The sequence below is a fragment of the Enterococcus sp. DIV0712 genome (genome assembly GCF_050554855.1).
In the GTDB taxonomy this organism is placed as follows: domain Bacteria; phylum Bacillota; class Bacilli; order Lactobacillales; family Enterococcaceae; genus Enterococcus; species Enterococcus faecalis.
On sequence record NZ_CP187333.1, the window covers coordinates 387,595 to 502,937 of the forward strand.

A 115,343-nucleotide genomic window follows, 5' to 3' on the forward strand; every position below is an offset into this window, starting at 1 on the left:
TGAAACAGAAGCGGTTCGCAAGTTATTTAATATTGAGGATCATTTAGTGAACGGACTGATTATTCCGATTGGCAAAGCTCAAACACCCGGCTTTGAAACAGTCCGACGAGATGTTTCAGAAGTAGTAACTTGGTTAGATTAAAAAGCTAAACAGTTCTGCAATTGCTGTTTATTAGATTTTGAGCGTGGAACAAACATCCAAAGTGATTGTTGTCCCACGTTCGTTTTTTTGTTGATCATCCGCTTTTGAGAATGGCCAGAGAAGACGTTTAGTGAACCAATTTTGAAAGAAAGTGATACACTAGAAGAAAAAGAAGTGGGGCGACCTTATGCGTTATGTCATAATGCAGTCACGAGATATTCGTGAAAATTTAGCAACGGAAGATTATCTATTAAACACTCTCTCTTTTGAAGAGCCCTTAGTGTTGTTTTATATTCAGGAACCCTGTGTTATTTTAGGCCGAAATCAAAATGCTTATGAAGAAATTGACTTAGCTTATGCTAGAGAGAAGGGAATCGTTATTACTCGCCGTTTATCGGGCGGTGGTGCTGTTTATGATGATCTCGGGAATGTCAGCTTTAGTTTTGTTGTTCAGGAAGGACATCAAGCTTTTGGGGATTTTAAAGCGTTCACTAAACCAATTATTGAAGCATTACATAAAATGGGCGCAACGGGGGCCGAGATTAGCGGTCGCAATGATTTATTAATTGATGGGAAAAAATTTTCTGGCAATGCCATGTATACAAAAAAGGGGAAGATGTATACTCATGGTACCTTGATGTATGATGTTGATTTGGCAGAAGTTCAACGTGTTTTAACTGTTTCTAAGAAAAAAATTGAATCAAAAGGGACAAAATCTGTTCGGGGACGCGTAACCAATTTACGGCCGTACTTAGACGAAAAATATCAACAATTAACCATTGAGGAATTTCGCAATCGTTTACTGATGGAGCTCTTTGATGTCGAATCTCTAACTGAAATTGCGGAGAAAGAATATGTCCTAACCAAAGCAGATCAACAGGAAATTAGGAAATTGGTCGCTGAAGTGTATGGCAATGAAGCTTGGATTTTTGGTGAAGCGCCTAAATTTACGATCAAAAAAGAAGAAAAGTTTAAAGGCGGCATCGTGGATGCACGTTTGACTGTTGAAAAAGGTAAAATAATTGAGTTAACGATTTATGGTGATTATTTTGCCAAAAAAGAAACAACGGAAATCGTTGCAGCTTTATTAGGTGTGGACTATCAGTATTCATCAATTTGGCAAGCATTAGCAGCGTTTAACTTTGAAGACTACTTTGTAAATATCACCAAAGAAGAATTTGTTCATTTATTGGTGGATTAATAAACGTGCTGGGACAAAAGTTAAAGAATCTTTTGTCCCAGCACGTTTATTTAATGATGGTTGGCTCTTGCTAGAAAAATTTCCCATGAACGTCCCAATTGCCAGTATCTTTGGCTTTTTTCAATGTTTGCATTCGACGGAAGCCAACAGGATGATCGGATAAGAAGTTACTCAATTTAAGCCAGATGGTATCATCATGTAAATCAATACTGTGAAAGTATTCTTCTAAATCCACACGACTGCCCATGTATTTTCCTGAAAATAAATAAATCATACTTAAAGCACCTTCTTCGGCGTAGTATAAACCTGCGCGATCAGCGGTATATTCTTGCGTTCTTGTAAAACTTTTATCTAACGCAACTGGTTTCAAAATAATGGATAACATTAGTCGCCATAAATTAGTGTGCCCACATTTATGGTGTCCTAGCTCGTGTGCCAAAATAAAGCGAATCAGCGAAAAATCGCCTGTATTGTACGCGATATCCAACAAATCACTGTGAATGACAACATAGCGTCTGTGTAAAGAGCATTTTGCCGCAAAAGCGTTTAAGACACCATTCCCGTTGATTAAATAAAGACGTGGCATCCTTAATTTTTTAGTGCCAAAGCCCATTTCTTTTGCCAAATCAATATACAAGGAATAAATTTCTGGTAACTGATTTTCTGTAATTTCCACTCCGTTAGAAGCAGTATCCATGTACATATAACGAATGGTAAAAAAAGCAATGACTGGCGCAATTGGTGCAATTAAGACAATTAATAACCAGTCAGGAATCGGCAAATCACTCAATATCAATAAGGCAACTAACCCCAATGCTAAAAACAATAAAACAAAACCAATGATAATCATTGGTACTTCAAAACGATAACGTAACTTAGCAACAGAAATTTCTTTCTTTTTTTCCTGCGGTTGACACATAAACATTCCTCCCCAAACATTTCCCAAACACTTTTTCAAATAAAATGACTTATCTGTTACTTCTAATATACCATTGGTTAATCGATAATGACAATGGTGGGAACTTGAATAAAGGTAATTATATCAAGTGATTAATGAAAGGGACTCGTTGTACGCGGGGAATTGGTCTATCTTGATTAAATAAAATTTTAATAATCTAACTGTTTTAGACGTAATAAAGTAGTTTCTGGAGTTAATTTTTTAATAACATACAAACGCAAAATCGCATGTTCAATTTTTTGTTCTTCTGGCGATAGCTCCGAATTTATATAGGATAACTTCTCGATTAAATAGGTTAAAAATGAGCCAGCGCCTTGGCTACCCACTAAAAAGCCCATTTCTTCCGTTTCGGTTAATTGTTGTTTTTTTAAGTGGTATATTTCTTGTGCAAGTGCCCCCGAGATAATGATTTCATCTGTTTGCTTGTTCAAATTTGTTAGTAAGTCGCTTTTTGTTGCTACTGTAACAGTTTCCATTGCACTCATCCTTTGCTTTTATATGATACATCTAGTATAACATGGTCTCACTTTTTTTATTTTTCCTCTTGCTCTGGTACGCGTTTCATAAGGTAAGCTATGTGTATCAAAATATTGGAGGGCATGAAAATGAATGTTATAGTGGAGATAAGCGATAGACTTGGTATGGATTACTATTTTGTCTCGGTGACTACGACGGCCAAAAGTCTGCAGTTAAATAGTCCCAAAAAATACTATAAGATTTGGCATCAAGAAATTCCGTACCATCAGATAACGGAGTGGCACTTGACACAGCAGGAGGATATTCAGGAAATTTCTTTTGCTTGGCAGGAGACCTTTTATCGTTTTGTTGATTACGGGACAGGGATTGTGCCTTATTTAACTCAATTTTGTAAAGTAATGAGGTGAAAGTATGACAACAATTCGAGAAATTGCGCGCCTTTCAGGATCTTCAGTTACGACTGTTTCGCGTGTGATTAATCATCATCCGTATGTTTCTGAAGAAAAACGACTGAAAATCCAAGCAATTATCGATGAGTTGGGCTATAAGCCCAATATATTAGCGAGAAATCTTAGCTTTGGGAAAAGTAATACATTAGGTGTCATGGTTCCTTATACGAATCAACCTTATTTTGATGCTATTTTAAGTGGAATTATCCACCAAGCATTTCAACAAGGGATGATGGTCAGTTTATTACCAACGGATTATGATAAAGAAGTTGAAAAAAGTTACTTGGAAAAAATGGCCACGGGTGCGTTTGATGGCATGATTGTTTTGTCAAAGGCAAATCCTTTAAGTGTGTTTGCTCCATATAAAGAGCAAGTTGTTTTTTGTGAAAAAATAGAAGACCCTAGTTATGCTAGTATCTATATCGATCGTTTAACCGTTTATCGGCGGGTCTTCCAAGCATTGAAACAACAAGGATGTAGTGAAGTGGCAATTACGATTAACCGTGCACCAGAAAAAAGTACAAGCGCACGCTATTTAGTTGACGCATATCAGGAAATTTATGGAGTGATTCCTGAAAATCGGTTATTTAAGGACTGTTTAACCTATGAAGATGGGTGTGAAGTAGGACGTCACTGTGGGCAAGATCCAACGCTCCAAGCGGTTGTGACCAACGGTGATGAAATTGCCGCAGGGATTCAAGCCGTTATTGAAAGACCACTCTTTTTAGTGGGACAGGAACAAACTTTATTAAGTGAAATTTTAAATTTTTCAACAATCTGTCATCCATTAATGGAATTAGGGGAAAAAGCCACACACTTATTTCAAGAAAAACGGCCGAAAACGATTCAATTGACTTCTACATTTATTAATCGACAACCAGATTTTTCTTTTTCTTAGAAAAAAGCTGGTTGTTTTTTCTTTGGTAGAATAAGGTTTTTCACTAAAAAATAAAAAAACTTACAAAAAGTAAGACAAAAAGCTTTACTTACTTTTAGTAAGGTAGTATAGTAAGCATGTAAACAAAATTAAATGAATTTACTGAGGAAATTCGAAAGGATGAACATATTATGTCAAAATTTACTGAAATGATGAAAAACCGTCGTTCAATCTATGCTTTAGGAGAAAACTTACCAATTTCAAAAGAAGAAGTAACTGCTTTAGTAAAAGAAGTTGTTAGAGAAAGTCCAACAGCTTTTAACTCTCAAACACAACGTGTTGTGTTCTTATTCGGCGATGCTCACAAAAAATTATGGGCAATGACTGAAGATGCCTTAAAACCATTAACTCCAGCAGAAGCATTTCCAAACACACAAGCTAAATTACAAGGTTTTGCAGCTGGTGCGGGCACAATTTTATTCTTTGAAGATACAGATATCGTGAAAAACTTACAAGATAGCTTTCCATTATATGCGGATAACTTCCCTGTTTGGTCTGAACAAGCAACTGGTTTAACACAAGCGAACGTTTGGACTGCCTTAGCGCAAGAAAATATCGGCGCAAACTTACAACACTACAACCCAGTCATTGACGAAGCGGTTGCTGCAGAATGGTCAATTCCTGCAAACTGGAATTTACGTGCACAAATGGTTATTGGTTCCATTGAAGCGCCAGCTGGCGAAAAAGAATACATGGAAGATAGTGCTCGTTTTAAAGAATTCAACTAAATCATTGCTTTAGTAAAACAAAGAGGAAAGGAGTGAAAGCAAATGGTTCAAGCATTACCAAGTAATATTGGGATTCAACAAGTCACTTTGAAAGTGGCTGATTTAGATAAAATGGTAAACTTTTATACGAAAACAATTGGCTTAAAACTTTTAAAACAAGGAGAGGGACGTGCTTGGCTAGCGCCACAAGGCACCAACGATGCAATTCTTGTCTTAAAAGAACTAACAGCAGGGGAAGAAAATCAGGGTACCACTGGCTTGTACCATATTGCTTTCCTGCTACCAACCCGCAAAGATTTAGGCAATATGTTGCTGTGGCTTTTGCAGGAAAATGTGCAAATTGGCGCAGCAGATCATGGCTATAGTGAAGCCCTTTACTTAAGTGATCCAGAAAATAATGGCATCGAAATTTATTGGGATAAACCAGAAGAAGTCTGGGATATTCGTCCAAATGGTGAAATTATCGGTGTGACAGAAGAATTAGACGGTGATAGTTTAGCTGCAGAAGCTGACGGTCACTGGCTAGGAATTTCCGAAGGTTCTAAAATTGGGCACATTCATTTGAAAGTGGCCGATTTAGATGCCACTGAAACGTTCTATAAAAACTTAGGGTTTGGCTTAAAGTCTAACTTTGGTCAACAAGCGAAGTTTTTTGCAGCGGGTCAGTACCATCATCATATTGGGACAAATACATGGAGCGGCAAACAGCTGCCAACGATTCAAGAAAATCAATTTGGCTTAGAAAATTACACCTTCCGTTTACCAACTGCGGCAGATTTAGAGATCGTCCAAGCCAATGCGGAAGAAGCAAAGTTACATTTTATTGCCAAAGATCATTTGCTTGCGTTAGAAGATCCTAGCGGCATGATTATTCAATTTACCTATTAAAACCACTCTCAAACTAGCCCTTCGTTAGAAAATGAAGGACTAGTTTTTTTTGTCTTTTTTTTGCATTATTTTGCATTTGTTTGCAAAATAATGCAAAAGATGCTATCTTTACTTAGAAGAGGTGAGGAAGCATGTTGATTGAAGAACGTTTAGCCAAGATTCAAAAAATAGTGAATGAACAAAAAAGTATTTCCATGGAAGCGTTAGCGGAGCAAGTCTCTGTTTCAAAAGATACTATTCGGCGAGATTTAATTCGTTTAGAAAAGGAAGGACATTTAAAGAGAACGCATGGTGGCGCTATCTCAGTGCAGTCTGAAGCAACTATTTATGATTATGCTCAACGAATAATGAAGCATCCAGAGAAAAAACAAGCCATTGCCCAAAAAGTTTGGGCAAATATTCCCAAACAAGCGTCCATTTTTTTTGATTCATCAACCACGGTGGAAGCAGCTATTCGAGCGATGGAAAATAGTCCGATTCACGCGATAACGAACTCTCTCAGTCATGCGCTACTTCTAGCGCAAATGGATCAGACAAAAATTACAGTATTACCTGGGCAACTGCATAAACAACAACTCTTTTTGTTTGGGGCAGAAACAGTCGCTAAGGTTGGGGAATTTGCCCCCGACTATACATTATTAGGTGTGTTTGCGTTATCTGAACAAGGATTATTTATTCACACAGAAGAAGAAGGTCAAGTCAAGCGGCGAATGATTCAACAAGGCAAACAAGTCATTGCCTTAGCAGACCAAACGAAATTAAACAAAACGGGTTTATTTAAAATTTGCGAATTAACAGAAATTGATTGTTTAGTGACAGATACACGACCTGATGAAAAATTCTGTGAGCAATTAGCGCAAGCAGGCGTAACGTTGATTGTCGCAGATGAATAATGGAGGATAATAATGAAGCGAAAAATTAATTATACACATATTGCTGAACCTACTGTTTTTGAGAATGTTTTTCCAACGTATTTGACGAATGAAACGATGATGGCGCGTAAGCAGAAAGTATTACAACGAATGAAAACAGAAAAATTCGATCAATTGGTCTTCTATGCAGACAAAGAGCATGGCAGTAATTTTGAATACTTAACTGGCTTTATTCCGAGGTTTGAAGAAGGACTCCTTGTGTTAAATAAGGATGGTATGGCGACACTTATTTTAGGTAATGAAAATTTAAAACTGTGCCAACATGCCCGCATCTCAGCCGATTTAATTCATTATCCAGCTTTTTCACTACCTAATCAACCAATGGCTGGGGAACAAAAGTTGTCGCAGATTTTTGAAACGCTTCTCGATGAAACTGCTCAAAAAATAGGTATCGTTGGGTGGAAAATGTTTACGACACAACAGCAAGAACCTGCTACTATGTTTGATGTGCCACATTTTATTGTCGAAGCACTGAAAAAAGCGCTGCCGAAAGAAGCTCGTTTACTAAATGGGACCCACTTATTGATTGGAGCAAAGGGGGCTCGCGCAACAAATAATGCTAACGAATTGGCGCACTATGAATATGGGGCGAATTTGGCTTCTCGCAGTATGTTAAAGGCCTTAAATGCAATTGAAATAGGACAGCGTGAAACGGACATTGGGGCTTTGTTAAATGATGAAGGTCAAACGCCGACGGTAGTAACCATTGCGGCAACTGGTCAACGTTTTGAATATGCAAACATGTATCCGACTGCCAAAGAAATTCAGTTAGGTGATGCCTTATCATTAACTACAGGCTACAAAGGCGGCTTGTCTAGCCGAACAGGTTTTGTTATTGAAAACGAGCAGCAATTGCCAGAAGCGCAACGTGATTATTTAGAGCGCGTAGCAAAACCCTATTTTCAAGCTGTCGTTCACTGGCTTGAAACCATTCGAATCGGACTGTTAGGGCGAGAAATGTACCAAGCGATTGAAGAACAGTTACCAAAAGAAATCTATCACTGGCATTTGAATCCTGGGCATTTAGTTTCGGATGATGAATGGATGTCGTCGCCTATTTATCCAGATTCAGCCATTCGCTTGGAAAGTGGCATGCTCTTTCAAGTGGATATTATTCCTTCTGTACCTGGTTATACAGGGGTGAGTGCAGAAGAATGTGTGGCTTTGGCTGATGAAACACTGCAAAAAGAGATTCAGCAAACTTATCCAGACATGTGGCAACGGATTGCGACACGCAAAGCCTATTTAAAGGAGACATTAAAGATCGATTTACCATCGGAGGTTTTACCAATGTCTAATTTAGTTGGTTACTTACGGCCTTTTTATCTAGCTAAAGACAAAGCTTTGTGTGTAGAAAAACCAGCTCCTAAATGAGTAGGCTCCTTTTTTGAGTTTCTTTTGGGCCTTATTTATAATCAATATAGCAAAGGAAGAACACCAGAAGAGAGGCGTGATGGTAAATGCACTATCCTGAACATCTGAAACAAGCAGTTTTAGCTAAAGCGAAAGACTTACCATTAGAAGGGTTTGTGGAAGGCCAAGGCCCGCAACAGCCAAAAGTGATGCTGATTGGGGAAGCCCCTGGAAAAGAAGAAATTAAAGAAAACGTACCATTTATAGGGCGTTCAGGTCAATTGTTGATGGAACAATTACAACAAATTGGCTTAAGTCGTGAAACGGTGTATATCACCAGTGCGGTTAGGAGTCGGCCTTTTTCTGTAAAAACGAAGCAGATTACAAAAACGGGAGAAAGAGTAACCAAATTTCCTAATCGAACCCCAACCAAAGAAGAAATCAAAATTTTTGCGCCTTTGCTTGATTGGGAAATCGCTGTTTGCCAACCTGAACTAATTTTGACACTGGGGAATATTGGGTTGCAACGACTTTTAGGACCAAAGCCAACAATCACTGCAGTGCACGGAACGGTCATTCAGTCGCCCATTCAAACATTTGATGAGCAATCACAAAATTATCATTGGACGCAGAAAACCTATCAAATCATTCCACTCTTCCATCCAGCGGCTGTCTTTTATAATTATCGTTTAAAAGAAGTCGTGAAAGAAGATTGGCAAGTGGTTCAAAAACAACTGCAACTGCTTAAGAAAGTTTAAAATGAGAAAAATAAAAGGATGGTTGTTTTTTCGAAGAGAGAATGCTACCCTAGAAGTATCAATAAATAGACAGATTATTTAATCGCTGGGTTGAATAGTTGAAGGATTCTGATTTTTGCGTAAGCCTTGAAGCAAAAAGAATGAGTCCTTTTTTTGTTAGAAGGAGATTTGGGTATGGAGCAAACACAGCAAAACCATTTTACTGCGTTGTTTTATAAAAATGTTCTGTTAGGAATTTTAAGTATGGCGGCGCAATCAATTTTTATTTTGGCGGACACATTTTTCATTGCAAATGGAATCGGCACCGAGGCGTTGGCGGGGCTTAACATTGTCTTACCACTCGTTAATATTATTAATGGATTAGGTTGGATGTTTGGCGTTGGCGGCGCTACGTTGTTTTCGACCACGGTTGCGCAAAAAGAAATCAAAAAAGCCAATCAGTATTTTAGTTTAACGATTGGGTTAGTTTTCGTTATAGGGAGTCTCTTTACTTTAGCGAGCTTGATTTTTTCCGATCAAATTATTCGGGGACTTCAGGGGACCGGTGTCTTGTTTGGTTTGGCAAAGGAATATTATATGATTTACCTCAGCTGTTCATTATTATTTATTTTAAACAATTGCCTGATTACTTTTTTAAGAAATGACCATAATCCTCGTTTGGCAACGATTGCTTTTGTCAGTGGGGGAATTGTCAATATTATTTTGGACTATGTCTTTATTTATCAATTTGGGTGGGGCATGGCAGGTGCGGCCATTGCAACGGTGATGTCACCTTTAACAAGCTTAATCCTGATTACGTTGCATAAGTGGTCGCCGCAACGAGTTTTACGTTTTGAAAAGTTTAAAGTGAAATTTCAGGATGTTCGAGAAATTATGTCGATTGGTTTTTCCTCCTTTTTAAATGAATTTTCTTCGGCCTTTGTCATGTTTTTATTTAATATTGTTTTGTTAAACTTAGTTGGTCATGTGGCGATTTCAGCTTATGCGATTGTTGCCAATCTCAATATTATTGTGATTGCCATTTTTACAGGGATTGGGCAAGGGGCGCAACCATTACTCAGCCGATACTATGGTTTAGGGGAAACGAAGGTGTTGCGTAAATTTGTTAAACTTAGCTTTATTACGTACTTGGTCGCCGGCTTCCTGTTCTTTTTAATCAGTCAAGTGTTTACGGGACAAATTATTGAGGTCTTTAATAGCGAAGGGAACGACCAGTTGGCGCAAATTGCTAGGACAGCCATCCGCTTATATGCGATTTCCTTCTTGTTTACAGGATTGAATTTTATGGGGATTTATTACTTTTCGGCAGTTCGTAAACCGAAAATGGCGCTAATGATTTCCTCTTTGCGTGGATTCTTTTTAATTGTGCCAGTTTTATTTATTTTGGTGAAATTACTAGGATTAACCGGTGTTTGGTTAGCCATGCCCGTAGTTGAATTTGTTACGTTTGGACTAATGCTTGTGGGCTACCTTGCGTATCGAAACTATTTGAAAAAAAGAGAAGCAGTAACCTGATGTTGGTTACTGCTTCTTTTTTGCTTAGTTTACATAGTTTTCAGTTAAAGTCATGAATTGTTCCACATCTTTTAGGACTTGATCAATGCCGGCTTGCCAGAAATCAGGTTTTGTTAAGTCAACATTTAAATGTTTTTTCGCTAATTCTTCGCTTGTCATCGAAGCAGTGTCTCTTAATAACGCAATGTATTGGTCTTCAAAAGAGCTGCCTTGTTGATTGGCATACGCATAGATACCCATGCTGAATAGATAGCCAAAAGTATATGGGAAATTATAGAAAGGCACATCATCAATAAAGAAGTGCAATTTGCTCGCCCAGAAATGAGGATGATAACTGCCAAGACTATCTTTGTAGCTTTCTTTTTGCGCCGCTAACATTAATTCAGTAATATCTTCTTCCGCTACTAAACCTTTTTGGCGCGCTTGATAAAAATTATTTTCAAAGATAAAACGCGCATGAATGTTCATAAACATGGCAATGGCATTTTGCATTTTTGTGTCTAAAAGGTTAATCTTTTCAACATCTGATTTGGCCTCTTTTAAGGTGGCGTCAGCAACAATCAATTCTGCAAAGGTACTAGCTGTTTCTGCTACGTTCATGGCATACTCTCGATTCAATGAAGGTAAATCCCACATCACGCTACTATGGAAAGCGTGACCTAATTCATGGGCTAAAGTAGCTACTTCGTTGATTGAATTGCCAAAGGTCATGAAAATCCGCGACTCTTGTGTTTCAGGTAATTCTGTACAATAACCCCCAGGACGTTTGCCTGGACGATCTTCAGCTTCAATCCAACTTTTTTCAAAAGCCATTTGGGCAAAATCGGCCATTTTCGGACTGAATTTACGGAAATTTTCTAAAATAAAGGCAGCGGCTTGATCAAAGGAATACGTTTTTTCTTCTAAATCACCTAAAATAATTGGTGCATCTTGGTCTTGCCAATCCATTTTTTCTTTACCGAATAATTGCGCTTTGCGCGTTAGAAAGTCGACGAATGGTTGTTTATTTTTTTGGATGGTTTCCCACATAACCGTTAATGTTTCTTGACTCATTCGATTATAGTTTAAGGGATTTTCTAAATAATCTGTAGTGCCATGCAATTTGTAATCAGATAAACGGAACCCATCCAAGTGATTTAGGGTGTCTGCTAAAATTGAAGCTTTGCCACTCCAAGCTTTCTCCCAGGCTGTAAACAAACGTTGACGAACCTTTTTATCAGGATCTCCCATCATGCGGTTAAAGGCTTGGCCTGCAGATAGTTCTGTCACAGAGCCATCTTTTTCTTCAAAAGGAATCACGATGGAAGCAACAATCGTATCGTAATGTGTACTCCAAGCGTTTAACCCATCTAGAGAAAGCGTATTGATGATATTTTCTTCTTGTTCGGAAAGCAGTTTTTTTCCATCACGGCGTAATTCATTTAAGCGAAAAGCCATTGTTTTGAACGGTTCTTCGGCTAACAGGGCTTGCCAATGTTCTGCTGAAATCTCGGTGATTTTTTTAGTAAAAATGGTTTCAGCTAATTGAATCGCTGGCAACAGATTGTATAAATCGCCTGATAAAATTTTGGCCTTGGTATCATTAGTATTAGCAGAAATTAAAGCAGTTAAAAAACTATTACATTGTGAAAAGCCATTTGAGATTTTCCCTTGTAACGTTAAGATTTCAGCAAATTGTTCTTTGCCTTGGGCACTTTCTGGTGTCCATTCTGTGATTAATTGATGGTACTCTTTTGTCTGTTCGGTTAATTGAGTCATTCGTTGGCTAAGTTCTTTGGACTCGCTCCCATTGGGGAAAATACTGTCTAAATCCCATGTAATAGAATAGGTCATATCCAATCCTTCTTTCATTTTTTTCTTTTCAGTATATCATAAGACCTAAGAGAAGTTGTTTCTTTTTCCCTCGAAACCGACTATAATAAAAAAGAATTTTCCGTGGCAGGCACGGGGCAACTTGAAACCAAGAAAAGAGGATTATATGAAAAATTATTTGAAAGATAGTAATTTATATTTAGTCATTGCGTTTGTAATTATGGCCATTTTATTTTTCAGTTCATCACAGACGTATGAACAGCAATCACAAGTTGGTCTTTTAGATAAACTTCTGAGCAGTCATCCTTTTGAAGAACAATTAAAAAATATTTCTTTTCAATATGCTGGCAGTGAAGTGAGCATTCAAGCTAGTGGTTATAGTAAATTTGTTGAATTTTTTATTCGTAAGGGAGCCCATTTTGGTACGTATTTTCTATTAGGTGGTAGTTGGTTTATTGGATTAGTGCCAAGAATCAAAGGTCTGTTTTTAACAGCTGTTGTTTCCTGGCTAGCTGCTACTGGCTATGCAGGTTTAGATGAATTTCATCAAATGATCACAGGCGGAAGGACCCCTCTTTTTCAAGATGTTATGTTGGATTCCATGGGTGCTTTGACAGCCATCGTTATTTGTTTGGTGGTTCATGGTTTGAAGAAAAATAAAAAAAGAAGACGCTAATTTAGAAGAGCTTCGTTTATTCGTCAGAAAGGTGGATAAGCGAGGGCCTTTTTTTGGTAGCGCTTGTTCCTAACTGAAAAGAAGAGTAGAATAAAGGAGAATAGTAACGAAAAGTCAGGAGGAATCAAGGATGTCAGGACACAGCAAATGGAGCAACATTCAAGGGCGTAAAAATGCGCAAGATGCCAAACGTGGGAAAATTTTCCAAAAAGTTTCAAGGGAAATCTATATGGCGGCAAAAGCAGGTGGCCCTGACCCCGCAATGAATCCTGCTTTACGTTTAGCAGTCGATAAAGCTAAGTCAGCCAATATGCCCAATGATAATATTGCTCGCGCCATAAAAAAAGCCAGTAGTGCTGGGGAAGGGGAACATTATGACGAGGTAACTTATGAAGGATACGGGCCAGGTGGCGTGGCAGTTTTAGTTCATGCACTAACAGATAACCGCAACCGAACGGCCACCAATGTTCGCGTCGCGTTTACTCGAAATGGTGGCTCTTTAGGTGAAACGGGTTCGGTGAATTATATGTTTGATCGTAAAGGCTATATTGTCATTAAGCGAGAAGATCATGCAATTGAGGAAGACGACATGCTAGAAGTCGTTTTGGAAGCAGGCGGCGAGGATTTAGAAACATCACCAGAAGTATTTGAAATTTACACAGCACCAGAAGATTTTACAGCGGTTCGCGATGCTTTAGAACAAGCAGGTTATTCATTAGCACAAGCTGAATTAACAATGGTTCCGCAAACCTTACTAACCTTGAACGATGAACAAAAAGCGCAATTAGAGCGCTTGGTTGACAAGTTAGAAGACGATGATGATGTGTCAGAAGTATTTACCTCTGCAGAAAATCTATAAAATAAAGGGATGCTTGGCATCCATTTATTCATAAAATGAAAGCGGATACAGAATGGAGGGCATTTTGAAAAAGAGAATTTGTTTACAAGCAATCAGGGAAGAAGCGGAAGCCTATTATCGTAACGGTGATTTTTATTGCTCGGAAGCGATTGTGGCGACCATTCGGCAACACTTCGATGCGGAGATTCCCATTGAAGCTGTGGCCATGGCTTCTGGGTTTCCTGTAGGTGTTGGAGGAGCGAAGTGTATTTGTGGTGCTCTTTCAGGCGGGGTTATGTGTCTGGGCTACTTTTTTGGTCGGACAGAAGCCAAAGGAGAACAAGTAAATAAAACGATGGCTTTAGCCAACGAATTGCATCAAAGTTTTCGACAAAAGCATCGAGTGGTTTGCTGCAGTATTTTGACAAGTAAAATGACGATGGGTTCACCTGAACATATGGAACAATGCATTGGCTTTACTGGAGAAATCGCTGAAACAACCGCAAAAATTATTGCACGAGAACTTGCTTACGAATTAGTCTAGTAAAAAATGAGAGAGGAGCAACCAGATTCATTCACCTGAATCTGGTTGCTCCTCTCTCATTTAATACGTAATCAATTAACCAAGTACTTTTTCATAAGCTTCCACTTGAGATAAGACACGTTGGAGCTGTAATTCATTTTCAATATAGTTGATTGAATTACCTAAATCTTCTTGGCGGTTTGTTTCTAAACGATCGACTTCTTTTTTTGCTTCGTTCAATAAGTGTAGAACTTCTTCCTTAGATAACATGTACTCACCTCCTTGCGCAGTTCATCTACTATTAGTGTACTCCTTTTTTTCAAAAAAGGGCAATAATAGGATATTAAAAAACAAAAATAGCGGTTAGAACCGCTATTTTTGTTTACTCATGGCGTTGTTGTGCTAAAATCGCTTCGATTCGTTCTCTTTGATCTGCCAAAAAGTGAGGCAAATAAAGGGGGATTTCATCAAAGTTTGAACTTTGATTTTCATAGGCTTCGGCATCTAGCAGGCCTTTTTGTGTGGCTACTTCAAATAACAAGTGGTTCGGTTCTCTAAAATACAATGATTTGAAAAATTCACGGTCTTTAATTCCTGAGTTTGTAAAATTCTTTTCATCCAACAGGCTGTCAACTTGCGTTAATTCTTGCGTATCTTCCACCCCAAAGGCGACGTGATGAACGCCACCAATTCCTTCAATGGCAAGCGGATTGGTACGGTCATCAATGATATGCACCTCTTGATAAAACTGTGGATGATGATTTTCCAGAACAGTTACTTCATGCGCAGTTTCAAAAAAAGGTACTGTTTCTTTTTCATGCCAATGTAAATAATCCACTAAAGGTTGTTTGGTAGCTGCGGCATATTGGACGCGTAATTGAATTGCATCAATGCCTAAAATTGCATGTTCTACTGGAATTTCAGCATGCTCAGCTGGAAAATAATCTTCCGCATTTTCAAATTCACGTAACGGAACAAGCGCCATTTGCGTATTATCGGGCGCTTCAAAACGCAAAATTGGGTGTTGGTTAAATGTTTCCACACCATAGTGGCAGATACCCGCTTGCTCAAGACGTTCTGCCCAAAAATCCAAAGAGGCGCGCGTTGGTACTTTTAAAATAGTTCGTTCAATCGTATTTGTCCCAAAGGATTGATCTTGGCCATCATTCAATTCAAAAAAAGTTAATTCGGTACCTGTTCGTTGCTCATTATCTGAGAAAAACAAGTGATACATGGTGTGATCGTCTTGGTTGATCGTTTTCATTAGTAATTTTAATCCCAGTGTATTATGATAGAAGTCAAATGTAGGCTTTATCAATCGATTTAAAATAGAGATGTGATGAATTTGTGCATACATAGTAAAATTCCTTTCTTGGAGGTTTATTAAATGAAACAATTTTTTCAAAAAGGGTCGAAACCTAATCAATTAGTTGTCGCTTTCCATGGTACTGGTGGCAATGAATATCAATTATTAACCACCATCGCAACCCTTTACCCAGAAGCGAGTGTTCTAAGTTACTTAGGGACAGAAGGTGTAGGCGAACAGCGACGCTTTTTTGCGCCATTAGTCAATGGAGCATTACCTCGTGCTAACTTTGATGAGCGAGTGACGGCGTTTCTAGAAGAAGTTTGGCAACCGCAAAAGTTATACGATGAAGTTATTTTTATAGGGTACTCTAACGGTGCCAATTTTATTTTAGGCCTGTTAGAAAAGAACCCGACTATTGCTAACACTGTTATTTTACTGCATCCAAGCAATTTAGGCTATCAATATGTATCTGGTGAGTTTGCGACAAAAGTGATTGTCACAACAGGGGCTCAGGATGAGTTGAGTATTCCGGGACAAGTTCTTTCTTTAGCTAATCAATTAAAGAAACATTTTCCAGTCGACTTTTTACTAGTGGATGGCGGTCATGGCTTATCAGAAGAAGAAGTAACGAAAATAAAAGAAATTCTTTAAAAAACAAGCTGCAACCTTTGCTGATAAGTGGTTGTAGCTTGTTTTTTTCATGTGTGTTTAAATGATTTAGTTCTTTTTATTAATGAAAGCTTCCGCAAGGGCAAAGTCTCCTGCGTAAGGTTCATCTACGCCGTTTACTTTTTGATAAAGGTCGGCGCCTTTACCAGCTAAGACAATCGCATCATCAGCCGTTGTGCTTAAAGATAATGCGTGAGCAATTGCTTCGCCACGATCTAAAATGGTGTAAACAGGCATTTCTTTGGTAATATGGGCTTGAATTTCTTGGCAAATTTTTGCTGGATCTTCACTGGCTGGGTCATCGGTTGTTAGGACTGCAACATCAGCCAATTCAGAAAGAACCCTACCAAAGTCTTTGCGGCGAGAAATCGCTTTGTCTCCCGTGCTACCGACAAGAACAATTAAGCGGCCGTCAGGATGTTCTTCGCGGACAAAGGTTAAAAGATTCTTCAAACTATCATAGTTATGAGCGTAATCAACATAGACGGTTGCACCGTTGGTATTCGTTAAAGATTCCATCCGGCCAGGGACGGTGGTTGCTGCGATCCCTTGTTGACACTCTTCTTTTGAAGCTCCCACAAGGACACTAGCAATCGCCGCACTTAACGCATTACCTTTGTTAAAATCACCACCTAAACGAAGGTGATAAGAGCCGGCCAATCCTAACGCATCTGCAGGACTTTCAACGATAAAACGTAAGGAATCATCTGAAGAAACAGCGAATGAATAGTCAACTTCTGAAGCTGGCTGACTGCCATAGACAATGGCAGGGACTTTTTGCTGTTGTGCGGTTTCTTTAAGTAATGGAAAATAATCAGCTTCGTGATTCAACACAATGACTTTAGAATGTGTAATCAATTGACGTTTGCAATAAAAGTAATCGTCAAAGGTTGGATGTTCAATTGGACTGATATGGTCGGGGGTAATGTTTAAAAAAATGCCGACATCAAAAAATAACTTGTAGACACGATTAGTTTTGTAGGCTTGGGAAGAAACTTCCATAATAAAATGAGTCATCCCGTTAGCAACAGCGGTTGCCATCATTCGATACAAGTCCAAAGATTCGGGTGTAGTCAATGCAGATTTAAAGAATGTTTTGCCATCTAATGTCGAATTCATGGTAGAAAGCAAGGCTGTTTTTTGTTGTGTAGCAACATCTAAAATATATTTGGTGAAATAAGCCGCTGTTGTTTTACCTTTGGTTCCAGTAAAGCCAATCAGTTTTAATTTATTTTGTGGATAATCATAAAAAGCCATGCTTAACACAGCCATTGCTTTTTTAATGTCAGTCACGATAATTCCTAGTTGTGCTGGAACCTCATAAGGCACCTCAGAAACATAGATTTCTAGGCCGTCTTTTACAGCATTTTCTAAATAGATTTCTTTAAAGTTTAATCCTTTACAAAAAAAGAGTGTTTCTGCTGTTACGTCTCTCGAATCGTAAGAAAGAGCCGTTACTTCTCGTTGACCTAACGTGTCGGAAAGAGTCAAGTGCCAGCCTTCTGGTGAAATAAATTCTTTTAATAAATCTTCTTTTTCTAAGCAATCGCGAATTGCGAATAATGAAATCGTCACTTTTTTTGCCTCCAAACGTTTCAACGAAATTTCAAAACTGATGTCATTATAGCATTATTTTTCTTTTAAAAAAACCATCTCGTTAGCGTGAGAAAATCCATGAGAAATGTTAAAATAGGATAATTCTTCGAGAAAGTCGTTGCATATCCCAAGATGAACAATTAAAATAAAGAAAGCATACTCAAAGAATATTGGAGGACAAAATGATCAATCAACCAAATTCAGTTGATCAACCAATCCTGACGAACCAAGAAAAAATGGTCAAAGGCTCAGCTTGGATGACAGCTAGTAATATTATCTCCCGCATGTTAGGGGCGATTTACATCATCCCCTGGTACGCTTGGATGGGCGAGCACGGAAACGAAGCGAACAGTTTGTTTTCAATGGGGTATACGATTTATGCCTTATTCCTAATGATCTCTACCGCCGGAATTCCAGGTGCGATTGCCAAGCAGACCTCGCATTATAATTCATTGAACGAATATAAAATTAGTCGACAGCTTTTTTATCGTGCCTTACAACTAATGGGTGGCTTAGGTGTGGTTTTTGCTATTGTGATGTATTTGGCATCTCCGGCATTAGCAGCTTTGTCTGGCGGAGGACCTGAATTAGTTCCAACGATGCGTTCATTAAGTTTAGCCGTTTTAGTTTTCCCAAGCATGAGTGTCATTCGCGGTTATTTCCAAGGAAATCAAGAAATGATGCCCTTTGCTTTATCACAAATTGTTGAACAAGTAGCACGAGTTTTTTACATGTTATTAACTGCTTTTATTATCATGAAAGTCTTTGAAGGTAATTACGTTACAGCGGTGACCCAAGCCACTTTTGCGGCATTTATTGGGATGCTCGCAAGTTTTGCGGTTTTAGGTTATTACATGTACAAACAAAAACCATTATTTGATTATTTAGAAGAACACAGCGCCAATGAACATGAAATTGCTCCAAAAGAGTTATTGATTGAAACTTTTAAAGAGGCGATTCCTTTTATCGTAGTTGGCTCAGGGGTAACGGTCTTTAAACTTGTCGATCAGTTTACTTTCTCAAACTTTATGCGTTTGTTTACGGATTATTCAGATACCCAATTACGAGAGCTTTTCGGTATTTTTAATGCCAATCCGGACAAATTAACCATGATTGTCGTGGCTTTAGCGACTTCGATTTCGGCTACTGGATTACCGTTGATTACAGAAGCGGTCACCTTAAAAAATCACCGTGAGTTAGCGCGTTTGATTAGTAATAATTTACAACTTTTTGTGTTTGTAATGTTGCCAGCAACGTTCGGTATGATTGTTTTAGCGCAACCACTATACACTGTTTTTTACATGCCAGATGCTTTAGGCACTTCTTTATTAGTGCAAGCTTGTTATGCTAGTTTATTCTTGGGCTTGTATATGTTAGTGTCAAATATGTTGATGGGGATGTATGAAAATCGTGACGCAATGCGTTATTTAGGAATTGGTTTAGCAGTGAAATTAATCGTGCAATTCCCCGCAATCCGTTTATTTGAAGTTTACGGTCCGTTATTAGCAACGATGATTGGCTTTACGGTTTCTTGCGTATTGATTCTAAGAAGAATTCGTCAAGTGACACGTTTTAATTACAAATTAACCTTACGGCGAACATTGTTAATGTTCTGTATTACAGTCATCATGATGATTATCGCTTTGATTTTCCGTCAGTTCTTGTATCTATTTTTAGATCCAACTAGACGTTTCCAAGCCTTCATTATCGTTGTAATTGTGGCTGCTGCAGGAGGCGCTTTTTATGGCTATTCGGTCTTGAAGATTCGCTTAGCTGATCGTTTATTAGGGAAAAATGCCGCAAAATTACGTGCAAAATTCAATATTAAATAATAGCTGATTGAACTCCTTTCAGCAGATTCTCTTAAGAGACAAGGCTTGAGACATCGATCGATTCGATTTATGTCCCAAGCTATTTTTTTAAAGGAAAGAGGAATGACGATGCGTTTAGATAAATTTTTAGCCGATGTTGGTATCGGTAGTCGTAAAGAAATCAAACAATTGTTAAAGAAAAAAGTCGTTACGGTGAATGGTGACGTCGTAAAAGAAGCCAAAACACAAGTAAATGAAGAAACAGATCAAATTGCCTTTATGGGAGAAATTCTTACGTATCAGAAATTCTTTTATTACATGTTGCATAAACCACAAGGTGTCATTTCTGCGACGGAAGATCAGCGAGATGAAACGGTAATTGACTTGTTAACTGATCAGGATTACCGTGCCGACTTGTTCCCAGTTGGTCGCTTGGATAAAGATACCGAAGGCTTGCTTCTATTAACAAATGATGGCCAGTTAGCGCATCAATTATTATCACCCAAAAAGCATGTGGATAAAGAATATTTAGCTGAAGTTGAGGGACTTGTGACAGCGGAAGATTGTCAACTGTTTGCGCAAGGATTTGCCTTGAAAGATGGAGAAATGGTTAAACCAAGTCGTTTAGTCATTGAGACGATCAATGAGGAAGAAGGGACTTCCGTAGTCCGTTTAGTGATTCAAGAGGGAAAATTCCATCAAGTAAAACGGATGTTAGCCACTGTAGGCAAACCTGTGACGTATTTAAAACGATTACGAATGGGCGAACTATGGTTGGATGAAACGTTAGAACTAGGGGAATATCGGCCCTTAACAGAAGCCGAATTGCAACAACTACAACCTAAACAATCATACCTCAATTAAAATAAACAAAAACCCAGCCCTTTCTGCGGAAAAGATAAAAAATTTCTCGAAAAATAGTGTCGGGTTTCTTTCTTTTTCTGCATAAAATGGTATGATTGACTATGTAGAACTTTATGAATAGGAGTGACAACAAATGACAATTGATTGGACAAAAGAAGTCGAAGCACGTAAAGACGACTTATTAGAAGATTTACAAAACTTATTACGGATCAACAGTGAACGTGATGATGCACAAGCAACACCTGAAGCGCCCTTTGGACCTGGGCCAGTTGCTGGCTTAAAACACATGTTAGCGTATGGTGAACGTGATGGCTTTACGGTGAAAAATGTCGACAATTACGCTGGACACATTGAATATGGTGAAGGCGACGAAACGTTAGGAATTTTTGGTCATATGGACGTTGTTCCTGCTGGTGATGGTTGGGAAACAGATCCTTATGAACCAGTCATTAAAGATGGCAAAATTTATGCACGTGGTGCAAGCGATGATAAAGGCCCAAGTATGGCTGCTTATTACGCAATGAAAATTATCAAAGAATTAGGCTTACCCGTGTCTAAAAAAATTCGTTTCGTAGTAGGAAGTGACGAAGAAAGCGGCTGGGGCGATATGGATTACTATTTCCAACATGAAGAAGCGCCAGACTTTGGTTTCTCACCAGATGCTGAGTTCCCAATTATCAATGGGGAAAAAGGAAATGTGACTATTCGTTTAACTTTCCGAGGCGGTAACGGCGCTGATTATAAATTAGAAAGCTTCAAATCTGGCTTACGTGAAAACATGGTTCCGGGAACAGCAGATGCTGTTGTAACGGCTGCTTCAGCAGACGAAGCGGCTTCACTAGCTGCTAGCTTTGAAACATTCATCAAACAAGAAGCAAAAATTTCAGGTAACGCAGAACTTTCAGATAAAACAGTGACTTTCCATGTAGTTGGTAAAGGTGCTCACGGTGCTAGCCCACAATCTGGAATTAACGCAGCGACTTTCTTGGCAACTTTCTTAAATGATTACAGCTTTGCAGAAGGCGCATACAGCTTTATTAATACCATTGCTGAATTTATCCATGAAGATTTTTATGGTGAAAAATTAGGCGTGGCTTTTGAAGACGAAAAAATGGGTAAATTGACAATGAACGCTGGGATTGTTAACTTTGATCCAGAAAATCCTGAAAATAGCTTAGTAACATTAAACTTCCGCTATCCAAAAGGAACTTCAGCAGAAGAATTACAAGCAAAAGTTCAAGCAACAGTCGGTGAAACGGTCACTGCAACACAAGGAGATCGCAACCAAGAACCGCATTATGTACCAGTTGATGATCCATTGGTGGCAACGTTACTACAAGTTTACGAAGACCATACAGGCGAAAAAGGCCAAGAACAAATCATTGGTGGCGGTACTTATGGCCGCTTATTAAAACGTGGTGTTGCCTATGGCGCAATGTTCCCTGGCTACACAGACACAATGCACCAAGCCAACGAATTTATGGAATTAGATGACTTATTCCGAGCAGCTGCTATTTATGCAGATGCGATTTATCGTTTAGCGAAGTAAAGTAAAAAAGCTGTTTTCGATTTTCGAAAACAGCTTTTTTTTGCAATTTTTGCCTTTTAAAAACCCAAAATCAGAACTGTCAATTTACTGAAAATTTCTTGCAAATCAAGGGATCCCACGATACGATAAATAGGAGAAAACGCAATGAGTGAAACACTTATTGTTAACTATTTAATCAAAGGACGTGTGAAGATGAACGTAGAAGAATTAGTTCAAAAAGCAAAAGATTTAATTGGAGAAGGCAACGTGGAACATGCGCAACAATTCATTGAAGAACATAAAGATGAATTAGGCGAACACTATCATAAAATTACAGCGATGTTAGCTGATACAACGACAGATGGTTTGTTTGATAAAATTAAAGGATTGTTTCAATAGTTGAAAAAAATCTGAGATAAAAGTGGAGGCTGAGACAAAAGTGTTTAGCTCCAAGAACCAAGTAGGTACGATGATTTCATCTGTTCATGCTTCACAGTGAAACATTGCAACTCTCGCCGTTTAACAGTTTTTGAGCGTGGAGCAAAAATCCAAAGTGATTTTTGTCCCACGCTCTTCTTTTTTTATTTAACTTTTAACCATTGTTTTGGCAACACATACGCAATTGGATTAAAAAGATAATCCGCTCCCCGTTTCACCACAGGCATATTCGTAATAGCTAAAATGAAGAGGGCTAAGAAGAGCGCCAAGATTCGGAAAGTAAACCATTCTTTAAAGAGTGTGTCTAATTGCAAACCACTTTCCAACAGAATAATTAAGGGCATATGCAAGAGATAAGGGTAGAGGGTATCTTTTCCGAGGGCGCTTAAAGGTAACTTTCGTTTCGGCAATAATGCAAACCAAGAAAGAGACACCAATGCTGCAGCAACGTAAAAGAACAGCTGAATGAAACTACTGTATTCAAAGGCCGGACTAATTTCAGCGTAGGAAGCCCAACCAGTTAAGAAGCCCCAAAATTTCGTTGCCAATGACCATTGACTATTTACAAATAAAAAGGAGCTTAAAATTACGCCTATCGCTGCCCATTTGACTTTGCGATGATCTAAAAAGGTTTGTAGCTTTTGAATATCCATTAAGTAGCCACAATAAAAGAAAGGGAAGAAGCCCAGAGTCCGTCCTAAAGACAAGAAACCTTCCACAGGTAAATAGCCTGAGGCGCAGCCGATAACAATGATGATTGGCAACATGATTTTCGGCTGAACGCGCTGAAGAAAGATGGTAATTAAGTAGAAACTTGCTAAGGAAAGTAAGTACCAAGGAACGCCTGTTTCGTTCAGTAAATCAAAATTCATTTTATTTGCAAAGGCGAAATTAGCAAGCGTAATCAACAACTTCGCTAAGAGATAAAGCCAAACAAAGGAAAGTAAGCGTAGATATTTTCGTTGTTTAATTGCATGTTTACTAAAGAGTCCAGAGACAAAAATAAAGGCTGGCATATGGAATGAATAGATCCAAAAGTTGATCGTTTCCATGAGTCGTGAAGGAGAAGCTTCACGATCTAAAATATGCCCAAAAATCACTAAGAAAATTAAAAAAAGTTTCACGTTGTCCCATTTATAAATTCGCTTGTCGTTTTCCATAACGATCACTCCTTTTAGTAGAAAACAGTTCACTTTTGTTTAAGGCAGAAGAGGACAATTTTTCCATTCATTGAGTAGATAATTGTAGATACGAACCGGCAGCTGTTAAATGAGCCCCCACATACTTGCGCTTAAAACAAAAAATTAGGCAGGATGTTAGTCTTAAATTATACTGAAAGAGTGACGATCCTCCAAAGATTTTGTTTATTAAGAAGTGAAAGATGCGGTGAAAATAAATGATAAAATTTCAAAATGTTTCAAAAGTATATCAAGAAAATGCCGTTTTGTCCGATGTGAATTTAACAATCCAACAAGGCGAATTTTTTGTATTAGTAGGGCCGAGTGGTAGTGGAAAAACGACGACTTTGAAAATGATTAATCGGCTCATTGAGCCAACGACAGGTGAAGTGGCTCTCAATGAACAAGCGGTAACCAACTACCCTTTACGTGAATTACGACTAAAAATTGGCTATGTTCTTCAGCAAATTGCCTTATTTCCTAACTTAACCGTGGCGGAAAATATTGAGTTGATTCCTGAAATGAAAAAATGGCCCAAAGAGCAACGCAGAGAGCGAACCATTGAACTATTGAAAAAAGTTCAGCTGGATCCTGAGGAATATCTGCATCGTAAGCCAGCAGCGCTTTCAGGAGGCGAACAACAACGTATCGGGATTTTACGCGCCATTGCAGCCGAACCAGAAGTGATTTTAATGGATGAACCTTTTAGCGCGCTAGATCCGATTTCAAGACATCATCTTCAACGTTTGGTGAAAGAACTTCATCAGGAATTAGCGAGTACCATTGTTTTTGTGACCCATGATATGAATGAAGCTTTACTGTTAGGGGAGCGCATCTGTATTATGGACGCTGGCAAAATTATTCAAGTCGATACGCCAGAAGCCATTCAAAAACATCCGAAAAATAATTTTGTCGGTCAATTTTTCAAACAATCTTCGCCAGAACTAGCGAACTATTGTGGCGCTGACTTGACTGCATTTTTAGAAGCCGCAGATGAGACGATTGAGCCAGTGCCAACTGTTTTCATGGAAACCAATTTAAAAGAGATTGTCCAACTCATTAATGCACAAGAGAAAGCAAATTTAGTAGAAAAACAACAAGTTTTAGGGTGTATCACCTCAAAAACGATTACTCGTTTTATGGAACAGCTGTTGGAAAGCGAGGGACAGTAGATGCAAGCACTGATTGAAACTTTTTTCGCTCGAAAAGAAGAATATCTGCAAGCGTTAATCGAGCATATGCAATTGTCCTTTATCTCGTTATTATTCGCTGCGTTGATTGCAATTCCTTTAGCCATTTATTTAACAAGTCATCGTAAGTTAGCGGAAAGTCTGTTACAAGTGACTGGGATTTTCCAAACCATCCCTTCTTTAGCCTTGCTAGGCTTACTGATTCCGTTAATTGGTATTGGTCGACCACCGGCAATTGTTGCGCTAGTGATTTATGCCTTATTCCCAATTTTACAAAACACCTATACTGGTTTGACGGAAATTGATCCTTCGTTAGAAGAAGCTGCAGAAGCATTTGGGATGAGTAAAAAAGAAAAACTGTTTAAGTTTGAGTTGCAAATGGCGTTACCATTTATTATTTCTGGGATTCGAACGGCTACCGTTTTAATTATTGGTACGGCCACGTTGGCGGCGTTAATTGGAGCAGGTGGTTTAGGGACCTTCATTTTATTAGGAATTGATCGAAATAATTTATCGTTGATTTTTATTGGAGCCCTTTCATCGGCTGCACTAGCAGTCTTATTTAATTATGGAATTCATTGGTTGGAAAAAGCGAATGGGCGGCGACTAATCATTGGCGGTACTATTTTAGGCCTTTTGTTAGGTGGTTCATTTTTCTGGAATCAACAAACTTCTTCAAAGGAAAAGCAGCTGACAATTGCTGGCAAATTAGGAGCGGAACCAGATATTATTATTAATATGTATAAAGCCTTAATTGAAGAAAATAGCGACATTCAGGTGACGTTAAAGCCAAACTTTGGCAAGACTACTTTTTTATATAATGCCTTGAAATCAGATGAAATCGATCTTTATCCGGAATTTACAGGAACAGTGATCGAAACCTTTTTAAAAAATCCTCCTCAGCTAGACAATCAACCTCAAGTAGTCTATGAAGCGGCACGCGCTGGCTTGAAAAAACAAGAAAACCTTACTTTGTTGAAACCGATGCGCTATGAAAATACGTATGCCGTCGCAGTTAAGCGCTCATTTGCAAAAGCGCATCAATTAAAAACGATTAGTGATTTACAGAAAATTAGCAATCAGTTGAAAGCAGGTTTTACGTTAGAATTTATTGATCGGCAAGATGGTTATAAGGGATTACAAGAAAAATATCATTTAAATCTGAATGTCCAATCGATGGAACCGGCGTTACGCTATCAAGCGATTAATAATGGTGAGGTAAATGTGATTGATGCCTATTCAACGGATAGTGAATTGAGACAATACGATTTAGTAACGTTAGAAGATGATCAAGCGCTATTTCCGCCTTATCAAGGAGCACCACTTATTAAAACAGCAACGTTGGAAAAATATCCAGAATTAGCAGAAATATTGAATAAATTGGCAGGAAAAATTAGCGAAGAAGAAATGAGTGAAATGAATTATCAAGTCAATGTGGAAGGGCAAGATCCTAGCATAGTGGCGAAAGACTATTTAAAAGAAAAGAATCTTCTTAAATAAGTATTTTTTACTGAAAAAGACTGGTATATAAACATTTATCCAGTCTTTTTCAGATAAATAAAGAGTTTAATGTGAAAAGTACCTGTATTTTTACTCATTTTTGGATATAATAAAAGAAATGAATGGAGAGGAGTGGTCTATATGAAAAAAGCAGAACGTCAACGTTTGATTAAACAATTAATTATGCAACAAGAAATTGAAACACAAGATGAATTAATCACTCGTTTGGAAGAACTTGGCGTCCGAGCCACTCAAGCGACTGTTTCAAGAGATATCCGTGAAATGAGTATTGTTAAAACACATGGTGCAGATGGTCGTGTCAAATATGCAATTTTTTCTCAAGCACAAGGCACAAGCAGTGAAGAGAAATTACGAGAATCAGTAAAAGATTCAGTTGTTCGAATGGAGCGAGTACAATTTATTGTCATCTTGCATACAGAGATGGGGAATGCCGATGTGGTGAGTAACTTTTTAGATGAAGTAGCTTATCCAGAAGTGGCTGGTACAGTGGCTGGTGCGGATACGATTATTGTGATTACACGTTCAGAAGAGGATGCGGAACACTTTATCGAACGCATCGAAAATATGATTTTTTAAAATTGAAAGCATCAATAGAAGGGAGTTTTTTTCTTGGTAGAATTGAAAGCGCTACAAAATGGTTCGGATATTCGGGGAATTGCTTTGGATACGGAAGAGCAAACTGCAACATTAACCGCAACAGCAGTAGCCGAGATTGCGGTGGGCGTGGTTCGTTGGTTACAGGACAAAAAACAGCTGCCACGAAAGGCACAACAGCGCCTGACAATTGCAATCGGACATGATAGTCGTCTAACGGCGGAGCCGATTAAGCAAGCATTAGTAGATACGTTTCTTTCATTAGGTATTCAGGTGATTGACGTTGGTTTAGCTACGACGCCTGCTATGTTTATGGCTACTCAATTTCCAACGCTTCAATGTGATGCAGCGATTATGATTACAGCTAGCCATTTGCCTTATTACTTTAATGGCTTGAAGTTCTTCACAGCAGAAGGTGGAGCAGAGAAAGAAGATATTCGGTATATTTTATCTCATACTGATCCGCTGACAGCCAATGAAAATGGCACACTGATGAAGCAAGAGTTACTGCCAATTTATGCGGAGCATTTGGTGGCAAAAATCCGCCAAGGAATTCATTCGCCAGAAGAGAAACCTTTACAGGGCTTTCGAATTATCGTTGATGCGGGTAATGGGGCTGGGGGCTTCTTTGCGGAGCAGGTTCTTCAAGTTTTGGGCGCTGATACGACGGGATCACAGTTTTTAGAACCAAATGGGCATTTTCCTAATCATGTACCTAATCCAGATAATTCTGAAGCAATGAAAAGTATTCAAACAGCTGTTTTAGCTAATCAGGCAGATTTGGGCATTATTTTTGATACAGATGTAGATCGTTCGGCTGTGGTGGACCAATCAGGTGAGGTACTAAACCGAAATAATTTAATTGCTGTTTTAGCGGCAATTGTTTTAAAAGAAGCGCCTGGTAGTTATATTGTGACAAATTCGCCAACCTCAAGTCATTTAAAAACATTTATTGAAGAAAAAGGCGGCCAACAGATTCGTTATATTTCTGGTTACCGAAATGTCATTAATAAAATGATTGAATTGAATCATGGGGGATTTCAGACACCGTTAGCCATTGAAACCAGTGGTCATGCAGCGTTTCAAGAAAACTACAATCTGGATGATGGTGCATATGTCGTGGCGAAAATTTTAATGTTGTTACCAGAATTGAAACAAAACAATCAAACGTTAGGAGATCTGATTGCTACATTGAAGCAACCGGCAGAAACCAACGAATTTCGCTTCAAAATTACTGCGGAGGATGTTACGTGTTATGGGCAACAAGTCTTGCGAGACTTTGAATTGTTTGTAGAAAATCAAGCAGACTTTGCTGTGGACCGTGAAAACCAAGAAGGTGTTCGGGGAAACGTGTCTGGTCAATATGGCAGTGGGTGGTTTTTGCTACGCTTAAGTCTGCATGAACCGTTGCTTGTTCTTCAGGTAGAGAATGACCAAAGCGATAAAAATGCGTGTGTCATCGAAAAAATTGCCACTTTTTTACAAAAATACGAGGAAATAGATAGTCAGCAGATAGAAAATAATTTAGGAAATTAAAGGTGTTCTTATGGAAAATGTTTTAAAAGGAAAACACGTTGGCTTTTCTCATTTTAGAGAAGAATATATCGAACATATTGCAAAACAGCAATGGGATAATGAATTGCTTCGGCATTTGAGCTGGGATGCTTTACATCCGTGGGGGCTTGAAGAATGGAAAGATTTCACGATTAATAAAGGAGAAGATGATCGATTTCTATTTGCTATTTTAGAAAATACGACAGAGAAATTTATTGGTTGGGTCTCGTTGTCTGATGTACAGTTGAAAAATAGAGGGGCCAATTTAGGGATTGCTATTTTACAAAAAGAGCAACGAGGTCAAGGATATGGCTTTGAGGCGGTGTCTTTAATTTGTAAATTTGCTTTTTATGAATTGGGCTTGCACAAAATCAGATTAGCTGTCAATAGTAACAATCAAAAAGCGATTCATGTTTATGAAAAAGTAGGCTTCAAAAAAGAAGGAATTGATAGAGAAGCGTTATTTCAAGATGGCCAATGGCTGGATATCTACAATTACGGAATTTTACAAAAAGAGTGGCTACAAATGATTAAGGCTGAGAGTTAGCTCAGGAACTGTTTAACACCAAGACACTGAGCAAACGCAGATATGCCGTTCTCAGCAGTGAATGTGCGGTAAAATAAAAAAGCAGAAGAGATCGGCGGTTACCGTCCAATTTCTTCTGTTTTTTTACCATAGGCCAGGCGCTGCAGTCACAACGATTTGTTTTTTTGTAAACGGATGGAGTAAATGAAGTTGTGAAGCATGGAGCATTAAACGAGCTGCCTGCGATTTTGGGTTGTATAACGGATCACCAATAATTGGATGCCCTTCGCTAGCTAAATGGACTCGAATTTGGTGCGTCCGACCTGTTTCTAAAACACAGGTAACTGCGGTTTGATTATTAGAAAGAGCTTTGACCACTTGGACATGCGTAATCGCTGAATCCCCTTTTTGAGGATCAATCCGTCGTTTCCGGCGATCATGCCGATCACGACCGATCGGCTGATTGATTGTCTGCTCTTTTTGGTTAAAGTGACCAGCCACAATCGCTTGATATTGGCGGTAAATTTGTTTTGTTTCTAATAAACGCCCTAAAATAGGTAAGACAAAAGGGTTTTTAGCAAAGACAATCGCACCACTGGTTTCTTTATCTAATCGATGAACGACATAAGGGACCTGATTTTTCTCGGCTAAATAGGCAGCAACATGATTTAACAAGGTGTCTGTTTCCTGTGGCTGATTTGGATGGGTTTTAATGCCATAAGGTTTATTTACAATCATTAAATGTTCATCTTCATATAGAACTTTCACACGCGTTGCTTCCCCCAAATGAATAGTGGGACGTACATAATCGGTTTCTTCAAACGTTAAGGTGACACAATCGCCAGCTTGGACTGGAAAATGAAAAGCAGCTGTTTCTCCGTTGATTTTGACATTTTTTCGCGTGCGTAAAAAATGGCGCACTTTTCGAGGGACTAGCCACTCATTTTCTAATAGTTCTTTTACAGTCATTGTTGAAAAATTTTCAGGTAATCGCATTGAATATTCCACCAAATCCCACCTTTCACTGATTCGCTATTTAGTGTAACAAAGCTACTCAAAAGGTCAAGTCAGAACGGAAAAAAAGCTGAAATTTGTTAGAAAGGCAGTTCCTTGAGAGATTCTTAAACAAATTTACATAAAAAACGAAGAAAAGCATGATAGAATAGAGGCTAAATAAAGACTCGTTTCTAAACGTAAGCAATTATTTACCTCTAGTGAAGGCCACATTTCCTTTGCTACAGCGAAAAGACCATTGAAATTGTTTTTCAAGAATTTTTCATGCTTTAGACCTAGGTCGTACCCACAAGAATATGGTAGACTTAGCCAAGAAACGTAAACAGAGGGAGTACTATGGACAATCTTAAACAATTTTTTAGTAAAGTCGGTGTCGGATTACGTCATTTTTGGACGTGGATAAAGCCTTATTTAATACAATTCCATCAAGCCAGAAAGCGGATTTGGAAAAAGTATCAAATCAATAAAATTTTCTTGTTAATTGGTTTGGTAGTCGCTTTAGGTGCCAGTATTTATTTATTTTACTTAGCCAAGTCCGCAAACGTTGAGACCCTAAAATCGGGGCTAAGTGAATCAACACGCGTTTATGATGAATCAGGAAAAGAAGTCGGAAAGTTATTCGGGCAAAAAGGGACTTTTGTGGAACTGGATAATATTTCTCCTTATATTCAAGATGCGGTTATTTCAACTGAAGATCGCGGGTTTTATCAACATAAAGGGTATTCCATCAAAGGGATTGCTCGTGCGGTTGTTGGAAAATTGACCTTCGGGAAAATCGGTGGCGGTGGTGGCGGAAGTACAATTACGCAGCAATTAGCCAAAAATGCTTACTTAACGCAAGAGCAAACGTTAGATAGGAAAGCCAGAGAATTATTCTTAGCGATTGAAATCGAAAAGAAATATTCGAAAAAAGATATCTTGGCAATGTATTTAAATAATTCTTATTTTGGTAATGGTGTCTGGGGCGTGCAAGATGCAGCTCGTAAATATTTTGGCGTGGATGCGTCCCAAGTTACAGTGGGGGAAGCCGCAACGCTAGCGGGTATGTTAAAAGGGCCAGGAATTTATAACCCAATTGATTACATTGACAATGCCACAGCGCGACGGAATACCGTTTTACAACTAATGGTCGACAATAAAAAACTATCTCAAGAAGAAGCCAATCAAGAAGCGAGTGTTAACTTAGCGAGTCTATTAAATGACACCTATGTTGGCGACGAAAATAGTTACAAATATCCATATTATTTTGATGCGGTAATTGATGAAGCGGTCAATCGTTATAAATTTAAAGAAGAAGATATTTTAAATAAAGGATACAAGATTTACACTTCTTTAAATCAGGGGTATCAAGATGCGATGGATGCAACTTATAAAAATGATGCACTATTTCCACCCAATGCAGAAGACGGTGCCATGGTTCAAAGTGGCTCTGTAGCCATTGATCCGAAAACCGGCGGCGTGCAAGCACTGGTGGGCGGTCGAGGGGAACACGTTTATCGAGGCTTTAACTTTGCAACGCAAACAAAACGTTCACCAGGCTCGTCCTTAAAACCAATTTCTGTCTATACACCAGCTTTAGAGGCTGGCTATAAACCAGACTCTGTTTTAGAAGATAAACCACAAGATTATTATCCAGCGCAAAACTATAGCCGCACGTACAGTGGAGAAGTTCCTATGTATCAAGCCTTAGGAGAAAGCTTAAATTTACCAGCGGTATGGTTATTACATCAAATTGGTTTAGATAAAGGCTATGAAAAAACAGAGAAATTTGGCATTCCGTTATCAGAAAAAGATCGGTACTATGGTTTAGCCCTTGGAGGATTACAAACGGGTGTTTCGCCACTAACTATGGCGGGAGCTTATAGTGCCTTTGCCAATGAAGGCTATAAAACTGAAACGCATTTAATTACAAAAATCGTCGACTCAACTGGCGCAATTGTAGTTGATAATACTAAAGTCAAGAAAGAACAAGTCATTACCAAAGATGTTGCAGACGGGATTACAAGTATGTTACTAGGGGTCTTTAGTTCTGGGAGCGGGGTCAACGCACAACCAGCAGGCTACGTAATGGCTGGTAAAACAGGTACGACAGAAACCAACTTCGATAGTAGTAAAACGAACGATCAGTGGGTGATTGGTTATACACCAGAAGTTGTCATTGCTACTTGGTTAGGCTTCCAAGAAACCAGTAAAACCCATTATTTGGAAGGTAGTAGCGCCACATATGCCTCTCAGGTGTTCAACAGTCAAGCCAGTGGCATCTTGCCACAAGTCAAACAAGCACAATTTCCTGTCGCGGATGCTTATGCCACAGGTGGGAAAGTTGTTGATAGCAACGATAGTTTAACCGGTGGTGCCAATTCTAATTGGCGGGATAACTTAAAAGACTTTGGAAACTCTGTTCAAGACGGCGCTAGCAATTTCGGAGATACATTGAATGAAGTTGGGGGACAAATTAAAGACGGCGCGAAAAAAGTCAAAGACAAGATTGAAGGAATTTTCGGAGGCTTATTAGGAAATTAGTTGGGAAAACCTAAGAGAAATGGTACAATAAAGATGAAACTATTGAGAAAAGAGGGATTCCATTGAGTAACATTTATGATACAGCCAATCAGATTGAACGTGAACTACGTGAGTTAGACGAATTTAAAGCATTACAAGCAGCGTATGAAGAAGTAAAAGCAGACGAAGCAGCTTACACATTGTTTAAAGAATTCCAAGGATTCCAACAAGGACTTCAAGAAAAACAAATGCGCGGTGAAGAATTCACGGATGAAGATGCTGAAAAAGCACAAAGCATTGCAACGAAAGTGCAAGAAACAGCAGTTATCAACGAATTAATGCAAAAAGAACAAGCGTTTAGCTTAGTTGTCAATGATTTAAACCGAATTATCATGACTCCTGTGCGTGATATGTATAACGATTAATTTACGTAATTGAACTCTGACAAGTTGTCTATAAGACAATTTGTCAGAGTTTTTCTTTTACTGAAAATAAAAAAACGAACAAATTTTCGTATGTTTTTACTGACCAAGCTGGCAGAAAATGATATGATAAAGGAAGGAGAAAAGGAGGGGAAACGATGAAACTATTGCATACAGCTGATTTACACATGGATCGGTCTTTTGAAGGGTTAACTGGGATCCCGACAGCCTTAGCGAAGCGCTTAAGAGAAGCTAATCAACAATTGTTAATGAACATCGTAACAGTTGCCATTCGAGAAGCGGTGGACTTGGTTATTTTTGCAGGAGATACGTTTCATCAAAGTCAGACCTCTATTTCAATGCAAGCCCAATTGATGGCCGCATTAGAACAATTGAAACAAGCAGAAATTCCTGTGATTCTAACATTTGGGAATCATGATTACTATAAAAAAGACCGCTATTGGTTTTCTTTTCCAGACAATGTTTTTTTATTTGAAAAAGAAATGGTTGAGACACTGTATTTTGAAACGAAAGCGGGCGAACAAGTGGCTGTTTCAGGGTTTAGTTATGAGCATCCCTGGATTGATGAAAATAAAGCACTAGAATTTCCTATCAAACAAGCAGAATCTGATATTCATATTGGGATTTATCATGGAGACACCAGTCGGAAAGCGCAACAAAATTATGCTCCGTTTACATGGAAGGATTTAAAAGCCACTGGCTATAATTATTGGGCATTGGGCCACATTCATCAGCCGCAAATTGTTAGTGAACAACCGCTAATTGTTTATCCTGGAACACCTCAAGGACACACGAAAAAAGAACAGTCTTTACAAGGGGTTGCAGTGGTCACACTTTCCCAAAATCAAGCGACTGTTCAATTTGAAAAAGTCGCAGAAATAGATTGGACGAATGAAGAAGTATCTCTTGCGCAATGCCGTGACACCCAAAGCGTTTTGTCTTATCTTGAAACCAGTTTGCTGACGAAGTGGCATGCGCATCAGCAACAGCAATTGATGGCGTTGACACTGAAAGAAACGCAACATTTGGATGTGACCGTGGTGCAAGCCATTGTCAATGGTGAACTATTAAGCTACTTACAGCAGCAGCTTTTACAAAAAACGCAAGGTGATTTTTTTGTTTATCGCCTAATACTGCAAGCAGAGGAACCAACGAAAGAACCGATCTATTTAGCCGCTAGTCCCAATTTATTAACGGCATTAGAAAAAACATACTTAGATCCAGTTATTTTTGAAGATACCACCAAGGAATTGTTACGTTATCCAGAATTTGCTGGAATTTTTTCAATGGATGAGCAGTGGCGATTAGAGAGCTTGCGCCTAGCACATGAGCAAATTAATGAAGACTTTACTATTCAGGAGGACCCACTATGAAATTACTTGCAGTAGAGATTGTGGGCTTTGGAAAATGGCAACAACAGAAAATTACATTTGAATCTGGTAATCAATTGCTGTACGGCGCAAATGAAGTTGGCAAGTCCACATTGTATCAATTCATTCAAGCAATGCTGTTTGGTTTTCCCACAAAGGGCAAAAGAAAACGCGATTACGCACCTAAAAATGGTGGCTCGTATGGTGGTCGTTTGTGGTTGGCACATCCTGTGTTTGGGGAAGTTCAAGTCGAGCGTTTTAAAGAAAAAAATAAAGGGCAAGCAATCATTTATTATCAACAACAAATGGGGGATGAGAAAACCTTACAGCAAATGTTACATCCGCTAACGAAAAAGTTATTTCAAGAGGTTTTTACTTTCCAACAAGAACAATTAATTACGAGTGACAAGTTAACAGAAGAGGAATTGCAAACATCCTTGTTAGCCATTGGTGTTTCTGGTAGTCAACAACTTTTGACTTACCGAAATGCGTACTTTAAAGAAGCACAAAAAATCTTTAAAGGTAAAGGACAGCAGCCATTACTCAATCAGAAGTTGGCGGCTTATCAAGAACTAAAAGAGCAAATTCAAGAGAAAGAAGCGCAGCAACAAACTTTTCAACAATTAGAAGAAACGATTCGCGAAACAGAACAACAGCAAGTGACACTGCAACAGCAATTAAAAGAAACGCAACAGGACTTGTTACAGGTTGCGGAACAGCAACGTCACTTTCCCTTGTACGAAGAATGGCAGTCACTACCTGAAGAAACAGAGAACGTTGTTTTAGTAAAAGAAGACCAAGTTCAATTAGAAGAAACCTTTCAAGAATATATGTACCTAGACAAAGAACGACAACGTTTGACCAAAGAGTTATCTCTTCAGTCAGAAGCGCTCGATGTTCCAGAAGGCTATGCTTTTTACCTAGAACAAGAAGCATTGATTCAACAATTGTTGAATCAACGCTATGATATGCAACAATTGATGACGGAATCGGAATGGATGACCCAAACCTTTGAGCAAAATCGTCAAGAAATGGTCCTTTTAGAGAACGAATGGTCATGGTCGCCTGAACGACCACCACAGCTTTTTTATGACAACGAAACCGTTCAAAAGTGGCGCCAACAACAAGTTGCGTATACGCAAGCTCTTCAAAAAGGACAAGAACAGAAAGCATTCTTGGCTTCTCAAATTGAAAATCTGGAAGACCAGTTAACGGATTTTGAAAAAGTGCATGCCGCATTTTTTGGTGAAGCGACGCGTGCCCAAAAAGCGCAGAAAACAAGTCAACCACTTTGGTTATTGCTAGGAAGTATCCTTGCATTACTCGGTTTCTTTTTGCCAAGCCCTTTAAAATGGGGCCTAGTTCTCGTGGGAGTTAGTTTTATCGCGAAAGAAGTGCTTAGCTACGCCACTAGAAAAGAAGCTTCCTCTGATGAAGTGAAAGAAGAATGGCAGACGAAACTTTCGCAACTAGATTATTTAAATGAACAGTTCCAACAAGCGCTGAATCAAGAACGTGAGGCACAACTGCAAGTGGAACAACTTGAACAAGCAGTAGCGGAGCAAGCCCAAGTCCATCAATTAGGAAAAATGCAACAAATTGATACTTTAATGAATCAGCGGGAATTGATTACGCGCTATTTATTGCTTGTTCAAACAAATGAAGAACTCATGAGTCAATTGAAGGAAAATCAACAAAAATGCCAAGTATTTGAAGAACAAGTCTTCCCATTAATGACGCATTTACCCTTACAAGGAAAGAGCCTTTCCGAAAAGTTACACTTTTTAGAAGGATTTGCTGAAGAAATGGAGAAGGTTCGCTTTGCTCAAGAGTATCAAGCAGATGGCTATCTCAAACAGCAGTTACGAGAGTTGAAAACTAAACAGCAAGAAGCATTAACACGAATTCAGCCTTTACTAATTCGTTATCGGATTCTATCAATCGCTGATGTTCCAAGTAGGATTCAACAGCTGACCACTCAGCAAGCTCAAGTTGGTCGTGGGCAAGAATTAGCGACACAATTAGGCAATCTGTTTCCAGAAGCGGTAACAGAAGCAACGTTAAAAGACCGTTCTTTACAACTGGCGCAGCAACAAGCACTGGAAGAAAGTCAGTTAGATAAAATACAAGAACAGTATCAAGCGTTGATTTATGAAAAACAACAATTAATGACGGATGGTACCTTAGATGAGTTGTATCAACGACAAGCAATTTTAAAAGCGGAAATCAAAGAACTAGCTCAACGTTGGTCTGGGTATCAACTAGCGGGACAACTGTTAATGGACCTATTAACAGAGCTTTCGGAACAACAATTGCCCAGCTTATTACAGTATGCATCAAGCTACTTTGCACTTTTAACAAATCAGCGTTATCAATCAATCCAAGTAGCCGAAGGTCAACTAGTTGCGGTGACGAAAGAACAAGAAATGTTTTATTTACATGAATTATCAACTGGCACTAAAGATCAATTGATGATGGCTGTTCGTTTTGCCTTTTTAGCAGTCCAAGGCGAGCAACTGATTTGTCCAATTATCATTGATGATGGCTGGTTACACTATGATCATCAAAGAAAAGCCCAATTAGCTGAATTATTTACTAAATTTGGTCAAAAACAGCAAGTCATTTGTTTTTCTTCTGACCAAGAAATGGTAAGCTATTATCAGGACTTACAACAAAGAGTAATTGCGTTAGAAGGAGGAAGCGTCAAGTGAAAAAATTACGTGAATTAACAGTAGAAGAACTTTTTGAATCATTTGTTCTAATTAAAAATGCCGATGTACGTGTAGCTAAAAATGGGAAAAAGTTTATTGCCTTTACCTTTCAAGACACATCTGGCACGATTGACGGAAAATATTGGGACGCCTCTGAGGATGAAATTACACGGTTTACTGCGGGAAACGTTGTTTTACTGAATGGGAAACGAGAAGTTTATCAAAATAAACCCCAAGTAAAAATTTTACACATGCGTTTAGCGACAGCAGAGGAACCAAGCCAGCCAAGTTTATATATGGAACGAGCGCCTTTGAAAAAAGAAGAGATGGTCGAGGAAATCAATCAAGTAATTTTTGAAATTACCAATGCTCATTGGAATCGTATTGTGCGCTATCTCATGACGAAATACCAACAAGAATTTTATGAATTTCCTGCAGCCAAACGGAATCATCATGCTTTTGCGAATGGCTTAGCTTACCACACTGTCTCAATGTTGCGCCTAGGCAAAGCAATTGCTAAGGAATATACTGAAATTAACACGTCACTATTATACGCGGGGATTATTTTACATGACTTAGGAAAAGTTTTAGAACTATCTGGTGCTATTACGACAGAATATACGGTGGCAGGGAACTTAATTGGTCATTTAGTTTTGGTGGATGAGGAAATTACCAAGGCGTGTTTGGCTTTGAAAATTGATGATCGAGAAGAAGACGTTGTCGTTCTTCGGCACATGGTCTTAGCCCACCATGGATTGTTGGAATATGGCTCACCTGTGCGACCAAGAATTATGGAAGCGGAAATCTTACATCAAATTGATACCATGGATGCGTCCATTCAAATGATGCTAGGGGCAATTCGTCAAACACAGCCTGGGGAGTATACGGAACGAATCTTTGGTTTAGATAACCGCAGTTTCTATGTTCCAAAAGATAAATAAAAAAAGGGAGTGGTCAATCGACCACTCTCTTTTTTATGCTTATTTAGAAGAAGATTCTGTTGTTTTGCTTGAAGAATCTGTTGCTTTTTCAGAGTCGCTTGTTTTGGTATCGCTTGTTTTAGAATCACTTGATTTTGATTCTTTTTTCTCTGAAGAAGCGCTTGAAGATTCAGTTTGCATGTAGCCTGCTAAAGCGTTCTTGAAGGCATCATCTTTAATTTTCACATTGGCCGCTTTTAATTCGTCACTAATGACTTTCGAAACAAATGTTTGATCGGCTAATTTTGTTTCTTCAGCAATTTTCTTGATCTCTTTTTCATAAGGTTTCATGTCATTGCCTTTTGCTTTGTTTTTCGTCATTTTCACTACATAGTAGGTTGTTTGGTAGGTTTGCATATTTGTTGCAGCAATTGGTTCTGACACTTCGCCATCTTTTAATTTGAAGGCAGCTTCTTTAACTTCGGCAGGAACAGTTGTTGCTTGTGAATCAAATTTAATTTTACCGCCATCTTTTTTCGTAGCAGTATCTGTTGATTTTTCTTTAGCAATTTTTGTGAAATCGCCGCCGTCAGTGATTTCTTTCTTGACAGCTTTGGCATCATCTTCTGAAGCAACTTGGATAATTTGTGCTTCTACTTCTGGATGGAAACTTGCCCAAGCTGTTTTTAAGTCTTCATCTGTAATTTTTAAGTGGGCTTTTAGACCTGCATCATAGGCTGCTCTTTGTTTTAACTGTTTCTTGAATGTTTTTTCAGTTAAACCAGCTTGTTTTAATGCATCAGAGAACTTTCCGCCTTGTGCTTCTACTTGTTCTTTGGCTTCGTCAAAGTTTTTTTGAATATCTTTGTCAGTTACTTTGTCGCCATATTTTTCTTCAAAGACTTTATAAATAACCATTTGGCTAAACGCTTGTTGGCTAGTGCTTTGTTCTTTAATTTGGTTATAAAAATCATCAACAGTAATTGTTGAACCTTTCATTGTTGCGATATCTTTTGAACCGCTTGAACACGCTGCTAAACTAAAAACGGCCATTGCGCCCGCTGCAGCTAAGATTAGTTTTTTCTTCATTCTCTTATGCACTCCTGTTTTTTTTAGTTTTATTTCTGTTATAACTATACCATACCTTATTTTGAAAAAGAAAGAGTCTCAGGCATAGTTTCAAACAAAATTCGTATTTACGTCACACTTTTTATTTTTTTAATAACAAAAGAAATAATTAACATCAAAGACTTTACTTTTGCTTGTTAGTTTGTGTGTCAGGTAATTCAGCCGTGATTTTAGCAATTTGTTCTTTAATTTGAGCAATCCGAGGTTCCGCTTGGAATTTGAAATCAGTGATTTCTTGTTGCAGGTCTTTTGAAAATTCAGTTGCCAGTGGAACGTTTTCTTCGACAACTGCCAAATTTCGTTGCACTTGATCCCAGTCATTCGTGACTTGATTTTTCAGTGAACGATAGTCCTCTAGCTCATTGATTAAATGTTGGCGTGTTTCTTTCCCGCTTCTTGGAGCAGCCAACAAGCCGCCAATGGTACCAGCAGCTGCGCCAAAAAAGAGACCTTTAATAAATTTTTTCATTTAGTTCACCTGCTTTGCAATGGTCTCAGCAATTTCTTGCATCGCTTCGGCGGAATAGTCCTCTTGATGGTTGCCAAAATGAATAGAGAAATCATCTTCTTTTGAATAACGGGGAATCAAATGAACGTGGGAATGGAAAACGGATTGATAAGCCACTTCCTTATTGTTATTTAAAATGTTTAATCCTTCCATTTCTGGAAAAGCTTTTTCTAATGCTCGTGCTACTTTAGGAATACGAGCAAAGACGTCGCTTGCTAAAACGTCATTATATTCAAAAATATCAGCAACATGTTGTTTTGGAATCATTAAGGTATGCCCTTTGGTCACTTGTGTAATGTCTAAAAACGCGTAGACTTTCTCGTCTTCATAGACTTTATAACTTGGGATTTCGCCGTTGATAATTTTACAAAAAATACAATCATTCATGAAAAATTCCTCTTTTCTCTAGGTTCTTTCCTTTACTTTACCACAAGTTGATTTCTCTGTGGATGAAAAAGTACGTGAGTTCGCTAAAAAGTTCGTTTCATTTCGTGTATAATAAGAGAAAGAAAAAAATCCATTTAATTAAGGGAGTAATTTTTGAATTCTTGGTTCGCTTAGGGTTTAATAATGGTAGAGAGAAAAGGTTGGAGGCAAAAGAAATGAGCTTAACAATTGAACATTTAACAGGAGGTTACGGCCATATTCCTGTCTTAAAAGATATTAATTTTGACGTCAAGTCTGGTGAAATGGTTGGTTTAATCGGCTTGAATGGTGCGGGGAAAAGTACCACCATCAAAAATATTATTGGGTTACTTACGCCGCAAAAAGGCAAAATTATGATTGACGGGGAAACATTGCAACAAGCCCCTGAAGAATATCGTAAAAAAATCGGGTATATTCCGGAAACACCTTCTTTATATGAAGAATTAACATTGAAAGAGCATATCGAAGTAACGGCCTTGGCTTATGATATTCCATTAGAAGAAGCGTTCAAACGAGCAGAACCATTACTAAAAACGTTCCGTTTAGACAATAAATTGGAATGGTTTCCTGCTAATTTTTCAAAAGGCATGAAACAAAAAGTCATGGTACTTTGTGCATTCTTAATTGAACCGAGTTTATATATTATTGATGAACCTTTTCTAGGCTTAGATCCTTTAGCAATTCATGCTTTATTAGAATTAATGGATACGATGCGTAAGCAAGGGGCAGCGATTTTAATGTCCACGCATATTTTAGCAACAGCTGAAAAATATTGTGATCGTTTTGTGGTGCTACACGAAGGGAAATTACGGGCAAACGGTACAATGGCTGAATTACGTGCAGAATTTAATTTACCAGAGTCTTCTTTAGATGATATTTATCTTGCCTTGACGAAGGAAGAAAAGGTGGGGTAACATGGGCGAATTTTTTAGTCAACGTTTGTCACGGCATTTCAAAAAAATGTCCAAGTACTTGCGCTATATTTTAAATGATCATTTTGTTTTAGTCTGTATGTTTTTATTAGGCGGATTAGGTCTGTACTATTCCCAGTTGTTAAAAGAATTACCTCGTGATTTTGTTTGGGGCAGACCGTTAATTCTGTTGGGCTGGCTGCTACTTATTCAAGTTGGTAAGTTGGCCACTTTGACAGAAGAGCCAGACAAGGTGTTTTTATTACCAAAAGAAAAACAATTCGCTGCTTATCTGAAACGAGCGCTGCGCTACTCTTTACTTTTACCGATTGTGGTCAGCTTTCTAGGAAGTGGCCTATTGATGCCGTTGATTGTAGTCACAACAGGTTGGTCGTTTCAAACCTTCTTTTTATTTTTGGTCATGCTAGTTTGTATGATTTATACACATCTTAGTTTACAAAACTATGGGCTCTATCATCTTTCGTCAACCACTTACCGTAGTTGGTGGTTTGTTTGGTTGATCAGTAGTCTCTTGATTATGACGGGAGCTATTTACTGGACGCCTTGGGTTGGTGTGATTGGTGGCATCATTCTGGCCGTTTGTTTATCGAGTATTTGGCAAAATAAGATGAAACAGAGTTTCTTGGATTGGGAAAAAATGATCCAAAAAGAACAAAACAGAATGCATAGAATTTATAAATTCATTCAGCTGTTTACAGATATTCCTGAAGTGAGTAGTACAGTGAAACGCCGTAAATACTTAGATCCTCTCCTCGGAGTAGTCAAAAAAACATCTGAGAACACGTATGCTTACTTATTCATTCGGAGCTTTTTACGAGGTAGCGAATATAGCGGCTTATTGTTTCGTTTGATTTTGGTTGGTGGCGTGCTACTCTTCTTTTTACAAGAATTCTGGATTGCGTTGGTAGTTGCTTTATTGTTTGTCTATTTAATCGGGTTCCAGTTGATTCCCATGTACACGCAATTTGATTATATGGTGATGACACAGCTATATCCAATTTCAATAGAAAAAAAACAAGCAGCGATTCGCCGGTTAATTAGCGGCGCATTATCTGTTGCGGCCATTATTTTTGGTGGGATTGTCTGCCTTCGTTTAGGCAGTTTGCAAAATAGCTTGATCATTCTGGGTGCCTTAATTGTAGAAGTTGTGATTTTCACTAAAATGTATGTTCCAATGCGCTTGAATAAGTTATAAAGATGAGAAAACCTAGCAAAATTTACAAAAGAACCACATAGAAGCTTGACGAAGCAAGGTTTGGCGACTAAAATGGTAATTGCTGTAAAAATTGCAATAAAATTGTGTTGAGATAGGAGATAATTTCCATGGAATTTCAGTTGGATAAAGACTGGCGTCTGCAGCCGATAAAGGGCGCAACTGGTCAAACATACATGGGAATAAAAGAAACAGAGAAAGTGTTCATTAAACGAAACACTTCTCCACTTCTTGCAGCATTGTCTAAAGAAGGGTTAGCCCCGAAGATGATTTGGACAAAGCGGACAGCGAATGGCGACGTACTAACAGCCCAAGAATGGCTGGAAGGACGTTTATTACATGCGGACGAAATTGGCAAACGCAATGACGTGATTGACGTGTTATACCAATTGCATCATTCCAATTTGCTGAAAGACATGTTGAAAAAAATTGGTGGCGAAGTTTGTACCCCGCTAACAATGTTGAAAGAGTATAAGCGTCAACTACCTAAAGAATTAAAACGAAACAGTTATTTAAAAGAAGTAATCACTTATTTATATAATCATTTACCAGAATATCCAGAAACTAGTTATGTAGCTGTCCACGGCGATGTGAATCATCGGAATTGGTTAGTCTCGAATAATTATCTCTATTTAGTAGATTGGGATTCTGTGATGGTCGCGGACCCAGCGGTAGATTTAGGAATGATTTTGAGTCATTATGTCCCTCGTTCCGGTTGGAATCAATGGTTACTATCTTATGGTTTAATCCCGAATGAAAGTACGGTTCAACGAATTTATTGGTATGGTTTATTTAGCTTTTTACAAGAGATTGTTCGTCATCACCAAGAGGGCGAAAGAAGAGCAATGACTGCAGAAATTTTACAATTAAAACGAATGTTTAGTAGTTAAACTAATTCATTTAACATCCACACAGGCTGGCGAATTTCACCAGTCTGTTTTTAAAAGAAAGGAATTTTAAAGATGCGTGTAAGAAATAGACCCGGAGCAGCAGAATATATGGCAAAATATCCACAATATGTGGTAGAAGGTCCTGAAAAATGGCAAGGGAAATGGCAAGAACGTTTTGGCAATAATCATCCCATCCACATTGAAATTGGTTCAGGTAAAGGTCGTTTTATTTATGAAATGGCTAAAGCACATCCTGAAATTAATTATATTGGTATCGATATGCAATTAAGTATTTTATCGATTGCATTAGATAAGCTAGTGGCCGAGCCGTTACCTAATCTACAGTTATTGCGAGTAGACGGCGAAGCATTAACAGAATATTTTGCTGAAAATGAAGTAGATTTAATCTATTTAAATTTTTCAGATCCTTGGCCAAAGAAAAAACATGAAAAACGTCGTTTAACGTATAAAAACTTTTTAGCGACAGATGAAGTTATCTTAAAACCAAATGGAGAAATTCATTTTAAAACGGATAATCAAGGGCTCTTCGAATACTCATTAAGTAGCTTTTCTAAATATGGCATGATTATTGAACGTGTGTGGCTAGATTTGCATAATAGCGAGTTTGAAGGCAACATTATGACAGAATACGAAGAAAAATTTTCTAGTCGTGGTCAACGAATTTATCGAGTAGAAGCACGTTTTGTTGCAAAATAAAAACAAGCATTCCTTTATTTTAAGTGAAGGAATGCTTGTTTTTTATTATTTAAGAAAGCCTAAGTTGTGGTTCTTAAAGCATAGGCGTCCAATAAAATTCTTGCCAGAATGGATAATGGTAACCGTGAACGCACTTCATAATCGGGGAAAAAGGAGCCTTCTGATTTGAAGCCTACGAACGGAATTTCAATGTATTTCATTAAACTAGAGTGTTTGCTTGCAGTTAAAAGGATAGTCCCAATTTCTGAGTCGTAACAGTTTTTACCAGCGACAACTAATTCTTGGGTTTCTCCGTTTAAAGAAACAAAAAGAGCCACATCTTTTTTTGATAATTTTTTACTAATATTTTTAATAATTTCTGGGTCCGTATGCAGTTCACAGTATTTGCCAGCCAATTGAAACTTAACCATCATTTCCTGAGCAATTAATTCTGAAAAACCTCTAGCAAAGATAATAATCCGTCGAGAAGCTTTGATTTTTTGGATCGCATCTTCGATATTACCAATTTCAATCATGTTAATCGTGCGAGTTACTTCTTCTTCATTCTTTAAAATGGCTGTCCGAATTCCTCGGTCTACTTTTTCTAATGCTGAAAAATTTATATTTTGGTTTTCTTTATCTTTCAAGTGATGCTTGAAGGATGTGAAACCTTCATAGCCTTTCTTTTTCATGGTTCTTACAATCGTCGCAGTTGATACGTTGGCTCGTTCGCTTAATTTTACAATGGAATAATCAGGGATTTCTAAAATATGTGTTTCGATAAAATGCCAGAGATATTGCTCTGACTCACTCAATTTTTGTTCCATAATGACCAGCCCTTCTTTCTTTCACTAAAAAAACATTTATAAGCCTATTTTTAATGAAAAAAAATAAAAAAGCTAGAGAAATTATGAAATTGTAAATGTTTTCTATATTTTTGCGAAAGAATGAAAACCTTTACATGGTATTTTGAGACATAATAAAGAGGAGAAAGGAGGAACTACAGTGACTATTTATACATGTACATTAAATTTAGCCATTGATTTATTTATCGAAACAGAAGAGCTAGTTCCTTTTGTCGTGAATCGCACGAAGGAAGATGATATTCAAGCAAACGGGAAAGGAGTCAATGTTTCCCTAATTTTAAAGATGTTAGGGATTGATAATACCGCTTTGGGAGTCAAAGCTGGTTTCACTGGGAACTATGTCGAGGATTATTTAAAAGAAAAAGAGATAACCACTGATTTTATCGAAGTCGCTGGCACAACGAGAATCAATGTGTTTACAAAAGTTACCCAAGATCAAAAGGAATACAAATTAGTCAATAAAGGACCAAAATTATCTGAAGAACATGTACAACGTTTTTTGAAAAAAATTTCAGAGTTACGTAAAGGGGATTATTTGTGCGTATCAGGAAGTTTACCACAAGGGGTTTCGCCAAGTATTTTGATTGAAATTAGCCGAATTTGTTTTGAAAAACAGGTGTTCTTAATCTTAGACAGTAGTTATGAAGAAATTTTAGATTGTTTGCCTTATCAACCATTTTTATTGAAACCAAATGAAGAAGAACTTCAAGAGTGGTTTCATACAGAAGTGCAGACTAAGGATGATTACATTTTTTACGGACAAGAATTACTGAAGCGGGGAGCCAAAAATATTTTACTTTCTTTAGGTAGTGAAGGGGCTTTATTTATGAACAATGAAAAGGTTCTTTCAGGTAATTCACCAACTGGAATGGTTGTAAATACAGCTTGTTCAGGGGATGCAATGTTAGGTACCTTTTTAGCTGGCTGGCATCAAGGACTTTCATTGGAAAAAAATTTAAAAAGAAGTATTGCAGCAGGTAGTTCAACAGCATTTCGCAAAGGATTGACAGATTTTTCAGATGTTCAGGAGTTAGAGCAACAAATAAAGATTCAAGAGGAGGAATAAACAGATGGCTACGTATCAATTAATAGCTGCTACAGGTTGTCCGACGGGAATAGCGCACACGTATATGGCACAGGAGGCATTGGAACAAGCTGCGAAACGTAAAGGTATTACGATTAAGGTTGAAACACATGGTCAGATTGGTATAGAAAACGAGTTAACACCTGCAGAAATCCAAGGAGCGGAGGCAGTCATTATTGCCGCCGACAAAGACGTTCAAGCAGAACGTTTTGCTGGGAAACGAATTATTGATGTCCCTGTCAGTGTGGGGATTAAAGAAGCAGATCGCTTAATTGAAGAAGCGCTCGCAGGAAAAGGATCGATTGCGGCCGAAAACCAAGCAGTGGATGAACTTGAACAGGAAACACAAATTTCTTCAGGAAATGTTGGACATAGTATTTATAAAAACTTAATGAATGGCGTCTCTCACATGTTGCCGTTTGTAGTAGCAGGCGGCGTTTTAATTGCTCTTTCTTTTGCTATTTGGGGTATTTATTCATTTGATCCAGAAAGTAGTCAGTATAATGCTACCGCTGCTATGTTAAAAAGTATTGGTGATGCCTCAATGGGCATGATGGTGCCAATCTTATCTGCGTATATCGCAGAGGGGATTGCCAAACGACCTGGTTTGGTTGTGGGCTTTGTCGGTGGTTTGATTGCTAACACTGGTGGTACTGGCTTTTTAGGAGGGATATTATCTGGTTTCCTTGCTGGGTATTTCATTCTTTTATTACAAAGAGTATTTAAAGGTTTGCCTAAATCATTAGATGGTTTAAAAGCAATTTTCCTTTATCCAGTCATTGGCGTTGCAGTTATTGGTATCACTATGTCTTTATTAGCAGATCCGATGAAAGCTGTTAACGAAGGAATGATGAGCTTTTTAGCTAGTTTCCAAAATTCCAGTCCGTTGGTTTTAGGAATAATTGTGGGTTGTATGTGTGCCTTTGATATGGGAGGTCCAGTTAATAAAGCGGCCTATGTTACTGGAACGGCACTCTTAGCTCAAGGAAATACTTCTTTTATGGCAGGAGTTTCTGCTGCCTGCATAGCGCCACCTTTAATTACAGGCTTTGCTACATTATTCTTTGGAAAATACTTTGACACAAATGAACGCAATGCGGGGCTAGTGAACTTTATTTTAGGCTCCACACATATTACAGAAGGCGCTATTCCGTTTGCGGCAAAAGACCCATTAAAGGTTTTACCAATTATGATGCTCGGATCTTCAATTGCGGCAGTCCTAACGTATATGTTTGGGGTACAAGTGCCAGCACCTCATGGAGGATTTCTTGTTTTACCGGTTGTTACTCACGCTGTTCAATGGGTTCTGGCAATTTTAGCTGGTTCATTGGTAGGTGGCTTATTGCTAGGTTTTGTACAAAGAAGTAGAATCGCCAAACAAGAGCAATCGTTATCAAAAAAATGAAATAACAGGAATTAGGAGTGGATGGAATGGCTTTTATTAAAGAAAATCATATTTTTTTAAATCAACAGTTACAAACGCAAGAGGATGTTTTTCACTTTTTAGCAAAAAAATCAACAGAATTGGAAGTTGCTCAGGACGCACAGGAAGTTTTCGATAAACTGAACGAGCGAGAACAAGAAGGAACAACGGGGATGATGAATGGATTTGCGATACCTCATGCAAAAGCAGCAACGATTCAACAAGCGGCCATTATCATCGTTACCTTGGACCAAGGTGTTGAGTGGCAGAGCCTTGACAACCAATTAACGGAGTTTGTGATTGCGCTGTTTATTCCAGATGCCGAAGCTGGCACGACACATTTGAAATTACTCTCTTCCGTTGCGCGCCTCCTATTAAGAGAAGAAGTTACTTCTGGACTGAAACAAGCAAGTTCGCCAGCTGAAATTGCTACGTTACTAAATAATCAATTAGGAGAGGGAACAGAATGAAAAAAATTAGTGAACAAAAACGTAAACATTTAGAAAATCTGGTAGATGATCAAGGGATTATTGGAGCACTAGCCATTGATCAACGTGGGGCCTTAAAACGCATGATGGGAAAATACAAAGAGGTGACTGCGCAAGAAATCAGTGACTTTAAAGTATTAGTATCTCGTTGCTTAACACCAGAGACTTCAGCAATTTTGTTGGATCCAGAATATGGCCTAGCTGCTGCTGAAAATCGAGCACAGACTTCAGGTTTGTTACTTGCGTATGAAAAAACGGGCTACGATGCTTCGACACCAGGACGGTTACCCGATAGTCTTGATGTTTGGTCGGTTAAGCGTTTAAAAGAAGCGGGCGCAGACGCGTGTAAATTTTTACTTTACTACGATGTTGACGAAAGTGAAGCAATCAATGAACAAAAGAAAGCTTATGTAGAACGGATTGGTTCAGAGTGTTTAGCCGAAGAAATTCCATTCTTTTTAGAAATTGTCTCTTATGATGCAAACAATTCGGATAGTGCTTCAAAAGAATACGCTAAAGTAAAACCGCACAAAGTAATTGAAGCGATGAAGGAATTTTCAAAGGATCGCTATAATGTTGATGTTTTAAAAGTAGAAGTCCCTGTGAATATGAATTTTGTAGAAGGTTTTGGCACTGAAAGTCTTTATAGCCAAGATGAAGCGCAGGCTTTTTTCAACATGCAAAGTGAAGCAACACAACTTCCATTTATTTTCTTGAGTGCAGGGGTTAGTGCTACGATGTTTCAGGAAACATTGAAATTTGCAAAAAAAGCAGGTTCCTCGTTTAATGGAGTCTTATGTGGTCGCGCAACTTGGGCAGACGGCGTGCTTCCATTTGTTCAACAAGGTGCTGAAGCAGCCGTTGCGTGGCTTGAAACAACTGGTAAAACAAATGTTGACGAATTAAATCAGGTTTTAAGAGAGAGCGCAGTATCAGTCTTTGAAAAAATACAGTAATTAAGCTGAAAATATTTACTGAATTTGAACTAATTAGTCATCTGAATTAAATTTTTTCAGAAATCGTCTTCTTTAAGTGAACTCAATGTACGCAAACTCAAAAGATATGATATAATTATTTCGATATCGATGTATGAACACCCAAAAAGTAACATTGCTTTACTTTATTTGGGGAAAGTTGGGGTATTATGGGAATTCCTAAAGAAGGCGAGTTTGTAACCATTCAGAGTTATAAACATGACGGACATTTACATCGAACGTGGCGTGATACGATGGTACTAAAAACGAGCGAGTATTCTTTAATTGGTGTGAACGATCACACGTTAGTAACGGAATCCGACGGACGTCGGTGGGTGACTCGTGAACCAGCCATTGTTTATTTTCACAAGAAATATTGGTTCAATATAATAGCAATGATTAGAGAAAAGGGGGTTTCGTATTACTGCAATCTGGCTTCGCCATATGTTTTAGATGACGAAGCGTTGAAGTATATTGATTATGATTTAGATATCAAGGTTTTTCCAGATGGTGAAAAACGTTTACTAGACGTTGATGAATATGAATTTCATAGCAAACTAATGGATTATCCAGAAGATATTGACTTCATTTTAAAAGAAAATGTCAAGACTTTAGTGGATTGGATTAATAACGAAAAAGGCCCCTTCTCGCCCGAATATGTAGATATCTGGTATCAACGTTATCAACAGCTATCAAAAAAATAGCCGATGTAAACAGCCCACAAAAGGAGCTTGGAGCATTAGCCAAAATGGCTAATGCTCCAAGCTCTAAATTTTCCGATTTAATTGGTGTTATAGTTCTTTATTCATTTCGTAGTGTTCAATGCCAGCATCCATAAAAGGTGCTCCTGTTTTTTGATAACCTAAACGTTCATAGAAGCCTACAGCGGTGACTTGTGCTCCTAGAGTAATCTTGTGGTAGCCTTGTTCTTTGGCAAAATTTTCCGCCGCTTCCATAATCACTCGTCCATAGTCGGCGCCACGGTAAGCTTTTTCAACGGCCATTCGTTGTAATTTCATAACGCCATTTTCTAGTGGAAGCAAGCGACAAGTTGCGACAGCTACATGATCCGTGTACAAAACAAAGTGAATACAACGTGCTTCATATTCATCGATTTCCATCTCTTCTGGTACCCCTTGTTCCGCTACGAATACGCGTTGACGAAGCCGGACAGCATCTAAATAAAGATCACTCATGGTATCTTTTGTTTGAGCTACATGCATAGAAAAACCCCCAAGTTCAGAATCTGTTTCTATTTTATTATACCACGAAAAAGTTCTAGCAATGAAGTATTCTCAATGACTGAGGGGGGAAGGTGTGATAAAATAAAACAGCAACAATTGAATAAAAATAAAGGAGGAGCCGCTGTGATTAATCGATTTAAAGAATCGAAATTATTTTTCTGGTCAGTTGAATTACTTGTCGTGGCCATGCTATTATTTATTGCTTCGAAAATTAATTTCTTATTTGCACCGATTGGGACATTCTTTTCAACGTTGTTTGCCCCAGTCTTAGTAGCAGGCTTTTTGTATTATTTACTAAATCCTGTGGTCAATCTACTAATGAAGACGAAAATGAAACGAATTTATGCCGTCTTACTGGTATTTTTATTACTAATCATCGCATTAGTTCTGATCTTATTAACAATTATCCCTAAGTTGGCAGATCAGCTAGCTAGTTTAGCATCAAGTATGCCAGATTTCTTTAAACAAGTGGAGACCTGGATTTATGAGATTGCGGAGTTACCTATTTTTAAACAAATTGATTTAACAAGCTATATTGAAAAAATGGATATTTCTTATGCCAATATTATCCAACAATTTTTAAGTAGTTTATCAAGTAGCTTAGGTTCAATCGTATCAACGGTGGCGTCAACCACCATTGTTTTGGTCACTGCGCCATTTATTTTATTTTATATGTTAAAAGATGGAGACAAGCTAGTACCAGCGATTCAACGTTTTTTACCTGAAAAAAGAAAAGATGATATCGTGGATCTTTTAGGACAATTGAACCAAACCTTATCCAGTTATATTAGTGGGCAAGCGATTGAATGTTTATTTGTCGGTACATTTACGATTATTGGGTATTCATTGCTTGGCGTTCGTTATGCCTTTTTATTTGGTGTCATTGCCGGCTTTACGAATTTGATTCCCTATCTAGGACCTTATCTAGGATTAGCGCCTGCTGTCTTAGTGACCATCTTTAATGAACCCGTCAAAGCAGCCTTATGTTGTTTAGTAGTGCTAGTGGTTCAACAATTGGACGGAAATATTATTTATCCAAACGTTATCGGAAAATCTCTAAAAATCCATCCATTAACGATTATTTTAATTTTATTGGTAGCAGGAAATTTAGCAGGTTTGCTAGGTATTTTCCTCGGTGTCCCATTTTACGCAATCTGCCGGACCATTATCTACTATGTTATTGATATGGTCAAAGCGGGTCGTAGTGAAAAAGTTACCAATGCTGTTCTTTTAGGGAATGAAACAAATACGAAAGAAAATAACGGTTAATGATTGAATCCGCTAATCTTTCGTGCTATGATTTTATGGATTAGGATAGAAAATAACCTGTCATAATACTGATTGTGTCTGTTTCTAAGCCTAACCATAAAAAGAGGAAGAACGTTAAAAGAGTACGAAAGTACAGCCTCGGAATTATCAACAATTAAGGAGAGAGAGAACATTATGAATAATGCTGACCCTGAGAGTCAGTCGCTAATTGCGCAACTTCTATTATTAGTCGTGTTGACGTTTATCAATGCCTTTTTGGCAGCGGCGGAAATTGCAGTCGTATCTGTTAACAAGAATCGTGTGGAACAAAAAGCGGAAGACGGCGACGCAAAAGCTCAAAAATTGCTTAAGGTATTGCAAGACCCCAATAACTTTTTATCCACAATCCAAGTAGGGATTACTTTGGTTAATATCCTATCTGGTGCTTCATTAGCAGAGACTTTATCTAGTCGTTTGGCCCCTGTATTAGGTGGCGGCGCCGCAGCTAAGAGTCTTGCCAGTATCATTATCTTAGCATTGTTAACGTACGTTTCTATTGTATTTGGTGAATTATACCCTAAACGAATTGCTATGAATAAATCAGAAGAAGTCGCTCAATTGACTTCTGGTGCAGTCCGCTTTTTAGGAGTTATCGCGCGTCCCTTCGTTTGGTTGCTATCGGCTTCGACCGATTTATTATCCAAAATCACACCAATGACTTTCGATGATGCCGATTCGAAGATGACACGAGATGAAATGCGCTACATGCTTGAAACAGAAGGTGTTTTGGAAAACGAAGAACTAGAAATGCTACAAGGTGTCTTTTCATTAGATACAAAAGTGGCACGAGAAGTAATGGTTCCTCGGACAGACGCATTCATGGTTGACATCCAAGATGATGTCCAAGAAAACATCAATTTAATTTTAGGAGAAAATTATTCTCGGATTCCTGTTTATAGTGAAGACAAAGATAAAATTGTTGGTATTTTACATACCAAAACGTTACTAAAAGCTGCACGTAATTTAGGCTTTGAAAACATTGAATTAGGCGCGATTATCCAAGAACCATTATTTGTCCCAGAAACCATTTTTATTGATGATTTACTTTATGAGTTAAAACGAACACAAAACCAAATGGCGATTTTACTAGATGAATATGGCGGTGTTGTCGGTTTAGCAACACTAGAAGATTTACTAGAAGAAATCGTTGGTGAAATTGACGATGAAACAGATGAAGTAGAAAATTTATATACACAAGTGGCCGACAATGAATATTTGGTTCAAGGACGCATGTTAATTGACGAATTTAATGAAGTATTTGAAACAGATTTACACATGAGCGATGTTGATACAATGGCAGGTTACTTAATTACAGCATTAGGAACCATTCCTGATGAAGGGGAAAAACCTTCTTTTGAAGTGGGCAATATTAAGTTAACTGCTGAAGAAATGGAAGGCACACGTTTGCTAGTCTTACGCGTTCATTTCTACGATGAAGAAACTGTCGATGAAGAACCAGAAGAAAATCGTCGTTTTTTCCGTAAAGAAATGGAAGATGACGAACCAAGACGTTAAAAATAACCTGTGACATCAGTCGTTTTGACTAATGTCACAGGTTTTCCTTTTAAAAAACAGCCAACAGCAGCTCTTTATTCTCATGGCTTGACATGATATACTAGCAAAGGTTAATCAAAAATTATGCTGAAGAAAATAAATAAATAAACATCACAAGTGATAAGGAGATTTTTATGACGATCAATCAAAAAGAAGCAGTCGATAGTCGCCGTACGTTTGCGATTATTTCCCATCCGGATGCTGGGAAAACAACGATTACTGAACAATTATTATTATTTGGGGGCGCCATCCGCCAAGCTGGAACAGTCAAAGGGAAAAAAACAGGGAACTTTGCCAAATCTGACTGGATGGAAATTGAAAAACAACGGGGAATTTCGGTAACGAGTTCTGTGATGCAATTTGACTATCAAGACAAACGGATTAATATCTTGGACACCCCAGGGCATGAGGATTTCTCAGAGGATACGTATCGGACCTTAATGGCCGTGGATAGTGCTGTGATGGTTATTGATAGTGCCAAAGGGATTGAAGCACAAACGAAAAAACTTTTCCAAGTTGTTAAAAAACGTGGTATACCAATTTTTACTTTTATTAACAAATTGGACCGTGACGGACGGGAACCATTGGAACTTTTAGAAGAATTGGAAGAACTATTGGATATTGAATCTTACCCAATGAACTGGCCAATTGGTATGGGAAAAGGCCTAGAAGGTCTATACGATATTTATAATGAACGTGTGGAATTATATCGTCCAGAAAATAATGGTGGGGAGCGTTTTATTCCTTTAAAAGATGGCGATATCCCAAGCGATTTACCATTGCACAATAACAGCGTTTATCAACAAGTGTTGGAAGATGTTGAGTTATTGGTAGAAGCAGGCGATGAATTTAGCGAGGAAAAAATCGCTCGTGGTGATCAAACGCCAGTCTTCTTCGGTTCTGCTTTGACAAACTTTGGGGTTCAAACATTTTTAGAAACCTTCTTACAATTTGCGCCTGCGCCACATGCGCATAAAACAGAAGAGGGTGGCGAAGTAAGTCCTTACGAAAAAGAATTTTCAGGCTTTGTCTTTAAAATTCAAGCGAATATGAACCCAGCCCATCGTGATCGAATTGCCTTTGTTCGAATTTGTTCAGGTGTTTTTGAAAGAGGCATGGACGTGACTTTAGGTAGAACAGGCAAAAAAGTCAAATTAAGTAACGTGACGCAATTTATGGCGGATGCCCGCGAAAACGTCACAGAAGCTGTTGCAGGCGATATTATCGGCGTGTATGACACAGGAAATTACCAAATTGGCGATACTTTGTATGAAGGGAAAATGAATGTTCAATACGAAGAGTTGCCGTCATTTACACCTGAATTATTCATGAAAGTGACTGCCAAAAACGTGATGAAGCAAAAATCTTTCCATAAAGGAATTTACCAACTGGTTCAAGAAGGAGCCATTCAATTATACAAAACATATTTAACAGAAGAATATATCATTGGCGCAGTAGGTCAATTGCAGTTTGAAGTTTTCCAATACCGAATGTCCAATGAATACAATGCTGAAGTGGTAATGACGCCAATGGGTTCTAAAATTGCCCGCTGGATTAATCCAGAAGATTTAGATGAACGCATGAGCTCTAGCCGAAACATTTTGGCACGGGACCGCTTCGACCAACCATTGTTCTTATTTGAAAACCAATTTGCGGAACGCTGGTTTGCGGATAAATATCCAGATGTTGAACTGAAAAGTTTGATGTAAAATTAATTTGTAATCAATCAGTAGCTGAATCTTTAGAAGATTGAAGCTCGCATCTTCAGCAAAAATCCATTAAGATGCGTTGGTTTGCATGAAGTCCTTTTTTATCAAAATTTGATAAGAAGGGACTTTTTTCTATGAACTGGGAGGATATTATTTTAGAATTTTGTATGGATATTACAGTGAGAGGTTTTTCAAAAATAACAATCAAAAATTATAAATCAAAATTGAGAAACACAGCAAATTTTTTCAAATCAATAAATGTTGAACCGCTACAGCTTGAAAAGAAACATATAAAAAGCTGGATAATAGATATGCAAGAAAAAGAAATGCAAGCATCGACAATCAATGTAAGTGTTAGCAGATTAAAGAAGTTATTTGACTATATGTTAATTGAAAAATATATTGACTATAATCCGTTTGTTGATATTGAAAGATTAAAAGAACAAAGAAAAGTAATCTATCCTTTGAATGATTATGAAATTAAACAAATGCTGACAGTTGCTAAAAAACACCCATACAAACATATAGCACAAAGAAATGTTGTGATATTGATGTTGATGATTGAATGTGGGTTGAGGATTAGCGAAGTTTGCGAGATACGAGATGAAGATATTATGAATAATCAAATCATTATTAGAAAATCAAAAAATAATAAGGATAGAGCCGTCGCTGTCAGTCCAATTCTCAAAAAAGAAATAATAAAATATCAACGAATTAAGAAAAGAAAATATGGGCTGTTAGAAGGAAATCTTTTTATTGTCAGTAATTTAGGTAAAAAATTGAATGAAAAAAGTATTTGGCAGATTATGCAAGAAATAAAGAAGCAAATTGATATAAGAGATTGTGTCCGTTTTTCAGGTCATACGTTAAGACATACTTATGCAAGTATGCAATTACGGAACGGATTAGATATTTATACGTTAAGTTTAAATATGGGGCATAGTTCAATTGAAATGACTCAAAGATATGTTCAGACGTTAAATAGTGAAGATTTTATAGAGAAATCTATTAAAACGAGTACTTTGATGAATTTGAGGTAAATAGTAAATTTATATCTATAAAACTTGATAAGAACACCTATTGAAAGTCAATTTTATTATAGTATAGTTTTCCAATAATTTTTGATTTTAATAAAATACTTGAGTAACCTTGAACTATTCGTGAGTTAAAGATAAAATAATATATCATACACAATAACAGTCTGTTTTCTCTTTGAAATCTATCATGTATCAGTATAATAATTAATTATTAGTTCAATCATTAGCTATAACCATTAATTTTTATTTACTATAACTATAGCTCGTTAAATCGCCGAGAGACAGGCTAGTTATGTAGTTAGTCTGATGATATGAACCATTCTTATTCTTACAAACGGAAGAAGAAAGGCGGACCCCCTTAGAATACTATCCTGACCCGAGCACATGGGCGATACTTAATGAAAAAAATATCAAAATTTATTTGGATTTTTTATTTCAAAAAGTAAGATAATATATTTGTTTTTTTGCTAATTTGAGTTGGATTTTAGTGTATTTTATTTTTTTAGAGAGACGTACTTTTATTGAACTCGCTTGTATAAACCGTAATATACCTTTGCTTCAATGTTCAATACTGAAAGTGAATTTGTTTAGATTTTTCTTTCAAGTTATTTTATAATATAAGAGAGTTTTTTATGGGAATATAGAAAAATAGTCAGGAAGTGAGTATATCATGCAAGAAAAGAATGAATATGAAGGAATAAATTTGAAACAGATAGATATAGAGGGTCTTCATGGATATTATAATGTTAGTATTCCTTTAGATAAAAAAGCGAATTTATTTGTCGGAGAGAATGGATTAGGGAAAACGACAATTTTGAACATTATTTACTTTCTTTTGAAAAAAGAATACGCAAAACTTACAAAATATGATTTTAAAAAAATAACAATAAAAACGAGTAGTGGTAAAGAAATATCTTTAAAATATGAAAATTTAGAACTAGTACAATATTTTGAAAATAAAAAGTATAATTCTAGGAAAAAACAGTTAGTTGAATTTAAAAAAAATATTAATAGGAAAACTCATTTGGAATTTAATATTGAACAACAGTTGAGACTACTTGACGAGATAAATAACATGAAAAATTCAGACTATAACCTTTTTGTTAATGGCGAAACAGAAAGTCTAAGTAGGAAAGAAATTTTTTCTGAATTAATAAAATTCGATAAAAATTTAGGAGGTTTATTGCAGAACAATAATTTATTATATTTACCAACCTATAGGCGTATTGAGAATGAATTTAAAGAATTTGATTCTGAAAAAATTGAGGATTCAGGAATTCTAATAAGATTCGGTATGTCTGATGTTCAAAAAGCAATAGATACTATTTTAGATAATATACGTCAAGAAGCCATGAGAGACTTTTCTGAAATGACAGGAGTGTTGTTAAAACAATACATAAGTGCTGATAATTTAGTAATTTCAAAAGAAGCCTTGGATAGTGAAGTTGTTGAGATTATTCTTGAAAGAGTTGGTACCCAAATTGATACTAGCGATAAAAATGAAATTTTAAGGTTAATTCAAAATGAGTCTTTCTATAATGAACCACACTATAATTATTTACTTAATTTATTGAATAAATTAATAGAAAACTATGAAAATCAGAAAGTATACGATGATAAGATAAAGAAATTTACTAATACTTGTAACAACTATTTTACAGATAAATATTTTTATTATGATGAAAGCACTTTAACTGTTGATGTATTTTTAAAAAGAGACCTTCAGGAGAAAAAAATATCTTTGGAAGAGTTGTCTTCAGGTGAAAAACAGATAGTTTCAATCTTCTCACAGTTATATTTACAACTAGAAGAAAAAACAATTATTATAATTGATGAACCAGAATTATCACTTTCTATATTATGGCAAAGAAAACTTTTACCCGATATTATTAAAAGTGATAAATGTGAGAAATTAATTGCTGTAACGCATTCTCCGTTTATCTTTGATAATGAATTAGAAGATGAAGTATCTGAAATAGAGAAAGTTGTGAAGGTGGTTTCTGACTTTTATGAGTGATTTATTAACAGAGATGAAAGAATCTAAAAATGAAGTCTTTGGTGCCGTTTTTCAAGAATTTATTAATGAATATAGGCATAGTGATTACACATATTTTTGTTTTATAGAAGGTGAAGATGAGAAATATTATCATTCACGTTTTCAACAATATTTGGGTAAGGGTACTTATCGATGCTATGATTCTAATGGAAAGAAAAACGTATTAAAATTATATAAAAAACTTAGAGGCAATACTAGCTATGATAAATTAAAATTAATGTTTTTTGTAGATAGAGATTATGACTTTCAACAAAGTGAGGAAAATGACTTATATGTTACACCCTGTTATTCAATTGAAAATTTATATGTAAATATGGAAACATTTCAAGATATACTCAGCGTAGAATTTTGTGTGAAGAAAGATACAGAAAAATTTAATGAGTATAAGCAGTTAATGGAGAGCATCTTTAAATCATTTAATGAAGGTATTTTAGAATACAATGCTTTAGGAAAGATAAAAAGGGAAAATGGAATTTCTAATAGTGTTTTAAAGTTGTCTGATTATCCAACAAAGTATCTCTTTAAACTTGAAGAACATAGATTGGTTAAACATCAAAAATATGATTCTACAGTACAAGAAATGAGAGAGAAGCTAGAAGTAAATGATATTCAGGTTGACAATGCTAAGAAATTTTTTACTAAAAGAAAAAATTTTTGGAATGACTTCAGAGGAAAAAATCAATTGGATATATTTGTTAGTGTTTTAAAATTTATTAAAGAAAAAGAAAACAAAAATATTAAAAATGAAAATCATAGAATTCATGACGGAGAGACTAGTGGGGTTATGAAAAGAAGCATTCATTTAACAATTACTAGTAATAAATTAACGGAATTATCACAGTATGCTATTACACCAGAGTGTTTGCAATCATTTTTATACTCTCATAAGTAAAAAAGTTATTAGTAAATAAGATTTAGCGTCAGCTTTTCATGTTCTACAAATTTGCAAGGTTCCAATAACGATGCTATAAAGGACCTCAAATGGATACTTCTTACATTTCTATCCATCGGAAAACCTATTCTATCAACGCCTATGATTGGACTTTGGTAAAGATGGATAGTTTTAATATGTATGAGATAGAAAGTATCCATGAATAATTAATCATGGAGGTTCGTTATGGCACAAAAAATTATTAATGTAAAACCGATTAAGTCAACAGAAGTTTTAAAAGAATTTTCAAACGAGTTGTTAAAAAATAAACATGGGCAAAGAGACTATACCATTTTTACTTTTGGGGTTTTTACGGGATTAAGAATTTCAGATATATTGAATCTGAAAGTTGAAGATGTAAAAGGTAAGTTGAAAACGGATATTATTGAACAAAAGACAGGGAAGAAAAGAACGCTTAATCTAATGCAATTAACGAATCAAATCATTAAATATCTGGATGAAGAACATGTTGGGGAAAGTGAATGGTTGTTTCCATCGCCTAGAGATAATACGAAACATTTGGCAAGCCATCAGTATTATAAAATCATGCAAAAAACTGCTGATTTGTTAGAGTTGGATTACGTTGGTACGCATACATTAAGAAAAACATTTGCTTATTTTTATTACAAGAGAACGAAAGATTTAACTACGTTGATGAAAATTCTAAATCATAGTTCGCAAAGTGTTACTTTAAAATATATAGGTATTGAAGAAGAGGAGATTCAATCAAGTCTAGATAACTTTAATCCATTTCAATAATCAAAAAAGCACAGTCAATTAAGATTGTGCTTTTTGTTTGGAAAATTTTTTATTAATTGTATTAAATTTTCGTTTATTGGAAAGACTGATTCGATATAAATTTATTGCATCTGTTAAATCTTTAGACTCATTTGACGAATAAATTGAATTTTTTGAGTAAGAATATTTAGTTAAATAATAGAAAAAATCAATAGGGGTAGTAATTTCTTTAGATTCATATTGATATTGACTATTTTTAAAGAAATAAAGTAATTTTTGCTCTGAGGAAATATAAATAAGAATATCTTCTCGAATAAATTCAGTATTTTTGTTTACTCTATTGGAATAGGATACATCTTTTAGTTTTGATTCAATAGAAGATAATACTTTTTTGGTTGGAATTACTAGAATTTCAGGAACATCTAAACTCGTTGTGAAGTAGTTATCGGTATACAACTGGTCAATATTTGAAATTTTAACAGGAAAAGAAGTAAATCTATTGTTTCTAAATTGAGTAAAAAATTCCTTCTGACTATTATATCCTAGCATGTTATGATAGTCTCTTGTTTGATTTTTTAACTTATCAGAAGACTTATACAGACGGTTACCTAAAGTAAAAACCGAGAGATACAGTTGTTTTTGTTTTTTTTCATTTGTTAATACTTGAATGCGACTTGTATAAAAACCTAACTCAATAAACAATGAAACTAGCTCTGTTTGTTTATCTAATGCTTGGATATTTTGAAAATCATACTTATTCGTATAACAGAAGTATTTATTTGATTTCTTTTTATGAATGAGTTCATTCTGTTTTAAAGTTTTTAGACGTGATTCAAGGCTCGTTCTATTACATTGTAGAAGTTTGACTAAAGTAGATTGATAAATACCATTACTTGCGTGGATAATTTGAAATAACTCCTCTGTGTCAATGGCTCTTATGTTGACTGTTTGTTTACTCATGTTCACTCCCTCCGATTATTTTTTCGTTTACTAGTTATAATTTTTCTACTCTTTAAACTATCGATTTTTAGTTAGATGAAGAGTAGAGTTTTCCATCAAACTTATGATGGATTTTTAGTGTTCAAAATGAATTATAAAATGGAAAATTTTTTTTGGCAGCTCGTGTTTTGAAAATTTTGTGGAGGTTTCCATTCGATTTTTTTGAAAAGCAGCCTCAATTTTAAAAGTTTTCAAAAAGTTCTCATCTGTTAAAAAAGTTGATTTAGCAATGTTTTAAATCATATTTTGATGATTTCATAGAAAAAATGGATACTTAAGAGAAAATTAGATGTGCAGGGAATACGTAGGGTCCGTGAAGGCTTTATGCAAACTATGTATTCTACGAAATGTAGGGTTAACGTAGGGGTTCATTTTTTAATAAAAAAATATTAATTCTTATAAGTATCCATCTCGTAACTATCCTTTTTTACGCTCCCTATAATTCTATTATAGCATCGTTATTTTGGTGATGGAAATTTGAACGTTATGTATAAAATTTGTTGACAAAAAATGTAATTAATAACAAAACTCCTTTGACAAATTATCAAAGGAGTTTTGAAATTAACGTGAAAACCAAGTACCATCCTGCATTTTAATACTATTGTTAGCTATTTTTGTGTTAGGATTTTTTATAGTTACTTTACTAAATTTAGTAATTGGAAAAGCTAAGCTCTCTATACTTTCTACATTTTTAGGGATAATTAATTCCCCTGAATAATTTGAATTTGCAAATGCCCCTCTACCAATTGTTTTTAGATTTTCAGGAAGTTTTAATTCTCCACGAAGCTTCATAACAGTACTAAACGCATTATTACCAATATGTTCTACAGAATCAGGTAAATTTATTTCAAAAGAGGAGTATGCTTTACTAAAAATACTATCGCCAATAACCTTTAAACCATCATTGAAAACAACTGAGGTTGGTGCAGATTTTTCAAATGAAGAACTCCCTATTTCCGTCAAGAATTTTGGAAATTGTATCTTACCATTTAAATTGGTTGATTGAAAAGCATTATTTTTAATTTTTGTAACTGGGATATCATGAATCTTATCTGGAAATACTAATGTTCCAGTCATTTTAGAATTTCCGTATAGATAATCTCCATTATAATTAGAACTCTTATCTATAGATAGCGTTCCATCTTCTAGTTGAGAAATTTCAACCCAGATTTCTGTTTCACCTGTTCTATTATTTTCACTTCTAATTTTAACGTACTTTTGTTCTTCTGTAATTTTTGGATATTGAGGGGAAGGAGTCTCTCTTGTTAAGTTACCTTCTGCTTGCTCTAAACTGTCAGTAAATATTGTCGATAAACTAGGTTTTAAAGTATCTCTAAATAGTAAATAGCTAATAGCTATAAAAATACCAAATATAATTATTGCAACAACTATAAATAGTCCTTGACTTGTTCCATTTGTCATAAAAAATGACCTCCTTTTTGTTATTTTATTGTAGTATAAATTATAGCAAGTACCTATCAGAAATCAATTTTATAGAGTGTTTTTAATTTTGCTTATTCCTTTATTATAAGAGCTTTTTTGGTGTTTTCTGAATAATAATAGAAAAGTAAAGGCACAAGTGATTTACTCGACAACTTCTTATCAGGATGTAATAATATAAGTATCTTGACGATAACCATTTTAAATAACCTCTATATTTAAATGCGTTTCAAATACCGTAGCATTGAAAGAATGTTACGGTATTTTTTATAGGTAAAATAGGTATTTTAAAATAAACTAAAATTTATAAAAGAAGGGAGGAAACTATTATGACAAAAATAATTGGATACATTCGGACTAGTAAGAATAATCAAAACTTAGGAGTAGAGGTTCAAAAAGAAGCTCTTAATCGTTATGCAATTGATTCTTTTTTCGTTGAACAAGTGAGTGGTCGGAAAGAAAATAGAAAAGAGCTAAATAAAGTTCTGAAAGTGTTAGAACAAGGAGATACATTAGTGATTTATAAAATCGACCGTTTGGGACGTTCTACTAAACAGCTGGTCAACATTATGAGTGAATTACAAGAAAGAGGAATTAATTTAATCAGTATTAAAGAAAATATTGATACGTCAACAAGTATGGGAAAGGTTATTTTTACAATACTTTCAGCGATTGCTGAACTTGAAGCAGACTATATATCTGAACGAACCAAAGAAGCATTAGCAATTTTAAAAGAAAATGGGGTACAATTAGGCAATAAAGGTTTAGACCAAAGAACGATTCATAAAATTAAAAAGTTATATGTAGAAACAGATTTAACGCAAAAAGAAATTGCAGAAAAATGTGACGTTTGTGTTAAAACAGTATATAATATAAAAAAACGGTATCAGTTAACCAGATGATGGTTTCATCATTAGATAGAATCTGATATAATGATTGCCGGTAATGAACGTTCGTTTGTTACCGATGAAGCACAAAAAAATATAAATACATAGAATGGTTGATAAATCTGAATTTTTGTATTCGGAAATATCAGCCTTTTTTGTTTGTTTTTAACGAACGTTTGATTCACGCAGCAAAAGAAGAGAAAGGATTGAAAAAATGGCATTAAAAGATGGGGTAAAAATAATTATTCAAGATGCAGTAGAAGTTCCCGATAAAGATGAAGGTGGTTGTCTGGTTGGATGTGTTAGCTGGTTAATTGGGTTTGCAATTATTATAGGTATCTTAATTTTAGGATTTAAATTTTTGATGAATCATCCGATTTTCTTGTTTTGTTTTATCGCAGTAGCGTTGTTCATTGGTGTGAAAGTAAATAAAAAATAACAGGAGAGGTGAATAAAATGAAAAAATGGGTAAAAATGGCAAGTCTTGGCTTACTATTATTTAGTGTGTTAGGTGCGTGTGGGAAAGTGCAAGATACTAAAGATAGTAAAGAAGTTCAATCATCCACAGTAGAATCAACAACCCATACTAAAGAAAAAGAATCAATTATTCAATCAAAAACAGCGACAGATTACGATACGATTTATGTTCAAAATGAACTAGTAATCGGTCAAACTGGAGATGACAGTTCGTATAATTGGACAATTTATGATACATCATTAAAGGAAAAAAATTCCATTTTAAATGCTGATAAGAAACGAGATGAACTGGCACATTCCTTGAAAACAGGTTATTCAAAAAAGGTAAATGGAACAGCAGTAATAGAAAATAATGTGAATGAATATGAAATTTATTCTACTTATTTAGATGAAAATGCTGAACTGGCAAAGACTAGTTTAGGAGAACGAACAGTTGATAATGATGTGTCAATAAATACATTAACTTCTGGGAAATATGAAATTATTCCTTATCGTGATTGGTCAGGAGTTACAATTAATTATTTAGCTAACGGATATAGAGAAAAGAGATTTTCAACCGCACATGGTAGTATGTCAGGCGATATAAATAAAAATGGCTATTTCACACTTCTGGACCAAATGAATGATAGCAAGACAGTTAATGATACTTCTGTTCAGATTTATGATGCAAAATTGAAAGACAGTGGTGATAGCCGTAGTGGTGAAAAAGATATAGCCACTAAAACAATCAATACAGTCAAATTAGATACAGCAACAAATATAAACGATAAAAATCGTCTATTTATCAGACAGTATACAAGTGGTTTAGTTGATGACCCTGCGATTTGGACATTTTATGATTTAGATTCTGATACAAGTTACAATTATCCATCAAATATAGAAATTGTTAAATTTGTTGATTATGGCATTGAAACACCAATTGGTGACGGTGAATTTTTAGGAGATATTGGTGAAGCAGAAAACTATGTTTTTGAAGATTTAAATGAAAAAGTAACACCTGATGGCTCGACCCCATCTAGTATTGATTTTACACCAAGAAAAAAAGGGATTATTTCATCCGATGGAACAATTATTAAAGAACCGTTTGCCTTTGAAATTAAGAAGCCTAATGTTAATGGCATTGCTCCATATAAATTAGCAAAAGATGACAAATATGGTTTGATTAATGTAAATACTGGTGAAATTATCAAAGAACCATTTGCCTATACTATTCAACAATATAACGACAATGGATTATCAGCGATGACAGTATCTGAAGATGGTAAATATAGTATTATTGATGAAAAAGGGAATGTATTAGAAGAAACAGAATATATTTATATATCCCCTTTAACTAATGACAATCTAGCCAGTTATCGAGAAAAGGCAAATGAAAGTTTAGGCGTGTTGAAAGTCAATGGATAAATTAGTTCAGAAAAAATATGTCCTCCATAAAGTGAAAAGAACTTTCTATAAAGCAAATGTGACAATTTCACAGATAGTCGTAAACAGTATAGCCAATGAATTATATAAAGAGTTTACCAAGTGTTCAGAAAAAGAGCAGGAACGTTTATTAGTATCTGATGAACTTGTGAAGTTACTTTGGGATAAACATATGGCCACTAAAGAAAAAGAATTGTTTAAAGAGATATGAGTAAAATCATGTCTCTTTTTTTGTAAAAAATATCTTAAAATTTTTGTAAAAAGTCACTTAAAAAATGACCCTTTAAAAAGCCTTATTTATCAATGGTTTTCTCTTTGTTGACAGATTTAATAGATTATTGTTATATCAACGTTTTAAAGCACTATTTTTGAAAAAACACCTCTCAAACGACACGAAAAAATTTTTGTGGGTAATTCTACGCTTAAATGAATCTGAGAGGTGTTTTTTTAGTATGTAGATATATATATAATTAGAATAAACCTTGATATATCAAGGTTATTAAGTTCTTTTTATCTATTTAAAAAAGTCGTAGAAAAAGGGAGGTTATAAAAGACGATTTTTGATAAAAAGCCACTAATTATTTTTTAGTGTCCGATTGTGACAGAATTACTTTACTTCAGATTGAAATGATGATATAGTCCGGCAACAATGATTAATAAAATAATTAATGGAGGATAAATATATGAATGTAAAAAAATTAACAGAAGAGGAATTGATTGAGAAACAAGAAAAGGTAAAAGCTTTGCTACATATCTTAGATAAAATTTACGGAGTTAAAATGACTGTGTTTTCTAAGGCAATCGGTATTCATAACCAAAACTTGCACAATTTTCGAAAAGGGAGACGTGGATTGACAGAAGAAAAAACTATATTATTAGAAAAAATAATCGTTAGAAAGTATGGTAGATTGTTAATGTTGGAGGATAGTGAGTATGAAAGTGTATTTAAGTAATATTTTAAATAAAGAAAAACCAGACCAATACAAAGTAAAGAAGATTTCTAATACTATTTTAAATAATCTAAGAGAAATGACTATTCAAGAGTTTGCGGAAGAATTGTCTGTAAATGGAAAAACCGTTGTGTTAGCGGAGTTATCAGAGAATAAGTTATCAAAAATGACACCAATAGTAGGACAAGAAGTTGTAATGTTAGATTTTGATAACAAGGATGAGAATAATTTATATACGATTGAAGATTTAGAAGCCGATTCTTTTATGCAGGAGAATGCTAGTTTTATCTATCGAACATTTAGCGATATATATTCTGAAATTGATAAATTTAGAGTGGTCTTTCATTTAGACAAATTGGTGACTGAGAACCAAGTGATAGAACAGATTTATCAATCTTTATTTAAAAAGTATCCACAAGCAGATAGTAGCGTTGGTCAAACCAATAGATTATTTTTTGGAAGCAATAGTGGCTATGAAGTGATTGATTGGGATAATCGGTTAGATACTACAAAATTAGCAGAGGTAAGAAATACAGATATTTCTAAAGAGGTCAAAGCTATAAGTGGTGAAATGATTGATGATTCTATACCTAATTATGAATTATTAAAATTAGGTAGATTTGATATTGTGAAAGAGAAGTTAGGGGACAATTATAAACAAGAATTTCCTGATGATTATAATGCGATGAATTACTTTAAATCGTTAGATATGAGGGAATTTCTTGAATTACCTAATGAAAATCCGTTTTTTGATATTTTTCATGAAGAGTCAGAACCTAGTGCATCAGTATTTTATGCTGAAAAATATGGGATATTCTTATATAAATGTTTTAGTGAAAGTCATCCTTATTGTGGGAATATTATTTCTTTACTTGAAAGATATTTAAAAATATCTTCAATTGAAGTAGTTAATTTATTAGTAGAACTTACTGGCTCGACCGTAACAAACACTTCACAACTAGGTCAAAGTAAATTTAACGCCCAAAAATTTAAAAAAGAATTACAATCAGGAGAATTAGAAGAAAACTATCCTGAATTATATAAATACTTTAGTAGATACCAAGTAGAAATTCCTATTATTTTAGATTTTATGTATGACTATGTATATACTGACGAGAATGGAGAGTTACGGTATTTAAATTACTATAGTATTAACAATTTAGCTAAGCAATTAGCTAGAGCTACCAATAAAAAGAAAATAAGTATTGATAGGACAAGACAAATTCTGTATCACATGATTGTAACTGAAGTGGTTAAAAAGAAACCAGAAGCTGAAATTCCTGAAAATATATTTAATAATTTGATATTGGAACAAAAGAAAGACAGTAATAAATTAAGGACTAGTAATATTTATGAACCAACGAACTTAACTGATGAAAATAAAGATAATAGTGAAGGAATAGCTAAAATTTTGAGGGAAAATAAAGTAACGGTCGGTAGTCTAAGTTACGAGTTAGTATATAGATTATTTGGGGAAGAAAAAGCGTATCAAGATTTTCCACAATCCTATGAACCACTTATTCAACGAAAAATGATTAAAATGAGTAAGACCAATAGTAATATAAGTCAAGCAAGTGAGAAGTTAGAAAAAACAGCTGTTAAAATTATCATGAACGAGATAGAAAAAAAAGGATATGTATACGAAAAAGATGTTATTTCTAAGTTAGCCAAAGCGAGAAGGTTGAAAATAAACGATACTAAGAGGAAATTCCAGAAAATTCGAGTAGATGTATACAATAAATATGATTTAGAAAGAGAGAGATTAACAAAAGAGTTATATCAAAAATTTAATATCGAAGAGAGCTATACATCTAAAGTTGTTATTTATAAAAGAGATATTCTAGGCAGATAGTGAGAGTACTATCTGTCTTTTCTATTAGAAACCATTGATAATAAGGATTATTTCTATGTATTAAGAATATTATCTCTTTTTGTATCAATTCAAAATTGCGTATTGAACTAAGAAAATTCTTATCGTTTACCCCTAGAAATACTGACGAAATTAATAGAAATCATTAGATACCTCTATAAGGAATATTCCCTCTAGAGGTATCTAATGAGGAGGCTTATAAAAGCCAATAAAATCAATAGTAAACTACGTGTTTTTTCTAAGACCAATACGCACTTTTTATATTCCCTCTAGAGGTATCAAACGTTTATGTTTATAAAAGTCAATAAAACTAGGGGAAAACTATTTGTTTTCACATATATAAATACTCAAAAACTTATTTACACTAAAGAATAGTGTGATATAAATAACTGCAAAACGTTGATATATATGTGTTTGTATTTTTGAGTTTCAGCAAGATTGAATCTTGCTTACTTAATAGATGTGCTTATGTTTAGTAATATAGCTAAAATTTGCTCTCTCTATTTCCTGATATAACAAGTTAGTGGTAATTAATCATAAATTGTAGTTTGAATATCCTTTTAGGGAATCAGCCTTAAACATCATCATATCAGTAATATATCTTTAATGATATATTTTTTTCTATATTAAATGTCTAGGTGTTTAAATAACGTTAAATACATTTTAAACAGTCTGCTTTCATCCCTTAGTGTCTTGAAAATGACTTTCGACTAATTTTATACAATTTTATACATAAAAATGTATAATCGCTTAAAACGCAATTTAAGCAGCATAAAATTGATTTTGAATTTTAAGCAAAGAAATTACTAATGATTTTTAATAGTCAATAAGATTTGAGAAGTATTAATCTATAATTTGACCATCAGAATTCATTTTTTTAATTTCAACTATTTGTTGTTCATAGAATGGCGAGGTAGTTATTTTAATCTTTTTATCTGTTGAAATCGTTAAAGAAGAAATATAATGAGGAGTTACTGCCACTTTAGCAGATGTTTCTGACAACGTAATTAATAATGATTGATTGTCGCCAAAAGTAGTATATTCAGAAACAATAGCAACTAATTCATCTTTATTTGTTAGTATCGACAAATAATTAGGAGCTTCGATAATCCATCCAAATTGCATCTTGTGAGTATTCATTATATGTTCCAACTCTCTATTTGTTTTTTTGTTAGTATAATAGTAACTTAAAAAAAGAAAAAGTGCGAGATAAGAAAATCTTTATAGTTTATCTCTAGAAACACTGATAAAAATGGCTGTAAAAAATTGATATATCAGTATTTATTTTTTAGTGCCGGCAAGAGATATCTTGCTTACTTAATATCACTATCTAGGTTCAGTAAAATAGCTAAAATTGACGCTCTAGATATATTTATATAATGAAATAGTGATAATTCATTGTTGCTTTAGTTGAATTATTTGTTTTTTTGAAATCAACTAGAACTATCTTCATATTTAGAATATATAGGTAAAGTTATATTTTTATTTTGTTTAGATATGTAGTGTTAAAATAACGTAGTATGGAATTTAAATAGCCTGTGTTATTGCTTAGGAGTTTTAAAATTTATTCTTGATAAATTAATACTTAATATTTTAGAAACGCTTAGAATGTAATTCAGGCAGCATACAATCGATTCTGGAGATTTTGAATATATTTTTAGAAGAGAGGAAGTGTGGTCTGGCTTCTGTGAATATTAATTTAAGTTAATAGTAAGAAAAGTATGGATTATACGAGTTTTTTATATCTATTTTAAGTTGATTTTTCTTATAAGTTTGAGATAATATTGTATGATTGGAAAATTTAGAAGAACGGAATATAAAATAGAGTAATTTTACTTGTTATTTGATTATGGAACCGTATTCTCTAAAATATTGTTCTTTATTATTGTGATAATTCAAAAAATACACTCACAGATTAAAAAATAAGTCAACTATGCAAGGAGATATGATATGGTGGAAAGAGGATTTCAACCGTTAATTACTATCAAAGAAGCTATTGAAAATATAGACAAAAATATTTATCTATTACCTGCTATCCAAAGAAAATTTGTATGGAGCCCAGAGCAGATAGAATCATTGTTTGATAGTATCATGAGAAAGTATCCTATAAATTCGTTAATGTTATGGCAAATTACTTCAGATGAAATAAAAAATAATTATAGATTTTATTCTTTTTTGAGAAAATATAAACAACGTTTTGGAGAAATGAATGAATATTATAATTCTATGGGACGAACAGACAATTTTTTTGCAGTAATTGATGGACAACAGAGGTTGAACAGCTTATATATTGGACTAAAAGGAAGCTATGCAGTTAAATTAAATCACAAACGATGGGTGGACAATGAAGACAATTTTCCTCCAATGAAGTTATACTTAAATATAAAAAATACCTATAAGCAAGAAACAAAAATTGATAAAGAATATGAATTCAAATTTTTACGTAGAGATAAAGTAGAGAAAGAAAATAAATTAGGTGAAAAATATTGGTTTGAAGTAGGAAGTATTTTAGGCTTGTCAGATGAAAAAAATCGATGTTCTTATTTAGAAAAAGTGGGTTTAGAAAATAATGAATACTCCAAAGATATATTAAATCTGTTATATGAGACTATCAACGAAGAAAAAGTTTTAAATTATTACTTGGAAGATGAACAAAATCTTGATAAGGTATTAGATATTTTTATTCGAACTAATGATGGCGGGACGAAACTTACTTTTTCAGATTTGTTGATGTCTTTTTTAACAGTTCATTGGTCTGATGCGAGGGAAAATTTTGAGGAATTAATTAGAGAAGTTAACCAGTTCGGTGATTTTTCTATCACAATAGACTTCATTTTGAAAAATATGTTAGTTTTATATGCAGATGACATAAAGAGTAGAGTGAAAAATTTTAATGAAGATGTAATTAATAAAATTAAAACTAATTGGGAAAGGATTCGTAAATCAATTCTTAATGCTTTTGAGATGTTCTATAGATTGGGTTTTGAAAACAGAACGTTTCCTGCTAAAAATGCTGCTATACCAATTGTTTATTATATCTATGAAAACAAACTTGAGGATGAAGTTATAAAAAATAGATTCTTAGATTCCAACACGCAAAACGCCAATTCTCAACTTATGAAAAAATGGTTATTATTAGTGTTTTTGAAACGTATTTTTGGTGGGCAATCAGATAGTATCCTTCGAGAAATTCGTAAAATAATTGATGACTCTTCCTCTGGTGTCTTTCCTTTAAAAGAAATAATCAATAGTGCTAAAAGCAATCCTACAAAAAATTATTCTTTTGATGATGCAATAATTGAAGGCTTATTTGAAGTACAATGTGGTTCTGATGACGCATTTTTTGTATTGTCTTTATTCTATCCAGATTTAGATTATTTCAATCAAAATTTCGATATTGACCATATTCACCCAAAATCAAAATTTCAAAATAAAACATTTATGGAAAACCATTTTAGTAAAGAAGAAATTGAGAGGATTGGTAATAATTGGAATAAAATTGGAAATTTACAATTATTAAATAAGGAAAAAAATATTTTGAAGAAAGATAAGAGTTTGTCAGAATGGATGGAAATCAATCACTTGAATAACTCATTTTTATTTATTGATGAAGATATCAAATTAGATATAGAAAATTTTGAATTGTTTTATGAAAATAGAGTTGCCAAGATGAAACAAGATTTAAAGGAGCTTGTTAAATAATACCTTAGTGGCTTGTAATTCAACTTATTATCAGGTAGGTGTTATTATGAAAGATTTCGAAATTGTTTTACCTAAAGACGCATCGTTATTGGTAAATGTTATCGATAAAAATTTATACAATTATGATTTTACATCTTATTCATTATTGCCATTACAAAGAATAGCTTCAAAATCGATAGCGGTAAAAATTAAAAACAGTTTATTTTCAAATATTTCAGAAATGAGTTTGATTGAAAATTTGTCTAATCAGAAAGAAACAGAATACGTAGCTAGGATACCTGATTTTGCAAAGGGAAAGATAGATTCTGGAGAATGGTCATTTGGCGTAAGAAAAAAAACAGGTGAAACATATGCTGTCATTAAGGATAATTTAAGTGGGGAAAATAAAAGTTTTGTTACTCTTGATAAGAAAATTGTAAAAGAGTTAGGTGTTCTACCAGAGTTATCAGCAATTCAAGGTCAGTTAGCATCAATTTCAGAGCAAATTGAGGGATTAAATCAAATTATACAAAGGGTAGAGAAAGGTCAGTATAATGATAGATATGCGGGATTTTTTTCATCCAGACAATTAGTTGTTGAAGGATTAGCTTCAGAGAATGAATCGAACAAAAGAGAGCTATTGATTAGTTCTATCAAAATTGCTAATGAAACAATTAGCAAGCTAATGCTTTCTATTCACGAAGATGCAGCTCTTTTAATTGATTCAAAAACAAAATCAAAAGATGCACGTAGAATTGATAATTTATTGCAAACATCTTTAGGATATTTAAATTCTGCAGTCCAACTAAACCTAATAGCGTATACAGCTTTGGGAGAAAAACAATCTTTATTTGCAACACTGACAAACTATCACTCGTTTGTTAAACAAGTGTTAATGAAAGAAAACGAAAGCGGAAGAACTATTGCGTGGTTATTAGATAATGCTCACGTGGGTGATGATGGAAGAATTCAGGAATTAACTAATGATTTGTCTACAAAAATTGAAGTGCTCATAGCAACTTATAATAATGAAAGGACAGACGTGACTGAAAATGAAAGAATCGAAAATTAAGACTTGTAAGTATCCAAATTGCAACAAAGAAGTTCCATCAGATAAATCTTTATTTTGTATGGAACATAGTCGTAGCTTAAAGGAAAAAAGAAATTTAGTTGGAACTGCTTTAGGTAGCGTAGCTATTCTAGGAGTGACTACTTTAGCAAACAGTATTATCAAGAAAAAGATATAGTTGGAATGTTTAATCATGTTATAGTCAATAAAGCTAGTCTACTTAGACCGGCTTTTTTTACTGTCCAATATTTGCGATAAAACTGTTATAATTAGATATAATACTTGTTGAAGGAGAAAAACAATGACATTTGATGAACTTATTCAATTAGCGAGAGAACAAGCAAATGAAGTTCAAAGAGACAAGGGAACTCTCTTTGAAAAAATTGCTCAAATTTATTTCAAAAATGAACCAACATACAAAAACTTATTTTCAGATGTTTGGTTATTAAATGAAGTTCCAGAGGAATATGTAATACCCAAAAAAGATACAGGGGTTGATTTAGTAGCAAGAAATGAAGCAACAGGGGAATTGACTGCTATTCAAGCTAAATTTTATGATAATAAAATATACAAAAGACATATTGATTCATTTTTAGCTGAACTTGGAAAATCGTATTATTCTGATGGAATTATTGTTTATTCATCAGATTCATTGAGTAGTAATGCAGATGAAGCGATTAATCAATTATCAAAACCAGTTGCACAAATTGGATTAAGTGATTTAAGAAATAGTCAAGTTGATTGGGAATCTTTTATTCCAAGTAGACCGAATGAAGTAAAAGTAAAGAATACGAAGAAAACTAGACCATATCAAAATGATGCTATTGATTTAACAATTGAATACTTTAAAGAAAATGACCGTGGTCAATTAATTATGGCACCGGGAACAGGCAAAACCTTTACAAGTTTAAAATTAGTTGAAAAGATGGCTAAACAAACGAGTAAAGAAACCTTTAATGTTTTATATTTAGTGCCAAGTATACAATTATTGAGTCAAACATTGATTGGTTGGAATAATGACACGGAACTAAGTATGCACTCTTTTGCTGTGACAAGTGATAGGAACGCTTCTAAAAAGAAGAACGCTGATGAATTATCTGCTAAAGATATTGGCTTTCCTGCGACAACTGATTCAGATAAATTACTATCTAACTATAAAAAAATAGAGAATAATCAACGAGATTTAACGGTTGTGTATTCTACTTACCAATCTATTGAAGTTCTACATGAAGCACAAGAAAAAGGGTTTCCTGAATTTGATATTGTCATTTGTGATGAAGCACATAGAACAACAGGAGCTAAGGCTTTAGGAGAAGAAGCAAGCGTATTTACAAGAGTTCATAATAATAACTATATCAAAGCAAGTAAACGCTTGTATCAAACAGCAACGCCTAAAATTTACGGAACAGATGCAAAACAAAAAGCAGAAGATTCTAGCATTATCTTGTCATCAATGGACAATAAAGACATTTATGGTGAAGAAATATTCCGCTTGGGATTTGGCCAAGCAGTTTCAAACGATATTTTGACTGATTACAAAGTAATGGTGTTAGCAGTCGATGAAAAAGTGATTCAAAAAGACATGCAGAAAGTCCTATCTGATAGTGAAAATGGCTTGGATGTTGATGATGTTTCCAAACTAATTGGTGTTTGGAACGGATTAATGAAAAGAAGCAGTGTAGATAAAGAAGCTATTTTTGAAGGAAAACCTATGCAACGAGCAATATCTTTCATTAATACCATAAATAATTCAAAGAAAATTTCTTCCCAGTTCAATGAAGTAGTCAATGAATATTTAGAAGGAAACGAAACCATTCAACAATCCATAAATGTTCGACATGTTGATGGTGCAATGAATACCTTAGAAAAGAAAGAAGCTTTAGATTGGCTATCAGAAGATTTTGCAGAAGATGAAACACGAGTACTATCTAATGTGAAATTTTTGACAGAAGGAATTGACGTTCCTAATTTAGATGCAGTGATTTTCCTAGCACCTAAGAAATCACAAGTTGATATTGTTCAAGCCGTGGGTCGTATTATGCGTAAGTTTAAAGATAAAGAGTATGGATATATTATTTTACCTATTGTAATACCAGAAGGAACGACCCCAGAATCAATTTTGGATAACAATAAAAAGTATGAAGCGGTTTGGCAAATTTTAAATGCGTTGCGTTCAGTGGATGAACGTTTTTCAGCAATGATTAATAAACTGGAATTAAATAGAAAAAAACCTGAAAATATGGACGTTATCGGTATAGGTGAAGCACCTTCTGTTGAAGATATGGAGAATACTTCAACAATTGGTGAAAAGGACGATACCATTTACCAAACTTCTTTAGAGTTAGATTGGGGAGAAATCGAGAATGCTATTTATGCAAAAGTTGTCAAAAAAGTAGGAGATAGAAGATACCTTGAAGATTGGTCAGAAGATGTTGCCAAAATAGCACAACGTCATATTGAACAAATAACCATTATGATTAGTGATAAAAATTCTCAAACTGCCATTGAATTTGATAAGTTTTTAAAGAGTTTACAACATAATATCAATGAAAGTATTGATGAAAAACAAGCAATTGAAATGTTAGCCCAACACTTAATTACTGCTCCTATTTTTGAAGCTCTTTTTGGTGAATATAGCTTTGTGAATAATAATCCTGTTTCTGAAGCAATGGATAAAATTGTAGAAGAGTTGTCAAGATTTGGCGGATTTAATAAAGAACAAGATGAATTAAAAGAGTTTTATGATTCTGTAAAACTACGTGCTGAAGGTATCGATAATGCAGAAGCAAAACAAAGAATTATTATCACTTTATATGATAAATTCTTCTCGAAAGGGTTTAAAGAAACCACGCAACGGTTAGGAATCGTCTTTACTCCTGTGGAAGTTGTTGACTTTATTGTTAAATCAGTCGATGATGTGTTGAAAAAACACTTTGGAAAAGCTATTGAGGATGAAGGAGTTCATATCCTTGACCCCTTCACAGGAACAGGTACTTTTATTGTTCGGACATTACATTACCTAAAAGATAAATTGGCTAAGGGAGAAATAACTTTAGCTGATATTACGAGGAAATATACGCAAGAATTACATGCAAATGAAATTGTGTTATTAAGTTACTATATTGCAGCAATTAATATCGAATCCACTTTTGCAGAGATGAATCATCAGGAGTATAAACCATTTGAAGGGATTGTATTGACTGATACCTTTGAATCCACTGAACAAGAAGATACGTTAGATGATACTTTCTTTAGAACAAATGATGAAAGGTTGAAACGTCAACAAGAAGTGCCTGTCAAAGTAATTATGGGCAATCCACCGTATTCTGCCAAACAAAAAAATGAAGATGGAAATCAAATTAGGACTGCTTATGAAAAACTAGATTCCAGTTTACAAACCTTTTGGGTAAAAACTTCAACAGCGACCAATAAGAACAATCTTTTTGATTCCTATATCCGTGCTATGCGTTGGTCATCGAATAGAATTTCAGATAATGGTGTGATTGGATTCATTACAAATAATTCGTTCATAGATGGGAATGCAATGGACGGAATGAGAAAATCACTCTTGGAAGAATTTTCTGATATTTATATATTAAATCTTAAAGGTGGGATTCGTGGTAAAACTAAGGAGCAGTCTGTATTAGAGGGCGGAAATATCTTTGATATTATGACAGGGGTTACTATTATTCTACTGATTAAGAAATTAAATAATACAGGAAAAGGTCAGCTTCATTATTTAGATATTGGTAATAATCTTAATAAATATCAGAAGTTAGAAAAATTGAAAAAATGGAAAGGCTTATCTGGAGCAGAATCAGAATTCCAAAGTATAACGCCAAATGAAAAAGGGGATTGGATAAATCAACGTAATTCTAATTTTGATGAACTTATCCCTCTAGGCGATAAAAAAACACAGAATGCTCTTTTTATTGATTATACTGGAGGGATAACAACTGGTAGAGATGGTTGGTCTTGGAACTTTTCTCAGTCTCAGGTTGAAGTAACAATGAAAAAAAGTATTGATTATTATAATCAATACCTTGGTGATACAAAAATTTATAAAGAAAATGTTCCAGACATTTCTTGGACTCGTTCACTGAAGCAACGCTTTGAGCGTAGAGAATCTCAATCTTGGCAAGGCGACAGAATGTATCTTGGAATGTATCGCCCGTTTACCAAGAAGCATGTCTATTACGCACAAGCGTGGATAGATAGGCAATACCAAATGTCTAAGGTATTGCCTATCTCAACGGCTTCAAATTTGATGATTTCGTTGTCAAATAAAACAGGAGGAAAACAATTTTCGACCTTAATGGTTGATGTTTTACCAGATAGAAATATTTTTGCGGGCGGTTCACAGAATTTACCAAAATATATTTATCATATTACTAACGATAGTTCTTTTTTTGATGTTGATGAAAAATATTCAGCTATTCGTCCCGAAATGCTAAGAAAATTATCAAACTTGAGTGAAGAGGACGCCATATACTATGTTTACGGAGTTTTTCATAGTGCACAATACGGAAAACTATATTATGAAGATTTAGCAAAATCCTTTCCCAAAATTCCTAATGTTAAACATAAAGAAAAATATATAGAGATTGGTAAAGAATTAGCTGATTTACACTTAAATTATGAAAATGTTCCTGCTTATGATGACGTAAATATTATATTTAAATCAGATAATCCAACTTTCAAAGTGAAGAAAATGAAACATCCTAAACGTGGTCAACTAGATACAATTATCTTTAATGAAGATATCGTTATAACAGATATTCCTGAACGTGCATATGAATATGTTGTGAATGGAAAACCTGCTATTGAGTGGATTATTGACCAATATCAAGTGAAAAGAGATAAAAAATCTGGGATAGTTGATGACCCTAACGAGTTCTCAGAAAATCCCAAATATATATTTAATTTGTTGCTGTCTATTATTAATGTTTCTATGAAAACAATGGATTTAGTAGAAAGTTTACCTCCTTTGGAGATAATTGACTAAAGTTTAAATAGTTCCAATAAGAAGCCTTTATTTAGGCTTTTTATTGTATTGAGAAATATGTTTAAACTATTATTTTTGATGTTTGGAAGTGAAATTTATGAATGTGGACTATATTCTAGATGAAAATGTTGATTTTTTTAAGGATTTTTCCAATAAAGTAATGGGGCAATTAACGGAAGAACGGTTATATGAAAATGTAGAAGATGAACGACTAAGATTTTGTTTCGCAGTATTTCAAAATCAGTTCAATTCTCTATTATCTTTCTTGAATGAAAAAGCAAAATATAATAATCATTTTAATGCAGACCCCAGTAGGGATTTAATTATATTAATTGATAAATATGAAGAATTGGAACATGCACTATCTAAAACAGATTTTGCCTTTAAATTGATGGATGAATATGTAGAGACGGTTCGATTTATTCAACCGTATCTTAATAATTCTGGTGGGTCAGCTATTCCAGAAGACTATCAGTTGCTAAACATCGTTAAATACGAACCAATCATTTATTTTGAAAAGCAAATTGAAATTGTTAAGGAGAATAACAGTTTATATTCCTCTTTAAAATTGGTTAATTCAGGTTCTTATGCAATGGTTTATAAATTTAAAGACACTTTTTATAATCAAATTTTTGCGTTAAAAAGAGCAAGAAGAGAACTAACATCTGCTGAGTTAATACGATTTAAAAAAGAGTTCGAAAATATGAAAAATATGGATTCCTTATATGTATTAAAAGTTTATAGCTATAATGATGATGCGAATGAATTCATTATGGAATATGTGAAACAAACTCTTAAAGAATATATTGATTCGAATAACACAAAATTACAATTATTTGAAAGAAAAAGGTTAGTTACTCAACTTTTTAATGCGTTTAAATATATTCATTCTAAAGAAATCTTTCATAGAGATATTTCTTTATCCAATATATTAGTAAAGGAATATGATGACAAAACCATTATATTAAAAGTCTGTGATTTTGGTTATCTCAAAGACTCTGATAGCACGCTGACTCGCCAAAACACTGAGTTTCAAGGTAGTTTGAATGACCCACAGTTAAAAATTATGGGAGCGGATAAATACACTATTCAACATGAAATTTATGCACTAGCTCAGGTGGTTTTTTATATAATGACTGGGAGAAAGAATTTGAATAATAATAAAAATAAAGAAGTAGAGAAGTTCATTGATTCAGGCATGAATGCGGATTTATCTAAAAGAGTAAAAACTTTAGAGGAATTGAAAGAAGTATTCTTGAAAACAGATTGGAGTAGATAAGTTTGAATATCCAGAAAGCTTTAATAGAACTAACAATAGATGAATCGGTCACATGTAAACAACTTGCCGATTTTTATGATACTTTTCATACTGATAAAGAATTTACAGATGCAGTGGATTTTTTAAGTAGAAGTATTCATGTAGATATGGCTCAAATAAAAGAAGAACTCCGAAATTCCGAAGATAAGGGAAGTTTAGGTGTTTTGGAATATATACAGAAACACTATTCTTCAGCAATGTTGTCCATGAATCTACTCCCTCAAGAAAAACGCAGATTTATCCATTAAATAGTTTGGATTAGGCACAATTGATAGAATAGAAAAGTCACATTAAATAACATATAATTTTCAACTTTTGTTTTGTGATACTTGTCTAATCAATTTTCCTACTAAAATTATTGATTAAGAAGTAATAGGTATATTGAGAAAAATAAAGGTTGCACATTGCGTTGGTTTGTAGCAGAAATGAATTGCTTTCTAAGATTATTTATTGTATGATGAAGCCTGATAAAAGGGACTTTCACTTATTTGAAAACCAATTTGCGGAACGCTGGTTTGCGGATAAATATCCAGATGTTGAACTGAAAAGTTTGATGTAAAATTAATTTGTAATCAATCAGTAGCTGAATCTTTAGAAGATTGAAGCTCGGCGCAGTCATTCTCAAGATGATTGCGCTGAGCTTTTCTTGTTATAAGGTATTAAAGCAGGCGTGATTGTTTTTTTGAGATAGAATACTTATTATAACGAACCTATCAAGGAGTGGACAAGAACATGAATTTTTATGGCATCGAGTATTTAAAAAGCCAATCTAATTTAAATGATTACTTAAAGTATTTTTTTATTTTTGCTTTGTTAATCGGGCTAGTCATTGTGTTTAGTTTTTATGTGCGACATCAAATTCAAACGAAATATCGTGAATTAAGTATTATTATTTTTTTATCATTATTATTTGTTTTAGGGGTTCAATATTCCAATTATCAACTGAACCAAAATCAGCATTCACAATCTTCACAAATGGTACATTTTGTCGAACAAGTGGCACAGGAAAAAAAGGTTTCTCCAGAAAAAGTTTATGTCAATGGTACACAATTGGCTGACGGAACCATAGTTAAAATTGACGAAGTCTTTTATAAAATGAGTTTAAGTACGGATCAGCAGTCTTATACATTACAAGAAACGTATTTATTAACACCAACGATTGAAATCATAAAGTAAAGTGAGGGAAAATTAATGCAGTTTTATAGTCCAATTATTATTAAATTTGCTTTAGGTATTATTTGTTTAATTGTCCAAATTAATTTGATGGGAAAAGGCAATTTGGCGCCCACATCGGCTATGGACCAAGTGCAAAACTATGTATTGGGGGGCATTATTGGTGGTGTTATTTATAATGATTCAATTACGGTGCTCCAATTTGTATTAGTGTTAATTTTGTGGACATTATTAGTCTTAATTTTAAAATTTGCAAAAGAACACAATCGCTATGTGAAGCAAATTGTGGATGGTAAACCCATTACTTTAATCAAGGATGGACAGGTTGTGGTGAAGGAATGTTTGAAAAATGGTATTTCTGCAAATGATCTAATGTTTAAATTACGAGCAAATGGTATTTATGAAGTCCAGCTTGTTAAACGGGCTGTTTTAGAACAAAATGGTCAATTAACAATCGTCGAATATGGCGATGAAAGTATTCGTTATCCGATTATTGTGGACGGTCAAGCCAACATGGATGTCCTAGAGTTAATAAAAAAAGATGAGCACTGGCTATTAACGCAAATCCAAGAACAAGGATTCCAAAGATTACAGGAAATCTATTTAGGTGAGTATTTATCTGGACAGTTAAGTTTATCGCCGTATGAAGAAAAAACGATTTCTTAGCTATACTTTTCATTCTACTTATATTAAAATTAAATGGTAATTCAATGAGTTTTAAAAGGAGGAAAAATGAAAACTAAAAAGATAGTTGTCGGGTTATTTTGTTCAATGATTATTTTAATGGGGTGCCAACCAGATCAACGAACTGAAAAAATGAAAGAAAGTACTGAAGCAGAAGCAGTCCAAGTAACGAGTGGTGCCTCGGCAGCCACTAATGCCACTTCTGTAAAGCAGGAGGAGCAGACAAACACGAATGATCAACCGAAGGAGAGTGCTGCCAAAGTGAGTTATGAGCGTAATGGACATACCTTTGAAGTTGATGCTGTTTCTGGCGCTACAGTAGAAGCTAATAATGGACAATCAGGAATTAGTCCAGAAGAAAAAGCTCAGAAGATGTATTGGTCAGGTCGTCCAGAAATCGGGGAAGTTCAAGGGGATTATTATCATCATGAAGTCGTGTTTGATGGCGGCTATACGGCTTTAATTGATGTCGTTGTTAAGGATCAACAAATTCAGTTAGTAGAATTTGATGAACGTGGACCTAAAAACTATTATTCTGAAGAATGGGCAGGAGTGACAAAACGTTTATCCGGCTATGCAAATTTTCAAGCGAACAACGCCCGAACTGATCAATCGTTAGTGACCGTTGTTAATACGATGACTTTTCTAGAAAATCAAATGGTTGCTGAAAATCGCCTAGATGGCGCATTCCAGACAGCCAAAGGTCAATCCAATAGCGCTAATAATGGCTATCTTCCTGCTGCTAGGGCTTTAGCCAAGGAAATCAAAGAACCTTCAAAAGAACATTATACAAGTCTAACAGAAGATTTTGGGGAGGGGCTTTCTGGACGTTTAACTGTTATTACGTTAAAAGATTCAGGGAAAATAACCGATCTTCGTTATGATGAATATTTTGCAGATACAGAAGAAGAGATTAAAGACGCAAAACTGAAGGCTTATTCTCGCCAATCAAAATATTTTTCTAAAGATTATGCTCAAAAATCGGGGGAAAATTTCAAAAAAGAAGTGGATGACTTAAGAAAAAAAGCAATCGAGGAAAATAAATTAGTCAGTCCGACAAATGAGGAAGCCTGGTCGGAAAATTATCAAAGGCTTGTAAAAAAAATAACGTCACAATAAATTAAAAAAACTGCCGAAGTGGGGAAACTTCGGCAGTTTTTTTTAGTTTTCCATGAGGGAAACTTTTAATGGAACAGACACTTCGGTCACATGGTTTAACTCAATGATAGAAATTTCATCTGGGTCATAAGCCTCTTTAGGTAATCGTTTTAACAGTTTTGCTAAAATTTCTTTTACTTCTGTCGGACGAATGCGACGATTTTTATTCATAATCAGAACTTCCACATGGTGAGCTGCTTCTGAATAGACAGCGGTCGTGTTTCCTGCTGAGTAGACTTTTACAAAGTAAGCATCCGTGTTTTCCAATTGTTTATTTACTAATTGTTTGTAGCTATTGGTCACATTCACTAATTTCATTTTATCACCTCATTATAGTTGTGTGCTGCAAAAGAGCGTTTCCAATTATGTACAGGAGTTCCAGATTGAATTTTTTCTATGAGGAACAAGTATACGAATATCTTTCTTCTATTATAGTTTTTTTTGATGAAAATAAAAAGTGAAAAGCATAAAAAAATCCGCACGCATTGTTATTAATGCGTGTGGATTTTTGATTATTCTGCTTGGTCAGATGTTGAAGTTTCTGTTTTAGTCACTTCTTGTGCGCCAGTTACGATAATTTTACCTTCGTTATCTAACGCTGCGACTAATTGATGATTTTCAGGATGATCTAGATAGTATTCAGCAATGCCGTCTTCAATTTGTTCTTGAATTGTTCGACGTAAAGGACGAGCGCCCATTGCAGGATCATAACCTAAATCAACGAGTTTCTCTTTGACTTCTGTTGGAACCTCAATGTGTAATTTTTGTTTAGCTAATAAGCCATTTACTTCTTCTAACATCAAGCTGACAATGTTCATCAGGTTTTCTTTGCTTAATGCTTTGAATTCGATAATACCATCGAAACGGTTAAGGAATTCGGGGGTGAAGAAGTTGTTCAATTGACCTAAAACAGATTTAGTCACACCTTCACGGGCAGCGCCAAAGCCAACATTGGCTTCCACAGCTCCTGTTCCAGCATTACTTGTCATGATAATGATGGTGTCTTTAAAGCTGACCGTACGACCTTGTGCATCTGTTAAACGACCATCGTCGAGAATTTGTAAAAACATGTGTAAAACATCAGGATGCGCTTTTTCAATTTCATCCAATAAAATCAAACTATAAGGATTACGACGGACTTTTTCTGTGAGTTGTCCAGCTTCGTCATACCCAACATAGCCTGGAGGAGAACCAATCAGTTTAGAAACACTGTGTTTTTCCATATACTCACTCATATCAAAACGAACCATCGAATCTTCTGAACCGAATAGCTCAAAAGCTAATTGTTTTGCTAATTCTGTTTTACCAACGCCTGTTGGCCCTACAAATAAGAAGGAACCAATTGGGCGGTTTTGTTTGCCTAGGCCTACACGATTGCGACGAATCGCTTTAGCTACTTTATCGACGGCATCATCTTGTCCGACAACATGAGCTTTTAAGTCAACAGCTAAATTTTTCAATTGGGTTTGTTCTTTTTCTTTTAAGTCACCGACAGGAATGCCAGTTTTTTGTTCCACAATGGCTTCAATATCTTTTTCAGTGATGACGGGTGTTTCTTCATCGCTGATTTGTTTTTCTTTCATTGCTTGTAATTTATTGATTTGATCACGATAATAAGCCGCTTTTTCAAAATCTTCTTCTGCGGAAGCTTGTTGTTTTTGTTGTTCCGCTTCTGCTAATTTTTTATCAATTGTTTTTGGATCGACGAGTTGAATAGTTAGATTCATTTTTGAACCAGATTCATCTAACAAGTCAATCGCTTTATCTGGTAAAAAGCGATCTTGAATGTAACGGTTGGATAAGTTTGCTGCTGCGTTAATCGCTTCATCTGTATATTTAACATGATGATAATCTTCATAACGTTTTTGCAAACCATGTAAAATCGTTATGGTTTCGGCAACGGTTGGCTCATCTACTTGGACTGGTTGCATCCGACGTTCTAAGGCAGCGTCTTTTTCAATAATACGGTACTCATTTAAAGTTGTGGCACCGACTAATTGTAATTCACCACGTGCTAAGGCTGGTTTTAAAATATTGCCAGCATCCATATTGCCATCACCAGCAGCACCAGCACCCACAATTTCATGGACTTCATCAATAAATAAAATGACATTTTCAGCTTCAGTGATTTCTTCAATCAATTTTTGCATCCGTTCTTCAAATTGTCCGCGAATACCAGTTCCTTGAACAAGTGAAACCACATCTAAACGAATGACTTCTTTGTCCAATAATTTTTGGGGCACATCGCCATCGACAATTTTTTGGGCTAAACCTTCGACAACGGCTGTTTTACCAACACCTGGTTCACCGATTAAAACGGGGTTGTTTTTTGTACGGCGATTTAAGATTTCAATGACACGCTTAATTTCTTGGTCACGTCCTACCACAGGATCGATATCTCCTTGGCGTGCCGCTTCGGTGATGTTAATCCCATACTCGCCTAGTAAACCTTGACCAGCGCCAGCGCCTCCGCAAGGGGGTTGACCTCCATTACCACCATCACCAAATTGAGTGGGTGGTGTTTGTTGTTCATAAGGATTACCTTGTTGCATTTGGCGAGAAAGAGAACGATATAAATCGTCTAAACTCCCAAAGCCAAAAGGGTCTTGTCCCATATTTTGAGGGGAATTATTTGCTTGATTTTTTAATTTTTGATAGCAGCTTTGGCAATAGTCCAGTTGTTTTCTTTGACCATTCACATTTGCATATAAATGAATTGTTGCTTCATTTTGTTGACAATTTTGACAAATCATTGAATGAAACACATCCTTTCAAAATAACTGAGGCCAGAAAAATAGCTGTTTGCTCTATTATTTCTAGTAAACAGACCATTTTTCCTCAAACCAGCCAAGTACTAGATAGCAAGAATAAATTCTGTCTATAAAACCACTTGACCATTTTTGACCTTTGAGGTTATTATAGCATTTTTTGTAAGAGAATCAAGTAAAAGACCTTGTTTAAAAAAAGGCAAAGATTCGATTTTTTTACAGACAATTGCGCCATTTTCAAGTAAACTATAAGAGTTGATATTTAAGAGAAAGAGTGGTGAAATCAATGGCTGAAAATCCTTTTGTAGAAAAAATTGCTTCATTAAAAGCTGGAGAAATCTCTGAATTAATCGTGGAGCAAAATGAATTTTTCCAATTTCGTGATGCTTGGATTTCTTTGCCTGACCGCGCGGAAATTGTTGGAGAAGCGGGGTTAAATGGACGAATCATTTATCGTTACCAAAAAGAGGAAGAATAGTCAGTGCAAAACATCACGAAATTTAAGCAAAAAGTGTTGTGTAAGATAGAAAAAAATGGTAATCTTAGAAACTGAAAGGGTCTTTTTTCGAGTAGACGTTTGATTTTAGCGTATCAAGAAAGGAAAACCCTAACATAAAAATTTTTTATTTACGAAGGAGACCGATTTATATGGAAAAGAAAGAATTTCACATTGTAGCAGAAACAGGAATTCACGCACGTCCAGCTACTTTATTAGTACAAACTGCAAGCAAATTTAACTCAGATATTAACTTAGAATACAAAGGTAAATCTGTTAACTTAAAATCAATCATGGGCGTTATGTCTTTAGGCGTTGGTCAAGGTTCTGACGTAACAATCACTGTTGATGGTGCTGACGAAGCTGAAGGAATGGCAGCAATCGTTGAAACATTACAAAAAGAAGGATTGGCTGAATAATGTCTGAGATGCTAAAAGGGATTGCCGCAAGTGATGGCGTTGCTGTTGCTAAAGCTTACCTGCTAGTTCAACCTGACTTGTCTTTCAACAAAACTTCCGTAGAAGATACTGATGCAGAAGCAACTCGCTTAGACGATGCTTTAGCAAAATCTACTGAAGAGTTGCAAGCAATTCGCGACAAAGCAGCTCAAAGCCTTGGTGAAGCAGAAGCGCAAGTTTTCGATGCTCATTTAATGGTTTTATCTGACCCAGAAATGGTTGGTCAAATCAAACAAAATATCCAAGACAACAAAGTCAATGCAGAAGCTGCCTTGAAAGAAGTTACGGATATGTATATTGGTATGTTTGAAGCAATGGACGATAATGCTTACATGCAAGAGCGTGCAGCAGATATTCGTGACGTTGCCAAACGTATCTTAGCACATTTATTAGGTGTGACTCTTCCAAATCCTTCAATGATTAACGAAGAAGTAATCGTGGTTGCCCATGACTTAACACCTAGTGATACTGCACAATTAGACCGTACGTATGTTAAAGCCTTTGTTACAGACATCGGCGGACGTACTTCTCACTCAGCAATCATGGCTCGTTCGTTAGAAATCCCTGCAATCGTTGGTACAAAAGAAATTACTGACAAAGTAAAAGCAGGCGATATTTTAGCAGTGAACGGAATCATTGGGGATGTTATTATTGACCCAACAGATGCTGAAAAATCTGAATTTGAAGCAGAAGCAAAAGCTTATGCAGATCAAAAAGCAGAATGGGATAAACTAAAAAATGCAGAAACAGTGACAGCTGACGGCAAACATGTTGAGTTAGCTGCAAACATTGGTACACCAAAAGATTTAGAAGGCGTACACAAAAACGGCGGCGAAGCTGTTGGTTTATATCGTACAGAATTCTTATACATGGATTCATCTGACTTTCCAACTGAAGAGGACCAATACCAAGCGTATAAAGCAGTTCTTGAAGGAATGGAAGGAAAACCAGTTGTGGTTCGTACAATGGATATTGGTGGGGACAAAGAGCTTCCTTACCTAACATTACCACACGAAATGAACCCATTCTTAGGTTACCGTGCATTACGTATTAGCTTATCAGAACTAGGTGACGGCATGTTCCGTACACAAATGCGTGCATTATTACGTGCGTCTGTTCATGGTAACTTACGTATCATGTTCCCAATGGTTGCTACTTTGAAAGAATTTAGAGCAGCGAAAGCAATCTTTGAAGACGAAAAACAAAAATTAGTCAACGAAGGTGTTGAAGTTTCAAACGATATCCAAGTAGGTATTATGATTGAAATTCCAGCAGCTGCCGTATTAGCTGATAAATTTGCCAAAGAAGTAGACTTCTTTAGTGTTGGAACCAACGACTTAATCCAATACACAATGGCGGCAGACCGTATGAACGAACGCGTTTCTTACTTATACCAACCATACAACCCATCAATCTTACGTTTAATTAAAAATGTAATTGATGCAGCACACGCTGAAGGTAAATGGGCTGGTATGTGTGGTGAAATGGCGGGCGATCAAACAGCTGTTCCATTACTATTGGGTATGGGCTTAGATGAGTTCTCAATGAGTGCTACATCTATCCTTAAAACACGTAGCTTGATGAAACGTCTAGACACAACTAAAATGGCTGAACTTGCTGACCGCGCATTAAAAGAATGCGACACGATGGAAGAAGTCGTTGCATTAGTTGAAGAATATACAAAATAATTAAGTGATTATGAAAGCACATCGACAATTGTCGATGTGCTTTTTTATTGTTGCGCTTCACGTATTTTTTTCTTGAAATAATAAATCGTGCTTCCCAAAATGAATAGAAAAACCAGCGTGATGCTACTCACCAGTTTCCAAGGGAAATTGGTGTGTTTTTCAGGTGGGAGGTTGACGGCGGTAGCATTGTATTTTTTAGCTTCTTTTTCTTGGATGACTAAGTGTTTTTCCCACGAATAGTCTTGATAGCCATCGTTTGCTTTGATTTTTACAGTATAATTTCCAGGAACAAAAGGTTGTTCCTTTAAGTCAATCCGATAATTAAAATTTGTATTAGGGGCCATTGTTAACGACTCTTGGTGATTTTCGTAGCGAGGTTTAGCTTCTTTTTCATAATATAAAGAGGCATCGACTTGTAATTTTTTAATCATAGCCGCTTGTTTGTTTTGGAGATTCATTAATACGCGGTTACGACCGTTAGCTTGATCGGTTTTTACTTCATTTAAAGATAATTCTGGCTGAACAGGTTCATCTGTTTCACTAAGTAAGACGCCGACTACATAAGAAAAACGATTATTGATGGCCACGCCGTTTTCTGAGTGAGCAGGTTGTTCATCTGACTTTTGTTCAAAGTAGAGTCCTCCTAAAACATACCCATTAAATGGTTTTTCCGGTAAAATAAGCTGACATTCAACAGTCTTGGTTGAGTGTTTAGGTAGTTGGATTTCTTTTGGTAATTGCGCAATCTCATTAAAAGTAAAAGGTGCAGATGGGTCTTTTTTTGTTTCAGCATGAGAATAATCTGCCAAGCCATTATCATTAGTAATCGCTGCATTGGCTGAAGCTAGCACGGTAATGTCGTTGGCTGTTTGATTCGTTAGTTCGATTTGTAGCTTTTGTGTTTGGTTTGGAGCGACACGTAGATCAAAATAACTTGTTTCTTTGGTTCGTTGATTGTCGGGTAAAATGGCTTTTACAGAAAAAGTCATTTCGCTTGCTTCTACAGAATAAGAGCCAATAAAAAATAAAAAAATGATGATGCTAACAGCATGAAGCCATTTAAAAAGCTGCTGATTCATAGTGTGCACTCCTTTTTGACAATTTTTTATAACAAGGTATTGCATGAAGTTGTTTCATGCAATACCTTGTTTGTTTTCTTTTAAAGTGGTGTATCATCCAAAATCCAAGTAAGCGTTGTTTTATATTGTTTAGCTGCAACTTTTTTCGTTGTCGCAGGAACAGTTAATTGAATGCCTTGAGCAGCGGTCGCTCCGCTACCAAAAGCTAATGTCCAAGTGCCCATTCCTGTTGAAAGAGCGGCAGTCGCCACAGGAGAAGTGGCGGCACCAGTTGGATCCAAGGTTACTGGGACCGTTAATGGCGCCAAAGAAAGTAACTGTGTTGAATTGGGTGTTGCTGCTAAAAAGGTCAAGGATGCATTATCCAAAACAGCGGGTGTTGAATCACTTGTAGCAAATTGCGCACTCTGTTTAACTGATAATTTCCAGCCAAGATTTAGACCACGTTTGTCAGTTACTTGAACATAGTTTGGCACGCTAATTAAATCGCCAGTACTATTTTGCACTTGGTCTAGTTGTGCCGAATAGATTGCTGTACCGGCTTGAATTTGTTTTGATCCAAAATGGATATTTGAAACATAGTCAATACTAAGGGGTCCGGCTGTACCAGGTTGATGAGGATCAGCAGGATTAGGTGTCACAGGCTGAGAAGGGTTCGTCGGGTTGACAGGTGGCGTGACAGTATTATCAAGAGCAAACGTAATATCAGCGTTGGATTGAATAGAAGCGACTTGAGCTGCTTCAACTTTTGGACTATTTAAAAGCATAAGAGGCGTAGCAACGAACAAAATGCTTGAAATGCGCACGATCTTTTTCATTTTTTATTCCTTCTTTCTTGTTTATTTTTAACTTTTAAAAAAGCTAAATCCTAATTAGAGGGGTGTATCAGAAAGAATCCATTGTAATTCGGCAGTGTAAGATTCTTTGACCGTTAAATTAAGGTCAGGAGCAACGCTTAAAAAAAGTCCATTTTGTTGGTTCCAAGGAATTTCTACATTGTTATCGTCCGTTGCGGTGTGTTGATAAACTTCGGTTGCTAAAGAGGAGAGAGGAAAATCACTGCCATTTTTTCGATAAATGAAAGCTTGCTGGATCGTTTTATTTGTAGAAGTTGAATGCATGGGCTGACTCTCTCTTACCAACAAATGCCATGGTGTTTTTGCAACTCGACCATCGGCAATGAGGAAAGGAGCGCTGATGGTCGATGGTGAGTATATGGTTCGTTTGCTGGGGAAAGGTAAATTTTTAAAGGAAACTGTAGTTGGCATCTGCACAAAACGGAGGGTACCGTTTTTGATAGGTAAAGATTGTTCTTTAGTGATTGGCGTAATTGGCGTTCCGCCACCATCATTGCCAGTAACCGTGCTAGAAAATAAAAGAAATTGGTTTATCCATTCTTCTGTAACCGTTGCTGTATATTGTAAGGTGAATTGTGTATTGGCTTCCGTAAAATTATCTGCTGGCAGCGAATTATGATAACTCCAATACGGCAAACCAGTGGAACTATCAGTTAAAAGTTGAAGCCCAGCTATTGGCGTACTTAAACCTGCTGCTGATTGTTTTGTTAATGTAGCAGCTGAAAGTTGGGACAGTCCTTTAGGCACCGTTGCTCGTAATTGCTGATTCATCCACGTTGCTGGTTGATTGGTTAAACGTGTGGTTAACGTAAAACGAATGATTTGACCACTTACGACAGAGTTTGCAGCTTCCCAGAGCCCTTGTGCATTTTTCCGCTCAATGATTTGCGTAACCGTTAGTTGAGGCACAGGATAAGCAACTGTTTGAGAAACAGTAGAACTGGTTAACAAAGGCAGGCCAGTGCGATTGCTGAGACCTTGGACCCACAAGCTGACCGTTTCTCCCCCTTGGAAAGTGGGTAAATTAGCAAATTGAAAATGGCCATTGGAATCTAAGGACGTTGTGGAAATAGAACCACCATTTATTTGTACTTTAACTTGATAGGTTCCGTTAGATACTTGAGAAGCTTTACCTGAAAGTTGAGTTGAGCCGGCATTGGCGACTACGTTTGTGACTGGTTGGATTGACCAATTGACACTTTGGTCAGCTGAGGGGCTGCTTTGAATATAGTCGGTTGACGTTTTTGAACGAGCAAAGACAATTGTAGAGAGCGTGTCGCCATATTCTAATGGTGAAGCTAACGATGTCGAGAAATTTCCGGCTGCATCGACAGAAATCCCTTTCACCACAATGGGGGTAGTGGTGCCATCATGGCGGTTCAAGGTTAATTGAACAGAGTAGTTATAGTTTGGGTCTTGTACTTGTTGAATGGTCCCTGTTACAGTAGTGTCCAGATGATTTGATTGAGTTAGTTTGGCTGGTGTGACTTGAGGAACGGGATAATTCCCTAAACTAAGTTGAGCTTTGCTAATTACGCCTGTTTTTGTATTATTCCCAATAATAATATTAATTGCGCCTAATCCAGTGCCAACATCTGTAAAGGTTCCTCGAATCGGATAGTCTTTGCCGTTAAGAGCAGGAGGGATTGAAATTCCTCGTTTATAAAGTGCGCCCACATCAAACGAAATGGCGGCAGACCATTTGGTTCCGGGAAGTAACACCAAGGTGCTACTTGGAAAAGTTAGATAAACAGAATGATAAGTGCTACTATAAGAGAGGCTGACGCCGTTAGTTGAACTGTGAATATCTTGAGTGGCTGTTCCTGGATAACTGACAGTCCCTGTTAAAACAGTCAGAAAATCTTGTTGCTTTAGAGTGTCGTTATCTAACTGGCTTGAAATTTCTGTAGGAAGTTGAATAGCAATAATCGGTCGATCATTAATTGCTAAGCCGATAAGTGTCACACTGTATTCATACGAAAGTGTGATAATATCTTGGTTATACGTTCCCGTGCTTAAGGTACTTTTTAAGGTGCTATTACCAACAGAAACACTAGCTGGCGTAGGTGCCATAGGTTCATCGTTTTCAGAGGAAGCATGGGTTTGCTCGGTTTCTTGTTCCATGATATCGGTTGCTTGAGTTGTTTGTTGTTCTGTTGAAACTGAGGTAAATGTTTCACTAAAAGTAGAGGCGTGAGTTGTAGGGTTCAGTGTTTCAGAATGAGCTATCAAAGGTTGAGTCAGCGATAAAAAAAGCCATGATATGATGCAAGAAAAGATTCCCCAGACGAACTTATTCAAAACCATCCTCTCCTTTTTTGATATTATATGTATAATGACGAAAATATATAATGCGTAAATATTGAGTACATACATTCTATAATGGGCCATTCATAAAGTAAAGCGATTACATCCGATGGTGAACAAGATATTTTGTTCACAATCTTTTAGTGTTTTAAGAAGGAAATTTCTCGAAATTCTATGCTTTTTTAATCCGAAAAAATTAAAAAACTGATAGTTTGCTAAAAATCGAGTCTTTCTTTCACTTCTTAGCACTTAAAATATTTACATTTTCCTAGGGATAGTGTACTATTTAAAGGTATGCATAAATAAAGTTTGATGTATAAAATTAAATGTTATTCGGAGGGAAACAAATGTCTGCGAAATGGGAAAAAAAAGGCACTAATGATGGTGTATTAACTTTTTCAATCGAACAAGCAGTAATCGAAAAAGGATTAACGCAAGCGTTCAATAAAGTGAAAAAAAACTTAAACGTACCTGGTTTCCGTAAAGGAAAAGTATCACGTACTGTTTTTAACCGTATGTATGGAGAAGAAGCGTTATACGAAGATGCGTTAAACGCTGTTTTACCAGAAGCATATGAAGCGGCTGTATTAGAAGCAGGAATTGAACCAGTAGCACAACCAAAAATTGATGTTGAAAGCATGAATAAAGGGGAAGACTGGGTTATCACTGCTGAAGTAACTGTAAAACCTGAAGTAAAATTAGGCGAATACAAAAACTTAACAGTGTCTAAACAAGACCGTGAAGTAACAGATGAAGACGTGGAAGCACGTTTGAAACGCGAACAAGAATCTCAAGCTGAATTAGTAATCAAAGAAGATGCCGCTGCTGAAAATGGCGACACTGTAGTTATCGACTTTGAAGGCTTCTTAGGCGACGAAGCATTTGAAGGCGGCAAAGGCGAAAATTACTCATTAGAATTAGGTTCTAATTCATTTATTCCAGGCTTTGAAGACCAATTAGTTGGCAAAAAAGCTGGCGAAGAAGTAGAAGTAAACGTTACTTTCCCTGAAGATTACCAAGCAGAAGATTTAGCTGGTAAAGAAGCAGTTTTCAAAGTAACTGTTCATGAAGTAAAAGCAAAAGAATTACCAGAATTGGATGATGAATTTGCAAAAGACGTTGACGATTCAGTAGAATCATTAGACGAATTAAAAGAAAAATTCCGTAAAGAATTGACAGAAGCAAAAGAAGCAGCAGCTGAAGAAGTAAAAGACGAAGAAGCAATTCGTTTAGCTGTTGAAAATGCTGAAATCGTTGAATTACCACACGTAATGGTTCACGACGAAGTTCACCGTTCAATGGATGAATTCTTAAACAACATGCAACGCCAAGGAATTTCTCCTGAAATGTACTACCAATTAACTGGTTCTACAGAAGAAGATTTACACAAACAATTTGAAGGCGAAGCAGAAACACGCACAAAAACAAACTTAGTGATTGAAGCAGTTGCCAAAGCTGAAAACATCGAAGTAACACAAGAAGACATCGATGCTGAAGTGAAAGATTTAGCAGAACAATACAACATGCCTGAAGCGCAAGTACGTAAAGTATTAAACAACGACATGTTAGAACACGATATTCGTATGAAACGTGCTGTTGAAACAATTACTGAAACAGCTGTTGAAAAATAAACATTTTTAATAAGCTCTTCATTCGATAGAGTTTTCTAAAACTGTAGATGGAAGGTGTCTTTCATCTACAGTTTTTTTCATATAAAATAACTTTTGAAAGGGTGTGTCAAAATGGATAAAAATTATTCGAAAATTAAATATGGATTAGTGGTGTTTGGCATCTTATGCTTGACATACAATCTCTGGGAATTTTTTACGGCTAAGTATTCAACAAAACAAGGTGTGACGTTTGTTATCGAATGTTTACTTGGAATTGGGCTGATCTTTTTACCAGATCTTGTCAATAAATTTTTAAAAATTATTATGCCACCGACTATCGTTTATTTTTACTGGTTTTTCTTATTTATTTCAGTATTCCTAGGAACTTCGTTGCATATGATTTCAATCATTTCGTTCTGGGATAAAATTTTACATTTTGTTAGTCCGATGCTGTTAACTGCTGTGGGTTATGGTATTGCTGCTTTCCTATTGAAGAAAACGAAGTACGCCGATGTTTCCCCGTGGTTATTTTTATTATTTGGGTTTGCATTTGCAGGGCTTTGTGGCGTCTTCTGGGAATTCTGGGAATTTATCTGCGATTCATTAGGGAACATGAACTTACAACGCTATAATATGTCCAACGGCCAACCATTTATTGGGCGTGCTGCTTTAATGGATACGATGGGGGATTTATTTACCAATACCCTTGGGGCCTTTGTGATGGGCGTGTACACGTATATCAGAAGCAAAGGAAATCCTGAGTATTTAGAAAATTATGCGATAAAGAGAAAATAATATAGGGCAGTAAAAAAACAAGTTCTTTTAAAAGAGCTTGTTTTTTTGTATTAAATTATTAAGAATATGCGAATTTGCATTTTTAACTAATAAAATAGTTTGGTAAAATTAGAATATAATGGTTATGTAATGATTTTTTTATGTGGATGCACCCCAGTGATATGTTCTAAATACTTATCAAAAGAACAAGTAACTAGAAAGATCAACACTTTGATGACTTATTATTCTTTAATACTATAAAATTGGAAGGGAGGAAGATTAGGGAAAATAACTGCCAAAGACAACGCAACGGGGAAGTGATAAAAAAACAAAATTGGTGTATTTAAGAAAGTGAAAAAAGCAGCGTCTTATGAAAAATTGTATCTTAAAAATAATCTATTTGATTACATATACTTTTAATTTTTCAATGAGATACTTTACGAAAAAAAGAAGTGGAGTGTAGGTTGTATATGAAAGAAACTGTGAAAAAAGCAAAACAAGAAATGAAAGATAGAAGTAGACCGTATCAGATGTATGGGTTTTATTTAGCAATTCCAATAATCCTTATGGTCATTTTTATTTTTGGATTTTTAGGAATTGAGACCAATAAATCGTGGGGCTCGGTCTTATTTGTTACTACAGTTATTGCGAACATGGGAGTGAGCAAGTTAGAAAAATTACCTAAAAGAAAATATGTTGCACCTGTACTAGTCTATGTAACGGAGGCGATAGCTGTATTTCTTTTACTTGTTTTCTTTGGTGCAATTATAGCTGGAGGGGCAAATTTTGTGATAATTGAATTAATTTTGTATGTTGTATTAGTATTAAGGATTATTACAATCATTTTTTTCTTTATTACTGCTAATGATATAAGAAAAGTTTATCCAACCATGAAACAAGAGGCCAAAGATTCACGAGCAGAATATCTAAGAGTAAAGAAGTTAGCTCAAAAAAGAATATAGTATAGTTAGTAATTCTATAATAAAAAAGCGATTCAACCATGGTTGAATCGCTTTTTTGCTGTTTTTTTAAGCAGGTACTTCGACAGGTTTTTTCAAAAGTCCGTAGACAATTCCTGAAATAATCGCCCCAATTAAGATGAACAATAGATATAGTAATGGATTACTTAATAGGAAGACGACGAAGATTCCTCCATGTGGTGCCAATAATTTGATACCAAACGCACCAACCAACGCACCAGTAAAGGCAGAACCTACCACGAAACTTGGAATCACACGTAATGGGTCAGCTGCTGCAAAAGGAATTGCCCCTTCAGTGACAAAAGAAAGTCCCATTACAATATTGGTTAAGCCGGCATCTTGTTGATCTTTTGTAAATTTATTTTTAAATAAACGAGTTGCTACGAAAATTGCTAATGGAGGAACCATTCCGCCAGCCATTACAGAAGCCATGACCACGCTGCCACCTTCTGCAACAGTACTTGCTAGCGTAGCTGTACCGAAAACATAAGCAGCTTTGTTAACTGGTCCACCTAAGTCGATGGCCATCATACCAGCTAATAAGGCACCAAGTAAAGCAGCATTTGTGCCATCTAAGCCAAGTAGGAAATGATTTAACGCATCGTTAATTGCTTTCATTGGGATGTTAATGACTAACATTAATAAGCCTGTAATAATCAAACCAAAAACTGGATAGAATAAAATGGTTTTAATTCCATCTAATGATTTTGGCAAGCCTTTGAAGACTTTACGTAAAAGAACCACTACATAACCAGCTAAGAAACCACCGATTAGGGCCCCAAGGAATCCAGCTCCTCCGGCGTTTGCTAACGCACCAGCGGCGAAACCAGCGACTAAGCCTGGACGATCCCCAATACTAGAAGCAATAAAACCAGCTAAGACAGGTAACATAAAGCCAAATGCTGCGCCACCAATTTGGTTAAACCAGCTAGCTACGTCATTGTAATTACCTAAATTGGCTAATTGATCTTGAGGAACCCCGATAAATTGATCAATCATAAAGGAAAGAGCAATGGCAATTCCGCCACCAATAACGAAAGGTAACATATGAGAAACACCATTCATTAAATCTTTATAGATACGAGAACCGATTGAACCTTCCGCTGAATCCTCTTGATCGCTTGCAGCCGAGTCACTGCCATGGAAAGTAGGAGCTTCGCCACTAATGGCTAAGTTAATTAGTTCTTCGGTTTTACGAATTCCATCACTAACGGGACGGTTGACTAATTTTTTACCGTCAAAACGATTCATTTCTACTTTTTTATCGGCTGCGACAATCACGCCATCAGCACGAGCAATATCTTCAGCAGTTAAACGATTTTTAATTCCTTCTGAACCGTTTGTTTCTACTTTAATGTCTACGCCCATTTCTTTTGCTTTTTTCTTCAGCGCATCTTCGGCCATGTAAGTATGAGCAATTCCTGTAGGACAAGCAGTCACAGCAATAATATATTTACGATTGCTTTCTGGTGCTGGCGTTGTTTGTTCTTGTTCTGCTTTTTCTTCCGCTTCTTTTTGATCTTCTGCTGCTTGGAAAAGAGCTTGTACTGCTTCTGGAGTTTCCGCTTCTTTCAATTTGCCAACAAATTCTGGATCGATAAGTAATCGAGAAAGGGCCGCAAGCGCTTGGAGATGTGTATCATTGGCGCCTTCTGGAGCAGCAATCATGAAGAATAGATAAGTAGGTTGTCCATCTAGTGCTTCATAATCAACACCTTTTTTACTTTTAGCAAAAAGAACTGTCGGTTCTTTTACGGCACTATTTTTTGCGTGAGGCATAGCGATGCCGTCGCCTAAACCAGTCGATGTTTGTGCTTCGCGTTTTAAAATTCCTTCTTTGTAAGTGTCAATGTCAGAGATGCGGCCACCATCGTATAATTTTTGGACCATTTCATCAATCGCGCCTTTTTTATCAGTAGCTTGTAAATCCATAATCATGACATCTTTTATTAATAAATCATTAATGTTCACTCTATTTTCCTCCCTTAGTGGATTTATTCTGAAATTTTTTCAATTGTTACTTCGTGAATAAGTTCTTGGATAAAATCTTCTGAGGCTAAATCATCAGAAAATGCGGTCGCGCTACCGCAAGCGACACCCCATTTGAAAGCCTCTAAAGGATCTTGTGTTTTTGAAAAGTTGCCAATAAAACCAGCAATCATTGAGTCGCCAGCGCCGACAGAATTTTTCAGTGGACGTTCTAAAACGTTGGAACGATAAACACCTTCTGTTGTGAAAAGTAATGCACCATCACCAGCCATTGAGATAATTACGTGTTGCGCTCCTTCTTCTAGTAACCGATGTCCATAAGGTAAAATATCTTCAACACTTGTAAAGGTTGTATGATATAATTCTGCCAACTCATGATTATTTGGCTTGACCAATAAAGGCTTTTGTGACAAAGCGTTCATTAAATCTTCACCTGTCGTATCAATAACAAATTCTGCGCCTTTTTCCTTCACAATTTGGATTAATTCTTCGTAAAATCCTTTGCGTAGAGAAGCAGGTGTACTTCCTGAAAGAACAACAATATCACCAGCCTGAACACGACTAACTGCTTGTTTTAGTTCTTGAATTTCTTCGTTTGTTAGAGCAGGTCCTAAGCCGTTAATTTCTGTTTCAGTATCTGATTTCAATTTAATGTTGATTCGTGTATCAGCAGACACGGGAGTGAAATTCGTTTGGATTTCTTCTTTTTTCAACCAATCGGCAATGAATGAGCCTGTAAAACCACCTAAAAAACCTAAGGCAGTGGATTCTGTCTCCATACGTTTTAAAATACGTGAAACGTTGATTCCTTTGCCGCCAGGTAATTTAAAATCATTCGTCATCCGATTTAAATCACCAATTTGTAGATGATCGACATGAACGATAAAGTCGATAGAAGGGTTTAAAGTCACTGTGTAAATCATTTGTTTGCCTCCATTAAAATAGTTTTTTGCTGGAATCCTTGAAGCGATTCAGCAGGGCAGTAGTCAGTTAGTAAAGTAACTGACTCTAATTCTTCCACTTTGGTAAACGTTACTTCATTAAATTTTGTATGATCCAGTAAAACATAGGCTGTTTCTGCTTGATGAATAGCCAAGGCTTTTAGCGCTGCTTCTTCGGGATCAGGCGTCGTTAAACCAAACTCTAAATGTGCGCCGTTAGTTCCTAAAAAAGCTTTGTTAAAACGAAAATGTTGTAGCTGTTCCATACTAGTGGCACCAATGATTGCTTTAGTGGAGAGCTTCAAAGTACCACCAAGCATAATAGTGGGAATTTCCATATCGCTAAGTTTTGCAGCGTGATGCACGGAATTCGTCACTACATGGATTTGTTTCCCAACTAAAAAAGGGATCATTTCTAACGTGGTTGAACCAGCATCTAAATAGATCATATCGCCATCTTGTACACAACTAGCGGCTAAAGAAGCAATCTTTTGCTTTTCGTGCGTGTTTTTGATTGATTTTTCCGTCATGTTTTGTTCAAAGCCTAAATTAAGAATACGCTTAGCGCCGCCGTGAATGCGTTCTAACAAATTGGCGTCTTCTAATTCTTGTAAATCGCGGCGGATTGTGGATTCTGAAGCATTGAACAAGCTAGCAAGTTCTTGCGATTTGACGACTGATTTTTGATCTAACAATTGTAAAATTTTTTGATGTCGTTCTTCCGTAAGCATTTTCATCCCTCATTTCATGGATATAATAGCACAAATGAAAACGCTAATCAATCTAAAACGGTCAAAAACATTCAAAAAAATTAAAAAACAGTCATAAGAAAAAAAGAAAGCTGCTGAACTCAGGTTCAGCGGCTTTCTTTAATTCACTAAATCATTCGGTAAAGTTTTTTGATAAATCTCTTTTTTGACTTGGTAAGCGAGTTTTTCATCGGTCAAAATAATGAGCACATCGCCAACATGCATAACAGTATCACCATGTGTTAAAATTTCCGATTCGCCACGGCGAATGGAAGTGAGCAACATTTGTTTAGGCCAGACAAAATCACGTACCATCGTATCATCTAAGGAACTTTCTGCAGTGATAGGGAATTCAATAATCGTTTTGTGGCCACGAATATTACTTACTTTAGAAGGAACCAAACGTTCTAATAAGCTTTCATAAATTGGCTTGCCGCCAAGACTATCGATGGTAATATAACTAACTAAAGCGACAACCCCTAAAGACATTAAATGAGAAAAATTGCCGACCATTTCTGTTACTAAAATAATTGCTGTTAACGGTGCTTTACCAATCGCAGTAAAATAACCAGCCATGGCAAAAATTAAAAAGTTTTTCACAAAAATTGGATCCATCCCTACGTATTGGACAAGTAGACTGCCATACAATGTTCCGATAATGGCACCTAAAGTTAGAATAGGCAAGAAAATACCACCAGGGAGATTCGAACCGTAAGAAACCATTGAAAAAACAAAACGTAAAACCAATAAGCCGACTAAAGCCCAAATCGTGGCCGGTTGATTGCCTAAAGCTAAAACAATTTGATTCCCACCGCCAAGTAAATGTGGAAAGAAATAACCAATCGGTAAAATCAAAATAAAAGGAATAAAACCATAATAATTAGAAGAAAGGCCTTTGATTTTTCCATATACTTTTGGTAAGGACAACAATGTTTTTTGATATATCCAACCTAATAATCCTAGCAAAACGCCCAGCAGGACTAATGTCCAATAGTACTCTAAAGGCAAAGATTTAACCGGACCAATATAAAGAACTGGTTGCAATCCGAAGAAATGCAAAGAAACAAAGTTAGCGGAAATGGCCGCAGAAAAAGAGGTTAACCAAACTAAAGGTGAAAAGGAATGGTGAACCTCTTCTAGAACAAATAAAAGTCCTGCGATTGGTGCATTAAAAGCGGCGGCTAAACCAGCACTGGCACCACTACTGATTAAAATTTTTTCTTCAGACTTGGTGCTTTGCCGCCATTGACTATAGCCTTGTCCAACCACTGCACCTAGTTGAATTGAAGGACCTTCACGTCCCAAAAATAGCCCAGGACTAATCGCTAAGATCCCACCGATAAATTTTTTCCAAAGCACTGGAAACCAATGAATTTCTAATTGACCTTGAAGTTGTCCTTCCACTTGGGGAATGCCACTGCCTTTAATTGCTGGTTCGCTCTTAATCAGTCGTCCTAATAAATAAGCAAGCACGAGAGAAAATAAGAACCAAGGAATCATCCAAAAGGGTTTTTCGTGAAACGTTTGATACAGATGAACGACTTGTTCGCCAATTTTTTCAATGCCTAAGCGAAATAAGCTGACAACAAAGCCGACCAGGATTCCGACGACGATGCCTTTAAGGATAAAGCCGATTCGGGTACCATCTAATTGTTTAATTTCATGTACATCATTATTCATTTCATTTTTAGCCTCCATCACTACTTACTAATGTACTGCGGTTTGACTTGATTTACAAGAAAATTTCATATAAAAAGAAAAAGATTTTTTGTTCTTTTCTAAAGAACTTCAAAGGGATTTTTGGTATACTGTATAAGATTGAAAAAAGAGAGAGGACGTTTAATATGACACAAAAACATGCCTTGGTTCAGGGAATGAATCCTCGACAAGAAGAAGCCGTTTTGCATACAGAAGGACCACTGTTAGTCATGGCTGGTGCTGGTAGTGGAAAAACGCGGGTTTTAACACACCGAATTGCCTATCTAATTGAGGAAAAAGAAGTAAATCCATGGAATATTTTGGCGATTACGTTTACCAATAAAGCTGCTAAAGAAATGAAAGAGCGTGTAAATAAATTACTGGAAACGGGTGGTGAAGATGTATGGGTCTCCACTTTTCACTCCATGTGTGTAAGAATTTTACGTCGTGATGTGGATCAGATTGGTTACAACCGTAATTTTACAATTATTGACCCATCGGAACAAAAAACATTAATGAAACGCATCTTAAACGACTTAAATATTGATTCAAAAAAATATGATCCTCGCTCAATTTTAGGTACGATTAGCAATGCCAAAAATGAATTACAAACGCCTGAAAAAGTTGCTGAAATGCAAGGTTCCTTATATGAAGAAATTGTCGCAAAATGCTATGAAGCCTATCAAAAAGAATTACGCAAAAACCAATGTATGGATTTTGATGATTTGATTATGAATACGATACGTTTGTTCAATGAACAACCAGATACGTTGGCTTTCTACCAAAATAAATTTCACTATATTCATGTGGATGAATACCAAGATACCAATCATGCACAATATACCTTAGTCAATTTATTGGCTGCACGTTTCAAAAATCTGTGTGTCGTAGGTGATGCCGACCAAAGTATCTATGGTTGGCGCGGGGCGGATATGCAAAATATCTTGGATTTTGAAAAAGATTATCCAGATGCCAGTGTAATTTTGCTAGAACAAAATTATCGGTCCACCAAAAACATTTTGGCGGCTGCGAATGATGTCATCAAAAATAACCGTAACCGCCGCGAGAAAGAACTGTGGACAGAAAATATAGACGGTGAAAAAATTGTCTATTATCGCGGGGACACAGAACGGGATGAAACACAATTTATTGTGAGCCAAATCCAAAAAGAAATGCGGGAAAATGACCGAATTTATGGTGATTTTGCGGTATTATATCGGACCAATGCCCAATCCCGTGTAGTGGAAGAAATGCTCTTGAAATCTAATATTCCGTATACCATGGTGGGCGGACATAAATTCTACGACCGTAAAGAAATTAAAGATATTTTGGCTTATTTAAGTTTGATTGCCAATCCAGATGATTCGATTAGTTTTGAACGAATTGTCAATGAACCAAAACGAGGAATCGGTAAAAGTTCAATTGAAAAATTACGACTATTTGCGGATACGCATGGTTGGGCTTTGCTGGAAGCTGCCCAAAATGTTGATTTGGCAAATATTTCAGGAAAAGCGGGTAAAGAGCTTGGTAATTTTGGCATGATGATTCAAGACTTAACGAAAACAGTGCCCTATTTAACGATTACAGAATTGGTGAAAGAAACTTTACAACGTAGTGGTTATCGGGAAGCTTTGATGGCGCAAAATAATTTAGAGTCTCAAGCTCGCTTAGAAAACTTGGACGAATTTTTATCTGTGACACAAGAATTTGATAAACGTTTTGAAGCGCAAAACAACGACGATCCAAATGGCGAAGAAACAAAATTGGCGGATTTCTTAACAGATTTAGCCTTGGTTTCTGATTTAGATAATTTAGAAGAGAGCTCTTCGCAGGTAACCTTAATGACGTTGCATGCGGCCAAAGGGCTGGAATTTCCAGTGGTCTTTTTAATGGGCTTAGAAGAAGGGGTTTTCCCATTATCACGTGCCATGCTAGAAGAAAGTGAACTGGAAGAAGAACGGCGCTTGGCTTATGTTGGTATCACACGAGCGGAAGAAGCCTTGTTCTTAACGAATGCTTATTCGAGAACATTATATGGTCGCACGCAATATAATCGACCAAGTCGCTTTTTAGAAGAAATTGAGGCGGAGCGTTTAATGAAACAAGGGGCGGCGGCCAATTTACAGAAAGCTCCAGCGCGCACCTTTGATCCTAAAGTATTCAAGCCCAGCGCAAGTAAACCAGCTTATACACAGCCAGCTACAAAATCAGTTAGCAACAAAGTGGCAAGTGGTGGCGAAAAAGTTTCCTGGCAAGCAGGTGATAAGGTCCAACATAAAGCATGGGGCGTTGGTACAGTCGTTCGTGTAGGCGGTTCGGCCAAAGACTTAGAGTTGGACATTGCTTTCCCAGAAAAAGGCATTAAACGGTTGTTAGCGGCATTTGCACCAATTGAAAAAATTTAACATGCAAAATAGGTCAGCGATTTAATGAGAAATCATCATTAGATAAATTCTTTTTATTTTCTATCTTAGTGTAAATGTGTTAAAAAGACGATGAGAGCATTACACTTATGAGGAGGAGTTCTACGATGGAACAACAACCATTAACATTAACGGCGGCGACAACTCGTGCGCAAGAATTAAGAAAACAACTCAATCAATATTCCCATGAATATTATGTCAAAGATCAACCATCCGTAGAAGATTATGTTTACGATCGTTTGTATAAAGAGTTAGTAGATATTGAAACGGAGTTTCCTGATTTAATCACGCCAGATTCGCCGACACAACGTGTAGGTGGCAAAGTTTTATCTGGTTTTGAAAAAGCTCCGCATGACATTCCAATGTATAGTTTAAATGATGGATTTAGCAAGGAAGACATTTTTGCTTTTGATGAACGTGTTCGTAAGGCGATTGGTAAACCCGTTGCTTACTGTTGCGAGTTGAAAATTGATGGGTTAGCAATTTCATTACGTTATGAAAACGGGGTGTTTGTACGCGGAGCAACACGAGGCGATGGAACGGTTGGTGAAAACATTACAGAGAACTTACGAACGGTTCGCTCTGTACCGATGCGTTTAACGGAGCCCATTTCAGTGGAAGTTCGTGGCGAGTGCTACATGCCTAAACAATCCTTTGTCGCATTGAATGAAGAACGTGAAGAAAATGGCCAAGATATTTTTGCCAATCCTCGGAATGCAGCGGCGGGAAGCTTGCGCCAACTAGATACAAAAATTGTGGCGAAACGGAACTTAAATACGTTTTTATACACAGTTGCTGACTTTGGGCCAATGAAAGCGAAGACGCAGTTTGAGGCATTAGAAGAGCTTTCTGCAATTGGTTTTAGAACCAATCCCGAACGGCAATTATGTCAGTCAATTGATGAAGTCTGGGCCTACATTGAAGAATACCATGAAAAGCGGAGCACTTTGCCATACGAAATCGATGGAATTGTGATTAAAGTGAACGAATTTGCGTTGCAAGATGAATTAGGTTTCACTGTCAAAGCACCTCGCTGGGCGATTGCCTACAAATTTCCACCAGAAGAAGCAGAAACAGTAGTGGAAGATATTGAATGGACAATTGGGCGCACGGGGGTGGTCACTCCTACTGCAGTCATGGCTCCTGTACGAGTCGCGGGAACCACGGTTAGTCGGGCAAGTTTGCATAATGCAGATTTTATTCAAATGAAAGATATCCGTTTAAATGATCATGTTATTATTTACAAAGCCGGCGATATTATCCCAGAAGTAGCGCAAGTCCTAGTTGAAAAACGTGCAGCCGATAGTCAGCCTTATGAAATGCCGACACATTGTCCAATTTGTCATAGTGAGTTGGTGCATTTAGATGAGGAAGTGGCGTTACGTTGTATTAATCCAAAATGCCCTGCGCAAATTAAAGAAGGGCTGAATCACTTTGTCTCACGAAACGCAATGAACATTGATGGCTTGGGGCCACGAGTGTTAGCACAAATGTATGACAAAGGATTAGTGAAAGACGTAGCGGATCTGTATTTCTTAACAGAAGAACAATTAATGACTTTGGATAAAATCAAAGAAAAATCAGCAAACAACATTTATACTGCCATTCAAGGGAGTAAAAAAAACTCTGTCGAACGTTTGATTTTTGGCTTAGGGATTCGCCATGTGGGTGCGAAAGCGGCGAAAATTTTAGCGGAGCATTTTGGTGATTTACCAACCTTAAGTCGTGCAACTGCGGAAGAAATTGTGGCTTTGGATTCAATTGGCGAAACAATCGCAGACAGCGTTGTGACGTATTTTGAAAATGAGGAAGTTCATGAATTAATGGCTGAACTGGAAAAAGCCCAAGTGAACTTGACATATAAAGGTCTCCGGACAGAACAATTAGCAGAAGTGGAGTCACCTTTCAAAGACAAAACAGTTGTTTTAACAGGAAAATTAACGCAGTACACTCGCGAAGAAGCCAAAGAAAAAATTGAAAATCTTGGTGGAAAAGTTACAGGGAGTGTTTCGAAAAAAACTGACATTGTGGTTGCTGGCGAAGATGCTGGCAGTAAATTAACCAAAGCTGAAAGCTTAGGCGTGACCGTTTGGAATGAACAAGAAATGGTCGATGCGTTAGATGCAAGTCATTTTTAAGAAGAAAAATTAACGTTGTCAGATTTTATGTAGTAATTTGATGGTATGCTTATTTTAGTCATAAAAGTTATATGAACGAGGACTTTCTGAGTTGAGAAAGGAGGTTGATGCTTATGCGCAATTCTTCTTATCTTAATGAAAGGAGCAATGTTTTTGTCCGTTGAAGCAGCGTTGGGACTGATGATTGGTTTTGCAACACTTGTTGTGACCATTATCTTCGGTATCTTAGCGCTTGTCTTAGACAACAAAAATAACCGTTCATAAGCTTTGAGGAGCTGAACGGTTAAGCGTTTGAAATAAAACCAATAACTCAGTAAGCCGCTAGTTCTTATAACTAGTAGTGGCTACTAGAGAGGTATGTTCCTGCATATCTCTCTTTTCATTTTCATAATAACATGTTTCCGTCATTTTTGCGAGCGACAAATTATCAATGAAATTCAAGGTTTCATCTAAAATATCCGACCATTTTATGGTAGAATAGGAACAGAGTGAACAGCTGTGCTAAGCTGTTTAAAGAAATACAATCCAATTGATTAATCTGAAAATGAAAATTTCAGTAAATGATAGAAAGAAGGGTATATATGGCAATTACAGAAGAACAAGTCAAACATGTCGCTAAATTATCAAAATTATCTTTCTCCGAAGAAGAATTAGCGGACTTTACCAATCAACTAGATAAAATTATTGATATGGTGGAATTACTAGAAGAAGTAGATACAACCGGGGTTCCTTTTACTTCAAATGTGAATGAATCAATCAATGTCATGCGTGAAGACGTAGCGACACCAGGAATGGACCGTAAAGAATTAATGCGGAATGTTCCGGAATCAGAGAATGGTTACATTAAAGTGCCTGCAATTATGGATAACGGGGAGGCAGGAGCCTAATGGAAAAATTATACGACAAATCGTTAACAGAGTTACATGATTTATTGGTTTCAAAAGAAATCACTGCAGTTGATTTAACCGAAGAAACATTAAATCGTATTCAAGATACAGAAGAACAACTAGGTTCTTTTATCACAGTTAGTGAAGAAAAAGCAATGGCATTAGCCAAAGCGATTGACTTAAAAGGCATCACTGAAAGTAATCCATTAGCTGGGATTCCAATTGGGATTAAAGACAACATTGTCACAAAAGATATTTTAACAACAGCTGGCTCAAAAATGTTACACAATTTTGACCCAATTTATGATGCGACCGTGATGGATAAAGTCTATCAAGCAGATATGATTCCAGTCGGAAAATTGAACATGGATGAATTTGCCATGGGCGGAAGTACGGAAACGTCTTACTTCAAGAAAACAAAAAATGCTTGGGATCAAACCAAAGTTCCTGGCGGTTCTTCTGGTGGTTCAGCTTCTGCTGTCGCAGCCGGACAAGTCCCAGTTTCTTTAGGGAGCGATACAGGTGGTAGTATCCGCCAACCAGCCGCATTCAACGGTATTGTGGGCTTGAAACCAACTTATGGACGTGTATCTCGTTTTGGCTTGATTGCTTTTGCTTCAAGTTTAGACCAAATTGGTCCATTGACACGAAATGTTAAAGACAATGCCTTAGCTTTAAATGCAATTAGTGGTTATGACGAAAAAGACGGCACTTCTGCAGGCGTTTCTGTTCCTGATTTTACGGCAGATTTAACTGGCGACATCAAAGGCATGAAAATTGCTTTACCAAAAGAATACTTAGGTGAAGGGGTACAACCTGATGTTCGTGAAGCGGTATTAAAAGCAGCAGAAACATTTAAATCTTTAGGCGCAACGGTGGAAGAAGTTAGTTTGCCACATTCTAAGTACGGCGTAGCAGTTTATTATATTATTGCCTCTTCAGAAGCAAGTTCAAACTTACAACGCTTTGATGGTATTCGTTATGGTTACCGTTCCGAAAATGTCCAAAATCTAGAAGATGTCTATGTTAATTCACGTTCTGAAGGTTTCGGAACAGAAGTTAAACGTCGGATTATGTTAGGAACCTTCTCTTTAAGTGCTGGTTATTATGATGCGCACTTTAAAAAGGCTGGTCAAGTCCGTACACTAATCAAACAAGATTTTGAGAATGTCTTTGCGGATTATGACTTAATCATTGGCCCATCCACACCAACAGTTGCCTTTGGTCTAGGGGAAAACATCAATGATCCAATCACAATGTATATGAATGATATTTTAACCATTCCTGTCAACTTAGCAGGACTACCAGGCATGTCCATTCCAGCAGGCTTCTCAGAAGGCTTGCCAGTTGGTTTACAAATTATTGGAAAACATTTTGACGAACATACAATGTATAAAGCAGCCTATGCTTTTGAACAAGCGACAGATTTCCATACGAAAAAACCAGTCATTTTAGGGGGGAACGATTAATGAACTTTGAAACTGTCATTGGATTAGAAGTCCACGTAGAATTGAAAACCAACTCTAAAATTTTCTCCTCTGCGCCAGCGCATTTCGGAGCAGAACCAAACAGCAACACAAATGTGGTTGACTGGAGTTACCCAGGTGTTTTACCGGTTATGAATAAAGGTGCTTTAGAATTTGGGATGAAAGCAGCTCTTGCTTTGAACTGTGAAATTTCAAAAGAAACACATTTTGACCGTAAAAACTATTTTTACCCAGATAACCCGAAAGCATACCAAATTTCTCAATTTGATCAACCAATCGGACATGATGGTTGGATTGAAATTGAAGTCGAAGGCAAAAAGAAAAAAATTCGCATTGAACGGGTGCATTTAGAAGAAGATGCTGGGAAAAATATTCACGGCACAGATGGCTATTCTTATGTAGACTTGAATCGTCAAGGTACGCCTTTAATTGAAATCGTTTCTGAAGCAGACATGCGTTCACCAGAGGAAGCTTATGCTTATTTAGAAGCGTTGCGTTCAATTATCCAATTTACAGAAGTTTCTGATGTGAAAATGGAAGAAGGTTCTATGCGTTGTGATGCCAATATTTCTTTACGTCCGTATGGTCAAGAAGAATTTGGTACTAAAGCGGAATTAAAGAACTTGAACTCTATGAACTTTGTAAAAAAAGGTTTAGCTTATGAAGAAAAACGCCAAGCCAAAGTCCTATTATCTGGTGGCGAAATTCAACAAGAAACACGCCGCTTTGATGAAGCAACTAGTACAACGTTGCTTATGCGTGTTAAAGAAGGCTCAAGTGACTACCGTTACTTCCCAGAGCCAGATGTTCCTCGTTTTTCAATTGATGATGAATGGATTGAAAAAGTTCGCGCTAGTTTGCCAGAAATGCCAGCCTCACGTCGTGCCCGTTATATCAGTGAATTAGGGTTACCTGAATACGACGCAATGGTCTTGACTTTAACGAAAGAAATGTCAGATTTCTTTGAAGCAACCTTAGCAAACGGTGCAGATGCGAAACAAGCATCAAACTGGTTAATGGGCGAAGTTTCTGCTTACTTAAACAGTGAAAAAGTTGAATTAGCCGATACTAAACTAACACCAGAAAATCTAGCGGGTATGATTACTTTGATTAACGATGGCACAATCAGCTCGAAAATTGCGAAGAAAGTGTTCAAAGAGTTAATTGAAAACGGTGGAGATGCTAAAGAAGTTGTCGAAGCAAAAGGCCTTGTTCAATTATCTGATCCAGCGCAATTATTACCAATGATTAACGAAGTTTTAGACAACAACCAACAATCAATTGATGACTTTAAAAACGGAAAAGACCGTGCAGTTGGTTTCCTTGTTGGACAAATTATGAAAGCAACTCGTGGACAAGCAAACCCAGGTGTGGTTAACAAGTTATTGCAAGAAGAGCTTTCAAAACGATAAGAAAGTAGCAGGCAAACCATGAAAAAAGCTAGAGTGATTTATAATCCAACGTCAGGAAAAGAGTTAATCAAAAAGAACTTAGCCGATATTTTATCTATTTTAGAAGAATGTGGTTATGAAGCCAGTGCATTTGCGACCACACCAGAAGAAAATTCAGCACGCAATGAAGCACATCGTGCTGCGCGGGCAGGATTTGATTTACTAGTAGCTGCAGGTGGAGATGGGACCATTAATGAAGTCGTGAATGGGATTGCTCCGTTGAAGCGGCGCCCTAAAATGGCCATTATTCCTGCTGGAACGACGAATGACTATGCACGGGCCTTGAAGATTCCTCGTGATAATATCGTTAAGGCAGCAGAAGTGATTAAAAAAAATCAAACTGTCAAAATGGATATTGGCCAAGCCGGCAAAAATTACTTTATCAATATTGCGGCGGGTGGTCATTTAACGGAACTGACTTATGAGGTTCCGTCAGAGTTGAAAAGTATTTTTGGTTACTTAGCGTACTTAGCCAAAGGAGCCGAAATGTTGCCGCGAGTGAAGCCGATTAAAATGCGCATGACGTATGATGAAGGTGTGTACGAAGGCAACGCCTCAATGTTTTTCCTAGGGCTGACTAACTCGGTGGGTGGTTTCGAGCAAATCGTACCAGACGCTAAATTAGATGATGGTAAGTTTTCATTAATCATTGTAAAAACAGCCAATATTTTTGAGATTCTTCATTTAGTTGCGTTAATGTTAAATGGTGGAAAGCATGTTGATGATCATCGACTAATCTATACAAAGACTAGCTATTTACATGCAGAAACGTTAGAAAAGAACAATAAAATGATGATTAATTTAGATGGTGAATATGGTGGCGATGCTCCAATGACCTTTAAAAACATGCATCAACATATTGAAATTTTTGCAAATGGTGATGCACTGCCGTCCAATGCAATTATGGGTTCTGTCTTAACTGGTAGCGATGAGATTGTCGTAGAATCAGAAGACGAAGAGGAAGAAGCATATAACGAAGCTAGCAAAGAATTTGTCAAAGAAGTTGAACGACTAACAGACGAAGATATTGATGGCGATGGAAAGATTGCCGAAAAAGAAAAGCACTAGGTAGTCCGTGAATAGCTAATGAAAGATTTAGTTGATAAGATCTTTCATTGGCTATTTTTTGACTAAGGGAAAGGGTCTTATTCTTTTATTTACCTAAAAAGCTCAAACGGAATTGCTAAATCTCCATGAAAATTCGTTGTTGCTTTTCTTAGGTATTTTCATTAGAATGAGTGAAGTGTATAAAAAGAAGGAGCGACTTATGAAAAATTATCCAGTAAAGAAAAATGACGTCATTGAAGTAGAAATCATTGACTTGACGCATGATGGTTTAGGCGTGGCAAAAGTGGACCATTATCCATTGTTTATTGAAAATGCCTTACCAGGTGAAAAACTTGAAATCAAAGTCTTAAAAACAGGCAAAAGTTTTGGTTATGGGAAAGTGTTGACTGTCCTAAAAAGCAGTGAACAGCGTGTGCCCGTGAAAGATGAAAACTTTACAAAAGTCGGGATTAGTCCGTTGCAACATTTAGCGTACGGCGCCCAACTATCATTTAAAACGCAACAAGTCGAAAATGTTATGCAACGTGTCGCTAAATTGCCAGGAGTCCCTGTTTTACCAACAATTGGGATGAATGATCCGTGGCATTACCGGAACAAAGCACAAATTCCCGTGCGTAAAATTGACAACCAATTACAAACAGGTTTTTTCCGGAAAAATAGCCATGATTTAATTCCGATGGAACATTTCTATATTCAAGACCCAGAAATTGATGCAGCAATTGTTAAAATCCGTGACATTATGCGTAAATATAGCGTAAAACCTTATAACGAATCTGATAATACAGGGAACTTACGCCATATTGTCGTTCGTCGTGGCTACCATACTGGGGAGATGATGGTTGTTCTAATTACGAGAACACCGAAATTATTCCCAATTAGTAAAATTGTGCCAGATATTTTGGAAGCTATTCCGGAAGTAGTCAGCATTGTACAAAATGTAAATCCAAAACGAACCAATGTCATTTTTGGCGACGAAACCATCTTATTACATGGGTCTGAAAAAATTACAGATACTATTTTTGATTTGAAATTTGAAATTTCCGCGCGTTCATTTTATCAAGTAAATCCACAACAAACAGAAGTGATGTATCAAAAAGTTAAAGAGTATGCGGCTTTAACAGGCAATGAAATTGTGGTGGATGCCTATTGTGGGATTGGAACGATTGGCTTAACTTTAGCCCAAGACGCAAAGCAAGTTTACGGTATTGAAGTAATTGAAGAAGCGGTCAAAGATGCAGAAAATAATGCTAAATTAAACAACATTGAGAATGCCACTTTCACGGCTGGTTTAGCGGAAGAATTATTGCCAAAATTAGTTGAAAATGGCTTGCAACCAGATGTTGTGGTGGTGGATCCACCACGGAAAGGGTTAGACGGTCAATTAGTAAACACATTAATTGAAACGCAACCTGAACGAATTGTTTATGTCAGCTGTAATCCAGCCACACTCGCTCGCGACATTGCATTATTAACAGAAGGTGGCTATGAAGCAAAAGAAATTCAACCAGTGGATAATTTCCCACAAACGACCCACATTGAATCTGTCACGTTATTAACAAAGGCGGTGGATTAAATGAATGAAAAAGAAAAAATGTTAGAATTAATTAAAAAGAAACAAGGTGGTGGCCGTTCTAAAAAAATGGAAACTCCCAAAAATGATCGTAAAAACATGCGCAAAGGGCCTAAAATTTTTAATAAATAAGCGGTTATCAGTAAAAAGTTGAGGTCGGGACAGAAGCGTTTAACTCCGAGAAATAAGAAGGAATTTCCGAAAATTGTTCTGTAATTTTTGGAGAATTCCGGCTTATTTCCGAAGGAGTTGCTTTTGTTCCCGCCGTTTATCAGTTTTTGAGCGTGGAGCAAAAATCCAAAGTGATTTTTGTCCCACGCTCAACTTTTTTGTTAAAGCATTCCTAGCCAAACAAATAAGTTGTTATTTTGCTAGTAAATCTGTTATTTTAGACAAAAGACAAGGAGGGCTATTCAGTGGAATATGTAACAACATTAGAAGAATTAGAAGAAAAAATTACAGACAATCGTCTACAAGCCGTCTTTTTGACAGCAAAAAATTGTAGTGTTTGTACAGTTGATAAACCGATTGTCGAAAAAATTGCAACAAAATATGAATTTCCTACATACATTGCAGAAGCTGATAAAAGTCCAGAAATAATTGGACAATTAAATGCTTTTTCTGCACCGACCATTATCTTATACTATGAAGGAAAAGAAATTCATCGCCAAGCTAAAATTATTAACTTTCAAGAAATTGAAAAGAGAGTTCGACAAGTACAAGAAAATAGTTAATCAAAAAGGAAGCCACCGATCACGGAGAGGCTTCCTTTTTAATTATCTCGCTAAATGTTCAGTTTGTTGTTGAGAAAAAAGTTGATAACTGACAAAAACTTCTGCTCTTTTATTTACTTCTAATTTAACGAAAATATTGTGGATATGTGTTTTTACTGTCCCGATTGATAGGAATAGTTCGTTGGCTATATCTTGATTTGTTTTGCACTCTAAAAGTAACGAAAGCACTTCTCGTTCTCGCTGCGTTAATTGATAGGCATCACAAAAAGGCGCCAAAAGTACGGGTTCATCTGATTGATTTTCTTCCAATTTAGCAGCGTCTTTTTCAAGCACCGACAGAGGAAAATCACGATTACAGAAGTAGATAATGGCGATCGAGAGAATGATTGTATAAATATCTTCAGAAACGTTTCGGTTGTTAATTTTAAAGACAATATCAGAATATTGGTCAATGTTAAAAATAACGAAGGTATCTTCCAAAAGAATCGCCACACCGAAACCAATGCTTAGCCAACCAATAAAACGAAGATATTTTTTCGCAAGGGCTGATAAAGGATCTATTCGTAATTGATAGAGCGCATAGCATCCAAGGTAAATTAAAAATAGCTGATTGGGTAAATAGTACAACCAAACTTTTAAGGCGGAATTTTGTGAAAATGGAATAGCTAGCATCCATAAACCAATTAAAAATAACCAGACAAATTGATAATTTTTAAAAGGACGACCACTAATAGTATTGATAATAGCCAGATAGGCAAAATTACAACAAATAAAAATGATGGTCTTTAAAAAAGGTGCGGTCATAAAGGTCTGATTATATTCGGTTGCAAACGAATTAATGAACTCAGTCATATAAACAATCACATTGTCACAAATAAAAATAACCATTAAAAAGAGAAGCAATAAAAAAATCGGTTGTTTATTTTTCAAGTAAAGATTTAAGGTAAAGGTTGAAGTAAACGAATATAAAATAATCAACAAGATGTTATAAATAAAAACAAATGTCACGATTGGAAACCCCTTTCATCTTTTATTTTAAGTGAATGATTTTTCAAAATAATTATACCATTTTCAAATCTATGATTGGTCAGAAATTAGAGAGAAATCCGCCTAAACTTTTATAAACCCCTGGTGTACCAACGGTTTATAACCATAAATAAACTTTTTTTAATGAAAAATCACGCCAAAAAAGAAAGCGTTTTCTAACTTTTGGTGGATAGTAAACTCTTCGCTAAACTTGGTAAAGTCAATGTGTAAACAAAAACAACTTTTAGGAGGAACACATCATGAAAAGAGATTACGTTACAACAGAAACATATACGAAAGAGGAAATGCACTATTTAGTCGATTTATCATTAAAAATTAAAGAAGCGATTAAAAATGGGTATTATCCGCAACTGTTAAAAAACAAATCTTTAGGAATGATTTTCCAACAATCTTCAACTCGAACACGAGTATCTTTTGAAACTGCAATGGAACAATTAGGTGGACATGGCGAATATTTAGCACCTGGTCAAATTCAATTAGGGGGACATGAAACGATTGAAGATACCAGCCGTGTATTGTCACGTTTAGTAGATATTTTGATGGCTCGTGTGGAACGTCACCATAGTATTGTTGATTTAGCTAATTGTGCTACCATCCCAGTCATTAACGGTATGTCTGATTACAATCATCCAACCCAAGAATTAGGTGATTTGTGTACCATGGTTGAGCATTTACCAGAAGGCAAAAAATTAGAAGATTGTAAAGTTGTCTTTGTCGGAGATGCGACACAAGTTTGTTTTTCTTTAGGATTAATCACAACAAAAATGGGCATGAATTTTGTTCACTTCGGTCCAGAAGGCTTCCAATTAAATGAAGAGCATCAAGCGAAATTAGCAAAAAATTGTGAAGTTTCAGGCGGTAGCTTTTTGGTCACAGATGATGCAAGTTCTGTTGAAGGCGCTGATTTCTTGTACACGGATGTTTGGTATGGCTTGTACGAAGCGGAATTATCTGAAGAAGAACGTATGAAGGTTTTCTATCCAAAATATCAAGTGAATCAAGAAATGATGGATCGGGCAGGTGCCAATTGTAAATTCATGCACTGTTTACCAGCAACACGTGGGGAAGAAGTAACTGATGAAGTAATTGACGGTAAAAATTCTATTTGTTTCGATGAAGCAGAAAACCGTTTAACATCTATTCGTGGCTTATTAGTATATCTTATGAATGATTATGAAGCAAAAAATCCTTATGATTTAATCAAGCAAGCAGAAGCGAAAAAAGAACTAGAAGTTTTCTTAGACACTCAAAGCATTTAACGGCCAACTGTCCACTGATTGAAAAAATGAATCAGTGGACAGTTTATAAAGAGAGGAAGAGTCTTCATGGAGGGGAAAAAGAAATTTAGTTTAACGAGTGCCATTTTATCAGTCATCTGTGTGGTTTTCGTTGCTGAAGCAGCGGCGCCTGTTGCTGCAATTGGTAATTCTCAGTTTTTTTGGTGGATTTTCTTATTAATTGCATTCCTATTGCCATATGGGTTAATTTCATCAGAATTAGGAACAACTTATATTGGTGAAGGGGGCATCTATGATTGGGTGACCAAAGCATATGGTCATCGTTGGGGTGCCAGAGTTTCTTGGTATTATTGGATTAATTATCCATTGTGGCTAGCTTCATTAGCCGTTATGACGCCAGAACTATTAACGACAATTACAGGTATTAAGTTTTCAACACCGATGATGATTATTGTTGAATTAATTTTTACTTGGATTGTGGTTTGGATTAGTTTTTATCCAGTCAGCGACAGTATCTGGATTCTAAATGGAGCTGCCGTAATCAAGATGGTTTTAGCAGTCTTAATTGGTGGGCTAGGATTGTATGTAGCCTTGACGAAAGGTGTTGCCAATGAATTTACCTTGAAATCAATGCTGCCAACGTTTGACTTAAGGAGTTTATCTTTTATTTCTGTAATCATTTTTAATTTGTTAGGGTTTGAAGTCATCTGTACGTTTGCAGATGATATGGAAAATCCTAAGAAGCAAATTCCACAAGCTATTGTAGCAGCGGGGTTAGTCATTGCGGCCATTTATATTTTTTCAGCCTTTGGAATTGGGGTAGCGATTCCCACCGATCAAATTAGTACCGGCAGTGGTATGATGGATAGCTTTAAACTATTGACAGGCTCGACAGAAGGTTGGTTCATTATGTTGATGGCTTTCCTATTCCTTCTTACGTTGTTCGGCAACATGATTTCTTGGTCATTAGGAGTCAATAATACAGCTTGTTATGCTGCTGAGAATGGTGACATGCCTAAATTTTTTGAAAAACGTAGTAAGAAAAATGACATGCCAATTGGGGCTGCTTTGATGAATGGCATTGTGGCATCGGTGGTCATTGTATTAGCACCAATTTTACCTAATCAAGATTTATTCTGGGCCTTTTTCTCCTTGAATGTCGTCCTATTCTTGTTATCGTATATCCCAGTTTTCCCAGCTTTTTATAAGCTTAGAAAAATTGATCCCGATACACCACGTCCGTTTAAAGTTAACGGAAAACCAGGATTTTTAAAAGTTTTAGTGGTTTTGCCAATGATTATGATTATTATTTCACTGATTTTCACAGCAGTGCCTTTAGATTTTAGTCCCGCAGCATTAAATGAAAAGTTACCAATCACAATTGGGGCAATCATTTTTATTCTGTTTGGTGAAGTAATTATTTACGTGAAAAAAATTAAGAAGGGAACGAAAGAAAATGGCTAAACGAATTGTAGGAAGTACCCCTAAACAAGATGGCTTTAGAATGCCAGGAGAATTTGAACCACAAGAGAAAGTTTGGATGATTTGGCCAGAAAGACCGGATAATTGGCGTGATGGTGGTAAACCTGTCCAAGAAGCTTTTACTAATGTGGCCAAAGCAATTAGTCAGTTTACACCGATGA

General features: G+C 36.1%; 104 protein-coding genes (2 of these 104 only partly in view). 77 read left to right on the top strand and 27 right to left on the bottom strand.

From position 1 onward, the window contains the following. On the top strand, positions 1–142 hold the 3' end of the coding sequence (locus IGL42_RS01960) for a nitroreductase family protein (RefSeq protein ID WP_002355466.1). It extends 476 nt beyond the left edge of the window; only the last 142 of its 618 coding nucleotides appear in the window; its start codon lies off the left edge, out of view; the stop codon is at positions 140–142. A gap of 187 nt (positions 143–329) precedes the next feature. After that, positions 330–1,343: a lipoate--protein ligase gene (locus tag IGL42_RS01965; RefSeq protein WP_002371455.1), complete on the top strand. Its 1,014-nt coding sequence runs from the start codon at positions 330–332 to the stop codon at positions 1,341–1,343. 70 nt (positions 1,344–1,413) lie between these two features. Here the strand turns inward: IGL42_RS01965 and IGL42_RS01970 are convergent, their stop codons facing one another. Both IGL42_RS01970 and IGL42_RS01975 read right to left on the bottom strand, forming a co-directional pair. Further along, the gene (locus tag IGL42_RS01970; RefSeq protein WP_002392656.1) at positions 1,414–2,268 is read right to left on the bottom strand and encodes a M48 family metallopeptidase; all 855 of its coding nucleotides are present in this window, start codon (positions 2,266–2,268) and stop codon (positions 1,414–1,416) included. A 182-nt stretch (positions 2,269–2,450) separates the two neighbouring features. Further along, the gene (locus IGL42_RS01975) at positions 2,451–2,786 is read right to left on the bottom strand and encodes a hypothetical protein (RefSeq protein WP_002355470.1); all 336 of its coding nucleotides are present in this window, start codon (positions 2,784–2,786) and stop codon (positions 2,451–2,453) included. A gap of 114 nt (positions 2,787–2,900) precedes the next feature. Between IGL42_RS01975 and IGL42_RS01980 the strand changes: the two genes are divergently transcribed. From IGL42_RS01980 to IGL42_RS02015, 8 genes are all read left to right on the top strand, one after another. After that, complete coding sequence (locus IGL42_RS01980) at positions 2,901–3,185, top strand: hypothetical protein (RefSeq protein WP_002366136.1); 285 nt, start codon at positions 2,901–2,903, stop codon at positions 3,183–3,185. 4 nt (positions 3,186–3,189) lie between these two features. Next, positions 3,190–4,125, top strand: a complete 936-nt coding sequence (locus IGL42_RS01985) for a LacI family DNA-binding transcriptional regulator (RefSeq protein ID WP_002355472.1) — start codon at positions 3,190–3,192, stop codon at positions 4,123–4,125. A 170-nt stretch (positions 4,126–4,295) separates the two neighbouring features. Further along, on the top strand, positions 4,296–4,892 hold the full coding sequence (locus IGL42_RS01990; RefSeq protein ID WP_002355475.1) for a nitroreductase family protein: 597 nt from the start codon (positions 4,296–4,298) through the stop codon (positions 4,890–4,892). A 42-nt stretch (positions 4,893–4,934) separates the two neighbouring features. Continuing rightward, positions 4,935–5,780 carry a VOC family protein gene (locus IGL42_RS01995; RefSeq protein WP_002358647.1) on the top strand — a complete coding sequence of 282 codons (846 nt, stop codon included), beginning with the start codon at positions 4,935–4,937 and terminating at the stop codon, positions 5,778–5,780. A 131-nt stretch (positions 5,781–5,911) separates the two neighbouring features. Beyond that, positions 5,912–6,673, top strand: a complete 762-nt coding sequence (locus IGL42_RS02000; RefSeq protein WP_002375902.1) for a DeoR/GlpR family DNA-binding transcription regulator — start codon at positions 5,912–5,914, stop codon at positions 6,671–6,673. Positions 6,674–6,685: 12 nt separating this feature from the next. Then, positions 6,686–8,086 (top strand): M24 family metallopeptidase, encoded by a 1,401-nt coding sequence (locus IGL42_RS02005; protein ID WP_010710808.1) that lies wholly within the window; start codon positions 6,686–6,688, stop codon positions 8,084–8,086. Positions 8,087–8,172: 86 nt separating this feature from the next. Further along, positions 8,173–8,823 (top strand): uracil-DNA glycosylase, encoded by a 651-nt coding sequence (locus IGL42_RS02010; protein WP_002373290.1) that lies wholly within the window; start codon positions 8,173–8,175, stop codon positions 8,821–8,823. 174 nt (positions 8,824–8,997) lie between these two features. Then, a complete protein-coding gene (locus IGL42_RS02015; protein WP_002367982.1) occupies positions 8,998–10,338 on the top strand; it encodes an MATE family efflux transporter in 1,341 nt (446 codons plus the stop codon). A gap of 24 nt (positions 10,339–10,362) precedes the next feature. Here IGL42_RS02015 and IGL42_RS02020 read toward each other — a convergent pair whose 3' ends face one another. Further along, on the bottom strand, positions 10,363–12,189 hold the full coding sequence (locus IGL42_RS02020; RefSeq protein ID WP_002394654.1) for a M3 family oligoendopeptidase: 1,827 nt from the start codon (positions 12,187–12,189) through the stop codon (positions 10,363–10,365). A 127-nt stretch (positions 12,190–12,316) separates the two neighbouring features. On the opposite strand from IGL42_RS02020, the gene IGL42_RS02025 reads away from it, so the two are divergent. The 3 genes from IGL42_RS02025 to IGL42_RS02035 all read left to right on the top strand — a co-directional run bounded on the left by IGL42_RS02025 (position 12,317) and on the right by IGL42_RS02035 (position 14,208). After that, the gene (locus IGL42_RS02025; protein WP_002363134.1) at positions 12,317–12,826 is read left to right on the top strand and encodes a VanZ family protein; all 510 of its coding nucleotides are present in this window, start codon (positions 12,317–12,319) and stop codon (positions 12,824–12,826) included. Between the two features lie 130 nt (positions 12,827–12,956). Further along, positions 12,957–13,685 carry a YebC/PmpR family DNA-binding transcriptional regulator gene (locus IGL42_RS02030; protein ID WP_002361233.1) on the top strand — a complete coding sequence of 243 codons (729 nt, stop codon included), beginning with the start codon at positions 12,957–12,959 and terminating at the stop codon, positions 13,683–13,685. A gap of 52 nt (positions 13,686–13,737) precedes the next feature. Next, a complete protein-coding gene (locus IGL42_RS02035; RefSeq protein WP_002384891.1) occupies positions 13,738–14,208 on the top strand; it encodes a C-GCAxxG-C-C family protein in 471 nt (156 codons plus the stop codon). 75 nt (positions 14,209–14,283) lie between these two features. Here the strand turns inward: IGL42_RS02035 and IGL42_RS02040 are convergent, their stop codons facing one another. Both IGL42_RS02040 and IGL42_RS02045 read right to left on the bottom strand, forming a co-directional pair. Beyond that, the gene (locus tag IGL42_RS02040) at positions 14,284–14,457 is read right to left on the bottom strand and encodes a hypothetical protein (RefSeq protein WP_002355495.1); all 174 of its coding nucleotides are present in this window, start codon (positions 14,455–14,457) and stop codon (positions 14,284–14,286) included. Positions 14,458–14,569: 112 nt separating this feature from the next. Beyond that, a complete protein-coding gene (locus tag IGL42_RS02045; RefSeq protein WP_002382960.1) occupies positions 14,570–15,544 on the bottom strand; it encodes a ring-cleaving dioxygenase in 975 nt (324 codons plus the stop codon). Between the two features lie 30 nt (positions 15,545–15,574). Here IGL42_RS02045 and IGL42_RS02050 point away from each other — a divergent pair, with 30 nt between their 5' ends. Next, positions 15,575–16,147: an alpha/beta hydrolase gene (locus IGL42_RS02050; RefSeq protein ID WP_002401236.1), complete on the top strand. Its 573-nt coding sequence runs from the start codon at positions 15,575–15,577 to the stop codon at positions 16,145–16,147. 66 nt (positions 16,148–16,213) lie between these two features. On the opposite strand, the gene IGL42_RS02055 is transcribed toward IGL42_RS02050, so the two are convergent. Then, positions 16,214–17,740, bottom strand: coding sequence for a UDP-N-acetylmuramoyl-L-alanyl-D-glutamate--L-lysine ligase (locus tag IGL42_RS02055; RefSeq protein WP_010710807.1), 1,527 nt, complete (start codon positions 17,738–17,740; stop codon positions 16,214–16,216). Positions 17,741–17,943: 203 nt separating this feature from the next. On the opposite strand from IGL42_RS02055, the gene IGL42_RS02060 reads away from it, so the two are divergent. The 4 genes from IGL42_RS02060 (at position 17,944) to IGL42_RS02075 (ending at position 22,363) form a co-directional block, all read left to right on the top strand. Further along, positions 17,944–19,593, top strand: coding sequence for a putative polysaccharide biosynthesis protein (locus IGL42_RS02060; RefSeq protein ID WP_002364837.1), 1,650 nt, complete (start codon positions 17,944–17,946; stop codon positions 19,591–19,593). Between the two features lie 108 nt (positions 19,594–19,701). Continuing rightward, entirely contained in the window at positions 19,702–20,436 is a 735-nt protein-coding gene (locus IGL42_RS02065; protein WP_010710806.1) for a pseudouridine synthase, read from the top strand. Between the two features lie 133 nt (positions 20,437–20,569). Then, positions 20,570–21,985: a dipeptidase PepV gene (gene pepV / locus IGL42_RS02070; RefSeq protein ID WP_002358655.1), complete on the top strand. Its 1,416-nt coding sequence runs from the start codon at positions 20,570–20,572 to the stop codon at positions 21,983–21,985. A gap of 144 nt (positions 21,986–22,129) precedes the next feature. Beyond that, a complete protein-coding gene (locus IGL42_RS02075; protein WP_002355504.1) occupies positions 22,130–22,363 on the top strand; it encodes a hypothetical protein in 234 nt (77 codons plus the stop codon). Positions 22,364–22,545: 182 nt separating this feature from the next. Here IGL42_RS02075 and IGL42_RS02080 read toward each other — a convergent pair whose 3' ends face one another. Then, positions 22,546–23,562, bottom strand: a complete 1,017-nt coding sequence (locus tag IGL42_RS02080) for an acyltransferase family protein (RefSeq protein ID WP_010710805.1) — start codon at positions 23,560–23,562, stop codon at positions 22,546–22,548. A gap of 236 nt (positions 23,563–23,798) precedes the next feature. Here IGL42_RS02080 and IGL42_RS02085 point away from each other — a divergent pair, with 236 nt between their 5' ends. The 5 genes from IGL42_RS02085 to IGL42_RS02105 all read left to right on the top strand — a co-directional run bounded on the left by IGL42_RS02085 (position 23,799) and on the right by IGL42_RS02105 (position 28,986). After that, a complete protein-coding gene (locus tag IGL42_RS02085; RefSeq protein ID WP_002363150.1) occupies positions 23,799–24,752 on the top strand; it encodes an ABC transporter ATP-binding protein in 954 nt (317 codons plus the stop codon). Next, positions 24,753–26,270 carry an ABC transporter permease/substrate-binding protein gene (locus tag IGL42_RS02090; RefSeq protein WP_002355507.1) on the top strand — a complete coding sequence of 506 codons (1,518 nt, stop codon included), beginning with the start codon at positions 24,753–24,755 and terminating at the stop codon, positions 26,268–26,270. A 141-nt stretch (positions 26,271–26,411) separates the two neighbouring features. Continuing rightward, positions 26,412–26,867 carry an arginine repressor gene (argR, locus tag IGL42_RS02095; RefSeq protein ID WP_002355509.1) on the top strand — a complete coding sequence of 152 codons (456 nt, stop codon included), beginning with the start codon at positions 26,412–26,414 and terminating at the stop codon, positions 26,865–26,867. Positions 26,868–26,900: 33 nt separating this feature from the next. Further along, positions 26,901–28,421, top strand: a complete 1,521-nt coding sequence (locus tag IGL42_RS02100; protein WP_010710804.1) for a phosphoglucomutase/phosphomannomutase — start codon at positions 26,901–26,903, stop codon at positions 28,419–28,421. A gap of 10 nt (positions 28,422–28,431) precedes the next feature. Beyond that, complete coding sequence (locus tag IGL42_RS02105; protein ID WP_002355514.1) at positions 28,432–28,986, top strand: GNAT family N-acetyltransferase; 555 nt, start codon at positions 28,432–28,434, stop codon at positions 28,984–28,986. Between the two features lie 123 nt (positions 28,987–29,109). Here IGL42_RS02105 and IGL42_RS02110 read toward each other — a convergent pair whose 3' ends face one another. Further along, complete coding sequence (locus IGL42_RS02110) at positions 29,110–29,973, bottom strand: RluA family pseudouridine synthase (protein WP_010710803.1); 864 nt, start codon at positions 29,971–29,973, stop codon at positions 29,110–29,112. A 342-nt stretch (positions 29,974–30,315) separates the two neighbouring features. Here IGL42_RS02110 and IGL42_RS02115 point away from each other — a divergent pair, with 342 nt between their 5' ends. The 5 genes from IGL42_RS02115 (at position 30,316) to IGL42_RS02135 (ending at position 37,946) form a co-directional block, all read left to right on the top strand. Further along, positions 30,316–32,502 carry a PBP1A family penicillin-binding protein gene (locus tag IGL42_RS02115; protein WP_002366159.1) on the top strand — a complete coding sequence of 729 codons (2,187 nt, stop codon included), beginning with the start codon at positions 30,316–30,318 and terminating at the stop codon, positions 32,500–32,502. A 62-nt stretch (positions 32,503–32,564) separates the two neighbouring features. Beyond that, positions 32,565–32,906 (top strand): YlbF family regulator, encoded by a 342-nt coding sequence (locus IGL42_RS02120; RefSeq protein WP_002355518.1) that lies wholly within the window; start codon positions 32,565–32,567, stop codon positions 32,904–32,906. 155 nt (positions 32,907–33,061) lie between these two features. Beyond that, positions 33,062–34,297 (top strand): DNA repair exonuclease, encoded by a 1,236-nt coding sequence (locus IGL42_RS02125; protein ID WP_002355519.1) that lies wholly within the window; start codon positions 33,062–33,064, stop codon positions 34,295–34,297. Beyond that, positions 34,294–37,005 carry an ATP-binding protein gene (locus IGL42_RS02130; protein ID WP_010710802.1) on the top strand — a complete coding sequence of 904 codons (2,712 nt, stop codon included), beginning with the start codon at positions 34,294–34,296 and terminating at the stop codon, positions 37,003–37,005. The genes IGL42_RS02125 and IGL42_RS02130 overlap by 4 nt, the downstream gene beginning before the upstream one ends. Continuing rightward, positions 37,002–37,946 (top strand): 3'-5' exoribonuclease YhaM family protein, encoded by a 945-nt coding sequence (locus IGL42_RS02135; RefSeq protein ID WP_002373338.1) that lies wholly within the window; start codon positions 37,002–37,004, stop codon positions 37,944–37,946. Before IGL42_RS02130 ends, IGL42_RS02135 begins: the two co-directional genes overlap by 4 nt. A 39-nt stretch (positions 37,947–37,985) precedes the next feature. On the opposite strand, the gene IGL42_RS02140 is transcribed toward IGL42_RS02135, so the two are convergent. The 3 genes from IGL42_RS02140 to IGL42_RS02150 all read right to left on the bottom strand — a co-directional run bounded on the left by IGL42_RS02140 (position 37,986) and on the right by IGL42_RS02150 (position 39,948). Beyond that, positions 37,986–39,014, bottom strand: coding sequence for a peptidylprolyl isomerase (locus IGL42_RS02140; RefSeq protein ID WP_002371473.1), 1,029 nt, complete (start codon positions 39,012–39,014; stop codon positions 37,986–37,988). Between the two features lie 163 nt (positions 39,015–39,177). Next, complete coding sequence (locus IGL42_RS02145; protein WP_002355526.1) at positions 39,178–39,522, bottom strand: YtxH domain-containing protein; 345 nt, start codon at positions 39,520–39,522, stop codon at positions 39,178–39,180. Beyond that, a complete protein-coding gene (locus tag IGL42_RS02150; RefSeq protein ID WP_002355527.1) occupies positions 39,523–39,948 on the bottom strand; it encodes an HIT family protein in 426 nt (141 codons plus the stop codon). It lies immediately after the preceding gene. A 215-nt stretch (positions 39,949–40,163) separates the two neighbouring features. Between IGL42_RS02150 and IGL42_RS02155 the strand changes: the two genes are divergently transcribed. The 4 genes from IGL42_RS02155 to trmB all read left to right on the top strand — a co-directional run bounded on the left by IGL42_RS02155 (position 40,164) and on the right by trmB (position 43,739). Beyond that, positions 40,164–40,901, top strand: coding sequence for an ABC transporter ATP-binding protein (locus tag IGL42_RS02155; protein ID WP_002363160.1), 738 nt, complete (start codon positions 40,164–40,166; stop codon positions 40,899–40,901). A gap of 1 nt (position 40,902) precedes the next feature. After that, positions 40,903–42,114 carry an ABC transporter permease gene (locus tag IGL42_RS02160; RefSeq protein WP_002364818.1) on the top strand — a complete coding sequence of 404 codons (1,212 nt, stop codon included), beginning with the start codon at positions 40,903–40,905 and terminating at the stop codon, positions 42,112–42,114. 128 nt (positions 42,115–42,242) lie between these two features. After that, the gene (locus IGL42_RS02165) at positions 42,243–43,022 is read left to right on the top strand and encodes a phosphotransferase family protein (protein WP_002355531.1); all 780 of its coding nucleotides are present in this window, start codon (positions 42,243–42,245) and stop codon (positions 43,020–43,022) included. Between the two features lie 72 nt (positions 43,023–43,094). Beyond that, the gene (gene trmB, locus IGL42_RS02170) at positions 43,095–43,739 is read left to right on the top strand and encodes a tRNA (guanosine(46)-N7)-methyltransferase TrmB (RefSeq protein WP_010710801.1); all 645 of its coding nucleotides are present in this window, start codon (positions 43,095–43,097) and stop codon (positions 43,737–43,739) included. Between the two features lie 59 nt (positions 43,740–43,798). On the opposite strand, the gene IGL42_RS02175 is transcribed toward trmB, so the two are convergent. Further along, positions 43,799–44,545: a MurR/RpiR family transcriptional regulator gene (locus tag IGL42_RS02175; protein WP_002363162.1), complete on the bottom strand. Its 747-nt coding sequence runs from the start codon at positions 44,543–44,545 to the stop codon at positions 43,799–43,801. 178 nt (positions 44,546–44,723) lie between these two features. Between IGL42_RS02175 and pfkB (IGL42_RS02180) the strand changes: the two genes are divergently transcribed. The 5 genes from pfkB (IGL42_RS02180) (at position 44,724) to bph (ending at position 49,257) form a co-directional block, all read left to right on the top strand. Next, a complete protein-coding gene (pfkB, locus tag IGL42_RS02180) occupies positions 44,724–45,650 on the top strand; it encodes a 1-phosphofructokinase (RefSeq protein WP_002355534.1) in 927 nt (308 codons plus the stop codon). A gap of 4 nt (positions 45,651–45,654) precedes the next feature. Next, positions 45,655–47,073: a PTS fructose transporter subunit IIC gene (locus IGL42_RS02185; protein WP_002363165.1), complete on the top strand. Its 1,419-nt coding sequence runs from the start codon at positions 45,655–45,657 to the stop codon at positions 47,071–47,073. A gap of 26 nt (positions 47,074–47,099) precedes the next feature. Beyond that, positions 47,100–47,561: a fructose PTS transporter subunit IIA gene (locus IGL42_RS02190; RefSeq protein WP_002358680.1), complete on the top strand. Its 462-nt coding sequence runs from the start codon at positions 47,100–47,102 to the stop codon at positions 47,559–47,561. After that, positions 47,558–48,535 carry a tagatose-bisphosphate aldolase gene (gene lacD, locus IGL42_RS02195; protein WP_002355537.1) on the top strand — a complete coding sequence of 326 codons (978 nt, stop codon included), beginning with the start codon at positions 47,558–47,560 and terminating at the stop codon, positions 48,533–48,535. Before IGL42_RS02190 ends, lacD begins: the two co-directional genes overlap by 4 nt. A gap of 188 nt (positions 48,536–48,723) precedes the next feature. Further along, positions 48,724–49,257: a biofilm phosphatase Bph gene (gene bph / locus IGL42_RS02200; RefSeq protein ID WP_002355538.1), complete on the top strand. Its 534-nt coding sequence runs from the start codon at positions 48,724–48,726 to the stop codon at positions 49,255–49,257. An 87-nt stretch (positions 49,258–49,344) separates the two neighbouring features. Here the strand turns inward: bph and IGL42_RS02205 are convergent, their stop codons facing one another. Beyond that, on the bottom strand, positions 49,345–49,776 hold the full coding sequence (locus IGL42_RS02205; RefSeq protein ID WP_002358682.1) for a GNAT family N-acetyltransferase: 432 nt from the start codon (positions 49,774–49,776) through the stop codon (positions 49,345–49,347). A 75-nt stretch (positions 49,777–49,851) separates the two neighbouring features. Here IGL42_RS02205 and IGL42_RS02210 point away from each other — a divergent pair, with 75 nt between their 5' ends. From IGL42_RS02210 to IGL42_RS02240, 7 genes are all read left to right on the top strand, one after another. Beyond that, a complete protein-coding gene (locus IGL42_RS02210; protein ID WP_002384914.1) occupies positions 49,852–51,066 on the top strand; it encodes an AI-2E family transporter in 1,215 nt (404 codons plus the stop codon). Positions 51,067–51,240: 174 nt separating this feature from the next. Next, entirely contained in the window at positions 51,241–52,620 is a 1,380-nt protein-coding gene (locus IGL42_RS02215) for a hemolysin family protein (protein ID WP_002363168.1), read from the top strand. A gap of 173 nt (positions 52,621–52,793) precedes the next feature. Then, positions 52,794–54,368, top strand: a complete 1,575-nt coding sequence (locus tag IGL42_RS02220) for a peptide chain release factor 3 (protein WP_002355543.1) — start codon at positions 52,794–52,796, stop codon at positions 54,366–54,368. A 134-nt stretch (positions 54,369–54,502) separates the two neighbouring features. After that, complete coding sequence (locus IGL42_RS02225) at positions 54,503–55,408, top strand: tyrosine-type recombinase/integrase (protein WP_002402263.1); 906 nt, start codon at positions 54,503–54,505, stop codon at positions 55,406–55,408. A gap of 667 nt (positions 55,409–56,075) precedes the next feature. After that, positions 56,076–57,422: an ATP-binding protein gene (locus tag IGL42_RS02230; RefSeq protein WP_002402264.1), complete on the top strand. Its 1,347-nt coding sequence runs from the start codon at positions 56,076–56,078 to the stop codon at positions 57,420–57,422. After that, on the top strand, positions 57,415–58,353 hold the full coding sequence (locus tag IGL42_RS02235; RefSeq protein WP_002402265.1) for a DUF4435 domain-containing protein: 939 nt from the start codon (positions 57,415–57,417) through the stop codon (positions 58,351–58,353). Before IGL42_RS02230 ends, IGL42_RS02235 begins: the two co-directional genes overlap by 8 nt. A gap of 225 nt (positions 58,354–58,578) precedes the next feature. Further along, entirely contained in the window at positions 58,579–59,151 is a 573-nt protein-coding gene (locus tag IGL42_RS02240) for a site-specific integrase (RefSeq protein ID WP_002402266.1), read from the top strand. Between the two features lie 18 nt (positions 59,152–59,169). On the opposite strand, the gene IGL42_RS02245 is transcribed toward IGL42_RS02240, so the two are convergent. Together IGL42_RS02245 and IGL42_RS02250 are read right to left on the bottom strand one after the other, a co-directional pair. Continuing rightward, positions 59,170–60,090, bottom strand: coding sequence for a hypothetical protein (locus IGL42_RS02245; RefSeq protein WP_104844499.1), 921 nt, complete (start codon positions 60,088–60,090; stop codon positions 59,170–59,172). 600 nt (positions 60,091–60,690) lie between these two features. Further along, positions 60,691–61,551 (bottom strand): leucine-rich repeat domain-containing protein, encoded by an 861-nt coding sequence (locus tag IGL42_RS02250; RefSeq protein ID WP_002402269.1) that lies wholly within the window; start codon positions 61,549–61,551, stop codon positions 60,691–60,693. A gap of 347 nt (positions 61,552–61,898) precedes the next feature. Between IGL42_RS02250 and IGL42_RS02255 the strand changes: the two genes are divergently transcribed. From IGL42_RS02255 to IGL42_RS02280, 6 genes are all read left to right on the top strand, one after another. Continuing rightward, positions 61,899–62,471: a recombinase family protein gene (locus IGL42_RS02255; protein WP_002402270.1), complete on the top strand. Its 573-nt coding sequence runs from the start codon at positions 61,899–61,901 to the stop codon at positions 62,469–62,471. 199 nt (positions 62,472–62,670) lie between these two features. After that, positions 62,671–62,895 (top strand): hypothetical protein, encoded by a 225-nt coding sequence (locus tag IGL42_RS02260; protein WP_002402271.1) that lies wholly within the window; start codon positions 62,671–62,673, stop codon positions 62,893–62,895. A gap of 17 nt (positions 62,896–62,912) precedes the next feature. Then, entirely contained in the window at positions 62,913–64,337 is a 1,425-nt protein-coding gene (locus tag IGL42_RS02265; RefSeq protein WP_002402272.1) for a hypothetical protein, read from the top strand. Then, entirely contained in the window at positions 64,330–64,566 is a 237-nt protein-coding gene (locus IGL42_RS02270) for a hypothetical protein (RefSeq protein WP_002402273.1), read from the top strand. The genes IGL42_RS02265 and IGL42_RS02270 overlap by 8 nt, the downstream gene beginning before the upstream one ends. A 472-nt stretch (positions 64,567–65,038) precedes the next feature. Continuing rightward, positions 65,039–65,308 carry a hypothetical protein gene (locus tag IGL42_RS02275; protein WP_010829372.1) on the top strand — a complete coding sequence of 90 codons (270 nt, stop codon included), beginning with the start codon at positions 65,039–65,041 and terminating at the stop codon, positions 65,306–65,308. Continuing rightward, the gene (locus IGL42_RS02280) at positions 65,289–67,157 is read left to right on the top strand and encodes a hypothetical protein (RefSeq protein ID WP_002402275.1); all 1,869 of its coding nucleotides are present in this window, start codon (positions 65,289–65,291) and stop codon (positions 67,155–67,157) included. The genes IGL42_RS02275 and IGL42_RS02280 overlap by 20 nt, the downstream gene beginning before the upstream one ends. Positions 67,158–68,018: 861 nt before the next feature. On the opposite strand, the gene IGL42_RS02285 is transcribed toward IGL42_RS02280, so the two are convergent. Further along, the gene (locus IGL42_RS02285) at positions 68,019–68,300 is read right to left on the bottom strand and encodes a hypothetical protein (protein ID WP_226869258.1); all 282 of its coding nucleotides are present in this window, start codon (positions 68,298–68,300) and stop codon (positions 68,019–68,021) included. Between the two features lie 825 nt (positions 68,301–69,125). On the opposite strand from IGL42_RS02285, the gene IGL42_RS02290 reads away from it, so the two are divergent. The 8 genes from IGL42_RS02290 to IGL42_RS02325 all read left to right on the top strand — a co-directional run bounded on the left by IGL42_RS02290 (position 69,126) and on the right by IGL42_RS02325 (position 81,224). Beyond that, the gene (locus IGL42_RS02290) at positions 69,126–70,877 is read left to right on the top strand and encodes a DUF262 domain-containing protein (RefSeq protein ID WP_002384918.1); all 1,752 of its coding nucleotides are present in this window, start codon (positions 69,126–69,128) and stop codon (positions 70,875–70,877) included. After that, the gene (locus IGL42_RS02295; protein WP_002402277.1) at positions 70,867–71,928 is read left to right on the top strand and encodes a hypothetical protein; all 1,062 of its coding nucleotides are present in this window, start codon (positions 70,867–70,869) and stop codon (positions 71,926–71,928) included. The genes IGL42_RS02290 and IGL42_RS02295 overlap by 11 nt, the downstream gene beginning before the upstream one ends. Positions 71,929–72,226: 298 nt before the next feature. Continuing rightward, positions 72,227–76,930 carry a DEAD/DEAH box helicase gene (locus tag IGL42_RS02300; RefSeq protein ID WP_002402278.1) on the top strand — a complete coding sequence of 1,568 codons (4,704 nt, stop codon included), beginning with the start codon at positions 72,227–72,229 and terminating at the stop codon, positions 76,928–76,930. A 97-nt stretch (positions 76,931–77,027) separates the two neighbouring features. After that, positions 77,028–78,209, top strand: a complete 1,182-nt coding sequence (locus tag IGL42_RS02305; protein ID WP_002402279.1) for a protein kinase family protein — start codon at positions 77,028–77,030, stop codon at positions 78,207–78,209. A 2-nt stretch (positions 78,210–78,211) separates the two neighbouring features. Then, positions 78,212–78,496: a hypothetical protein gene (locus IGL42_RS02310; RefSeq protein WP_002402280.1), complete on the top strand. Its 285-nt coding sequence runs from the start codon at positions 78,212–78,214 to the stop codon at positions 78,494–78,496. 484 nt (positions 78,497–78,980) lie between these two features. Next, positions 78,981–79,424 carry a DUF3290 domain-containing protein gene (locus IGL42_RS02315; protein WP_002355544.1) on the top strand — a complete coding sequence of 148 codons (444 nt, stop codon included), beginning with the start codon at positions 78,981–78,983 and terminating at the stop codon, positions 79,422–79,424. A gap of 15 nt (positions 79,425–79,439) precedes the next feature. Next, positions 79,440–80,087 carry a DUF421 domain-containing protein gene (locus IGL42_RS02320; protein ID WP_002355545.1) on the top strand — a complete coding sequence of 216 codons (648 nt, stop codon included), beginning with the start codon at positions 79,440–79,442 and terminating at the stop codon, positions 80,085–80,087. A 66-nt stretch (positions 80,088–80,153) separates the two neighbouring features. After that, a complete protein-coding gene (locus tag IGL42_RS02325; protein WP_002363169.1) occupies positions 80,154–81,224 on the top strand; it encodes a hypothetical protein in 1,071 nt (356 codons plus the stop codon). 42 nt (positions 81,225–81,266) lie between these two features. Here the strand turns inward: IGL42_RS02325 and IGL42_RS02330 are convergent, their stop codons facing one another. Then, positions 81,267–81,581, bottom strand: coding sequence for a DUF1827 family protein (locus tag IGL42_RS02330; RefSeq protein ID WP_002355547.1), 315 nt, complete (start codon positions 81,579–81,581; stop codon positions 81,267–81,269). A 194-nt stretch (positions 81,582–81,775) separates the two neighbouring features. After that, positions 81,776–84,016: an ATP-dependent Clp protease ATP-binding subunit gene (locus IGL42_RS02335; protein ID WP_185776366.1), complete on the bottom strand. Its 2,241-nt coding sequence runs from the start codon at positions 84,014–84,016 to the stop codon at positions 81,776–81,778. 301 nt (positions 84,017–84,317) lie between these two features. Here IGL42_RS02335 and IGL42_RS02340 point away from each other — a divergent pair, with 301 nt between their 5' ends. The 3 genes from IGL42_RS02340 (at position 84,318) to ptsP (ending at position 86,673) form a co-directional block, all read left to right on the top strand. Further along, on the top strand, positions 84,318–84,509 hold the full coding sequence (locus tag IGL42_RS02340) for a hypothetical protein (protein WP_002366170.1): 192 nt from the start codon (positions 84,318–84,320) through the stop codon (positions 84,507–84,509). A gap of 170 nt (positions 84,510–84,679) precedes the next feature. After that, positions 84,680–84,946 (top strand): phosphocarrier protein HPr, encoded by a 267-nt coding sequence (locus tag IGL42_RS02345; RefSeq protein WP_002355551.1) that lies wholly within the window; start codon positions 84,680–84,682, stop codon positions 84,944–84,946. Continuing rightward, a complete protein-coding gene (gene ptsP / locus IGL42_RS02350; RefSeq protein ID WP_002361251.1) occupies positions 84,946–86,673 on the top strand; it encodes a phosphoenolpyruvate--protein phosphotransferase in 1,728 nt (575 codons plus the stop codon). The genes IGL42_RS02345 and ptsP overlap by 1 nt, the downstream gene beginning before the upstream one ends. 44 nt (positions 86,674–86,717) lie before the next feature. Here the strand turns inward: ptsP and IGL42_RS02355 are convergent, their stop codons facing one another. Genes IGL42_RS02355 through IGL42_RS02365 form a run of 3 tightly spaced genes read right to left on the bottom strand, consistent with a single transcriptional unit; the run spans position 86,718 to position 91,000 of the window. Further along, positions 86,718–87,797, bottom strand: coding sequence for a DUF916 and DUF3324 domain-containing protein (locus tag IGL42_RS02355; protein ID WP_025191886.1), 1,080 nt, complete (start codon positions 87,795–87,797; stop codon positions 86,718–86,720). A 35-nt stretch (positions 87,798–87,832) separates the two neighbouring features. Continuing rightward, positions 87,833–88,570 (bottom strand): WxL domain-containing protein, encoded by a 738-nt coding sequence (locus tag IGL42_RS02360; protein WP_002358689.1) that lies wholly within the window; start codon positions 88,568–88,570, stop codon positions 87,833–87,835. A 54-nt stretch (positions 88,571–88,624) separates the two neighbouring features. Further along, positions 88,625–91,000: a hypothetical protein gene (locus tag IGL42_RS02365; RefSeq protein ID WP_025191885.1), complete on the bottom strand. Its 2,376-nt coding sequence runs from the start codon at positions 90,998–91,000 to the stop codon at positions 88,625–88,627. Positions 91,001–91,263: 263 nt separating this feature from the next. Between IGL42_RS02365 and tig the strand changes: the two genes are divergently transcribed. From tig to IGL42_RS02380, 3 genes are all read left to right on the top strand, one after another. Next, positions 91,264–92,547: a trigger factor gene (gene tig, locus IGL42_RS02370; RefSeq protein WP_010710798.1), complete on the top strand. Its 1,284-nt coding sequence runs from the start codon at positions 91,264–91,266 to the stop codon at positions 92,545–92,547. A gap of 111 nt (positions 92,548–92,658) precedes the next feature. Further along, complete coding sequence (locus tag IGL42_RS02375; RefSeq protein ID WP_002355557.1) at positions 92,659–93,321, top strand: hypothetical protein; 663 nt, start codon at positions 92,659–92,661, stop codon at positions 93,319–93,321. Positions 93,322–93,770: 449 nt separating this feature from the next. Further along, on the top strand, positions 93,771–94,262 hold the full coding sequence (locus tag IGL42_RS02380) for a hypothetical protein (protein WP_002394638.1): 492 nt from the start codon (positions 93,771–93,773) through the stop codon (positions 94,260–94,262). Positions 94,263–94,328: 66 nt separating this feature from the next. Here the strand turns inward: IGL42_RS02380 and IGL42_RS02385 are convergent, their stop codons facing one another. From IGL42_RS02385 to IGL42_RS02400, 4 genes are all read right to left on the bottom strand, one after another. Continuing rightward, complete coding sequence (locus tag IGL42_RS02385; protein ID WP_002366176.1) at positions 94,329–96,251, bottom strand: PTS fructose transporter subunit IIABC; 1,923 nt, start codon at positions 96,249–96,251, stop codon at positions 94,329–94,331. A gap of 23 nt (positions 96,252–96,274) precedes the next feature. Further along, positions 96,275–97,192, bottom strand: a complete 918-nt coding sequence (pfkB, locus tag IGL42_RS02390; protein ID WP_002355559.1) for a 1-phosphofructokinase — start codon at positions 97,190–97,192, stop codon at positions 96,275–96,277. Continuing rightward, positions 97,189–97,941, bottom strand: a complete 753-nt coding sequence (locus IGL42_RS02395; RefSeq protein WP_002381250.1) for a DeoR/GlpR family DNA-binding transcription regulator — start codon at positions 97,939–97,941, stop codon at positions 97,189–97,191. Before IGL42_RS02395 ends, pfkB (IGL42_RS02390) begins: the two co-directional genes overlap by 4 nt. A 138-nt stretch (positions 97,942–98,079) precedes the next feature. Then, on the bottom strand, positions 98,080–99,639 hold the full coding sequence (locus IGL42_RS02400; RefSeq protein WP_002366177.1) for a ClC family H(+)/Cl(-) exchange transporter: 1,560 nt from the start codon (positions 99,637–99,639) through the stop codon (positions 98,080–98,082). A gap of 164 nt (positions 99,640–99,803) precedes the next feature. On the opposite strand from IGL42_RS02400, the gene pcrA reads away from it, so the two are divergent. Further along, positions 99,804–102,062, top strand: coding sequence for a DNA helicase PcrA (gene pcrA / locus IGL42_RS02405; protein WP_002363179.1), 2,259 nt, complete (start codon positions 99,804–99,806; stop codon positions 102,060–102,062). Between the two features lie 125 nt (positions 102,063–102,187). Further along, positions 102,188–104,218, top strand: coding sequence for an NAD-dependent DNA ligase LigA (ligA, locus tag IGL42_RS02410; RefSeq protein WP_010710796.1), 2,031 nt, complete (start codon positions 102,188–102,190; stop codon positions 104,216–104,218). On the opposite strand, the gene IGL42_RS02415 is transcribed toward ligA, so the two are convergent. Continuing rightward, positions 104,215–104,430 (bottom strand): hypothetical protein, encoded by a 216-nt coding sequence (locus IGL42_RS02415; RefSeq protein ID WP_002399765.1) that lies wholly within the window; start codon positions 104,428–104,430, stop codon positions 104,215–104,217. The two genes, ligA and IGL42_RS02415, sit on opposite strands and share 4 nt — an antisense overlap. On the opposite strand from IGL42_RS02415, the gene IGL42_RS02420 reads away from it, so the two are divergent. From IGL42_RS02420 to IGL42_RS02455, 8 genes are all read left to right on the top strand, one after another. Then, a complete protein-coding gene (locus IGL42_RS02420; RefSeq protein ID WP_306291989.1) occupies positions 104,390–104,482 on the top strand; it encodes a putative holin-like toxin in 93 nt (30 codons plus the stop codon). The genes IGL42_RS02415 and IGL42_RS02420 overlap by 41 nt on opposite strands. Before the next feature lie 317 nt (positions 104,483–104,799). Continuing rightward, entirely contained in the window at positions 104,800–105,105 is a 306-nt protein-coding gene (gatC, locus tag IGL42_RS02425) for an Asp-tRNA(Asn)/Glu-tRNA(Gln) amidotransferase subunit GatC (RefSeq protein ID WP_002355569.1), read from the top strand. Further along, positions 105,105–106,574, top strand: coding sequence for an Asp-tRNA(Asn)/Glu-tRNA(Gln) amidotransferase subunit GatA (gene gatA, locus IGL42_RS02430; RefSeq protein ID WP_002368026.1), 1,470 nt, complete (start codon positions 105,105–105,107; stop codon positions 106,572–106,574). Before gatC ends, gatA begins: the two co-directional genes overlap by 1 nt. Then, complete coding sequence (gatB, locus tag IGL42_RS02435) at positions 106,574–108,004, top strand: Asp-tRNA(Asn)/Glu-tRNA(Gln) amidotransferase subunit GatB (protein WP_002358703.1); 1,431 nt, start codon at positions 106,574–106,576, stop codon at positions 108,002–108,004. The genes gatA and gatB overlap by 1 nt, the downstream gene beginning before the upstream one ends. Before the next feature lie 18 nt (positions 108,005–108,022). Beyond that, positions 108,023–109,111, top strand: coding sequence for a diacylglycerol kinase (locus IGL42_RS02440; protein ID WP_002396964.1), 1,089 nt, complete (start codon positions 108,023–108,025; stop codon positions 109,109–109,111). A 199-nt stretch (positions 109,112–109,310) separates the two neighbouring features. Continuing rightward, entirely contained in the window at positions 109,311–110,684 is a 1,374-nt protein-coding gene (gene rlmD, locus IGL42_RS02445; protein ID WP_010710795.1) for a 23S rRNA (uracil(1939)-C(5))-methyltransferase RlmD, read from the top strand. Continuing rightward, a complete protein-coding gene (locus IGL42_RS02450; RefSeq protein ID WP_002355577.1) occupies positions 110,685–110,813 on the top strand; it encodes a hypothetical protein in 129 nt (42 codons plus the stop codon). Between the two features lie 284 nt (positions 110,814–111,097). Then, positions 111,098–111,415 carry a thioredoxin family protein gene (locus IGL42_RS02455; protein WP_002355583.1) on the top strand — a complete coding sequence of 106 codons (318 nt, stop codon included), beginning with the start codon at positions 111,098–111,100 and terminating at the stop codon, positions 111,413–111,415. Between the two features lie 42 nt (positions 111,416–111,457). On the opposite strand, the gene IGL42_RS02460 is transcribed toward IGL42_RS02455, so the two are convergent. Continuing rightward, entirely contained in the window at positions 111,458–112,303 is an 846-nt protein-coding gene (locus IGL42_RS02460) for a helix-turn-helix domain-containing protein (protein ID WP_002392183.1), read from the bottom strand. A 398-nt stretch (positions 112,304–112,701) separates the two neighbouring features. Between IGL42_RS02460 and ptcA the strand changes: the two genes are divergently transcribed. From ptcA to aguA, 3 genes are all read left to right on the top strand, one after another. Next, the gene (gene ptcA / locus IGL42_RS02465; RefSeq protein ID WP_002355587.1) at positions 112,702–113,721 is read left to right on the top strand and encodes a putrescine carbamoyltransferase; all 1,020 of its coding nucleotides are present in this window, start codon (positions 112,702–112,704) and stop codon (positions 113,719–113,721) included. 66 nt (positions 113,722–113,787) lie between these two features. After that, on the top strand, positions 113,788–115,164 hold the full coding sequence (locus IGL42_RS02470) for an APC family permease (protein ID WP_002355588.1): 1,377 nt from the start codon (positions 113,788–113,790) through the stop codon (positions 115,162–115,164). Further along, on the top strand, positions 115,157–115,343 hold the 5' end (the start) of the coding sequence (aguA, locus tag IGL42_RS02475) for an agmatine deiminase (RefSeq protein WP_002364800.1). The gene runs 911 nt beyond the window's last position; the window shows 187 of its 1,098 coding nt (coding positions 1–187); its start codon is at positions 115,157–115,159; its stop codon lies off the right edge, out of view. Before IGL42_RS02470 ends, aguA begins: the two co-directional genes overlap by 8 nt.

Coding starts and splice junctions, on each gene's coding strand:
- IGL42_RS01965 (WP_002371455.1), top strand. CDS start 330: ATGCGTTATGTCATAATGCAGTCACGAGATATTCGTGAAAATTTAGCA.
- IGL42_RS01970 (WP_002392656.1), bottom strand. CDS start 2,268: ATGTTTATGTGTCAACCGCAGGAAAAAAAGAAAGAAATTTCTGTTGCT.
- IGL42_RS01975 (WP_002355470.1), bottom strand. CDS start 2,786: ATGAGTGCAATGGAAACTGTTACAGTAGCAACAAAAAGCGACTTACTA.
- IGL42_RS01980 (WP_002366136.1), top strand. CDS start 2,901: ATGAAAATGAATGTTATAGTGGAGATAAGCGATAGACTTGGTATGGAT.
- IGL42_RS01985 (WP_002355472.1), top strand. CDS start 3,190: ATGACAACAATTCGAGAAATTGCGCGCCTTTCAGGATCTTCAGTTACG.
- IGL42_RS01990 (WP_002355475.1), top strand. CDS start 4,296: ATGTCAAAATTTACTGAAATGATGAAAAACCGTCGTTCAATCTATGCT.
- IGL42_RS01995 (WP_002358647.1), top strand. CDS start 4,935: ATGGTTCAAGCATTACCAAGTAATATTGGGATTCAACAAGTCACTTTG.
- IGL42_RS02000 (WP_002375902.1), top strand. CDS start 5,912: ATGTTGATTGAAGAACGTTTAGCCAAGATTCAAAAAATAGTGAATGAA.
- IGL42_RS02005 (WP_010710808.1), top strand. CDS start 6,686: ATGAAGCGAAAAATTAATTATACACATATTGCTGAACCTACTGTTTTT.
- IGL42_RS02010 (WP_002373290.1), top strand. CDS start 8,173: ATGCACTATCCTGAACATCTGAAACAAGCAGTTTTAGCTAAAGCGAAA.
- IGL42_RS02015 (WP_002367982.1), top strand. CDS start 8,998: ATGGAGCAAACACAGCAAAACCATTTTACTGCGTTGTTTTATAAAAAT.
- IGL42_RS02020 (WP_002394654.1), bottom strand. CDS start 12,189: ATGAAAGAAGGATTGGATATGACCTATTCTATTACATGGGATTTAGAC.
- IGL42_RS02025 (WP_002363134.1), top strand. CDS start 12,317: ATGAAAAATTATTTGAAAGATAGTAATTTATATTTAGTCATTGCGTTT.
- IGL42_RS02030 (WP_002361233.1), top strand. CDS start 12,957: ATGTCAGGACACAGCAAATGGAGCAACATTCAAGGGCGTAAAAATGCG.
- IGL42_RS02035 (WP_002384891.1), top strand. CDS start 13,738: ATGGAGGGCATTTTGAAAAAGAGAATTTGTTTACAAGCAATCAGGGAA.
- IGL42_RS02040 (WP_002355495.1), bottom strand. CDS start 14,457: ATGTTATCTAAGGAAGAAGTTCTACACTTATTGAACGAAGCAAAAAAA.
- IGL42_RS02045 (WP_002382960.1), bottom strand. CDS start 15,544: ATGTATGCACAAATTCATCACATCTCTATTTTAAATCGATTGATAAAG.
- IGL42_RS02050 (WP_002401236.1), top strand. CDS start 15,575: ATGAAACAATTTTTTCAAAAAGGGTCGAAACCTAATCAATTAGTTGTC.
- IGL42_RS02060 (WP_002364837.1), top strand. CDS start 17,944: ATGATCAATCAACCAAATTCAGTTGATCAACCAATCCTGACGAACCAA.
- IGL42_RS02065 (WP_010710806.1), top strand. CDS start 19,702: ATGCGTTTAGATAAATTTTTAGCCGATGTTGGTATCGGTAGTCGTAAA.
- pepV (WP_002358655.1), top strand. CDS start 20,570: ATGACAATTGATTGGACAAAAGAAGTCGAAGCACGTAAAGACGACTTA.
- IGL42_RS02075 (WP_002355504.1), top strand. CDS start 22,130: ATGAGTGAAACACTTATTGTTAACTATTTAATCAAAGGACGTGTGAAG.
- IGL42_RS02080 (WP_010710805.1), bottom strand. CDS start 23,562: ATGGAAAACGACAAGCGAATTTATAAATGGGACAACGTGAAACTTTTT.
- IGL42_RS02085 (WP_002363150.1), top strand. CDS start 23,799: ATGATAAAATTTCAAAATGTTTCAAAAGTATATCAAGAAAATGCCGTT.
- IGL42_RS02090 (WP_002355507.1), top strand. CDS start 24,753: ATGCAAGCACTGATTGAAACTTTTTTCGCTCGAAAAGAAGAATATCTG.
- argR (WP_002355509.1), top strand. CDS start 26,412: ATGAAAAAAGCAGAACGTCAACGTTTGATTAAACAATTAATTATGCAA.
- IGL42_RS02105 (WP_002355514.1), top strand. CDS start 28,432: ATGGAAAATGTTTTAAAAGGAAAACACGTTGGCTTTTCTCATTTTAGA.
- IGL42_RS02115 (WP_002366159.1), top strand. CDS start 30,316: ATGGACAATCTTAAACAATTTTTTAGTAAAGTCGGTGTCGGATTACGT.
- IGL42_RS02125 (WP_002355519.1), top strand. CDS start 33,062: ATGAAACTATTGCATACAGCTGATTTACACATGGATCGGTCTTTTGAA.
- IGL42_RS02130 (WP_010710802.1), top strand. CDS start 34,294: ATGAAATTACTTGCAGTAGAGATTGTGGGCTTTGGAAAATGGCAACAA.
- IGL42_RS02140 (WP_002371473.1), bottom strand. CDS start 39,014: ATGAAGAAAAAACTAATCTTAGCTGCAGCGGGCGCAATGGCCGTTTTT.
- IGL42_RS02145 (WP_002355526.1), bottom strand. CDS start 39,522: ATGAAAAAATTTATTAAAGGTCTCTTTTTTGGCGCAGCTGCTGGTACC.
- IGL42_RS02150 (WP_002355527.1), bottom strand. CDS start 39,948: ATGAATGATTGTATTTTTTGTAAAATTATCAACGGCGAAATCCCAAGT.
- IGL42_RS02155 (WP_002363160.1), top strand. CDS start 40,164: ATGAGCTTAACAATTGAACATTTAACAGGAGGTTACGGCCATATTCCT.
- IGL42_RS02160 (WP_002364818.1), top strand. CDS start 40,903: ATGGGCGAATTTTTTAGTCAACGTTTGTCACGGCATTTCAAAAAAATG.
- IGL42_RS02165 (WP_002355531.1), top strand. CDS start 42,243: ATGGAATTTCAGTTGGATAAAGACTGGCGTCTGCAGCCGATAAAGGGC.
- trmB (WP_010710801.1), top strand. CDS start 43,095: ATGCGTGTAAGAAATAGACCCGGAGCAGCAGAATATATGGCAAAATAT.
- IGL42_RS02175 (WP_002363162.1), bottom strand. CDS start 44,545: ATGGAACAAAAATTGAGTGAGTCAGAGCAATATCTCTGGCATTTTATC.
- IGL42_RS02185 (WP_002363165.1), top strand. CDS start 45,655: ATGGCTACGTATCAATTAATAGCTGCTACAGGTTGTCCGACGGGAATA.
- IGL42_RS02190 (WP_002358680.1), top strand. CDS start 47,100: ATGGCTTTTATTAAAGAAAATCATATTTTTTTAAATCAACAGTTACAA.
- lacD (WP_002355537.1), top strand. CDS start 47,558: ATGAAAAAAATTAGTGAACAAAAACGTAAACATTTAGAAAATCTGGTA.
- bph (WP_002355538.1), top strand. CDS start 48,724: ATGGGAATTCCTAAAGAAGGCGAGTTTGTAACCATTCAGAGTTATAAA.
- IGL42_RS02205 (WP_002358682.1), bottom strand. CDS start 49,776: ATGCATGTAGCTCAAACAAAAGATACCATGAGTGATCTTTATTTAGAT.
- IGL42_RS02210 (WP_002384914.1), top strand. CDS start 49,852: ATGACTGAGGGGGGAAGGTGTGATAAAATAAAACAGCAACAATTGAAT.
- IGL42_RS02215 (WP_002363168.1), top strand. CDS start 51,241: ATGAATAATGCTGACCCTGAGAGTCAGTCGCTAATTGCGCAACTTCTA.
- IGL42_RS02220 (WP_002355543.1), top strand. CDS start 52,794: ATGACGATCAATCAAAAAGAAGCAGTCGATAGTCGCCGTACGTTTGCG.
- IGL42_RS02225 (WP_002402263.1), top strand. CDS start 54,503: ATGAACTGGGAGGATATTATTTTAGAATTTTGTATGGATATTACAGTG.
- IGL42_RS02230 (WP_002402264.1), top strand. CDS start 56,076: ATGCAAGAAAAGAATGAATATGAAGGAATAAATTTGAAACAGATAGAT.
- IGL42_RS02235 (WP_002402265.1), top strand. CDS start 57,415: ATGAGTGATTTATTAACAGAGATGAAAGAATCTAAAAATGAAGTCTTT.
- IGL42_RS02240 (WP_002402266.1), top strand. CDS start 58,579: ATGGCACAAAAAATTATTAATGTAAAACCGATTAAGTCAACAGAAGTT.
- IGL42_RS02245 (WP_104844499.1), bottom strand. CDS start 60,090: ATGAGTAAACAAACAGTCAACATAAGAGCCATTGACACAGAGGAGTTA.
- IGL42_RS02250 (WP_002402269.1), bottom strand. CDS start 61,551: ATGACAAATGGAACAAGTCAAGGACTATTTATAGTTGTTGCAATAATT.
- IGL42_RS02255 (WP_002402270.1), top strand. CDS start 61,899: ATGACAAAAATAATTGGATACATTCGGACTAGTAAGAATAATCAAAAC.
- IGL42_RS02260 (WP_002402271.1), top strand. CDS start 62,671: ATGGCATTAAAAGATGGGGTAAAAATAATTATTCAAGATGCAGTAGAA.
- IGL42_RS02265 (WP_002402272.1), top strand. CDS start 62,913: ATGAAAAAATGGGTAAAAATGGCAAGTCTTGGCTTACTATTATTTAGT.
- IGL42_RS02270 (WP_002402273.1), top strand. CDS start 64,330: ATGGATAAATTAGTTCAGAAAAAATATGTCCTCCATAAAGTGAAAAGA.
- IGL42_RS02275 (WP_010829372.1), top strand. CDS start 65,039: ATGAATGTAAAAAAATTAACAGAAGAGGAATTGATTGAGAAACAAGAA.
- IGL42_RS02280 (WP_002402275.1), top strand. CDS start 65,289: ATGAAAGTGTATTTAAGTAATATTTTAAATAAAGAAAAACCAGACCAA.
- IGL42_RS02285 (WP_226869258.1), bottom strand. CDS start 68,300: ATGCAATTTGGATGGATTATCGAAGCTCCTAATTATTTGTCGATACTA.
- IGL42_RS02290 (WP_002384918.1), top strand. CDS start 69,126: ATGGTGGAAAGAGGATTTCAACCGTTAATTACTATCAAAGAAGCTATT.
- IGL42_RS02300 (WP_002402278.1), top strand. CDS start 72,227: ATGACATTTGATGAACTTATTCAATTAGCGAGAGAACAAGCAAATGAA.
- IGL42_RS02305 (WP_002402279.1), top strand. CDS start 77,028: ATGAATGTGGACTATATTCTAGATGAAAATGTTGATTTTTTTAAGGAT.
- IGL42_RS02315 (WP_002355544.1), top strand. CDS start 78,981: ATGAATTTTTATGGCATCGAGTATTTAAAAAGCCAATCTAATTTAAAT.
- IGL42_RS02320 (WP_002355545.1), top strand. CDS start 79,440: ATGCAGTTTTATAGTCCAATTATTATTAAATTTGCTTTAGGTATTATT.
- IGL42_RS02325 (WP_002363169.1), top strand. CDS start 80,154: ATGAAAACTAAAAAGATAGTTGTCGGGTTATTTTGTTCAATGATTATT.
- IGL42_RS02330 (WP_002355547.1), bottom strand. CDS start 81,581: ATGAAATTAGTGAATGTGACCAATAGCTACAAACAATTAGTAAATAAA.
- IGL42_RS02335 (WP_185776366.1), bottom strand. CDS start 84,016: ATGATTTGTCAAAATTGTCAACAAAATGAAGCAACAATTCATTTATAT.
- IGL42_RS02340 (WP_002366170.1), top strand. CDS start 84,318: ATGGCTGAAAATCCTTTTGTAGAAAAAATTGCTTCATTAAAAGCTGGA.
- IGL42_RS02345 (WP_002355551.1), top strand. CDS start 84,680: ATGGAAAAGAAAGAATTTCACATTGTAGCAGAAACAGGAATTCACGCA.
- ptsP (WP_002361251.1), top strand. CDS start 84,946: ATGTCTGAGATGCTAAAAGGGATTGCCGCAAGTGATGGCGTTGCTGTT.
- IGL42_RS02355 (WP_025191886.1), bottom strand. CDS start 87,797: ATGCAATACCTTGTTATAAAAAATTGTCAAAAAGGAGTGCACACTATG.
- IGL42_RS02360 (WP_002358689.1), bottom strand. CDS start 88,570: ATGAAAAAGATCGTGCGCATTTCAAGCATTTTGTTCGTTGCTACGCCT.
- IGL42_RS02365 (WP_025191885.1), bottom strand. CDS start 91,000: ATGGCCCATTATAGAATGTATGTACTCAATATTTACGCATTATATATT.
- tig (WP_010710798.1), top strand. CDS start 91,264: ATGTCTGCGAAATGGGAAAAAAAAGGCACTAATGATGGTGTATTAACT.
- IGL42_RS02375 (WP_002355557.1), top strand. CDS start 92,659: ATGGATAAAAATTATTCGAAAATTAAATATGGATTAGTGGTGTTTGGC.
- IGL42_RS02380 (WP_002394638.1), top strand. CDS start 93,771: ATGAAAGAAACTGTGAAAAAAGCAAAACAAGAAATGAAAGATAGAAGT.
- pfkB (WP_002355559.1), bottom strand. CDS start 97,192: ATGATTTACACAGTGACTTTAAACCCTTCTATCGACTTTATCGTTCAT.
- IGL42_RS02395 (WP_002381250.1), bottom strand. CDS start 97,941: ATGCTTACGGAAGAACGACATCAAAAAATTTTACAATTGTTAGATCAA.
- IGL42_RS02400 (WP_002366177.1), bottom strand. CDS start 99,639: ATGAATAATGATGTACATGAAATTAAACAATTAGATGGTACCCGAATC.
- pcrA (WP_002363179.1), top strand. CDS start 99,804: ATGACACAAAAACATGCCTTGGTTCAGGGAATGAATCCTCGACAAGAA.
- ligA (WP_010710796.1), top strand. CDS start 102,188: ATGGAACAACAACCATTAACATTAACGGCGGCGACAACTCGTGCGCAA.
- IGL42_RS02415 (WP_002399765.1), bottom strand. CDS start 104,430: ATGGTCACAACAAGTGTTGCAAAACCAATCATCAGTCCCAACGCTGCT.
- gatC (WP_002355569.1), top strand. CDS start 104,800: ATGGCAATTACAGAAGAACAAGTCAAACATGTCGCTAAATTATCAAAA.
- gatA (WP_002368026.1), top strand. CDS start 105,105: ATGGAAAAATTATACGACAAATCGTTAACAGAGTTACATGATTTATTG.
- gatB (WP_002358703.1), top strand. CDS start 106,574: ATGAACTTTGAAACTGTCATTGGATTAGAAGTCCACGTAGAATTGAAA.
- IGL42_RS02440 (WP_002396964.1), top strand. CDS start 108,023: ATGAAAAAAGCTAGAGTGATTTATAATCCAACGTCAGGAAAAGAGTTA.
- rlmD (WP_010710795.1), top strand. CDS start 109,311: ATGAAAAATTATCCAGTAAAGAAAAATGACGTCATTGAAGTAGAAATC.
- IGL42_RS02450 (WP_002355577.1), top strand. CDS start 110,685: ATGAATGAAAAAGAAAAAATGTTAGAATTAATTAAAAAGAAACAAGGT.
- IGL42_RS02460 (WP_002392183.1), bottom strand. CDS start 112,303: ATGGTTATTTTTATTTGTGACAATGTGATTGTTTATATGACTGAGTTC.
- ptcA (WP_002355587.1), top strand. CDS start 112,702: ATGAAAAGAGATTACGTTACAACAGAAACATATACGAAAGAGGAAATG.
- IGL42_RS02470 (WP_002355588.1), top strand. CDS start 113,788: ATGGAGGGGAAAAAGAAATTTAGTTTAACGAGTGCCATTTTATCAGTC.